The 90,286-nt window shown below is 71.3% G+C and carries 85 protein-coding genes and 2 pseudogenes; 51 read left to right on the forward strand and 36 right to left on the reverse strand.

The window, feature by feature from the left end:
* Positions 1-8 precede the first annotated feature (8 nt).
* The gene (gene hutH / locus ATM97_RS20960; protein ID WP_374104887.1) at positions 9-1,577 is read right to left on the reverse strand and encodes a histidine ammonia-lyase; all 1,569 of its coding nucleotides are present in this window, start codon (positions 1,575-1,577) and stop codon (positions 9-11) included.
* Positions 1,578-1,624: 47 nt separating this feature from the next.
* Entirely contained in the window at positions 1,625-3,037 is a 1,413-nt protein-coding gene (locus ATM97_RS20965) for an amino acid permease (RefSeq protein ID WP_218719737.1), read from the reverse strand.
* 247 nt (positions 3,038-3,284) lie between these two features.
* Between ATM97_RS20965 and ATM97_RS20970 the strand changes: the two genes are divergently transcribed.
* The 7 genes from ATM97_RS20970 (at position 3,285) to ATM97_RS21000 (ending at position 10,981) form a co-directional block, all read left to right on the forward strand.
* On the forward strand, positions 3,285-4,721 hold the full coding sequence (locus tag ATM97_RS20970; protein WP_218719738.1) for a cytosine permease: 1,437 nt from the start codon (positions 3,285-3,287) through the stop codon (positions 4,719-4,721).
* Positions 4,722-4,734: 13 nt separating this feature from the next.
* Positions 4,735-5,910 (forward strand): imidazolonepropionase, encoded by a 1,176-nt coding sequence (gene hutI / locus ATM97_RS20975; protein ID WP_218719739.1) that lies wholly within the window; start codon positions 4,735-4,737, stop codon positions 5,908-5,910.
* 10 nt (positions 5,911-5,920) lie between these two features.
* Positions 5,921-6,841 carry a formimidoylglutamase gene (gene hutG, locus ATM97_RS20980; RefSeq protein ID WP_218719740.1) on the forward strand — a complete coding sequence of 307 codons (921 nt, stop codon included), beginning with the start codon at positions 5,921-5,923 and terminating at the stop codon, positions 6,839-6,841.
* Positions 6,842-7,039: 198 nt separating this feature from the next.
* Complete coding sequence (locus ATM97_RS20985; RefSeq protein WP_308248563.1) at positions 7,040-8,050, forward strand: iron ABC transporter permease; 1,011 nt, start codon at positions 7,040-7,042, stop codon at positions 8,048-8,050.
* Positions 8,047-9,093 carry an iron chelate uptake ABC transporter family permease subunit gene (locus ATM97_RS20990; RefSeq protein WP_218719742.1) on the forward strand — a complete coding sequence of 349 codons (1,047 nt, stop codon included), beginning with the start codon at positions 8,047-8,049 and terminating at the stop codon, positions 9,091-9,093. Before ATM97_RS20985 ends, ATM97_RS20990 begins: the two co-directional genes overlap by 4 nt.
* Positions 9,090-9,902, forward strand: coding sequence for an ABC transporter ATP-binding protein (locus tag ATM97_RS20995; RefSeq protein ID WP_218719743.1), 813 nt, complete (start codon positions 9,090-9,092; stop codon positions 9,900-9,902). Before ATM97_RS20990 ends, ATM97_RS20995 begins: the two co-directional genes overlap by 4 nt.
* A gap of 62 nt (positions 9,903-9,964) precedes the next feature.
* Positions 9,965-10,981 (forward strand): ABC transporter substrate-binding protein, encoded by a 1,017-nt coding sequence (locus ATM97_RS21000; protein ID WP_218719744.1) that lies wholly within the window; start codon positions 9,965-9,967, stop codon positions 10,979-10,981.
* 10 nt (positions 10,982-10,991) lie between these two features.
* Here ATM97_RS21000 and ATM97_RS34535 read toward each other — a convergent pair.
* From ATM97_RS34535 to ATM97_RS21025, 6 genes and pseudogenes are all read right to left on the reverse strand, one after another.
* Positions 10,992-11,281, reverse strand: a pseudogene (locus ATM97_RS34535) (hypothetical protein); the annotation flags it as partial.
* Positions 11,282-11,348: 67 nt separating this feature from the next.
* Complete coding sequence (locus ATM97_RS21005) at positions 11,349-12,548, reverse strand: cation:proton antiporter (RefSeq protein WP_308248564.1); 1,200 nt, start codon at positions 12,546-12,548, stop codon at positions 11,349-11,351.
* Positions 12,549-12,552: 4 nt separating this feature from the next.
* The gene (locus tag ATM97_RS21010; protein WP_218719746.1) at positions 12,553-13,035 is read right to left on the reverse strand and encodes a cation:proton antiporter regulatory subunit; all 483 of its coding nucleotides are present in this window, start codon (positions 13,033-13,035) and stop codon (positions 12,553-12,555) included.
* Positions 13,036-13,095: 60 nt separating this feature from the next.
* Positions 13,096-13,575 carry a TrkA C-terminal domain-containing protein gene (locus ATM97_RS21015; protein WP_218719747.1) on the reverse strand — a complete coding sequence of 160 codons (480 nt, stop codon included), beginning with the start codon at positions 13,573-13,575 and terminating at the stop codon, positions 13,096-13,098.
* Between the two features lie 56 nt (positions 13,576-13,631).
* Positions 13,632-14,000 carry a DUF1345 domain-containing protein gene (locus ATM97_RS21020; RefSeq protein WP_218719748.1) on the reverse strand — a complete coding sequence of 123 codons (369 nt, stop codon included), beginning with the start codon at positions 13,998-14,000 and terminating at the stop codon, positions 13,632-13,634.
* A gap of 142 nt (positions 14,001-14,142) precedes the next feature.
* On the reverse strand, positions 14,143-14,670 hold the full coding sequence (locus tag ATM97_RS21025) for a pyridoxamine 5'-phosphate oxidase family protein (RefSeq protein WP_218719749.1): 528 nt from the start codon (positions 14,668-14,670) through the stop codon (positions 14,143-14,145).
* Positions 14,671-14,855: 185 nt separating this feature from the next.
* Between ATM97_RS21025 and ATM97_RS21030 the strand changes: the two genes are divergently transcribed.
* Positions 14,856-15,191, forward strand: a complete 336-nt coding sequence (locus tag ATM97_RS21030; protein WP_218719750.1) for an STAS domain-containing protein — start codon at positions 14,856-14,858, stop codon at positions 15,189-15,191.
* Between the two features lie 66 nt (positions 15,192-15,257).
* On the opposite strand, the gene ATM97_RS21035 is transcribed toward ATM97_RS21030, so the two are convergent.
* A complete protein-coding gene (locus ATM97_RS21035) occupies positions 15,258-16,295 on the reverse strand; it encodes an LLM class F420-dependent oxidoreductase (RefSeq protein ID WP_218719751.1) in 1,038 nt (345 codons plus the stop codon).
* 150 nt (positions 16,296-16,445) lie between these two features.
* Between ATM97_RS21035 and ATM97_RS21040 the strand changes: the two genes are divergently transcribed.
* Complete coding sequence (locus ATM97_RS21040) at positions 16,446-17,105, forward strand: cyclodeaminase/cyclohydrolase family protein (RefSeq protein WP_218719752.1); 660 nt, start codon at positions 16,446-16,448, stop codon at positions 17,103-17,105.
* A gap of 25 nt (positions 17,106-17,130) precedes the next feature.
* On the opposite strand, the pseudogene ATM97_RS21045 reads toward ATM97_RS21040, so the two are convergent.
* Positions 17,131-17,493, reverse strand: a pseudogene (locus ATM97_RS21045) (zinc-binding dehydrogenase); the annotation flags it as partial.
* 38 nt (positions 17,494-17,531) lie between these two features.
* Here ATM97_RS21045 and ATM97_RS21050 point away from each other — a divergent pair.
* The 3 genes from ATM97_RS21050 (at position 17,532) to ATM97_RS21060 (ending at position 19,979) form a co-directional block, all read left to right on the forward strand.
* Entirely contained in the window at positions 17,532-17,885 is a 354-nt protein-coding gene (locus ATM97_RS21050) for a helix-turn-helix domain-containing protein (RefSeq protein ID WP_308248565.1), read from the forward strand.
* A 160-nt stretch (positions 17,886-18,045) separates the two neighbouring features.
* On the forward strand, positions 18,046-18,798 hold the full coding sequence (locus ATM97_RS21055) for a L,D-transpeptidase family protein (RefSeq protein ID WP_218719753.1): 753 nt from the start codon (positions 18,046-18,048) through the stop codon (positions 18,796-18,798).
* A gap of 107 nt (positions 18,799-18,905) precedes the next feature.
* Positions 18,906-19,979, forward strand: a complete 1,074-nt coding sequence (locus ATM97_RS21060) for a hypothetical protein (RefSeq protein ID WP_218719754.1) — start codon at positions 18,906-18,908, stop codon at positions 19,977-19,979.
* A 25-nt stretch (positions 19,980-20,004) separates the two neighbouring features.
* Here the strand turns inward: ATM97_RS21060 and ATM97_RS21065 are convergent, their stop codons facing one another.
* On the reverse strand, positions 20,005-20,856 hold the full coding sequence (locus tag ATM97_RS21065) for a bifunctional 5,10-methylenetetrahydrofolate dehydrogenase/5,10-methenyltetrahydrofolate cyclohydrolase (RefSeq protein ID WP_218719755.1): 852 nt from the start codon (positions 20,854-20,856) through the stop codon (positions 20,005-20,007).
* A 169-nt stretch (positions 20,857-21,025) separates the two neighbouring features.
* Between ATM97_RS21065 and ATM97_RS21070 the strand changes: the two genes are divergently transcribed.
* Together ATM97_RS21070 and ATM97_RS21075 are read left to right on the forward strand one after the other, a co-directional pair.
* Positions 21,026-21,898: a YdcF family protein gene (locus tag ATM97_RS21070; RefSeq protein ID WP_218719756.1), complete on the forward strand. Its 873-nt coding sequence runs from the start codon at positions 21,026-21,028 to the stop codon at positions 21,896-21,898.
* Between the two features lie 45 nt (positions 21,899-21,943).
* Entirely contained in the window at positions 21,944-22,747 is an 804-nt protein-coding gene (locus ATM97_RS21075) for a putative protein N(5)-glutamine methyltransferase (protein WP_218719757.1), read from the forward strand.
* A 106-nt stretch (positions 22,748-22,853) separates the two neighbouring features.
* Here the strand turns inward: ATM97_RS21075 and ATM97_RS21080 are convergent, their stop codons facing one another.
* Together ATM97_RS21080 and ATM97_RS21085 are read right to left on the reverse strand one after the other, a co-directional pair.
* Positions 22,854-23,681 (reverse strand): SDR family oxidoreductase, encoded by an 828-nt coding sequence (locus tag ATM97_RS21080; RefSeq protein ID WP_218719758.1) that lies wholly within the window; start codon positions 23,679-23,681, stop codon positions 22,854-22,856.
* Positions 23,682-23,715: 34 nt separating this feature from the next.
* Positions 23,716-25,290, reverse strand: a complete 1,575-nt coding sequence (locus tag ATM97_RS21085) for a succinic semialdehyde dehydrogenase (protein WP_218719759.1) — start codon at positions 25,288-25,290, stop codon at positions 23,716-23,718.
* A 144-nt stretch (positions 25,291-25,434) separates the two neighbouring features.
* Here ATM97_RS21085 and ATM97_RS21090 point away from each other — a divergent pair, with 144 nt between their 5' ends.
* Entirely contained in the window at positions 25,435-26,115 is a 681-nt protein-coding gene (locus tag ATM97_RS21090) for a TetR/AcrR family transcriptional regulator (protein WP_218719760.1), read from the forward strand.
* On the opposite strand, the gene ATM97_RS21095 is transcribed toward ATM97_RS21090, so the two are convergent.
* Complete coding sequence (locus ATM97_RS21095; RefSeq protein WP_218719761.1) at positions 26,048-27,025, reverse strand: DMT family transporter; 978 nt, start codon at positions 27,023-27,025, stop codon at positions 26,048-26,050. The two genes, ATM97_RS21090 and ATM97_RS21095, sit on opposite strands and share 68 nt — an antisense overlap.
* A gap of 272 nt (positions 27,026-27,297) precedes the next feature.
* Here ATM97_RS21095 and ATM97_RS21100 point away from each other — a divergent pair, with 272 nt between their 5' ends.
* From ATM97_RS21100 to ATM97_RS34540, 3 genes are all read left to right on the forward strand, one after another.
* A complete protein-coding gene (locus ATM97_RS21100) occupies positions 27,298-27,999 on the forward strand; it encodes a response regulator transcription factor (protein WP_218719762.1) in 702 nt (233 codons plus the stop codon).
* A complete protein-coding gene (locus tag ATM97_RS21105) occupies positions 27,996-29,039 on the forward strand; it encodes an ATP-binding protein (protein WP_218719763.1) in 1,044 nt (347 codons plus the stop codon). Before ATM97_RS21100 ends, ATM97_RS21105 begins: the two co-directional genes overlap by 4 nt.
* Before the next feature lie 71 nt (positions 29,040-29,110).
* Positions 29,111-31,399, forward strand: coding sequence for a DUF4153 domain-containing protein (locus ATM97_RS34540; RefSeq protein ID WP_255588144.1), 2,289 nt, complete (start codon positions 29,111-29,113; stop codon positions 31,397-31,399).
* 7 nt (positions 31,400-31,406) lie between these two features.
* Here the strand turns inward: ATM97_RS34540 and recD are convergent, their stop codons facing one another.
* The 3 genes from recD to recC form a co-directional block, all read right to left on the reverse strand.
* Positions 31,407-33,365 (reverse strand): exodeoxyribonuclease V subunit alpha, encoded by a 1,959-nt coding sequence (gene recD, locus ATM97_RS21115; RefSeq protein WP_218719764.1) that lies wholly within the window; start codon positions 33,363-33,365, stop codon positions 31,407-31,409.
* A gap of 67 nt (positions 33,366-33,432) precedes the next feature.
* Entirely contained in the window at positions 33,433-36,786 is a 3,354-nt protein-coding gene (locus tag ATM97_RS21120) for a UvrD-helicase domain-containing protein (protein WP_218719819.1), read from the reverse strand.
* 8 nt (positions 36,787-36,794) lie between these two features.
* A complete protein-coding gene (gene recC / locus ATM97_RS21125; protein ID WP_218719765.1) occupies positions 36,795-40,148 on the reverse strand; it encodes an exodeoxyribonuclease V subunit gamma in 3,354 nt (1,117 codons plus the stop codon).
* A gap of 128 nt (positions 40,149-40,276) precedes the next feature.
* On the opposite strand from recC, the gene ATM97_RS21130 reads away from it, so the two are divergent.
* From ATM97_RS21130 to ATM97_RS21145, 4 genes are all read left to right on the forward strand, one after another.
* A complete protein-coding gene (locus tag ATM97_RS21130) occupies positions 40,277-40,543 on the forward strand; it encodes a hypothetical protein (RefSeq protein WP_308248566.1) in 267 nt (88 codons plus the stop codon).
* A gap of 83 nt (positions 40,544-40,626) precedes the next feature.
* Entirely contained in the window at positions 40,627-41,523 is an 897-nt protein-coding gene (locus tag ATM97_RS21135) for a tat pathway signal sequence (RefSeq protein ID WP_218719766.1), read from the forward strand.
* Positions 41,524-41,727: 204 nt separating this feature from the next.
* Complete coding sequence (locus ATM97_RS21140; RefSeq protein ID WP_218719767.1) at positions 41,728-43,149, forward strand: NAD(P)/FAD-dependent oxidoreductase; 1,422 nt, start codon at positions 41,728-41,730, stop codon at positions 43,147-43,149.
* 151 nt (positions 43,150-43,300) lie between these two features.
* Complete coding sequence (locus tag ATM97_RS21145) at positions 43,301-44,110, forward strand: hypothetical protein (protein ID WP_255588146.1); 810 nt, start codon at positions 43,301-43,303, stop codon at positions 44,108-44,110.
* A 55-nt stretch (positions 44,111-44,165) separates the two neighbouring features.
* Here ATM97_RS21145 and ATM97_RS21150 read toward each other — a convergent pair whose 3' ends face one another.
* The 4 genes from ATM97_RS21150 to ATM97_RS21165 all read right to left on the reverse strand — a co-directional run bounded on the left by ATM97_RS21150 (position 44,166) and on the right by ATM97_RS21165 (position 47,793).
* A complete protein-coding gene (locus ATM97_RS21150; protein WP_218719768.1) occupies positions 44,166-44,855 on the reverse strand; it encodes an urease accessory protein UreD in 690 nt (229 codons plus the stop codon).
* Positions 44,845-45,552, reverse strand: coding sequence for an urease accessory protein UreG (gene ureG, locus ATM97_RS21155; RefSeq protein WP_218719769.1), 708 nt, complete (start codon positions 45,550-45,552; stop codon positions 44,845-44,847). Before ureG ends, ATM97_RS21150 begins: the two co-directional genes overlap by 11 nt.
* A 37-nt stretch (positions 45,553-45,589) precedes the next feature.
* Entirely contained in the window at positions 45,590-46,240 is a 651-nt protein-coding gene (locus ATM97_RS21160; RefSeq protein WP_218719770.1) for an urease accessory protein UreF, read from the reverse strand.
* 83 nt (positions 46,241-46,323) lie between these two features.
* Positions 46,324-47,793: an MFS transporter gene (locus ATM97_RS21165; protein ID WP_218719771.1), complete on the reverse strand. Its 1,470-nt coding sequence runs from the start codon at positions 47,791-47,793 to the stop codon at positions 46,324-46,326.
* A 91-nt stretch (positions 47,794-47,884) separates the two neighbouring features.
* Here ATM97_RS21165 and ATM97_RS21170 point away from each other — a divergent pair, with 91 nt between their 5' ends.
* The 3 genes from ATM97_RS21170 to ATM97_RS21180 all read left to right on the forward strand — a co-directional run bounded on the left by ATM97_RS21170 (position 47,885) and on the right by ATM97_RS21180 (position 50,339).
* Entirely contained in the window at positions 47,885-48,574 is a 690-nt protein-coding gene (locus tag ATM97_RS21170; protein ID WP_218719772.1) for a TetR/AcrR family transcriptional regulator, read from the forward strand.
* A gap of 33 nt (positions 48,575-48,607) precedes the next feature.
* Entirely contained in the window at positions 48,608-49,588 is a 981-nt protein-coding gene (locus ATM97_RS21175; protein WP_218719773.1) for a zinc-binding dehydrogenase, read from the forward strand.
* A 73-nt stretch (positions 49,589-49,661) separates the two neighbouring features.
* The gene (locus tag ATM97_RS21180) at positions 49,662-50,339 is read left to right on the forward strand and encodes a methyltransferase domain-containing protein (RefSeq protein WP_218719774.1); all 678 of its coding nucleotides are present in this window, start codon (positions 49,662-49,664) and stop codon (positions 50,337-50,339) included.
* A gap of 24 nt (positions 50,340-50,363) precedes the next feature.
* On the opposite strand, the gene ATM97_RS21185 is transcribed toward ATM97_RS21180, so the two are convergent.
* Both ATM97_RS21185 and ATM97_RS21190 read right to left on the reverse strand, forming a co-directional pair.
* Positions 50,364-50,708 carry a hypothetical protein gene (locus ATM97_RS21185; protein ID WP_255588147.1) on the reverse strand — a complete coding sequence of 115 codons (345 nt, stop codon included), beginning with the start codon at positions 50,706-50,708 and terminating at the stop codon, positions 50,364-50,366.
* Between the two features lie 66 nt (positions 50,709-50,774).
* Positions 50,775-51,995, reverse strand: a complete 1,221-nt coding sequence (locus tag ATM97_RS21190) for a DUF418 domain-containing protein (protein WP_218719775.1) — start codon at positions 51,993-51,995, stop codon at positions 50,775-50,777.
* 144 nt (positions 51,996-52,139) lie between these two features.
* Here ATM97_RS21190 and ATM97_RS21195 point away from each other — a divergent pair, with 144 nt between their 5' ends.
* The 9 genes from ATM97_RS21195 to ATM97_RS21235 all read left to right on the forward strand — a co-directional run bounded on the left by ATM97_RS21195 (position 52,140) and on the right by ATM97_RS21235 (position 60,025).
* On the forward strand, positions 52,140-52,544 hold the full coding sequence (locus ATM97_RS21195) for a DUF4440 domain-containing protein (protein ID WP_218719776.1): 405 nt from the start codon (positions 52,140-52,142) through the stop codon (positions 52,542-52,544).
* 79 nt (positions 52,545-52,623) lie between these two features.
* On the forward strand, positions 52,624-53,610 hold the full coding sequence (locus ATM97_RS21200; RefSeq protein ID WP_218719777.1) for a zinc-binding dehydrogenase: 987 nt from the start codon (positions 52,624-52,626) through the stop codon (positions 53,608-53,610).
* 84 nt (positions 53,611-53,694) lie between these two features.
* Positions 53,695-54,621: an acyl-CoA desaturase gene (locus tag ATM97_RS21205; protein WP_218719778.1), complete on the forward strand. Its 927-nt coding sequence runs from the start codon at positions 53,695-53,697 to the stop codon at positions 54,619-54,621.
* A 9-nt stretch (positions 54,622-54,630) separates the two neighbouring features.
* Positions 54,631-54,894, forward strand: coding sequence for an acyl carrier protein (locus ATM97_RS21210; RefSeq protein WP_218719779.1), 264 nt, complete (start codon positions 54,631-54,633; stop codon positions 54,892-54,894).
* Positions 54,891-55,784 (forward strand): cyclopropane-fatty-acyl-phospholipid synthase family protein, encoded by an 894-nt coding sequence (locus ATM97_RS21215; RefSeq protein ID WP_218719780.1) that lies wholly within the window; start codon positions 54,891-54,893, stop codon positions 55,782-55,784. Before ATM97_RS21210 ends, ATM97_RS21215 begins: the two co-directional genes overlap by 4 nt.
* Positions 55,781-57,022 (forward strand): cytochrome P450, encoded by a 1,242-nt coding sequence (locus tag ATM97_RS21220; RefSeq protein WP_218719781.1) that lies wholly within the window; start codon positions 55,781-55,783, stop codon positions 57,020-57,022. The genes ATM97_RS21215 and ATM97_RS21220 overlap by 4 nt, the downstream gene beginning before the upstream one ends.
* Positions 57,019-58,731: a fatty acyl-AMP ligase gene (locus tag ATM97_RS21225; RefSeq protein ID WP_218719782.1), complete on the forward strand. Its 1,713-nt coding sequence runs from the start codon at positions 57,019-57,021 to the stop codon at positions 58,729-58,731. The genes ATM97_RS21220 and ATM97_RS21225 overlap by 4 nt, the downstream gene beginning before the upstream one ends.
* Positions 58,728-59,171 carry a PaaI family thioesterase gene (locus ATM97_RS21230; protein WP_218719783.1) on the forward strand — a complete coding sequence of 148 codons (444 nt, stop codon included), beginning with the start codon at positions 58,728-58,730 and terminating at the stop codon, positions 59,169-59,171. Before ATM97_RS21225 ends, ATM97_RS21230 begins: the two co-directional genes overlap by 4 nt.
* Positions 59,168-60,025 (forward strand): alpha/beta hydrolase, encoded by an 858-nt coding sequence (locus ATM97_RS21235; protein ID WP_308248567.1) that lies wholly within the window; start codon positions 59,168-59,170, stop codon positions 60,023-60,025. The genes ATM97_RS21230 and ATM97_RS21235 overlap by 4 nt, the downstream gene beginning before the upstream one ends.
* Before the next feature lie 116 nt (positions 60,026-60,141).
* Here the strand turns inward: ATM97_RS21235 and ATM97_RS21240 are convergent, their stop codons facing one another.
* Complete coding sequence (locus ATM97_RS21240) at positions 60,142-61,116, reverse strand: EamA family transporter (RefSeq protein ID WP_218719784.1); 975 nt, start codon at positions 61,114-61,116, stop codon at positions 60,142-60,144.
* A 78-nt stretch (positions 61,117-61,194) separates the two neighbouring features.
* On the opposite strand from ATM97_RS21240, the gene ATM97_RS21245 reads away from it, so the two are divergent.
* Positions 61,195-62,076, forward strand: a complete 882-nt coding sequence (locus tag ATM97_RS21245) for a LysR family transcriptional regulator (RefSeq protein ID WP_218719785.1) — start codon at positions 61,195-61,197, stop codon at positions 62,074-62,076.
* Positions 62,077-62,124: 48 nt separating this feature from the next.
* Here ATM97_RS21245 and ATM97_RS21250 read toward each other — a convergent pair whose 3' ends face one another.
* The 4 genes from ATM97_RS21250 to ATM97_RS21265 are packed head-to-tail and all read right to left on the reverse strand — an operon-like array spanning position 62,125 to position 67,164.
* Positions 62,125-63,381 (reverse strand): cytochrome P450, encoded by a 1,257-nt coding sequence (locus ATM97_RS21250; protein ID WP_218719786.1) that lies wholly within the window; start codon positions 63,379-63,381, stop codon positions 62,125-62,127.
* Between the two features lie 29 nt (positions 63,382-63,410).
* On the reverse strand, positions 63,411-64,709 hold the full coding sequence (locus tag ATM97_RS21255; protein WP_218719787.1) for an FAD-dependent monooxygenase: 1,299 nt from the start codon (positions 64,707-64,709) through the stop codon (positions 63,411-63,413).
* Positions 64,706-65,929, reverse strand: coding sequence for a cytochrome P450 (locus ATM97_RS21260; RefSeq protein WP_218719788.1), 1,224 nt, complete (start codon positions 65,927-65,929; stop codon positions 64,706-64,708). Before ATM97_RS21260 ends, ATM97_RS21255 begins: the two co-directional genes overlap by 4 nt.
* Positions 65,926-67,164, reverse strand: coding sequence for a cytochrome P450 (locus tag ATM97_RS21265; RefSeq protein ID WP_218719789.1), 1,239 nt, complete (start codon positions 67,162-67,164; stop codon positions 65,926-65,928). Before ATM97_RS21265 ends, ATM97_RS21260 begins: the two co-directional genes overlap by 4 nt.
* Positions 67,165-67,377: 213 nt before the next feature.
* Between ATM97_RS21265 and ATM97_RS21270 the strand changes: the two genes are divergently transcribed.
* From ATM97_RS21270 to ATM97_RS21295, 6 genes are read left to right on the forward strand one after another with little or no spacing between them, the layout of a single operon-like run.
* Complete coding sequence (locus tag ATM97_RS21270) at positions 67,378-69,030, forward strand: AMP-binding protein (protein WP_218719790.1); 1,653 nt, start codon at positions 67,378-67,380, stop codon at positions 69,028-69,030.
* A gap of 40 nt (positions 69,031-69,070) precedes the next feature.
* Positions 69,071-69,859, forward strand: coding sequence for a ferritin-like domain-containing protein (locus tag ATM97_RS21275; RefSeq protein ID WP_218719791.1), 789 nt, complete (start codon positions 69,071-69,073; stop codon positions 69,857-69,859).
* Positions 69,859-70,404, forward strand: coding sequence for a PaaI family thioesterase (locus ATM97_RS21280; RefSeq protein WP_218719792.1), 546 nt, complete (start codon positions 69,859-69,861; stop codon positions 70,402-70,404). The genes ATM97_RS21275 and ATM97_RS21280 overlap by 1 nt, the downstream gene beginning before the upstream one ends.
* On the forward strand, positions 70,401-70,664 hold the full coding sequence (locus ATM97_RS21285; RefSeq protein ID WP_218719793.1) for an acyl carrier protein: 264 nt from the start codon (positions 70,401-70,403) through the stop codon (positions 70,662-70,664). The genes ATM97_RS21280 and ATM97_RS21285 overlap by 4 nt, the downstream gene beginning before the upstream one ends.
* Positions 70,661-71,494 carry a cyclopropane-fatty-acyl-phospholipid synthase family protein gene (locus ATM97_RS21290; protein ID WP_218719794.1) on the forward strand — a complete coding sequence of 278 codons (834 nt, stop codon included), beginning with the start codon at positions 70,661-70,663 and terminating at the stop codon, positions 71,492-71,494. The genes ATM97_RS21285 and ATM97_RS21290 overlap by 4 nt, the downstream gene beginning before the upstream one ends.
* A 3-nt stretch (positions 71,495-71,497) precedes the next feature.
* On the forward strand, positions 71,498-72,340 hold the full coding sequence (locus ATM97_RS21295) for an acyl-ACP desaturase (RefSeq protein ID WP_218719795.1): 843 nt from the start codon (positions 71,498-71,500) through the stop codon (positions 72,338-72,340).
* Between the two features lie 88 nt (positions 72,341-72,428).
* Here the strand turns inward: ATM97_RS21295 and ATM97_RS21300 are convergent, their stop codons facing one another.
* Positions 72,429-72,890, reverse strand: a complete 462-nt coding sequence (locus ATM97_RS21300) for a PaaI family thioesterase (protein ID WP_218719796.1) — start codon at positions 72,888-72,890, stop codon at positions 72,429-72,431.
* A gap of 153 nt (positions 72,891-73,043) precedes the next feature.
* On the opposite strand from ATM97_RS21300, the gene ATM97_RS21305 reads away from it, so the two are divergent.
* Positions 73,044-74,270, forward strand: a complete 1,227-nt coding sequence (locus tag ATM97_RS21305) for a cytochrome P450 (RefSeq protein ID WP_218719797.1) — start codon at positions 73,044-73,046, stop codon at positions 74,268-74,270.
* Positions 74,271-74,397: 127 nt separating this feature from the next.
* On the opposite strand, the gene ATM97_RS21310 is transcribed toward ATM97_RS21305, so the two are convergent.
* A complete protein-coding gene (locus tag ATM97_RS21310) occupies positions 74,398-75,315 on the reverse strand; it encodes a DUF2797 domain-containing protein (RefSeq protein WP_218719798.1) in 918 nt (305 codons plus the stop codon).
* A 296-nt stretch (positions 75,316-75,611) separates the two neighbouring features.
* Complete coding sequence (locus tag ATM97_RS21315) at positions 75,612-76,553, reverse strand: PDR/VanB family oxidoreductase (RefSeq protein WP_218719824.1); 942 nt, start codon at positions 76,551-76,553, stop codon at positions 75,612-75,614.
* A 140-nt stretch (positions 76,554-76,693) separates the two neighbouring features.
* On the opposite strand from ATM97_RS21315, the gene ATM97_RS21320 reads away from it, so the two are divergent.
* The 8 genes from ATM97_RS21320 to ATM97_RS21355 are packed head-to-tail and all read left to right on the forward strand — an operon-like array spanning position 76,694 to position 84,408.
* Positions 76,694-77,854 carry an acyl-CoA dehydrogenase family protein gene (locus tag ATM97_RS21320; RefSeq protein ID WP_218719799.1) on the forward strand — a complete coding sequence of 387 codons (1,161 nt, stop codon included), beginning with the start codon at positions 76,694-76,696 and terminating at the stop codon, positions 77,852-77,854.
* A gap of 11 nt (positions 77,855-77,865) precedes the next feature.
* Positions 77,866-78,390: a YiiD C-terminal domain-containing protein gene (locus ATM97_RS21325; protein WP_218719800.1), complete on the forward strand. Its 525-nt coding sequence runs from the start codon at positions 77,866-77,868 to the stop codon at positions 78,388-78,390.
* A complete protein-coding gene (locus ATM97_RS21330; protein WP_218719801.1) occupies positions 78,390-79,256 on the forward strand; it encodes an alpha/beta fold hydrolase in 867 nt (288 codons plus the stop codon). The genes ATM97_RS21325 and ATM97_RS21330 overlap by 1 nt, the downstream gene beginning before the upstream one ends.
* A gap of 9 nt (positions 79,257-79,265) precedes the next feature.
* Positions 79,266-80,396, forward strand: coding sequence for an ABC transporter ATP-binding protein (locus ATM97_RS21335; protein WP_218719802.1), 1,131 nt, complete (start codon positions 79,266-79,268; stop codon positions 80,394-80,396).
* 33 nt (positions 80,397-80,429) lie between these two features.
* On the forward strand, positions 80,430-81,797 hold the full coding sequence (locus ATM97_RS21340) for an ABC transporter substrate-binding protein (RefSeq protein ID WP_218719803.1): 1,368 nt from the start codon (positions 80,430-80,432) through the stop codon (positions 81,795-81,797).
* The gene (locus ATM97_RS21345; RefSeq protein WP_218719804.1) at positions 81,794-82,651 is read left to right on the forward strand and encodes a metallophosphoesterase; all 858 of its coding nucleotides are present in this window, start codon (positions 81,794-81,796) and stop codon (positions 82,649-82,651) included. The genes ATM97_RS21340 and ATM97_RS21345 overlap by 4 nt, the downstream gene beginning before the upstream one ends.
* A gap of 1 nt (position 82,652) precedes the next feature.
* Positions 82,653-83,606 carry a carbohydrate ABC transporter permease gene (locus tag ATM97_RS21350; RefSeq protein WP_218719805.1) on the forward strand — a complete coding sequence of 318 codons (954 nt, stop codon included), beginning with the start codon at positions 82,653-82,655 and terminating at the stop codon, positions 83,604-83,606.
* Positions 83,596-84,408 carry a carbohydrate ABC transporter permease gene (locus ATM97_RS21355; RefSeq protein WP_218719806.1) on the forward strand — a complete coding sequence of 271 codons (813 nt, stop codon included), beginning with the start codon at positions 83,596-83,598 and terminating at the stop codon, positions 84,406-84,408. The genes ATM97_RS21350 and ATM97_RS21355 overlap by 11 nt, the downstream gene beginning before the upstream one ends.
* On the opposite strand, the gene ATM97_RS21360 is transcribed toward ATM97_RS21355, so the two are convergent.
* The 3 genes from ATM97_RS21360 to ATM97_RS21370 are packed head-to-tail and all read right to left on the reverse strand — an operon-like array spanning position 84,401 to position 87,300.
* Entirely contained in the window at positions 84,401-85,258 is an 858-nt protein-coding gene (locus tag ATM97_RS21360; RefSeq protein ID WP_218719807.1) for a sterol desaturase family protein, read from the reverse strand. The genes ATM97_RS21355 and ATM97_RS21360 overlap by 8 nt on opposite strands.
* A 4-nt stretch (positions 85,259-85,262) precedes the next feature.
* Positions 85,263-86,051, reverse strand: coding sequence for a helix-turn-helix transcriptional regulator (locus ATM97_RS21365; protein ID WP_218719808.1), 789 nt, complete (start codon positions 86,049-86,051; stop codon positions 85,263-85,265).
* Between the two features lie 31 nt (positions 86,052-86,082).
* A complete protein-coding gene (locus ATM97_RS21370; RefSeq protein ID WP_305082661.1) occupies positions 86,083-87,300 on the reverse strand; it encodes a pyridoxal phosphate-dependent aminotransferase in 1,218 nt (405 codons plus the stop codon).
* 87 nt (positions 87,301-87,387) lie between these two features.
* Between ATM97_RS21370 and ATM97_RS21375 the strand changes: the two genes are divergently transcribed.
* Positions 87,388-87,939, forward strand: a complete 552-nt coding sequence (locus ATM97_RS21375) for a helix-turn-helix domain-containing protein (protein ID WP_218719809.1) — start codon at positions 87,388-87,390, stop codon at positions 87,937-87,939.
* Between the two features lie 166 nt (positions 87,940-88,105).
* Here the strand turns inward: ATM97_RS21375 and ATM97_RS21380 are convergent, their stop codons facing one another.
* A complete protein-coding gene (locus ATM97_RS21380) occupies positions 88,106-89,476 on the reverse strand; it encodes an acetyl/propionyl/methylcrotonyl-CoA carboxylase subunit alpha (RefSeq protein ID WP_218719810.1) in 1,371 nt (456 codons plus the stop codon).
* Positions 89,473-89,988: an acetyl-CoA carboxylase biotin carboxyl carrier protein subunit gene (locus ATM97_RS21385; protein ID WP_218719811.1), complete on the reverse strand. Its 516-nt coding sequence runs from the start codon at positions 89,986-89,988 to the stop codon at positions 89,473-89,475. The genes ATM97_RS21380 and ATM97_RS21385 overlap by 4 nt, the downstream gene beginning before the upstream one ends.
* Between the last annotated feature and the right edge of the window lie 298 nt (positions 89,989-90,286).

Below are 90,286 nucleotides of genomic sequence, written 5' to 3' on the forward strand. Positions count from 1 at the left end.
GGGAACGGTCAGCCCAGGGGGCCGGTGACGGATTCGGCGGCGGTGAGGAGGGCGCCGGAGCGGGCGAGGTGGTAGGCGGCGTCGATTTCCGGGGCGAGGTAGCGGTCGGGGCCGGGGCCGGGGACCTGGGTGCGCAGGGCGTCGCGGACGGCGGCGGTGGCCGGGGCCGGGGCGAGCGGGGCGCGCAGGTCCAGGGCGCGGGCGGCGGTGAGGGCCTCGATGGCCAGGACGCGGGTGAGGCCGTCGATGGCGCGGCGGAGTTTGCGGGCGGCCGACCAGCCCATGGAGACGTGATCCTCCTGCATGGCCGAGGACGGGATCGAGTCGACCGAGGCGGGGGCCGCGAGACGCTTGAGTTTGGAGACGATGGCCGCCTGGGTGTACTGGGCGATCATGTGACCACTGTCGACGCCGGGGTCGTCGGCCAGGAACGGGGGCAGGCCGTGGTTGCGGGCCTTGTCCAGGAAGCGGTCGGTGCGGCGTTCGCTGATACTGGCGACGTCGGCGACGACGATCGCCAGGAAGTCCAGGACATAGGCGACGGGCGCGCCGTGGAAGTTGCCGTTGGATTCGACGCGGCCGTCGAGGGTGACGACGGGATTGTCGACGGCACTGGCCAATTCGTATCCGGCGACACGTTCGGCGTGGGCCAGGGTGTCGCGGGCGCCACCGGCCACCTGCGGCGCGCAGCGCAGCGAGTAGGCGTCCTGCACGACGGTGCAGTCGGGGGTCGCGTGACTGGCGACGATCGCCGAATCGGCCAGCAGGCGGGTCATATTGGCGGCCGCCACGGCCTGGCCGGGCTGCGGGCGCAGCGCCTGCAGGTCGGCGGCGAAGACCTTGTCGGTGCCGAGCAGACCCTCCACGCTCATGGCCGCGGCGACATCGGCCAGCCGCAGCAACTGCCGCAGATCGTGGCAGGCCAGCACCAGCATGCCGAGCATGCCGTCGGTGCCGTTGATCAGTGCCAGCCCTTCCTTCTCCTCCAGCTCCACCGGCGCGATGCCCGCGTCCGCCAGCGCCTCGGCGGCGGACCGCAGCTCGCCGTCGGCGTCGCGGACCGTGCCCTCACCGAGGACGGCCAGCGCCACGTGGGCCAGCGGCGCGAGGTCACCGGAACAGCCGAGACTGCCGTACTCGTAGACCACCGGGGTGATCCCCGCCGACAGCAGCGCGGCGTAGGTCTCGGCGACGACCGGACGCACGCCGGTGCGGCCGGTGGCCAGGGTCGACAGGCGCAGCAGCATCAGCGCGCGCACCACCTCCCGCTCCACCTCGGCGCCGGAGCCGGCCGCGTGCGAGCGGACCAGGCTGCGCTGCAACTGCTGACGCAGCTCGAGCGGGATGTGGCGCACGGCGAGCGCGCCGAAGCCGGTGGACACGCCGTAGACCGGCTTGGGGTCGGCCGCCAAGGCCTCGATCCGCCTGCGGCTCTCGCCGATCGCCGCGAGGGCCTGCTCGGACAGCTGCACCGCGACACCGTCCCTGGCCACCCGGACCACGTCCTGGGGCGCCACCGGCCCCGTGCCGACGACGACCGGTTCCACCGCGACCGGTGCGGTCCGGTCCGAGTCGATGCTCACTATGTTTTCTCCATTCCGAACGAGGTGCGGGACAAGATCTCTCAGGCGATATCGGCGACGGGATCCGGCGCGGCGACCGGTGCGGGCGCCTCCGTGGCCGGGCCAGGGCGGACCCAGAGCCGGTAGGCCACCCACAGCAGCACCAGCCAGACCGCGCCGACGACCAGCGCCACCCGGCTGTCGGCGTCGAAGGCGATCACCGCGATCACGAACATCAGGAAGCCGATGGTGATCAGCTGCCCGTAGGGCCACAGCGGCACCGGGAACTTCAGCGCGGCGACCTCGGCGGCCGACATCCGCTGCCGCGAGCGGTACTGCGAGAACAGGATCATCAGCCAGACGAAGATGGTCGCGAAGGTGGCGATCGAGGCGATCACCAGGAATACCCTGTCCGGGATCAGGTAGTTGAGCAGCACGCCGACCAGCAGGGTGACGGTCATGATGACCACCGTCATCCACGGCACCCCGTTGCGCGAGACCTGCCGCATGACCGCGGGCGCTTGGCCGCGCTGGGCCATGCCGTACATCATCCGGCCCGCGCCGAAGATGTCGCTGTTGATGGCCGACAGGGCCGCGGTGATCACCACGACGTTGAGCACGGCCGCCGCGGGGCCCAGGCCCAGACTCTGGAAGATCTGCACGAACGGGCTGCCCTCGTCGCCGATGGTCTGCCACGGCTCGATCGCCATGATCACCGCGAGGGTGAGCACGTAGAACAGGATGATCCGCACGGGCACGGTGTTGATCGCGCGCGGGATAGTGCGCTGCGGGTCCTCGGCCTCCCCGGCGGTGATGCCGATGATCTCGGTGCCACCGAAGGCGAACATGACGATGGCGAAGCAGGCCACGAAACCACCGAAGCCGGTCGGGAAGAAGCCGCCGTCGGCCCACAGGTTCTGCACGCCGCCGCTGGAGTCGTGCAGGCCGAAACCGAAGATCAGGATGGCGATGCCGCCGGCGATCATGGCCACGATGGCGACGATCTTGACCAGGCTGAACCAGAACTCGACCTCGCCGAACACCTTGACGCTGAGCAGGTTGATCGCGCCGATGAAGAAGATGATCGACAGCACCCAGATCCAGCGGGGCACGTCGGGGAACCAGAAGCCCATGTAGACGCCGAACGCGGTGACGTCGGCCAGACACACGATGAGCATCTCGAAGGTGTAGGTCCAGCCGGTGACGAACCCGGCCAGCGGGCCGAGGTGCTTGCTGGCGTACTCGCCGAACGAGCCGGAGACCGGATTGCTCACCGCCATCTCGCCGAGGGCGCGCAGCACGAGGTAGATCGCGGCGCCGCCGATCAGATAGGCGAGCAACACCGACGGGCCCGCCCGGTGGATGGCCTCCGCCGAACCGTAGAACAGGCCGGTGCCGATGGCCGAGCCGAGCGCGATGAAACGGATGTGACGCGCGGTGAGTCCTCGCGTCAGCACAGCAACGGGCTTGTTCACACCATTCTCCCGGGATTCGGAAAGGCGCACGGATCGGGTGATACCCGTCGGATTCGCCTGTGGGGCCGGTCACAACGACCGCTACATGTATAAACCTGTATATACAGCCGTGTCAACGCGCGGCCGATCGCCGGGCAGCCTAACGCTTGACGTACCTGTCTATACAGGCATATACATATCGGACGTGATCCAGCGCACACGCGCCGGCCACACGCTCGACGGCGTCACCGCAGAAAGACAGGCCGCTATGACCAGCTCCGGCAGTTCCGAGGACCTCCTCACCCCCGAACGCCGCACCATCGACGTCGTCCCCGACAGCGAACGGCACGGCACCCCGCGCAGCCAGTTCACGCTCTGGTTCGGGGCGAACATGCAGATCACGGCGGTCGTCGACGGCGCGCTCGCGGTCGTGTTCGGCGCCGACGCGCTGTGGGCGATCGTCGGATTGCTGCTCGGCAACGTCGTCGGCGGCGTCGTGATGGCACTGCACTCCGCGCAGGGTCCGCGCATGGGGTTGCCGCAGATGATCTCGAGCCGCGCCCAGTTCGGGGTCAAGGGCGCGGTCGTGCCACTGGTGCTGGTGATCCTGATGTACCTGGGCTTCGCGGCCACCGGCACGGTGCTGGCCGGGCAGGCGGTCAACAACATGCTGCACGTGGCCAACCCGGTGATCGGCATCGTGATCTTCGGCGCGCTGACGGCGTTCGTAGCGGTCACCGGATACCGGCTGATCCACGTCGTCGGGCGGATCGCGACCGTGATCGGGATCGTCGGCTTCACCTACCTGACGGTGCGGTTGTTCGCCGAGTACCCGGTCGGCGACTTCGTCGGGGTGATCGGCTTCGACGTCGTCACCTTCCTGCTCGCCATCTCCCTCGGCGCGGGCTGGCAGCTGACCTTCGGCCCGTACGTCGCCGACTACTCCCGCTATCTGCCACGCAGCACCAGTGAGCGCACCACCTTCTGGTCGACGTTCCTCGGCAGCGTGCTCGGCTCGCAGTGGGCGATGACCTTCGGCGCGCTGGTGGCCGCGGTCGCGGGCAAGGCCTTCCTGGCCGACCAGGTCGGGTTCCTGGGTGAGCTGGCCGGGCCCGCGCTGCTCGCCTTCTGCGTCTATCTGGTGATCGTGGTGGGCAAGCTGACGGTCAACGTGCTCAACGCCTACGGCGGGTTCATGTCCATCCTGACCACCGTCACCGCCTTCGACGGACGCTCGCAGATCTCCACCCGTGCCCGCACGCTCTACATCGTCGGGTTCGTCGGTGTGTCGATGCTGATCGCGATCGCCGCCAGCGCGGACTTCCTGAACAATTTCAAGAACTTCGTGCTCGTGCTGCTGATGGTGTTCACGCCGTGGAGCGCGATCAACCTGATCGACTACTACCTGATCTCGAAGGAACGGGTCGACCTGCCCGCGCTCTACGACCCGCACGGCCGCTACGGCGCCTGGAACGTGCCCGCGCTGGCCTGCTACGGCCTCGGCGTGCTGGCCCAGATCCCGTTCCTGGCCCAGAAGCTCTACACCGGTCCGATCACCGAGCTGCTCGGCGGCGCCGACATCTCCTGGATCGTCGGCATCGTGTTCACCGCGGCGATCTACTACCCGGTCGCCCGGCGCACCGCCAACCCGCCCGCGCGGATGATCTACCCCGCGCACACCGACATGGTCGACACCCGCACCTAGGAGGACTCCCCCAGTGCCCACCACCGCACTGACCGGCATCGGCACCCTGGTCACCAACGACCCCGCCCTGGGCGACGGCCCGCTCGGCCTGCGCCGCGACGCCGCCGTCGTCTTCGACGACGCGACGGTGGTGTGGGTCGGCGACAGCGCCGACGCGCCCGCCGCCGACACCGGCGTCGACCTCGGCGGGCGCGCCGTGCTGCCCGGTTTCGTCGAGACCCATTCGCACCTGGTGTTCGCGGGAGACCGGGCCGAAGAGTTCGCGGCCAGGATGGCTGGGCGCCCCTACGGCGCCGGCGGCATCCGCACCACCATCGAGGCCACCCGCGCCGCGACCGACGAGCAGCTCGCCGCGAACGTGGCACGACTGATGGACGAGTCGCTGCGCGCGGGCAGCACGACGGTCGAATGCAAGAGCGGCTACGGCCAGACCGTCACCGACGAACTGCGCAGCGTGCGGATCGCGGGCCGGTTCACCGACGAGGTGACCCTGCTCGCCGCGCACGTGCCGCCGCCGGAGTACGCCGGGCGCGCCGACGACTACGTGGCGATGGTGTGCGCCGAGATGATCCCGGCGTGCGCGCCGCACGCCCGGTGGATCGACGTGTTCTGCGAGCAGGGCGCGTTCGACCGCGATCAGGCGCACGCCGTACTCTCGGCGGGCATCGCGCACGGTCTGGTACCGCGCGTGCACGGCAACCAGCTGCACCAGGGTCCCGGCGTGCGACTCGCGGTGGAACTCGGCGCCGCGTCGGTGGATCACGTGACACATGTGAACGCCGCCGATATCGACGCGCTGGCGAGCAGCCAGACCGTGGCCACCCTGCTGCCGGGTGCCGACTTCTGCACGCGCAACAGCTATCCCGACGCTCGCGCTCTGCTCGACGCCGGTGTCACCGTGGCGCTGGGCGCGGACTGCAATCCCGGCACGAGCTACACGACGAGCCTGCCGTTCTGCATCGCGCTGGCGGTGCGCGAACTGCGCATGACTCCCGACGAAGCCGTCTGGGCGGCGACCGCGGGCGGCGCACGCGCACTGCGCCGCACCGACATCGGCGCGCTGACGCCCGGCGCGCGCGCCGACGCGATCGCGCTCGACGCCCCCTCCCACCTGCACCTGGCCTACCGCCCGGGTGTTCCGCTGATCGACCGGGTGTGGCGCGGCGGCGCGCTCGCCGCCACGAAATGAGGTCCACCCGATGACATCCGACTCCGCGTGGACCGGCCGGATCGACGGCACCACTCCCGACCACCTGCGCTGGCACCAGGCCGTCGCCCCGTACGCGCCGGGTACCGATCCCGGCGCGTGCGTGTTCGTCGGCTTCGCCAGTGACGAAGGGGTGCGGCGCAACAAGGGCAGAACCGGTGCCGCGCAAGGCCCGGAGGCGTTGCGCCGGGCGCTGTCGCCGATGGCGCTCGGCACGGCACTGCGCGCCTTCGACGCGGGCACGGTCGCCGTCACCGACGGCCGGCTCGAGGACGGCCAGCGCCGGCTGGGCGCGACGGTGTCGGAGCTGCTGGACGCGGGCGCGTTCCCGGTCGTACTCGGCGGCGGGCACGAAGTCGCCTACGGGACCTACCTCGGGGTGGCGGGCGCGGCGCGGCGCGCACCGGGCACGATCGTCGGAATCCTCAATCTGGACGCGCATTTCGACCTGCGCCCCGATCCGGTGCCCAGCTCCGGGACCCCGTTCCGGCAGATCCTCGAGCGCGATCCCGACGTGCGGTACGCGGTGCTGGGGATCAGTCAGCCCAGTAACACCACCGTCCTGTTCGACACCGCCGACCGGTTCGGCGTGCGATATCTGCTCGACGACGACTGCGCGCCGGAGCGGGTCGCCGCGTTCGTCGCGGAGTTCCTGGCCGGGATCGATCTGCTCTACCTGACCATCGACCTCGATGTCCTGCCCGCCGCGGTCGCGCCGGGGGTCAGCGCGCCCGCCGCCTACGGCGTCCCGCTCTCGACGATCCAGGCCGTCTGCGACCAGGTCACCGCCTCCGGCAGGCTCGCCGTCGTCGATGTCGCCGAACTCAATCCGGACCTCGATATCGACCAGCGCACCGCCCGCACCGCGGCCCGGCTGCTGCACCGCCTCGTCACCCGGCACGTGCGTGGCTGAGCTCGACGATCTTGCGCATTAAGGCTTGCCTACCCTAAAGTCTCTCGCGATCCGGTTCGCAACCTTCGCATCTCGGCGGTGGTGACGACCGCGCCGTCGCCTCGCACCCGCCCGTCGACCGATCCGCACGCACCACAGCGTCTTCCGCCTGCCCGACGGCCAGGTGCGCTCGGTCGTGCGCGATGAGGAATGCCCACCGTGTCCACTCCCGTCCTGCGAAGTCCGGCGCTGCGCCGTACCGCGGTCTTCGCGCTCGGCGCCGCCGCGCTGACGCTGTGCGTCGTACTGAGTCTCGCGCTCGGCTCCCGGTCGGTGCCCGTCGGCACCGTCGTCGACGCCATCCTGGGCCACGGCACCGATCGGGATGCCGCGGTGATCACCGGAATGCGGTGGCCGCGCACGGTCGTCGGGCTCGTGGTCGGGGCCGCGCTGGGCCTGGCCGGCGCCGTCGTGCAGGGGGTGAGCCGCAATCCGCTGGCCGCGCCGACGACCCTCGGAATCAACGCCGGGGCCGCGCTGGCCGTGGTCACCGCCATCTACGCGCTCGGCCTGAGCCAGCCCGGACAGTACGTCTGGTTCGCCTTCGCCGGCGCCGCCGTCGCGGCGGCGACCACCCTGACCCTCGGGCGCCGGTCCGGCGATCTGGACCCGATCCGGCTCGTGCTGGGCGGCACCGTCGTGCAGCTGGTGCTGGCCTCGTGGACCTCGGCGGTCCTGCTGTTCAGCGAGCGCACCCTCGACGAGGCCCGCTTCTGGCTGGTCGGTTCCATCGCGGGACGTGAACTGTCGGTGCTGATTCCGCTGCTGCCGCTGTTCGCGGTCGGCGCGGTCGTCGGGCTGGCGATCACCTCCGGGCTCAACGCGCTGGCCCTCGGCGACGAAGCGGCCGAGGCGCTGGGCGTGCCGGTCACCCGGATCAGGGTCGCGGGCATGGTCGCGGTCGTCCTGCTGGCCGGCGCCGCGGTGGCCGTGGCCGGGCCGATCGCGTTCATCGGGCTGGCCGCGCCGCATCTGGTGCGGCTGGTCGCGGGCACCGATCACCGGGTGCTGGTGCCCGGCTGCCTGCTCGCCGGGCCGCTGTTGCTGCTGAGCGCCGACATCGTCGGCCGGATGATCATGCGCCCGACAGAGGTCGAGGTCGGCATCGTCACGGCGTTCCTCGGGGCGCCGCTGCTGGCCGTACTCGCGACGCGGAAGGTGCGCCGATGACCACCCTGGTAACCACTTCGACGACCGCGCGGGTCCGGCTGCTCGCCGTGGTCCTGACCGTCGCGCTGCTGGCGCTCGTGACCGTCGCGCTGCTGGCGCTCGTGACCGTCGCGCTCGCCACCGGCGAGGTGTCGATGGACGCGCTCACCGCGCTGCGGGCCGCGATCGGGCTCGGCGATCGCGGAGACGTCTACGTCGTGCAGGAGTTCCGCGCGCCCCGGATCGCGGCGGGTGTCGTCGCGGGCGCCGGGCTGGCCGTGGCGGGCGGGGTGCTGCAACGGCTGTTCCGCAATCCGCTCGCCTCCCCCGACGTGATCGGCGTGACCGGCGGCGCCTCGCTCGGCGCGGTGGTCGTGCTGGCCGCGGGCGCGAGCCAGTACTCGATTCCGCTCGCCGCGCTGGCGGGCGGCATGGTCGCCGCGGTCGCGCTCGGCGCGATCGGGTGGCGGTCGCAGTTGTCCACCGCCCGGCTGGTGCTGGTCGGCCTGGCGATCCAGGCCGGACTCGCCGCGGCGGTGAATCTGGTGATCGTGCGCTTCCCCCGGGAGCTGGCGGGATCGGCGATGCACTGGACCGCCGGTTCGCTCTACGGCCGCACCTGGCCGGAGGTCACCGGCGCCGCCCTCGGCTCCGTCGTCGTACTCGTCGCCCTGTGCGTGCAGTACCGCACCCTGGCCGTGCTCGACCTCGGCGACGACTCGGCGGGCGGTCTCGGCGTCGGCGTCTCGGGGGCGCGGCTGCGGCTGCTGTGTACCGCGGTGGCGCTGGCGGCGCTGGCCGTGGCCATCTCCGGGCCGATCGTGTTCGTCGCGCTCGCCGTGCCGCAGCTGGTGCGACTGCTGTGCGGGCCACCGACTGCGGCGACCCTCGCCGTCACCGGTCTGGCCGGCGCGACCCTGCTCACCGCCGCCGACTTCATCGCGCAGAACCTGCTGCCGGTGCGGGGACTGCCGGTCGGCGTCGTCACCACGACCGTCGGCGCACCGTGGCTGCTGTGGCTGCTCGTGCGCGACAGCAACCCGGCGAATCGGAGGACCGCATGACCGAGCAACCGCGCAACGAACTCGCCACCCGCGACCTGGCCTTGCGCTACGGCGAGCGCACCATCATCGACGGCCTCGACCTGGTACTGCCCGGGCACGCCGTCACCGCGATCGTCGGCCCCAACGCCTGCGGCAAGTCGACGCTGCTGCGCGGCCTGACCCGGCTGCTGCGGCCCGCGGGCGGCACCGTCACCCTCGACGGCGCCGACATCCACCGGATGTCCGCCCGCACCCTGGCCTTGCGTCTGGGCCTGCTCCCCCAGCAGCCGATCACCCCCGAGGCCATCACCGTCGAAGCGTTGGTGCGCCTGGGCCGCTACCCGCATCAGAAGATGCTGCGACCCTGGTCGGCGAGCGACCAGGCCGCGGTCGAGGAGGCGATGGCGCGCACGGGCACCACCGCGCTGCGGGAGCTGTCCGTCGACCAGCTCTCCGGCGGACAGCGGCAACGCGCCTGGATCGCCCTGGCACTGGCCCAGGACACCGATCTGCTGCTGCTCGACGAGCCGACCACCTTCCTGGATCTGCGCCACCAACTCGACGTGCTCGACCTGGTCGCCGATCTCAACGCCGACGCGGGCCGCACGGTGATCATGGTGCTGCACGATCTCGGCCAGGCCGCCCGCTACGCCGATCACCTGGTGGTCCTGCGCGACGGCGCGCTGGCCGCGGCCGGTCCGCCGGCGCAGGTGCTCGACGCCGACCTGGTGCGCACCGTCTTCGACGTGGAGTGCCGGGTGATCCCCGATCCGGAAACCGGGACACCGCTGGTGGTGCCGCTGGGCCGGGCGGCCCGGGCCCGCGTCTGACCTCCCCTCCCCGGCGGCCCGCTCCGGGTCGCCGGCGTCCCCCACCAGAAATGAGGACCGTCATGTCCCTTCGACGTCTCCGCGCCCGCGGACTCCGCCGGGCAGGCACCGTCGCCGCGGGCGCGCTCATCGCGTTCGGCACGCTCGTCGGCTGCGGCACCGACACCGCCACGACCGGCGGCACGAACACCGCCGCCGACGCGACCAGCTTCCCGCGCACCCTCGACACCGTCATGGGCCAGGTGACCATCCCGCGCGTCCCGCAGCGCGTGGTCGTCCTCGACACCGCCGAACTCGACTCGACCACCCTGCTCGGCGTGACGCCGGTCGGCGCGGTCATCCCGCACACCAAGACCGCGGGCGGCTTCCCCGATTACCTGAAGGCGGGCCTGGACGGCGTCACCGATGTCGGCCCGCTGCTCGAGCCGAATCTCGAGCGGATCGCCTCGCTGAAGCCCGACCTGATCCTGTCCTCGAAGATCCGGCACGAGAAGATCTACGACAAGCTCAGCGGGATCGCGCCGACCGTGTTCACCGAGACCACCGGCGGCCCGTGGAAGGCCAACCTGGCCGTGCACGCCAAGGCCCTCGGCCTCGACCAGCAGGCCGCGGACGCGCTGCGCAAGTACGAGACCCGCGCGCAGGCGCTGGGCGCGGCGATCAAGGCGAAGAACAACGGCGTCACCCCGTCGGCCTCGGTGGTCCGCTTCCTGGCCGGCCCGACCCGGCTGTATCTGACGCAGTCGTTCAGCGGTGTCGTACTGGCCGATGTCGGTCTCACGCGACCGGCCAACCAGGTCTCGAGCGACACCAAGAAGACCATGCTCGAGGTGAGCCCGGAACAGATCGACGGCGCCGACGCCGACCTCATCTTCGTCGCCACCATCGACGACCCGGGCAAGACGCCCAAGAACGCCGTCACCAGCAGCCCGGTGTGGCGCGATCTGGCCGCGGTGCAGAACGGCAAGGTCTACGAGGTGCCGGACGAGACCTGGATGTCGGGCATCGGCGTGCAGGCGGCGCAGCGGATGCTGGCCGACATCGCCCAGGCCACCGGCGTGCCGCTGCCCGCCGAGTGAGCGCGCGGGATCAGAAGTAGCGCAGCCGGCCAGAGATCCAGGCCATCGTCGTGCTGAGCACGGTGACCAGGATGCCGGATCGGGTGAACTGTCAGAAGGAGATCTGCTGGCCGGCGCGGGCGGCGATGCCGAGGGCGACGACATTCGCGCCGGCCGCGACGGCGGCGCCATGGTGGCGGTGTCGGGGATGTTGTCGACGAACGCCGCTCGCAGCGCCGGCCCGAAGACCAGCGCGGTAGCGGCCAGGACGTAGTTGTCGCCGACCAGGTCGGTCGCGGTGGCGCCGATCGCCGCGATCAAGAGCTGATCGATCCGCGAGTACGGCGACGACCCCGCGCCGCGGACACACGAGCGTCGTCGACAGCGGTCACTCCGCGACGGAGTCCACGCGCAGAGTCTGCTTGCGCGAGACGGTGGCCCGCATGACCGGTTCGACGATGCGCGCCGCGATCGGCCCGATGATCGCCATCAGCAGCACATACGTGGTCGCCAGCGCGGCGAACTCGTCGGGCACCGCGCCCGCGGCCACCGCCAGACCCGCGATGACGATCGAGAACTCACCGCGCGCGACCAGCGCGGCACCGGCCCGCGCCCGGCCCAGCTGCGAGGCACCGGCGCGTTGGGCCGCCCACCAGCCGGTGGCGATCTTGGTCGCGGTGGTGACCACGGCCAGCAACACCGCCCAGCCCAACACCGGCGGGATCGTCCGCGGATCGGTACTCAGACCGAACAGCACGAAGAACATCGCCGCGAACAGATCGCGCAGCGGCTCGAGGATCTTGGTGGCGTCGTGCGCGGTCGAATCGGAGATCGCGATACCGAGCAGGAACGCGCCGACCGCCGCCGACACCTGCACCGCCGAGGCCACACCGGCGACCAGCAGCGCCGAGCCCAGCAGCTTGAGCAGGAAGATCTCCCGGTCCTCGCTGGCCACGATCGCCGAGACGTACTTGCCGTAGCGCAGCGCCACGACCAGCACCACCGTCACCGCGACCAGCGCGATCCCCACGGTGGTCAGGCCCGCCATGAAGCCGACACCGGCCAGCACCGCGGTCAGCACCGGCAAGTAGATGGCCATCGCCAGATCCTCGAACACCAGGATCGACAGGATCGTCGGCGTCTCGCGGTTACCCAGCCTGCCCAGATCGTTGAGTACCTTGGCGACGATGCCCGACGACGAGATGTAGGTGACGCCCGCCATCGCGATCGCCCCGGTCGGACCCAATCCGAGCATCAGCGCGACGATCACCCCCGGCGTCGCGTTGAGCACCAGGTCTAGCAGGCCCGCCGTCCACGACTTGCGCATGCCCGTGACGAGTTCACCCGCGGTGTACTCCAGCCCGAGCAGCAACAACAGCAGCACGACACCGATCTCGCTGGCGAGGTGGATGAAGTCCTCCACCTCGTGCAACTGGATCAGGCCGCCGGTGCCGAAGACCAGCCCCCCGAGCAGATAGAGCGGGATCGGCGAGAGGCCGACCTTGCCGGCGATCCGCCCGAGCACCCCCAACCCGAAGAACACCGCCCCCAACTGGATCAATGCCAGCGCGGTTCCCGTGAGCTGCACGCGCTCAGCCGTCGGAGAGGATCGCAGCGGCGGCGTCGAGCCCGGCATTGGTGCCGACCACGACCACCATGTCACCACCGACGAACCCGAACTCGGGACCCGGCGAGGCGTGCACCTGGCCCGCCCGCAGGACCGCCACGATCGAGGCGAGGGTCCTGGTCCGCATCTCGGTCTCGCCCAGGCGCCGCCCGGCGTAGGGCGAGTTCGGCGGCACCGGCAGCGAGCGCGTGCTCACGCCGTCGAGATCGCGGTGCTCTTCGCGCAGTTGCGCCACCAGCTGGGGCGCACCGAGCAGACTCGCCAGGGTGCGAGCCTCGGTGTCGGACAACGGAACCTGCACGGTCGAGTCCGGGTCGCCGATCTTGGTGAAGATCAGGTCGATACCGCCGTCCCGGTGGTCGACGACACCGATCCGGCGGTCCACCTTCGTCAGCGAAAACTCTTTCCGGACACCGATTCCCGGCAGGGACGTGACATCTACATTCATTGGATCACCTAACCTCAGCTAGGCGATACCTTACCTTCTCTTTACCCTTCGCACGGAGCCTCAGCCCTGGTCGAGCAACCTTCCAGCGGCGTCGAGACCCTCGTCGGTGCCGACGACGACCACCAGATCACCGGCGATGAAGGTGAAATCCGTTCCGGGCGACGGGGTCACGTCACCGGCGCGCACCACCGCCACGACCGAGGCCTTGGTGCGGGTGCGCATCGCGGTGTCGCGCAACGGACGACCGTCGAACGGGCTGCCCCGATCGATCGCGAACTGCCTGGTCGACAGCTCACCGACGAGCGGGGTGTCGCGGGTCTTCTGCACCACCTGCGGCGCCCCGAGCAGACCGGCCAGCACCCCGATCTCGGTGCCCGACAGGGGAATCGAGGTGGTGGTGTCGGGATCACCCGCCCGCGAGACCACCAGGTCGACCGAACCGTCGCGATGCTCGATCACGCCGATCCGCCGACGCGCCTCGGCCAGCGGAAAGTCCTTGCACACGCCGATCCCCGGTAGCGGCGTCACATCGATGTTCACGCCCTCACAGTACGACGAGTTCCGAATAACACCAGACCTACCCCGCTACCCGACGTTCACCCTTTCAGCCAGTCGATGGCGATGGCCACCACGGCCGCGTTGAAGAAGAAGCTCAGCACGCTGTGCGCGGTGACCCGCTTGCGCATCGACCGGCTCACCACCGTCACGTCCGAGACCGCGAACGAGGTGCCGATCGTGAACGAGAAGTACAGGAATTCGGCCAGCTCCGGCACCGCGCATTCGGGGAAATCCAGCCCGCCGCCGGGGAAGTACGCGCGGGCGTAGATCTGGGCGAACGCGGTGTGCAGGATCAGCCACGACGTCAGCACGGTGGCCGCCGACACCGCCAGGGCCGCGCTGTCGTCGTGGCCGGCGATCAGGATCATGCCCGCGGCCAGGCCGGACCCGCTGGCCACCAGCGCCATCGTCGTGGCATACCAGCGCGGACCGACCCATCCGGTGGTGAGATCTCCCGCGTGCCCGTCGGGCAGCTGTTTGCTCAGCAGCAGCCAGCTCTACCATCGGGGCCGTCGTTTCCCGGGAGAACACGGTGGGCCGGTGTCGTGGCTACCGTTGGTCGAACCGCCAGCGGGTGGCGCCGTGCGGATCGGTCAGGGCCACGCCCACCGCGGCGTGGGTGGTGAAGCGGTACAGGTACCAGGGGGCCGGGCCCGCGCTCTGGGCGCTGAACGGCGCGGTGACCGCGGCACCGTCGCGTTCGGCGGGCCAGCCGGTGTCGCGATAGCACGCGGTGACCCGATCGATCTCGGCGTGGTCGACTGTGCGTGTCGCGGTGCCTTCGACGACGAGATCGACATCGTCGGGGAACCGGAACGACAGGGTGCAGGCGGGATTGGTGGCCAGGTAGCGCGACTTGTGGGTGCCGGGACCGCTGGTGAAGTAGAAGTACTCGCCGACCAGTGTCGCCCCGATGCCCGCCGAGTGCGGCCTGCCGTCGGGACCGACGGTGCCGAGGAACTGGGCGGTCTCCAGCGCGGCGAGTCCGTTCTCTATGGCGGCGCGCACCCGGCTCCACGGCAGCTGGTCGGTGCCGTAGATGTTCAGATCGGTGGCGTCGACGGGATCGGGCAGCATCGGCACTCCTTCGTCGTGGCCCCGCCGGGGCCCGTGGAGGACACGCACAACTGGTTCCCGAGTATAGGCGCGGGCCCGGCCCAGGACGCCGGCCCGGATCCGGACGGCTTGCGTATTCGGGCGAAGTTGTGTGTTGTTGAGTCGTGACCAACTCATCCGGAGACGCGTATCCACTCACGGACACGATGACCACCACGACGGCGGTGCACGACGGCGTCACGGTGCTGACGGTGACCGGCGAGGTCGATCTGGCGACGGCGCCCACGCTGGACGCCACGATCGAGGCGATCCTGGCCGAGAAACCCGCGGCGCTGGTGATCGACCTGACCGCGGTCGGGTTCCTGGCGTCGGCGGGAATGGCGACCTTGGTCGCCGCCCATCAGCGGGCCGGGGGTAACACCGCGATCGCGGTGGTCGCCGACGGGCCGGCCACCAGCCGTCAGCTGAAGATGACGAGCCTGGATCAGGTTTTCGCCATGCACACCACGCTGGCCGCGGCCCTGGCGTCGTTCACGTCCTGACCATCGAGAAACGCGCCGCCGCCCGGGGAATCTCTCCGGGCGGCGGCGCGTTCGTCGTCGGTGGGGTCAGCAGAGGCCGCGCAGCTGCTCGATCAGCTTGACCCGGCCCGCGGCGTCCTCGGCCAGGGGCGTGACATTGAGCGTGGTGACGCCCGCCGCGGCCATGGCCGCGATGCGCTCCTTGACGAAGCTCTCCGGGCCGATCAGCGACACATCGCGGACCAGCTCGTCGGGCACGGCCTGCGCGGCGGCCTGCTTGTCACCGGCCAGGTACAGCTCCTGGATGCGATCGGCGGCGGCGCCGTAGCCGTACTTGGTGGCCAGTGTGTGATAGAAGTTCTTGCCCTTGGCGCCCATGCCGCCGATGTAGAGCGCCAGATGCGGCTTGACGAACTCCAGCAGCGGGGTGACGTTGTCCCCGATCGCCAGCGGGGGGCCGGCGAAGATCTCGAGGTCGCCCAGCGCCGGGTCGCGCTTGGCCTTGCCCGCGGCGAGCGCGTCGCCCCAGACGTCCTGGGCCTTCTCCGGCAGGAAGAAGATCGGCTGCCAGCCCTCGGCGATCTCGGCGGCCAGTTCGACGTTCTTCGGGCCGAGCGCGGCCAGCAGCACCGGAATGCGTTCACGCACGGGGCGATTGATCAGCTTGAGCTCTTTGCCCAGGCCGGTGCCGCGGTCGGCGGGCAGCGGGATCTGGTAGTACTTGCCCTGGTAGTTGAGCTTCTCGCGGCGCCAGACCTGGCGGCAGATCTCCACGAGTTCGCGGGTGCGGCCGATGGGGGCGTCGTAGGGCACACCGTGGAAACCCTCGATGACCTGCGGGCCGGACGCGCCGATGCCGAGGATGAAGCGGCCGTCGGAGACGAAGTCCAGCCCGGCGGCCGTCATCGCGGTGAGGCTGGGGGTCCGGGTGTAGAGCTGCAGGATGCCCGAAGCCAGCTGCACGCGCTCGGTGCGGGCCGCCAGGAAACCCAGGGCGCTGACCGCGTCGAACGAGTACGCCTCCGGCACGAAGACGATGTCGAGTCCGGCGCGCTCCAGGTCGGCGACCTCGGCCGCGACCTCCTTGAACCCGCCCGAGTAGTTGATGCTCAATCCGATCCGCATGCCACCCAACATAGCCCCGCCGTTCCCGGCCACCCCGACCGGTCGGTCTGTCGTCGCGGGTGCTGGTCGGGCGGGGTACGCGGGTGGGCACCCGGTAGCGTTGACGACGATTCCCACGCAGTTCTCGCCGCATCGAAAGGCCACCCCGTCGTGTCGCAGCCCACCGCCTCGCCGCAGCAGATCGCCCCCTCCTTCGGTGCGGTGACCCTGGAGCACTATCTGTCGGAGCTGGGCGCGAAGGTCCCCGCACCGGGTGGCGGCGCCGTGGCCGCGCTGCACGCCGCCCAGGCCGCGGCGCTGGTCGCGATGGTCGCGCGCTACACGACCCGGGCCAAGGACGCGGTCCACCAGCCGATCGTCGAGCGGATCATCGAGGCCGCCGACGCCGCCCGCGCGAGGTCGCTGGCGCTGGCCGATGCCGACGCCGCCGCGTTCACCGCGGTCGGCGCGGCCTACAAGCTGCCCAAGGACACCGAGGCCGAGGTCGCCGCCCGCACCGAGGCGATCAACGCCGCCCTGGTCGAGGCCGCCCGGGTGCCCGCCGCCGTGGTGGACGAGGCCGACGAGATCCTGTCGCTGGCCGCCGAACTGCTGCCGATCGGCAACCCCAACGTGGTCACCGACATCGGCGCGGCCGCCGACGCCGCCCGCGCCGCGGCGATGAGCTCGCAGCTCAACATCGAGATCAATGTCGGTTCGCTGCCCGCCGCCCTCGGCGACGGCTTCGCCGCGGCACTGCTGCGCGTCGACACGATCGCCGCGCGCGCCGACGCCCTGCACGCCGACGTCCTGCACGCCGTGCGCGGCTGACTCGGGCCGCGGTGAGCACGATCTTGCCGCGCACCCCACCGGACTCGCCGCGCCGATGCGCGGCGGCGAGTTCGTGATCGGCGGGCTCGTCGCGACGTGCACCGCGAACTCGGCCCCGGTCGACAGCGGCGGCGAGCGCGTCGAGCGCGGCCGTCGTGGCGCTCACGATGAACCGGTCGACGCGCGCATCCGGGGGTGTCCGCGGGCCTTCGGCCGCGAGCACCCGGCCACCGGCGCTCAGCACCCACAGCGACCGGTCGGTGTTCTCTCCCCCGACCAGGTCGACCTCGCGCACCACGGCGGTGAAATCCGTGGTGCGGTAATCGATCGGCTCTTCGATCCCGAGATCCCGCAGGTAGTCGTGATCGGCGGCCCGCGCGGTACCCACGACCTACGCGGAACTGCCCGGCACGGCAGCTGCCGGCCGTGCTCGCCGACAACTGGGTGCTGCTGGTGCTGGGTACCCTGCGCGCGGCCGACGGCCCGGTGCGGTTCGACGAGCCGCGCGGGCGACTCGACGGCATCGCCCAGAAGATGCTCACCAAAACCTCGCGTGACCTGGAACGCGACCGTCTCGTGCGGCGCTCGGTGTATCCGACGGTGCCGCCCCGGGTGGAGCACTCGATCACCGAGCTCGGGACGGACCTGAGCCGGATCACCCATGCCGTGGTCGCCTGTGTGGTGAACCACCAGCACGAGATCACCGCCGCCAGAGCGGAATTCGACGCCGCTCAGGCGATCGCGCCCGCGCCGGTGGCGCGTCCCGGCGGGTTCCGCTGAACCGGTATCGATGTGGAATCGATGCCTGATAGCCCTCACCTGCGCGAACACAAGCCGACACACCGTCGGACCCGTCGGCCGTTATCACTTCGATAGGTCTAGTTGATCATGGCGGCCTAGACTTGGAATCCGCCTACGAGTGACCGAAGGGGTGGCGTTTATGAAGAGCGCACTTCGTTTCCTGTTCGTCGCGACCATGGCGGCACTCCTCGCCGCATTCTGGTCGGGAGCCGCGTCCGCGGCCCTGATCGGAGGATCTCCGACCCCGGCGGTCACCGCGATATCCCCGGCGAACGGGCAGGTCGTCGGCGTCGCCGCGCCGGTCACGTTCACCTTCGCCGCCCCGGTCACCGATCGGGCGAACGCCGAGCGCGCCGCGGCGATCCGCTCGACCGACGCGCTGCCCGGCACCTTCGCCTGGGTCGACGACACCCGGTTGCAGTGGACCCCCACGGGCCATCTGCCGACGAGTTCGCCGATCACGGTGCAGTTCGGCAACCAGCGCACCGAGTTCCAGACCAACGGCGGCGTCTACGCCGAGGCGAACCTCTCGGCGCACACGTTCACGGTGAGCATGGGTGGCCAGGTCGTCCGGAACATGCCCGCGTCCATGGGCAAGCCCGGCTTCGAGACCCCGACCGGCAACTTCACGGTGCTGGAGAAGTTCCGCTCGGTGGTGTTCGATTCGCGCACGATCGGCATCCCGCTCGACGACCCCGAGGGCTACATCATCGACGGCGAATGGGCCGAACGCCTCACCTGGGGTGGCGTGTTCGTGCATTCGGCACCGTGGTCGGTGGACTCGCAGGGCTACGCCAATGTGAGCCACGGCTGCATCAACCTCGCCCCCGACGACGCGGCCTGGTACTACGAAAACGTCGGCATCGGTGACCCGGTCTACATTCACTGGTGAGTAATTCCCTCGTGGCATTCGGCGTTCCCACCGTCAGAGCAGTATCGTGCCCGTAACGAAATCGTTGCGAGACAACCTGACGGCGACAGCCTGATGAAGGTGGGGCGATGGATCGACCGGATGCACACAGACCGATCGGGGCTCGACAGCACGACCCCGGGTCGGCCGGTGGTCCGTTCACCGCTGCCGCCCGGTGGCGACCCGGTCGCGATCTGGGTGCGCCGCGCCCCCGCCGGCTGACCGAGCCGTCCGATCCGCCGCCCCGTGCCGGCGCCCGGCATCGCGTCGAGGGCGGGCCGACCACACCGGCCGGCATCCCGGTGATCTCGCTGTCGGCCGCGCACGTGGCGCCCGATCGGTCCTCCGGCCGGATCGTGCCGACCGACAGCTACGCCACCGACCGGCTGCCGATCGTCGGCGGACCGTTCGATCCCGGTGCCCGCCATGCCCTTCCGGAGGTGCCGCTGCCGGAACCCGACAACGGCCCCGCGACCGACCGGCTGCCGATCATCACCCCCGACACCCCGGCTCCCGACCGCGTCGAGCCCGAATGGGTCGCCGCCACACCGGTTTCGCTGCCGCCGCGGCCGACGCCCGACTACGGCGGCGACGACGAGGTCTTCGCGCGGATGATCGACCGCTCCCGGCGCAAGCGCGTGCCGCGCTGGGTCGGCCCGCTCGCGGCCTCGGTCGCCGGTGCCGTGCTGATCGGCGGCGGCTATCTCCAGTTGCGTGGTCCCGTACCGGAATCCGCGGCGGCCAGCAGCACGATCGAGCCCGCGCCGGCCGGTGCGGTCCCGGTCGCCGGGAACTGCCCCGCCGAGCTGGTCGGCAGCAAGATCCAGGGCAACGGGCCGGGCGGCACCGACAGCGGTGTCGCGGCGATCCTGGCGTTCCAGCACGCGTACTACGTCGCGCGGTCGGGTGACCAGGCACGCACCCTGGTGTCCGGCGACGCGGCACTGCCGTCGGGCGCCGATATCCAGGCGGGCATCGACACCATCCCGGTGGGCACGACGCACTGCCTGAGCATCACGCCCGCGGCGTTCGCCGGCCAGTACTTCGTGGTGATCACCGAGTACCGGCCGGACTCGGTGCCGATCATCTACAACCCGCAGCTGGTCGGCACCGCCAAGGTCGGCGGCAAGTACCTGATCACCTCGATCGGGCCGGTCCGCTAGACCCGACCGAGGACGCGAAAGCCGCTCAGGCGCGGGCCTTCTCGGCCGCCACGACCACGTGGCGCATCAGCAGCGCGGTGGTCACCGGGCCCACGCCGCCGGGCACGGGGCTCAGCGCCGCCGCCTTGCCGTCGACCGAGGCCGCGTCGACGTCGCCGACGATGCCGCCGTCAGGGGATTCGTTGGTCCCCACGTCGATCACCACGGCACCGTCACCGACGTGCTTGCCGGTGACCAGCCCGATCCGGCCCGCGGCCGCGACCACGATGTCGGCGGGGGTCGTGACCGCGGCCAGGTCGGCGGTGCGCGAATGCGCGACGGTGACGGTGGCGTTCTCGGCCAGCAGCAGCTGCGCCAGCGGCTTGCCGACGATGTTGGACCGGCCGACGACCGTCACCACCCGCCCCTGCAGCGCGATGCCGTGATGCTTCAGCAGCTCGACCACCGCCTCGGAGGTGGCGGGGACGAACCCGTCCAGGCCGGAGGCGAGCAGACCCAGCGACAGCGGGCTGACACCGTCGACGTCCTTGCTCGCCGCGATCGACGCGCTCACGTCGTCGAGGCTGACGCCTGCGGGCAGCGGGGTCTGCAGCATGATCGCGGCGGTGGCCGGGTCGGCGCTGCGCGCGGTCAGCTCGGCGCGGATCGTCTCCGCGCTCGCGTCGGCGCCGAGATCGATGCGCTCGCAGGCGATCCCGAGACGTTCGGCGGCCTTGCGCAGAGAGTTCACGTACCAGGCGCTGGCCGGGTCGTCGTTGGCCACGATCAGCGCCAGCGTCGGCGCGGTGCCCGCGGCGGTGAGCGCGGCGGCGCGCTCCTTCGTGTCGGCGTTGATGGCGGCGGCGAGTTCCTTGCCGGTCAGCGAAGCGGTATCCACGGTGGGTCAGCTTATCCGCCGCTACCCGTCCGCCCGACCACCGGGCGGCGACGCGCGGAACGTCGTCGGGTTCCACGGTGCGACCCGGACCCGGCCGTAGGGTGTCGGCAGCTCTGCCACAGCTCTGCCCAGCACGTACCGAACCGTTCGCGGAAGGGTGTCGACTGTCGTGAAGATCTCGAGGCATTGGAAACAGCTGGCCGCCGCCGTCATCGCGGCCGCCGCGGTCACGAGCGCCACCGTCACCCCGGCCGCCGCCGAAGCCGACGTGACCGCGCTCTACAACTCCGCGCAGCGGCATTTCACCGACGGTGACGACAACGCCGGTCGCGCCGACCTGCGCGCCCTCATCGCCGCCGATCCCAACGATGTCGACGCGCTCGCGCTGCAGGCCATCTGGTCGCATTACGCCGGTGACCCGGCCGCGGTCGGCGAGGCGATGGCCCGGCTCGGCGCGGTCGACGCGGGCATGGCGGCGGGCACCTCCAACGTGCTGCGCGCGGTGACCGCCGCGGCGGCGACGCTGCCCAATCCGCTGCCCGCGCTGGTCGGTCCGCAGACCGGCATCGTCGTCCTCGGCTACGGCCTGCTGCCCGACGGCGCGCTGCGGCCCGAACTGGAGAACCGGCTCACCGCCGCCTGGCTGCAGGCGGTCGCCGCGCCGTTCTCGCCGGTGGTCGTCACCGGGGGCAACCCGCAGAACGGGATCTCCGAGGCCGAGGCGATGCGTCGCTGGCTGGTGGGCCGCGGCCTGCCCGACGAGCGGATCCACGTCGAGGACCGGGCCGGATCGACGGTGCAGAACGCACTGTTCAGCACCCGCCTGCTGCGCGATCTCGGCGCCACCAGCGCCGTGGTGGTGACCTCGCCCAACCACATCCGCCGCGCGGTCGCCGATTTCCTGGTGGCCGGGACGAACGTCGTCGGCGCGATGACCTCGCTCGAACAGCTGGTCTCGCAGCTGCCGCCGCCGGCGCGGGCCGCGCAGCGCGGGATCTACCTGGACGCGACCCGCACGTTCGAGCTCGACAGCGCGCGCTGATCCGGCGCGGGAAAAATCGGTTGTCCGGCACGGGACAATCGCTGCATGACTGTTTCCCCCCTCGACGACGTCGTCGTCGTACTGCGCGCCGCGGGCTGCGTCTTCGCCGAGGACGAAGCCGCGCTGCTGGTCGAGGCCGCCGCTGGCGACCCCGGCCGCCTCGACGACCTCGTGGCCCGGCGGGTGGCGGGGACTCCGCTCGAATATCTGCTCGGCTGGGTCGCCTTCCGTGGCCTGCGGGTCGGCGTGCGGCCGGGGGTCTTCGTGCCCCGTCAGCGCACCGCGTTCCTGGTCGAGCGGGCGGTGGCCGGGATCGCGCCGGGAACGGCGCGGGCCTGCGTGGTCGATCTGTGCTGCGGCTGCGGGGCACTCGGGCTGAGCGCGGCCACCGAACTCACCGCGCGCGGCTGCGATGTCGAGCTCGTCGCCGCCGATATCGATCCGGTGGCGGTGGCCTGCGCCAGGGAGAATCTCGCGCCGCTGAGCGCGCCGGTGTTCGGCGGGGATCTGTTCGACGCGTTACCGGGTGATCTGCGGGGCCGCGTCGACGTCCTGCTGGCGAACACGCCGTATGTGCCGACCGAGCGGGTGGCCGACATGCCGCCGGAGGCCCGCGAGCACGAACCGCTGGTCGCCCTGGACGGCGGCGCGGACGGGCTCGACGTGTTCCGGCGGGTCGCCGAGGGCGCGGCGAACTGGCTCGCGCCCGGCGGCACGGTGCTGGTGGAAACCTCGACCGGACAAGTCGACACCGCCTGCGCGGTGCTGTCCGGGCACGGTCTCACGCCGCGCGTCGAACACTCCGAGGAGTACTACGCGACCGTCGTTGTCGGTACCCGCGCGGCCTGACGACGACGGCGCAGGGCAGTCGATACCGTGACGCGCACCGCGCGCCGAACCGGCGATGCCCCCGCCCGACACGGGGTCGGCGGGGGCATCGTGGTGGTCCGAGCGGCTACTTGCGGCCGGTGAACTGATCCATCGAGTGGTACACGCCGACGGCGTTGAGGTAGAAGTCGCGCACCTTGATCGGCAGCAGACCGGTGAGCGCGCGGTTCATCCGCGAGGTCCACGGCAGCACCACCAGGGCGCCACCGTTCTTCATCTCCCGCCACGAGGTCTCGACGACGTCGTTCTGCTCGAGCATCGGCGTGAACAGGATGCCCTTGGCGCCGTCGAACATGCCGGTGTTGATGTAGGTCGGACAGACCGTGGTGACCTTCACGTGGTCGTGGCCCGCCTGCTCGAGTTCCAGGCGCACCGAATCCGACCAGCCCAGCGCCGCCCACTTCGACGCGGCGTAGACGGCCATGCGCGGGTTGGCCACCAGACCGGCCGAGGACGCGATGTTGAGGATGCGCGCCTGACCGGCACCGGCGACCATGCCCGGCAGGAACTCCAACGTGACGTACATCGGGGCCAGCGAGTTGATCGCCATGGTCTTGTCGATGTCGGCGCGGTTCTCGGTTTCCCAGAAGTAGGTGTTGCCCCGCACGATCCCGGCGTTGTTGACCAGGATGTCGATCCCGCCGATCTCCTTGCGCACCGCCTCGGCGGCCTCGCGGATCGAATCCTGCGAGGACACGTCGACGACGTGATGGTGCACCTTGCCGCCCAGGGCGGTCAGCTGCGCCGCGGTCTCGCGCAGCGCGAGCTCGTTGATGTCCCACAGCACCACCGCGTCGGCGCCCTCGCGGACCGCCGTCTCGGCGAACAGCCTGCCCAGGCCCATGGCGGCGCCGGTGACCAGCACCCGCTTGCCCGCGACCGAATCGAGTTTCATGAAATGCCTACCCCTGCTTCGTTTTCCGTACGCGCTATTTCTGGCGCAGTGTCTTCATGACACCGAAGACCAGCGTCATGGTCTTGGCCCACATCTGCTCGGACATGCCCGGCAGCGGCGCGATCGGCAGCACCCGCTGGACCGCGATGGTCTGGGTGTCGACGTACTTCAACAGCCCCTCGGGACCGTGGCGACGGCCCTGACCCGAGATGCCGAGACCACCCGACGGCGCGTCGACGCTGCCCCAGGCCGCGATGAAGCCCTCGTTGACGTTGACCGAGCCGGCGTTGATCCGGGCGGCGACGGCCTTGCCGCGCTCGGCGTCCTTGCTCCACACGCTGGCGTTGAGGCCGTAGGCGGTGTCGTTGGCGGCCTCGATGGCGGCCTCGTCGGAGTCGACCTTGTACACCGACACGACCGGACCGAAGGTCTCCTCGCGGTAGACCGTCATGCCGGGCGCCACGTCGGCGAGCACGGTGGGCTCGTAGAAGTACGGGCCCAAATCGGGACGGGCGCGGCCACCGGCGAGCACCTTGGCGCCCTTGGCGACGGCGTCGTCGACGTGCGCGGTGACGGTGTCGAGCTGACGCTGGAAGGTCAGCGAGCCCATGTCCTTGCTGTAGTCGAGGTCGCCGCCGAGCGTCATGTTCTTGACGTTGCCGACGAACTCGGCGACGAACTGGTCGTAGACCGTGGCGTCGACGTAGATGCGCTCCATCGACTCGCACAGCTGGCCCGCCGAGGAGAAGCACGCGCGCACGGCCAGCTTCGCCGCCTTCGAGACGTCCGCGTCGGCCAGCACGAGCAGCGGGTTCTTGCCGCCCAGCTCGAGCGAGTAGCCGATCAGGCGCTCACCGGCCTGCTGGGCGATGGTGCGGCCGGTGGCGCTGGAGCCGGTGTAGTCGACGTAGTCGGCGCGGGCGATCACGTCGCCGCCGATCTCGCGGCCACGGCCGAGCACGGCCTGCCACAGCCCGCGCGGCAGCCCGGCGCGTTCGGCGGCGTCGATGGCCCACAGCGCCGAGAGCGCGGTCTGGTTGTCCGGCCGGGCGATCACGGCGTTGCCCGCGACCAGGGCGGGCAGGGCGTCGGAGGCCGAGAGCGCGAGCGGGTAGTTCCACGGCGAGATCACCGCGACGACACCCTTGGGCCGGTTGCGCACCTCGACGGAGGTGAGCACCGGCAGCACGCCGCGCGGCTTGCGGTCGGCGAGCAGTTTGGGCGCGACGGCGGCGTAGTAGCGCGAGTTCAGCGCGACGTCGCCGACCTCGTCGAAGGCGTGCGGGCGGGACTTGCCGGTCTCGGTCTGCACGATGTCGAGAATGGTGTCCTGCTCGGCCAGCACGATGTCGTGGAAGCGGCGCAGGATCTCCACGCGCTGCTTGACCGGCACCTTGGCCCAGTCGCGCTGGGCGTGGCGGGCCACGGCGAACGCGCGGTCGATATCGGCGATCGAAGACTGCGGCAGGTCGCCGATCTTGTGTCCGGTCGCGGGGGCGAAGATCGGCACCGACGGCGCGCCACCCGCGACTCCTCGGTCGAACAGGGGCTTGACCAGCGCGGTCGGCAGCGCGGTGGGTTCGGCGGTCAGCTCGGGGGCTGTCGTCATTGTCGGCCCTTCTCCTCAACAGATGGGTCGCGCGGAGCGATCGCGCAGGTTCGGCTATTTGCTGAACACTAGTGTTAGATTAATGGTTCGGGCCGGTGCCGTGTCAAGCTTTCCGTGGACGTCTCGCGGTTGTGAGGAGGTGCGATGTCCGGTGATTCCGCCACGGTGCGCCGTGGGCGTCCACCGCAGACCCAGGAGCAGGCCGAAGAGGTCCGTGCCCGGATCGTCGAGGCGACGGCCGCCGTGTTCGCCCGCAACGGGTCGCGCGGGCTCAGCGTCGCCCAGATCATCGAACAGGCCGGCCTGGCCAGGCCCACCTTCTACCGCTACTTCGGCAATGTGTCCGAGCCGCTGCACGTGGTCCTCACCGCGTCCAACGACGGCCTGGTCGGGGCGATCCGCGACGCGCTGTCGGGCACCGACGAGCCGGTCCAGCTGGGTATCCGGCTGATCGACGCCTTCATCGACTGGGCGCGCGGGCACGGACCGATGCTGCGCCCGCTGTTCGCCGAACTGCACGATCCCGGCTCGCTGGTGTCGGCCTACCGTGAACGCGCCCTCGACGACATCCGCGCCCTGGTCCGCAAGACCTTCGTCGAGCTGGGCCGTCCCGTGCCCACGCCCTTGGACATGGACACGGCCCTGCATGTGTGCGAATACGTCGTCTACCGCCTGACCATGGGCACCGAACCCGGCTCCGACCCCGATCCCGTGCTGGACTCCGAAGCGCGCGTCACGATGATCCGCGTCCTGCTGGTCACCCTCGGCACCCGCGACGACCTCTCCTACGCCATGGAACTCCCCGGCCTGTTCCCCGAACCCTGAGTTCCGCCGACGTCGGCGCCTCCTGGGCGGTGGCGGTGACAACCAGAGCGACGGCGAGCAGGGCCGCGCCGGTCCAGGCGACGGGGGTCGATCGCTCGCCGAGGAGAACCACCGCGAGCAGAGTCGCGGTGAGGGGTTCGAGCAGCGTGAGGATCGCGGCCGTCGACGCGCCCGCGGCGGGCAGTCCGTGGAAGAAGAGCCCGTAGGCGACGGCGGTGGGGACCAGGCCGAGGACGGTGACGGCCAGCAGGTTCGCGGGTGCCGGGCTGATCGCGAGGCCGGTCGTCGCGGCGGGGCAGGCGAGAAGGGCTGCGCCGCCGAGGAATCCGTAGCCCGTCGCGGTCACCGCGTCGAGGCCGGGAACGGGGCGGGCGGTGACGAGGGTGACCGCGGCGAAGGCGGTGGCCGCGACCAGGGCCAGCGCGGCCCCCGCGTACAGCCCGGCCGCCTCCGGTGCCGGCACGCCGACCAGGATCGCCAGGCCGGCGATCGCCAGCGCGAGGGTCGCGCCGCGGCGCCGGTCGAGTCGCCGACGACCGGTGCGGTGGTCGACCAGCGCGACGACGACGGGTGCCGCGCCGATGGTGACGAGCGTGGCCAGGACGACCGAGGACGCCGCGATGGCGGCGAAGTAGCAGGCCTGGAACACCGCGGCCGCCGCGCCGACCGCGCCGACCCGCCGCCAGGCCGCCCGCCCGCGCGGTACACCGCGCCGCGCGAGCAGCGAGATCGCGACCAGGATCGCGCCACCGACACCGAGCCGATAGGCGGCGACCGCGATCGGGGCGAGGCCGGTGCGGTGCTGGACGAGGGTGCCGAGCAGACCGCCGGTGCCCCACAGGACACCGGCGGCGACGAGCGGGAACAGTCCACGGCGGGCGGGCGCGGACACGGACAGAGAAACAGACATCAGGGAATTCGCTCCTGCGACAGCGGGTGGGGGGTCGCGGAAACGAGGTGCGGACAGCGGCTGTGGAGGCACACACCATCGACGCCCGAGCGGTGCACGACGTCGCGCCTACCCGGTGGGTGGCACGCGTTCTCGGGGCACCTCGCTCAGGAGGCGGGCGGCGGCGTGGAGCGCGAGCACTGATGCACGTGGTCATGGTACCCAGCGCGCCGCACACAGAATCTCCACATTTGACGACGGAACCCTCCACACCGGCTCGCTAGGGTCTGACCATGGACATCAGTGGGGGCGCGACGGCAGCGCCCGCGCGGCGCATCCTCGTCGTGGACGACGAGGTGACGATCGCGGAGTCGGTCGCCGCGCGGCTGCGCGCGGAGGGATTCACCGTGACGGTGGCCCACGACGGTCCGGGTGCGGTGGCCGCGGCCGCCGCCGGGGAACCGGACCTGGTGGTGCTCGATGTGATGCTGCCCGGTTTCGACGGGCTCGAGGTGTGTCGGCGCATCCAGGCCGACCGGCACGTCCCGGTGCTCATGCTGACCGCCCGCACCGACGAAACCGACCAGCTCGTCGGGCTCGGCGTCGGCGCCGACGACTACCTGACCAAACCGTTCTCGATGCGGGTGCTGGCCGCGCGTGTGCACGCGCTGCTGCGGCGGGTCGACCGGGCCGCCGAGCGCGGCGAGAGCGCGATCGTCGTCGGCGATCTGCGGATCGACCTCGACGAGCGGCGGGTCTGGCGCGGCGCCACCGAGGCCAAGCTGACGCCGTTGGAGTTCGACCTGCTGGCTCGTCTCGCGCAGCGTCCCCGCGCCGTCCTGGCCAGGGAGCGGCTGCTCGAGGACATCTGGGATTGGTCCGACGCCTCGGGCACCCGCGCGGTCGACAGCCACATCAAGGCGTTGCGCCGCAAGCTCGGCGCCGATCTGATCCGCACCGTGCACGGTGTCGGCTACGCCCTGGACGCGCGATGAGCGAGCTGTCCGCCGACGCCGCGCGCACATTCCTCGACCGGGTGGCCGACCGGATGCCCCGGCCGCTCGATCCGCTGCGCTCCATCAAGCTGAAGCTGGCCGTGCTCATGGTGTGTTCGGGCGCGGTCGCGTTCGCCTACTTCTGGCTGCGGATCGGCTGGCTGCCGACGTTCACCACGCTCACCGCGATGATCATCGCGCTGGTCACCTCGCAGTTCCTCGCGCACGGCATCACCCGCCCGCTGCGCGAGATGACCGCGGCCGCGCGGCGGATGGCCCACGGCGACTACAGCTTCCGGGTCCGGGCCAGTTCCCGTGACGAAGTGGGGCAGCTGGCGACCGCGTTCAATCAGATGGCGGCCGACCTGGCCGCGGCCGACCGCCAGCGCCGCGACCTCATCGCCAATGTCTCGCACGAGCTGCGCACGCCGGTGACCGCGCTGCACGCGGTGCTGGAGAACATCGTCGACGGGGTGAGCGAACCCGATCCGGCGACACTGCGCACCGCGCTGGCCCAGACCGAACGGCTCGGCCTGCTCGTCTCCGAACTGCTCGATCTGTCCAGCATCGAGGCCGGCGCGTTCACCCTCGATCGCGAGCGGCTGCCGCTGGCACCGCTGTTGGCGGAGGTGATCGCCGAGGCCGAGGTGATGACGGCCGCGCTCGGCCGCGGCGTCCGGTTCACCACCTCGATCGAGCCGGCCGGGGCGACCGTGCTCGCCGACCGGGCCCGCCTGCACCAGGTGCTGTTCAACCTGCTCGACAACGCGGCCAGGCATGGACCGGCCGGCGGTGAGGTCCGCGTGTCGGCGCGGGTCGTCCCCGGCGCGACGGTCCTCGAGATCCAGGACGAGGGTCCCGGTATCCCGGAGGCGGACCGCGCCACCGTCTTCGACCGATTCACCCGGGGCGGGCGCACCGACGGCGGCGGCACCGGCCTCGGCCTGGCCATCGCGCGCTGGGTGATCGACCTGCACGGCGGCACCATCGCCGTCGCCGACCCCGGCTCCCGCATCCGCGTGGTCCTGCCCGCGGACTGACCCGACCACATCCCGACTCACCATCCCGGACCCACGTCCCGGGACGATCCCGCACACCCATCGGAGGGGACATGACCGCAGAATCCACCACCCCGCGAACACCCGGCCAACCCGCGGCCACCGCCACGGCGACCACCACCGACCCCGCTCCCCCACCGAGGCCCGCGTCCGCGCCCCCGATGCCTGCCATGCCCTCGTTACCGCCGCCGCCACCGGTCTACCGGCGCCGGTACCACGTCGCCCGCCCGGCCGGTGTCCTGCCCGCCGCGGCCGTGGCCGGCATCGTCGGCGCGACAGTGATTCCCCTCGATCGCCCCGGCATCGGCTGGCTCCTGGCCGGCGGTGTCGTCGCGGGTGCGCTCGGCGTCGTCGACCACCGCGCCCGCAGATCGGCCGATTCCGGCACATCGGCGCCGGGTCCCGCGCAACCCGACACGCTCACCTCCGCCGGGACGACGCCGTCGATCGGCGACCCGGCCGAAGGCAGCCCGTCGACTGTCGTGCCTACGCCCACGGTCGGGTCCGCCGAGACCGAAGTGGCTGCGGCGCACAAGGCTTCGACCACCTATTCCGACGCCACCCCGGCACACGCACCGGTTTCGTCGGGCGCTCCGGTACCGGCGGACGAGGACACCTCGATCGCGGCTCCAGCGCCTTCCGATCCCGTTACGGCGCAGGACAAGACGACACCACAGGCTGCACCGGCCGGTTCCGCGTCCGCTACGGAGATCCTCGAATCCGAGCCGACCGACAGCGCTGGTGCCCCCCAGTCCGCTCCAACGCCGGACAGCCCGACCGTTGTCACCAGGGAGCCGAGCCGCTCGGCACCGACGAGCCGGTCCGCTGCGGAAGCAACAGAATCGGATTCGAGTGCCGATGCGCACCGCGAATCCGCACCTGCGGTGGCCGCCGCCCCAACCACATCCGCTCCGTCGAGCGTCGAGAACACCCCGCCCGCCACAGAAGTTCCGTCCACTTCGACTCGCACCGCACCCCCGACCGCGGTGACTCCCCCGCCGCCGACCGGCGCTACCGAGACCGCCGGTGTCGACCCGGTGCCCGCGGCGACGGTCGGACCGGCGACCGGCGAGTCGGCATCGCGTGTGCCGACACCGCCGGACGCGAGCACCTCGCCGACTGCCGAGGCCGTGGCCGCGCGGCATCGGCTGTGGTGGACCGCCGCCGCGCTCGCGCTGCTCGGGGTCGGTACGTTCCGGGCCGCGGGGTGGTTGTTCGTGCTGTGTGTGCTGGCGGCGTGTGTCGCGGGCTCGCTGGGGGTGTTGGGGCGGCGATCGAATCGCGGGATCGTGCACGACATGGTCGCGGTGCCGTTGGCCTCGTTCGGGGCGGTGCCGTGGGCCTTCTCGGGGGTGCGCGGGGCGCGGCCCACGGAGCTGTCGAGCGTGCGGCGCTATGGTGCGTCGGTCGCGGTGACGGCCGCGTTGCTCGTGGTGTTCGTGCCGCTGCTGGGCGGTGCGGACGCCACCTTCGCCGAGTTGCTCAGTGGGTTGGTGCCGTCGATCGATGCGGCGACGGCCTGGCAGTGGATTCTGCTGTTCGCGGTGATCGGGATGGGCGCGCTCGGCGGGCTGTACCTGCTCGCCGGGCCGCTCGCCGCCGCCGACGCCCAGCCGCGGCCCGCCCGGTTGTGGACGCGCAGTGAATGGGTGCTGCCGGTCGGCGCGCTGACCGTGCTGTTCGGCGTGTTCCTCGGTGCCCAGTTCGTCGCCCTGTTCGGCGGTGACGACTATGTCCAGCGCACCGCCGGTCTCACCTACGCCGAGTACGCGCGCAGCGGCTTCTGGCAGCTGTCGGTGGTGAGCATCCTGACCCTGGCGGTGATCCTGGCGGTGCTGCACTGGGCGTCGCAGGAGACGGCCGCCGACCGGCGCTGGCTCCGGGTCCTGCTCGGCGCGGTGAGCGTGCTGGCGCTGGTGATCGTGGGCTCGGCGCTGGCGCGGATGTGGACCTATCAACAGGCCTACGGCTTCACGGTGCTGCGCCTGCTGGTGGAGGTGTGTGAGCTGTGGGTCGGTCTGGTCTATGTGCTCGTGCTGGTCGCGATCGCCCGGCTGCGCTGGAGCTGGGTGCCGCGCGCCGCGGTCGGCACCGCGCTCGCCACCCTCCTCGCGCTCGCCGTGCTCGACCCGGAACGCTTTGTCGCCGAACGCAATATCGCCCGCTGGGAACACGGCAAGCGGCTCGACACCGAGTATCTGAGCACCCTGTCCCCGGATATCCTGCCCGCGCTCGACGGGTTGCCCGCCGGGCTGCGCGCCGACATCGAAGACCCGATCCGCGCCGACCTCGACGACGACCACTGGTGGTCGTGGAACCTGTCGCGCGGATCGGCGCGCTGAGGCCGGGTCAGGACTGGGTGCTCCGGGACAGTCCGCTGGCCCGGAGCACCCGTCGTCCGATCGCGGCGCGAATGGCTTCCTCGGTGCCGATGATGCGCACATGGGTGCGGGCGCGGGTGATCGCGGTGTAGAGCAGTTCTCTGGTGAGCAGCGTGGATTCGGGTTCGGGCAGGACGACCGAGACGGTGTCGTACTGGCTGCCCTGGCTGCGGTGGATCGTCATCGCGAACACCGTGACGACGGCCGGGAACTGGGTCGGATGCACGAGGTAGGGCTCGCTGCCGCGCTGCAGGGCCGCGCGCAGCGACCCGTCGGGCCTGCGGACGATGACGCCGGTGTCACCGTTGTAGATCCGCGCCTCGTGATCGTTGGCGGTGACCAGCAGCGGCTGGCCGGGATACCAGACCGCTTGCGGCCCTTCGGGTCCCGCGCCACCGGCCGCGGCCCACTCCGCGGCCATCCGATCCCACCGCTCCACCCCGAACGGACCCTGCCGATGCGCGCAGAGCAACCGATGCGATTCCAGCGCGGTCAGCGCGCCGACCGCGTCGCCCGCGTTCGCGGCGGCGGTGACCGCGAGGGCCGCCCCGGTCACGTCCGCCCGGACCGCCGCGGTCTCGTCGGGCGCGCACAGCGACACGTCGTCACCACCGGCCCGCAGGATCGCCAGCGCGGCATCGGCATCGCCTGCCCGCACCGCGACCGCCAGGTCGGCGATCCGGCCGCCGAAGCGCCGCCCTCGGGTCAACCGGACGATGCCACCGCGCAGGCGGCGCTGTTCCAGTGCGCTCAGCGACTCCGGATCCCGTGGCGCCCCTTCCTGATGCGCCACGCCGGTCGGGAACTCCACCCGACCGTCCGCCGCATCATCCGCGGCCCCAGGACTCGGATCGGAGCGCAGCAGCTCCCGCAGTGCCGGATTCGGCGCGCCGCTGATCGGGCCCGCGACCAGGTCGGCCAGCACCGCACCGGCATCGACGGAGGCCAGCTGATCCGGGTCGCCCACCAGGACCAGCCGGGTGTCCGGTCGCAGTGCCGAGAACAGGTGGCTCATCATCGTCAGTGACACCATGGAGGTCTCGTCGACGACGACCACGTCGTAGGGCAGCCGGTTGTGCGCGTGGTGGCGGAATCGTGTGGTGCGCCCCCGCTGCCAGCCGAGGAGGCGGTGCAGGGTGGCGGCGGTCAGTTCGGGGAGCCCGAGTTCGGCGGCCTGTTCGCGCACCGCTTCCTGCAGGCGCGCGGCGGCCTTGCCGGTCGGCGCGGCCAGGGCGATCCGCAGGGCGGGAAGTTTGGGGGTGGCGCGGCGGTGGGCGGTGAGCAGCGCGAGGATGCGGGCGATGGTGTGGGTCTTGCCGGTACCGGGACCACCCGCGACCACCGTGGTCCAGTGGGTGGCGGCGAGCGCGGCGGCCAATCGCTGCCGGTCCGGCCCCGCGCCGAGGGGGTCGGCGAACAGCCGATCCAGTTCGGCGCGCACGAGCGCGGTGTCGATCTCCGGGTGGTCGGCACTGCGCACGGTGAGGACCCGTCGCAGGGTCTGCTCCTGCTGGTAGTACCGGTCGAGGTAGAGCAGCGCGCCACCCTCGGCGTCGGCTTCGACCAACCGCAGCGGCCGCAGCGGACCGGCCTGCCCGCCGCGGATGAGCGGACTGCGGCGCAGCGCGGCCAGCACCTGGTCGGTGTCGGGCCACGGCAGGGTGGCCGGATCGATTCCCGCCGCGGTGTCGCGGCTTTCGTCGGCATCGATGCCGATCTCCCGCATCCTGGCCAGTTCCAGGCACACCGAGCCCGACCGCACCGCACGCACGGCGAGAGCGGCCGCGAACAGCACGTCCTCGGACTCCTCGCGTCCCATCCGGCCCAGCCGCACCGCGACATGCACATCCGCGGCGGAGAGCACCCCGGCCTCGTTGAACACCCGCAACAGCCCGGTTCCGCGCTGCGCCACCTGAATCGACGTCACCGACCGACCTCCCCGGAGCGACGGCGGTCGGCCACGACCGACCTACGCGGGTCGTGTCCACGCGCGGTCATCGTGGTCCTCCCGCGAGCAGATCCGACAGCGCGACAACGAGTTCGGCGGGCGGATGCCAGTCGAACACGCCGTGGCCGGGCGGGGTCAGCGCACCGATCATGCCGCGCACGAACAGGTACCGCGCGCCACCGAGGTGCCGGGCGGGATCGTAGCCTGGCAGCCGCCAGCGCAGATAGCGGTGCAGCGCCACCGCGTACAGCAAGGCCTGCAGCGGATAGTGCGAGCGGATCATCTCGGTCACCATGTGCTCGCGACGGTAGTGCTCGACGGTGAGATCACCCGTGCCGAGCCGGTTCGTCTTGTAGTCGACGATCAGGTAGCGGTGCGTCCCGGCGTCGCCGGGCACCCGCAGCACGGCGTCGATACTGCCAGTGAGGTAGCCGCGCAGGACGGTGTCGGGCAACGCGGCCAGGTGGTCGGCGTAACCGGCGAGCACGTCGTCGGCGGGCAGATGCGTCCGCAACAACTCGGCGACGGCGTGCATCCCGGCCGACCGCGCGCCCGGGGTGTCGCCGCCACCGAGGGGCAGTTCGAATTCCAGCTCGCACAGCCGGTCCCGGGTGGCGACCGCCGCGAGCGAGCCGAAATCGGCGGGGGTGCGCAGGACCTCGAGCAGGGCGGTGGCCAGCAGGTCGACATCGAGTTCGGCCATGGTGTGCTCGACGGCCTCCGCACAGCGGGCGGCGACCTCGACGGCCAGATCCGGGGCCGAGGTGTCGACGGTTTCCAGGATGCCGTGCACGAGGGTGCCGAACTCGGCGCCGTAGGGCAGCGCGTTCATCAGCGACGGCGCACCGGTGTCGACGGCGGGAGCGTCGAGCGGGGCGTCGGCCGGCTCGTCGTCGGGTCCGGGCCCGTCCTCGGGTTCTTCCTCGCTGACCCCGGCCAGATCGTGCGCGCCCGCGGTGAGCGCGGAATACGACGTCCGCCGCCACTGCTGATCGAGTACCCGCGAGAACGCCGCGACAGCCAGCTCACCGGTCGGCAGTTCGGTCCTGACCCGGCGCGGCTCGACATCGTCGGGCCGGTCCACCGCGGTCACCGAGATCACCTCGGACGCGGGCGCCGCCCACTCCACGAGTCGTTGCACGGCAGCGGCGTCCGCGGGGATGTCGGCGCGGCGCGGAACCTGCGCCGAGCCGGGCCTGCGGCCCAGGATCATCCGGTGCAGCGGTGCCGCCGCGGTGGTGACGGCGGGTGCCCACCAGGCGACGACCTGGCACATGGCACGGGTCAGCGCGACGTAGAGCAGCCGCAGCTCCTCGCCCGATTCCTCGGCCTCGCTGCGCAATTGGCGCTCACCGTAACCGGGTGCTTCCTTGCCGCCGATATCGAGCACCCTGGTGCCGTTGTCGTCGTGGAACAGCAGCGTGGCCGGATACGGGTTCTTGGCGCTGTCCCATGCGAAAGGCAGGTACACGAGCGGGAATTCGAGTCCCTTGCTGGCGTGCACGGTGGCGATCTGCACGGCGGCGGCGTCGCGGTCCAGGCGCCTGCTGCGGCCGCTGACGCTGCCCGCCTCCGGATCGCGGACCCGATCGGCCAGCCAGCGGGTCAGCGCGGTCAGGCCGAGCCCGTCGGCCAGGGCCACCTCGTCGAGCAGCTGGGCGAGGTGGCGCAGGTCGGTGAGTTCGCGCTCGCCGTTCTCCACCGCCAGCAGGCGCGGCGCGAGATCGGTCTCGGTGGCGAGCTTGTCGAAGACCGCGGCGAACCCGGCACGGGCGAACAGGCGCGCCGCCTCCCGCAGCTGCGTCGAGACCCGCCCGACGAGATCGGCTCCCCCGGCATCGATCTCGGCCACCGTGACGCCCAGGATCGGCGTGCACGCGGCCAGCCGGACCCGGTCACCCCGATGCGGCTGCTCGAGCGCACGCAGCACCCACAGCCAGTCGGTGGCGGCCACGGTGGCGAACACACTGGTGCCGCCGGCCAGCACGGAGGCGACCCCGACCCGGTCCAGCGCCGCCCGCACCACATCGATCTGGGTGCGGGTCCGCACCAGTACCGCGATGTCGCCGGGCCCGATCGGCCTGCGCACCCGGCCGTCGCCGACCTCGGTGAGCGAATGATCGGCGCCGCGTTCGGGTTTGGCCTCGATGGTGGCGCCGGACTCGAGCAGGGTGACGATGTCGGCGGCCAGGTCGTCGGCCACCTCGGCGCGCTGCCTGCCGACCGAGGGGAACCCCGACCGGTTGCGCGGGCCCGCGCCGGTCCGCGGCAGCACCCGCAGCCGCAGCGGGGTGATCACGTCCGGATCGCCGTGCAGCCGGGTCGCAGGCCGGGTCGGCGTCACCGGATAGACGCTGATCTCCGGATGACCCAGTTCCGCACCGCCACACAGGTGGTCGAGCGCCCGCAGCAGTCCGGCGTCGCTGCGCCAGTTGCGGGTGAGTTCGCTGCGCCGCTCGGCCAGCGCGACCGCGTCCAGGTAGCTGAGCACCTCCGCGCCACGGAAGGCGTAGATGGCCTGCTTCGGGTCGCCGACCAGCACCAGCGTGGCGTGTTCGTGGAAGGCCAGGCGCAGGATGTCCCATTGCAGCGGGTCGGTGTCCTGGAACTCGTCGACCAGCGCGACCCGGTACCGCTGCCGGATCCGTGCGCACGCGCGTGGGCCGTGGTCCGGGTCGGCCAGCACCTCGTGCAGCAGCACCAGCAGATCGTCGAAATCGCGCAGTCCCGCCCGACGCTTGCGGCGTTCGGTCTCCGCGCGCACCGCCGTCGCGAAGGCCACCCGCTCCCCCGCCGCACCGTCGGTGCGCGGCGCCAGGTCGGCATGGCGGTCGTGCACGGCGGCCAGCGCGAGGGTGTGCGCCTCGCGCACCGTGAACGGCGCGCGGTCGCGGGCGTAGCGGGCGAGGTAGAGGTCGTCGGCGACGGTGGCGACCAGCTCGTCGACCGATTCCACCAGTCGCGCGCCCGGATCGTGTTCACCGGCCAGGCCCAGTTCGTCGAGCATCCGCTGACAGAACGAGTGCGTCGTGGCGATGGTACCCGCGTCGAAATCGGCCAGGGCGGTGAGCAATCGGTGCCTGCGCAGGCGCACGGTCGCCGGATCGGTGTCGGCCAGCGCGCGCACCAGCTCGTCCGGATGGACCCGCGCGGCGCCCGGATCGGCGAGCGCGGCGGCGACCGTCACGAAGCGGTCCCTGGTGCGCTCGCGCAGTTCCTGGGTGGCGGCGCGGCTGAAGGTCACCAGCAGCAGCTCGGTGATGGCGATGCCCGCCTCGGCGACGTAGCGCACCGCCAGACCGACGATGGCGTGGGTCTTGCCGGTCCCCGCGCTCGCCTCGAGCACCGTGGTGCCCGCCGGTAGTGGTCCGGCCGCGTCGAAGGCGGCCGGCGCCGACATCGTCCCCGTCACGGCTGCCCCTGACTCTCCGCCGCCAGCAGCGGCGCCCACCAGCGCCGCGCGATCGCCCCGAACCGGGTGCTCTCCGGTTCGCCCGCCGGGGCGGGAGCGGCGGCGAAACGGTCGAAGCGCGGGGCCCGGCCCCACACATAACGCAGATAGCGGTCGGTGTGGTCACCGAACTTGTCGGGACCGTTGGGGCCGCCGTCGAAGGCGTGTTCGGCGGCGAGCAAGGCGTCGGCGACGCTGTCGCCCCGGAAGCGGCGTTCGGCGTAGGCGGCGGTGGCGACCGGTGCGACTGGTAGCGGCTCGCACAGCCCTTCGTCGCGCAGCCGGACCAGCTCGCGGAGCACCGCCAGCGCGGCGGGCGCCTCGGGCGCCACGATCACCGACCGGGCGACCGGCCTGCTGCGGAACTGACCGCGCCCGGTGCTGATCGCCCGCCACGACCGATCCTCGGTCGCGGCGAGCGCCAGCAGCGAAACCCAGGCGGCCAGGCGATGTTTCGGGGCCAGCCGGGAGTAGGTGGTGCGCACCAGCGTCTCGCCGCGGACCTCGGGCACGGTGCCGGCCAGGGTGCGGCCGCCGCCGAGGTCGACGGCGATATCGACCGCGCGCGGACTCGCTTCGTAGTCGGGCTGGGCGGTGCGCACGAGCGTGTCGACGGTGCCCTCCACCTCGTCGAGGACCGCGCCGCCGAAAGCGAAGGGCGGCAACGTGCCGCGCCGCCATTCCGCGGCACGCAGCCCGGCGGGATCGGCGCCGGTGAGCCGCGCCGACAGCATCCGTTCGCCCAGATCCCATTTCGCCAGGCCGTCGAGTTCGATGGGCAGCTGGTCGGCGATGTCCTCGGCTTCCTCGGGCACCCGCAGTCCGAGGCGCTGCCACAGGAACGCGCGCACCGGATGCTCGGCGAAGGCGATCAGCTCCGCCAGTGCCACATCCCCCTGCGGGACCGGCGGCAGCGGATCGGTCAGCAACGGCGGGCGCGGCCGCGCGGGCCGGGCGGCCGCACGGGCGCCCGCCAGCGCGACGGTGTCGAAGCTGCGCGGCCGCTCGGGAGCGAAATTGCGCCGATCGAAGGCCTGGAGGGGATGGCGGACGTGCACCGCGGCCATCGCGTCCGGACCGACGTGGGCGGCGAGGACGTCGAGCAGCTCGGCCACCGGGACCGCCGGCGGGCGCGCGGCGCCGGTCACCGGGTCGGCGCCGGTGTGCAGGATCAGCAGCCGTTCGCCCGCCGCCATGATCGCGTCGAGCAGCAGCTGGCGGTCCTCGCTGCGGGCATCGCGTTCGCCGACGAGCGGGTCGCGGGCCAGCAGGTCGTCGCCGTCGACGGAGCCCGTCCGCGGGAAGACGTCGTCGTCGAGGCCGAGCAGAATCACCACCCGGTGCGGCACCGACCGCATCGGGACCAGCGTGCACACCGTGAGTTCGCCGGTGCGGAAATTCGCCCGTCCGGGTCCGCCCGCGAGGCGACCGGTCAGCAGCACCGCGACATCGGCCAGGCGCAGCGGCGTCCGGCCCGCGTGCTCGGTGGCGGCGACGATCTCGCGACGCGCCTCGGTCCGGATCCAGGAGTGCGCGTCGGGCACATCGGTGAGCAGGTCGACCGCGCGCAGCAGCACCGCCGTCCACTCGGCGGCCGGTCGCGGGCCGCGCAGATCGCGCAGGCAGACGGCGAGCCGGTCGACGAACTCGGCGAAGCGCCCCGCCAGGTCGACATCGTTGGAGTCGACGTCGTCGAGCGGCAGGGCCAGGTCCAGCCAGTCGTCGCCGGATTCGTCGGCGGTGACGCCGAGCAGGATCCGGTCGACCGCGGCGTTGAGAGTGTTCTGCGCGAAGTCGGCCAGGCCGAACGCCTCGCGCTGACGCTGCCCGATCCCCCAGCGGGCGCCGGACTCGGCGGCCCATTCGCGCAGCCGCTCGATGTCGTCGTCGTCGAAACCGCAGCGCCTGCGCACGGTCTCGCTCGCCGCCAGGTCCAGCACCTGCGTCACCGTGACGCGACCGTCGGCGAGCTCGAGCAGCTCGATGACCACCGCGAGCATCGGGTTGGTGACCGCCCGCCCACGGTCGGCGAGCCGCACGCGCAGCTGGTGGGCCGGGTGCTCGCCCTCGACGGGCAGATCGACGGCGCCGGTGCCGCGGTGACCGAAGGCCGCGCGGACCAGCGGCGCGTAGGCCTCCACGTCGGGGCACATGATCAGCACGTCGCGCGGTTGCAGGTCGGGGTCGGCGGCGAAGGTCGTCAGCAGCAGGTCGCGCAGCACCTCGACCTGGCGGGCGGGGCCGTGGCAGGCGTGCAGCTCGACGCTGCCGTCGGCCGCCGCGCCCGGCCCGGGGACCTGGTCGTCGCGGATCGCCGCCTGGACGATGCCGAGCAGCGTGGCGTCCGCTCGGGTGCCGGGGAGGTGGATCGTGCTGTGCAGCAACGGGTTCAGCCGCCGCTGGAGTTCCCGCACGTCCCTGGCCAGGCCGGCCAGGAGCGGGTGCCGGACGAGGTCGGCGGTGTGGTCGGCCGAGCGCGTCACCACCGGCGCGTCCACCTCCCCGTGGAGCCGTGTGACAGGGTCGGCCGCCGACAACGCCGTCCACATCGCGGGGCTCGGATGGGCCAGCCAGAGGTGGACGTCGCGGTGCTCAGCCAGCGCGACGAGCACCGCGAGCTGATCGGCGGGCAGCCGGGTGAGGCCGAACAGGGACAAGCGCGCGGGCAGGTCGACCGAGTCCGGTGCGGCCCGCAGCCGCGCGCACGCCGCGGCGAGCCGTTCGGCCGGGCTCGGCGAGCCGACGGCCGCGCGCAGTGCCCGCCACAACAGCGGCTGCCAGGCGAGGTCCTCGGGGACCGGACCGCCCGCGCCGTCGGTGTCGGCGCCGCGGGCCCAGTCGAGGATCAGCTGCGGTCGCTGCGCGGCGTAGGAGTCGAACAGCACCGCCAGGTGCGCGGCGGTGGCGTAGCGCCTGCCCACCCGATGCCCCGCGCCGGGCAGCCCGAGGTGGCGCGCCAGCACGGCCGCCCACGGCTGCTCGACGACCTCGTCGAGCACGCCCAGCAGGGTCCACACCAAGCGCTGGCCCGCCCACGGATCGTCGGCGGGCGCGACCCCGCTCGCGGCGGCCAGCACCTCGGCCACCAGCGCCGTCGGCGCGGGAAACGCGATATTGGCGGCCACGCCGTCACCGGCGCCCGCCACGCCGAGCACGCCCGAGAGCCGCTGCGCCAGCCAGCGCTCCACCCCCTTCGCCGGGACCGCGACCACCTCGGTGGTGAACGGATCGACCGGCGCGTCGGCGAGCACCCGCCCCAGTCCGTCGGCCAGCGCGTCGGCGCGTTCGGCGCGATGGAGGTGCAACGGCATCCGTTGTTTATACGCCCAGCGACCGACCCGCAATCGTGCGGCCCCGCCGGGACCACCGCGCAGGGCGAGTGAAATAGACCACACCGCAACGCGTCCCGGCCGTGCCTGCGCCACCCTGGTTACCCACCGTGGGATCGTTGCCCTTCGGGTGGGACAGTTCGGCCGCAGGCGAAAGGCTGGTCCGGTTCATGATCGCGCAGGTGATTCCCCTGGTTCCCGGTGGCGGTTTCATCGTCCGCCGTGTGGGCGACCGCTGGGAGCTGATCAACTCCCGGCGCTACGGGCCGGATCAGGTGCTGCACTCCTGGCCGCTGAATCAGCACGGCGAAGCGTTCGAGCACTGCCACCGGCTCAACGGCTGTACCATCGCTACCCCGCACGCCGCGCATCACTGAGCGGAAAACCGGTGCGGCGCAACGACGCTGTAACACACTCGGGTGCGCACCTCAAGTAGTGCACAACGGCGTCAGGTGTGCGAGTGTGGTCCCTCGTGCGTGACCGTTCCCCCGCCACCCGCGTCGTTCCCCGGGTCGCAGCAACCGCCTGTCTCCTCGCCGCCGCGGCCGTCCTCACTCCGGGCGTCCCCGTGCTGGTCCCTTCGGCCCACGCCGTGCCGCCTGCGCTCACCCAGGTGTCGCAGCCCGGCTTCGACAGCGATATGAGTTCGCGGATCGCGCGGGTGAACGCCTATCTAGCCGGGCGCCCCGGCGTCACCGGGTACGTGCTGCGCGATCGCCGCACCGGTGGCATCTACGCCAACGAGCACGCCGAGAACCAGGTGTGGACCGCCTCGACGATCAAGCTGGCCATCGCCGCCGACCTGCTCAACCGGGCCAGGGTCGGCGCCATCGGACTGTCTCCTGAGGACCGCGCCAACATGGAGTCGATGCTGGCCACCTCCAACGATCACGCCGCCGACGTGCTGTGGAACAAGTACATCGGCATCGATCGGATGGCCTACAACAACGCGTTTCGCGCGTACGGCATGGTCAGCCTGATCCCGCAGCCGACCGCCTCCGCGATGTTCCCCGACTGGTCGTTCCAGAAGTGCACCGCCGCCGACCTGGACCGGCTGATGAACACCATCCTCGACACGATGCACCCCGACGACCTCGCCTACCTGCTGGACCGGATGCGCTCGGTCGACTCCAACCAGCACTGGGGTGTCTGGGGCGCCGGCTCGCGGATGCGGCCCGGCCTGAAGAACGGCTGGTCGGCCGAGGCCGACGGCTGGGTGGTCAACTCGGTCGGCGTCGCCGGTGACGGCGAGCGCTACACCCTGGCCATCATGAACGCCCTCGGCAGCGACGGCGGATACACCGAGGGTTCCGAGACCGACACCAAGGTCGCCGAGCTCCTGCTTGCCGGTCGCTGACCTTTCCCGTCCCGTATTCTCGATCTTGTCGACCGGTCCGCGTGCCACGGTGTCGCTCACCGCGGTCCGCGGTTCCCGGTGAGAGAACGCACCACAGCAGGATCGGAACCGGGATCTCGTGGCGACGCTGCCTCCGGAGCCGACTACGGTTAACCCTGTCACCACCGTTGCGGGGCCCACCCCAGTCTGTCGAGGAGCAGGACGATGAGCACTCAGTCTGTCGGGAACCAGCGACACCGTGTGGTGGTGATCGGTTCCGGGTTCGGCGGCTTGTTCGGCACCAGGCACCTGCGCAAGGCAGATGTCGACATCACCCTGATCTCCAAGACCTCCACGCACCTGTTCCAGCCGCTGCTGTACCAGGTGGCCACCGGCATCCTCTCGACCGGCGAGATCGCGCCCGCCACCCGGCTGGTGCTGCGCAAGCAGAAGAACGCGCAGGTGTTGCTCGGCGATGTCCACGACATCGACCTGGTCAACAACACGGTCACCTCGCGACTACTCAACCGCGACACCGTCACCCCGTTCGACAGCCTCATCGTCGCCACCGGCGCGCAGCAGTCGTACTTCGGCAACGACCACTTCGCCACCTTCGCGCCCGGCATGAAGACGATCGACGACGCCCTCGAACTGCGCGCCCGCATCCTCGGCGCCTTCGAGCAGGCCGAACTCGCGACCACGCAGGAGGAGCGCGACCGGCTGCTCACCTTCATCGTCGTCGGCGCCGGTCCGACCGGCGTGGAGCTGGCCGGTCAGATCGCCGAGCTGGCCGACCGCACACTCGACGGCACCTTCCGCACCATCGACCCTCGTGACGCGCGCGTCATCCTGCTCGAGGGGGCGGGCGCGGTGCTCGGCCCGATGGGCCCCAAGCTGGGCGCCAAGGCCGCCAAGCGGCTCGAGAAGATGGGCGTGGAGATCCAGCTCAACGCCATGGTGACCGATGTCGACGCGCACGGCGTCGTCGTCAAGGACGCCGACGGCGGCACCCGCCGGATCGAATCCGCCTGCAAGGTGTGGTCGGCCGGTGTGCAGGCCAGCCCGCTGGGCAAGATGATCGCCGAGCGCTCCGAGGGCACCGAGGTCGACCGGGCCGGGCGCGTCATCGTGGAACCGGACCTCACGGTCAAGGGTCACCCGAACATCTTCGTGGTCGGCGACCTCATGTCGGTGCCCGGCGTGCCGGGTCAGGCGCAGGGCGCGATCCAGGGTTCCACCTACGCGGCCAAGGCCATCAAGGCCGGTCTCAAGGGCCAGACCCCCGAGCAGCGCGCGCCGTTCAAGTACTTCAACAAGGGCTCGATGGCGACGATCTCGCGGTTCGACGCCGTCTGCCAGATCGGCAAGATCGAGTTCAGCGGCTTCCTGGCCTGGCTGGCCTGGCTGGCGCTGCACCTGTACTACCTGGTCGGATATCGCAGCCGGATCGTCACCGTGATCGGCTGGTTCGTCTCCTTCCTCGGCCGCAATCGCGGTCAGATGGCCGCCACCGAGCAGTGGGTCTTCGCCCGGCTGGCGATCGAGGAGGTCCAGTCCGATCAGGCCGACGCCGACGAGCTGGCGGCGGCGCTGGGTGCCCCGCCCGGTAACAACAGCAAGGCGCGTCAACAGCGCGAAGTCGGCTAGGCGCCGTGTACCGCGAGGCCGGGTGGTTCCCCGAACCACCCGGCCTTCGCCGTATTCCGGGTTGCCGTCGTTTCGGACCCATCCGGGTCCGGTCCCGGTCCGAATGCCGGACGTCATATGTGTGACCAATCCCCCGGATGAAAGGTGATCTATGGCGACGGGGAAACACAGGGCGCCGAGCCCGCAGCGACAGAAGGTGGGTTCGGTCGTCGCGGCAGGAGCGGTACCCCTGGTCATGGCCCTGATCGGCACGGGCACCGCGAACGCCGATCCCGCGCAGGCGGCGGTGACCCAGACCGAGCATCCGGCCGGGCCGGAGTTCGACGCGGTGGCACCCAACGCCACCCCCTATGTGGGCCAGCAGATGCCGGAGAACACGCGCAGTTCGCTGGCGTGGTCGCGATCCGGCCCGGAGACGGATTACCTGTCCCCGGTGGGCACGCTGCACACGCCGACCGCGGTCGCGCCGGTGCCGCCGATCCTGCCGCCACCGGGACAGTTCCGCTTCGGTGACCAGCTGGTCCCGGTGCCGGACTTCGTCCCGGTCGACACGTCGATCCAGATCAACGACGCCGCGGCCAACACCGAGGCCAATCTCGCGACGTTCCTCGACTCGGTCGGGCTCGAGCGCAGCCGCTCGGACCGGATCGCCTCGGAGACCCTGGGCTCGGCCGCCCGCGGCGCGGCGGTCGGGTCGATGGTGGCCACCCCGTTCGCCATGGTGGCGAGCACGGGCGGCGCGGTGGCCGGTCTGGTCGCCGGTATCCCGTTCGTCCCGATCGGCCTGGTCGCGGGCCCGATCCTCGGCGGGATGGCCGCCTACATGGCGGTGTCGGTGCCGTTCACGGTGGTCGGCGCCGGTGTCGGCGCGGCGGTGGGCGCGGCGAGCGGGTTCCTCGCGCCGCCGCGCGCGGCCGCGCCGGAGTCGATCGCCGACGACGCGGCGCTGGTCAGCGCCTGATCGTCGCTTCGTACCGCAGTGGGAGCCGGGGTTCGCCCCGGCTCCCACTGTCGTTCTAGCCGACCGTGACCGCGTGCGCCGCCTCGTCCGGCGAGCCGGCGCGCAGGCGGGAGCCGGTCCGGGTCGCCAGTGATCCGCCCGCGGCCAGCGGCAACCGCACCGCGTCCAGACCACCGGACCAGGCGGGTCGATCGTCCGGATAGCGCAGTTCGCTGTCGAGGGCACGGGCGGCGCTGAGCCGGTCGTCGGTGACCGTGTCCGCACCGAGGGCGAGGCGGTGGCGCAGCAGCGGCAGATCGTCGAGATCGGCGATCAGGTCACCACGCCACCGGCCGGCGTCCTCACCGCTGCGCCCGAGCTGCACTCGCTCGCGAAGCCGCAGCCGCGCGTCGGCGGCCAACCGCACGGTCGTCACCGTGTGGTGCTGTGCGCCACCGGCGACGATCGTCGGTTCCGGAGCGAAATCCAGTTCCGCGCCCGCGCCGACCTCGAAGTGCCAGTGCCCCACCGACATCGGTGTCCGCGCACTCGGCAGCGCGATCGTCGCCGCCACCGACCGGACGATCAAGCGCGCGCCCGGCAACACGACGATGCGGATATCGAGCTCGTCCCCACCGAGCGGGGTCGCCGCGGTCCCGATCAGGTGCACGGTGTCGGCGCCGGTGGACCGCCCGGCCAGGCCGCCGACCGCGTCGATGCGCGGCAGCCTGCCCGGGGCGGCGACGATGCTCAGCTCAGTGCGCAACGCCGGTCGCCGCGTCCTGTTCGGCGGCCACCCGCAGCTGCTCGCGCACCCACGCCAGCACCGGGGTGGCGGCGGGATCGTCGGTCAGCGATACCAGCGCGGTGGGACGCCCCTCGCGTACCTTGGCCGCGTCGCGTTCCATGACCCCCAGATCGGCGCCGACCAGGGGCGCCAGGTCGGTCTTGTTGACCACCAGCAGATCCGAGAAGGTGACACCGGGGCCGCCCTTGCGCGGCACCTTGTCGCCACCGGCCACGTCGACGACGAAGATCTGCACGTCGATCAGGCCCGAGGAGAATGTCGCGGTGAGGTTGTCACCGCCGGACTCGACCAGGATCAGGTCCAGCGGCGGGTTGGCCGCGACCAGGTCGTCGATGGCGTCGAGGTTGGCGGTGATGTCGTCACGGATGGCGGTGTGCGGGCAGCCGCCGGTCTGCACGGCGGTGATCCGCTCGTCGGGCAGGACCGCGTGGCGGCGCAGGAAGTCGGCGTCCTCGGTGGTGTAGATGTCGTTGGTCAGCACGGCGAGGGACAGCTCGTCACGCAGCTGCCTGCACAGCGCCGCGACCAGCGCGGTCTTGCCGGAGCCGACCGGGCCGCCGATGCCGATCCGCAGCGCCTCGCCCGGCGTGCGGTGCCGCTTGGGACGGTCGTGGCTGTGATCGTGCGGTTCGCCGTCGATCAGATGGGGCGGCATGGGAACTCCTTCTCGAGGGGACGGGGATGTCGGGCGGCTACGAAGCGAACAGCGGCATGTCGCGATCCAGGTGACGTTCGGCCAGCGCGTCCTGCAGTGGGTCCGACAGCGCGGCCAGGCCGGTGACCGCCTCGGCGGCGATCCGGTCGCACAGCGGGGCCAGCCGCATCGTGCCCGCGGCGATGGCGGCGGGATCGAGGGCGAGCAGCCGTTGCGCGGCGGTGGCCGCGCCGGTGAGCGTGGTGTAGACGACGACGCCCGCGAGCTGGTCGGGGCTGGCGCCGCAGGCGGCGCCGACCATCCCGAACACCGTCGACAGATGCGGCCGTGCCCCGGCGCGGGCCCACTGCTGTTCCGGCCACAGCTGTTTGGCCAGCCGCAGCAGGCCACGGCCCTGCGCGCGCGAGGCCGCCCGCGCGGCGGGCGAGGGCGTCCTGGCATCGGCTTCGAGCTCGGCGCGTTCCGGGGTGAGCGTCGCCCCGCACACGGCGGCCGCGAGCGAGGCGGCGACCAGACCCGAGGTGGCGATCCGCCGGCGCAGATACAGCTCGACACCGGCGGTGTCACGCACCAGCCCCGCCGCCACCGCTTCCTCGACACCGCCGGAGTGCACATGCCCGCCGATGGGCAGGCGCGAATCGGCCAGGGCGAGCAATGTCGCCAGGCCCGCCGCACCCTCGTTTCGCATCCGCCGATCCTATGCAACGGATCTGGACATCCGCCCGGTGAGGGCGCACAGTGGCGCCGGTCACCCCGCCGCTCGGTCGTGGGTCAGCGGGCGCTGCGCGCCGATCGCCAGGCCAGCGCCGCCATCGCGATCAGCAGCAGCGCGCCGCCCGCGGTCGCGACATGCATGCCGCTGACGAAGGACTCGCGCGCCGCGTCGATCAGGCCGGTGTCGCCGTTTGCCTCGGCGACGGTCTCCCCGAGGGTCTCGCCGAAGTCACCGCCCGACCGGAAGACCAGCGCCGCCACCGAGCCGAGCAGCGCCAGCCCGAGCGCGTTGCCGAGTTCGAAGCTGGTCTCGGAGATGCCGACCGCCGACCCGGCCCGCTCGGCGGGCACGGCCGAGACCGCCACATCCGAGACCAGCGTGAACGAGATGCCGTAGCCGATACCGGCGATCACCGATCCGAGGATGTACCACGGCAGCCCACCGTCGACACCGACGCCGAGCAGCATCAGATTGCCCAGGGCCGACATCACCAGCGCGAGGGTGAAGGTGGCCCGCACGCCGAGCGCGCGCCCGACCCGCGCTCCGCTCATCGAGAACACGAACACCGCGATCGCCATCGGGATACCGAGCAGCGCCGCCTGCAGCGGGTCACGCCCGGTCACCGACTGCAGGTAGATGCTGGTCAGGTAGCTCATCGCGGCCAGCGACATCATGCCGACCAGGCTCGCGCCGATCGCGACCCGGAACAGCGGTCGGGTGAACAGGCTCAGGTCCAGCAGCGGCTCGCTCAGCTGACGCTGCCGGTGCACGAACGCCGCCAGCACCAGCACGCCGATCGCCGCGATCCCCAGCGAGGCGAGGTCGAAGCCCTCGGCCGCGAGGTGCTTGATCCCGTAGACCACCGGCAGGATGCCGCCGATCGAGAGCACGACGCTGGGCAGATCGAGCGGGCCGAGCGCGGTCGAGCGGTGCTCGGGCAGCAGGATCGGCCCGAACACCAGCAGGATCGCCAGCACCGGGATGTTGATCAGGAACACCGAGCCCCACCAGAAGTGGTGCAGCAGCAGGCCGCCGATGATCGGGCCCACGGCCGAGCCGCCGGCGAAGAACGCGGTCCAGACGCCGATCGCGGTCGCCCGTTGCCGGGCGTCGGGGAACAGGCTGGAGATCAGCGCGAGGCTCGACGGCAGCAGGGTCGCGCCGCCGATGCCCATCAGTACGCGCGCGGCGATCAGGACCGGGGCGCTGGGCGCGAACGCGGCGAGCACCGAGGCGAGGCCGAAGATGGTGGCGCCGACGAGCAGGATGTTGCGCCTGCCGATCCGGTCGCCGAGGTTGCCCATCGTGATGAGCAGGCCGGCCAGCATGAACCCGTAGATGTCGAGGATCCAGAGTTGCTGGGAGGCACTGGGATCCAGGTCCGCGGTGAGGGTCGGCATGGCGAGGAACAGCACCGAGATGTCCATCGACACCAGCAGCACCGGCAGCAGCAGCACGCCCAACCCGAGCCATGCGCGGCGTCCACCGGCGACTGCGGTGGGCACCGCCGGGCCCAGCTTCGTCATTCCGACATCCTTCCAGGGGTTTGCGTACACCGTACGCGGGGAACGGGTACAGTGTACGCAGCAAAAGGCAAAACGGAAAGCGAGTCATGGGATGACTGACGCGAAGCTCACACGCACCGCGATCGTCGACGCCGCGATCACCCTCGCCGACGCCGACGGACTCGACGCGGTGTCGATGCGCCGCATCGCCGACCGGCTCGACGTCGGCACCATGTCGCTGTATCGCCACGTGGCCAACAAGGACGAACTGATCGCGGCCATGACCGACGAGATCGCGGCCCGCCATCCCTACCCGGATCCGACCGGCCAGGGCTGGACCTGGCGTGACCGGGTCCGCATCGCCGCCGAGATCGATTGGCAGCTCTACCAGCAGCATCCCTGGGTGCTGCTGACCTTCGCCGTCCCCCGCTACAGCTTCGGCCCACAGGGCCTGACCAGCCTCGCCTGGCTGGTCGAGGGCCTGCGCGCGCTCGACGTCTCGGCCCGCGAGGCCACCACCATGGCCTTCACGGTCTGGAATTACATCTCCGGCGCCAGCCTGCCGGTGGTCGGCGGTGCCCTGCTGACCGAGAAACGCACCGCCACCGACGACGCGAACGGCCTGCGCGATCTCCTCGACGGCACGCCGTCGTCGCCCGTGCCGCCCGCGCTGGCGGAGCTCAACGGCGCCGGGGTGAGCGAGCTGACCTCCGAGGACCTGCTGTTCCTCGGCTTGGACGCCCTCTGCGACGGTTTCGCGGCCCGCGCCGAACGCCGTGCCGCCGTGGACGGGCGGGCTTGACCTCGAGAGCCGTTCAGGTTGAACAGTGGTGGCATGCACGCAATCCGACTGCACGAATTCGGTCCGGCCACCAACCTCCGCTACGAGTCCGTCCCCGAGCCCGAGCCGGCGCCCGGCCAAGTGCGCATCGCGGTGGCGGCCTGCGGCGTCCACCTGGTCGACACCGCCCTGCGGCGGGGCGAGCCCGGCCCCTTCCCGGTCCCGTCACTGCCGACGGTGCCGGGCCGTGAGGTCGCCGGCACCGTCGACCGGGTCGGTGCGGGTGTCGACGCGCGACTGCTGGGCACCCGAGTGGTCGCGCATCTGGGCGCCGCCCCCGGCGGGTACGCGGAGTTCGCGACGGCCGACGCCGACCGGCTGCTGACCATCCCCGATGGCGTGTCCCCGAGCACGGCGGTCGCGATGCTCGGGACCGGGCGCACGACCCTGGGCATCCTGCTGTTCACCGAGCTCGACGCCGACAGTGTCGCGGTGGTGCCCGCCGCGGCCGGCGGGATCGGCACCCTGCTCGTGCAGTACGCCGTCGCGGCCGGCGCGACCGTGGTCGGACTGGCGGGCGGCCCGGACAAGGTGCGCCGGGTCGCGGCGAACGGCGCCGCTATCGCGATCGACTACACCGCCGAGGACTGGCAGGGCACGGTTCGCGCTCAGCTGGGCGGGCGCACCGCGACCGACGTGTTCGACGGTGTCGGCGGCGCGGTCGGCGCCGCCGCGGTCGAACTGCTCGGCCCCGGCGGCAGGCACCTGATCTTCGGCTGGTCCAGCGGCGCGCCGACCGCCGTCGATCCGGACGCACTGGCCACGCGGGGCATCACCTCCCGATCGGTGCTCGGTCCGGCGATGCTGGAGCGCGCCGGCGGCGACCTGCTGCCGCTGTCGCGGCGGGCACTGACCGCCGCCGCCGACGGCCTGTTCCGGCCCGCGCGCACCGAGTTCCCGCTCGCGGAGGCGGCGCGGGCGCACGAATCCCTCGAAAATCGGTCGACCACAGGAAAAGTCGTGCTGATTCCCTGATTCGCCGAATCCTTTCCCGCGGCTCGCCGAATGTCGTGCGGCGGTCTCGCGCGCGGTGGTGGAGACTGGAACCATGACCGACGCGCAGCCGTCCGCCGACCGTCGACTCGCCGCCCAGGCGCTGGCGGCCGACGATCCGACCGGCTGGTTCGAACCGCTCTACGCCGAGGCCGCGGCGGGGACCTCGGTCGTTCCGTGGGACCGCGACGAACCCAATCCGCTGCTGGTCGACTGGTTCACCACCACCCCGACGCCCCTGGGCCGCCGCGCTCTGGTCATCGGCTGCGGGTACGGCGTCGACGCCGAGTTCGTTGCCGCGCAAGGCATCCGGACCACCGCCTTCGACATCTCGCCCACCGCCATCCGCGGCGCCCGCACCCGCTTCCCGCAGTCCCCGGTCACCTACAAGGTCGCCGACCTGCTGCACCCACCCGCCGCCTGGCTCGCCGCCTTCGACCTGGTCGTGGAGTCCATCACCATCCAGTCCCTGCCCCCGTCCGTCCGCGCGGCCGCGATCGCCGCCATCCGCGGTTTCCTGGCCCCCGACGCCACCCTCCTGGTCATCGCCGACATCGCCACCACCCCGGCCCCGGGCCCACCCTGGCCCCTCACCCCCGCCGACATGAACGCGATCGCCACCCCCGACCTCATCCCGATCCGCATCGAACGTCTCCCCCGCCCCGACACCCCGGGCCGCCACCGCTGGCGTGCCGAATTCCATCGCCCCGCGGCCACGGACACCTCTGCCTGACCGACACCGCTACGCCGCCCCGAGTCAGCGCGACGCCGGCGCATCGCCAGAGCCTGCCGCCGTGGTTCGGACTCCTCGCCAGCCGGCCCAGCTCAGCACAAGTCCGGCCAGCAGTCCGAGCATGGCGGGTACGGCGACCAGACCGATGCGCAATCGCACCGTCGGGTCATCGAGGCTCCCCCTCGGCTCCACGTCGACACTTCCCGCTGTCCCGGACCACGGCTCATAGCTGCCGCCGTAGACCACGAAGACGTCGATGTCGCTCACCCACCATTCGAACAGGCCCATCGCGGCCAGCCCGCATCCGAGACCGAGCGTGGTGAACGCGAGAATCGTGCGAGCGCGGGAGCTCGGCATAGCGGTCGTCATGGCCCCAGTGAAGCAGCATCGACCGCAGCCCGGTCGCAGTCTCGGCGGTCGCGACGGCCCCGCCGGCTATCGGGCTTGTACCGCAACCGATTCGGTCGGCCGGCGCCACGCCGGGACGGTCAGGTAGGTCGCGGCACGCAGCACCCATTCGATCGGCCCGTACGGGTGACCGCGCAGCCACCACGAGCTCAGGGCCAGCTGGGCGGCGAAGGTGAGCAGGCCGATGCCCACGACGCCCAGGGGCGGGATGTCGTCGGCCAGGGCGAAGCCGTAGCCGGTGTAGACCACCATGAGCACGATCGATTGGCCGATGTAGTTCGACGCCGCCATCCGGCCCGCCGGTGCGAGCCGGGCGGCGAAGCGGCTCGTGCGGGCCGACCGGGCGAGCCGCACCACCACGGCGACGTAGGCGAAGGTCATCACGGGGCCGACGAGGTATTGCAGCCCGTGGATCAGCGCGGGCGCGTTCCACCAGCCCATGACGTCGGCGAAGGTGAGTGCCGAGATGGGCAGGCCGAGGCCGAAACCGACCACCATCGCGCGGGCTGACCAGCGGCGCACGGTGTCGGGGTCCTCGAACAGGTTCCGCTTGCCCGCCGCCATGCCGAGCAGGAACATGGCGAAACTCGGAATGCCCTGGGCGAACCAGATCAGCAGCAGGAAGATCGGAGCGAGCGCGGTCTGCGCCGCGAAGGTGTCGGCGAAGCCGCCGGTGTAGTCGGCGGCCAGCTTCGGCAGGTCGAAGAACTCGCCGAGGCCGAGGATGCTCGTCTCGCCGGGCAGGAAACTCCACACCGACCACACCGTGTAGAGCACCACCCCGGTGACGACGGCGGTGCGCGGCCGCAGCTTGCGCAGCAGGATCAGGTGCAGGCACAAGAACGCGTACAGGGTGAGGATGTCGCCGATCCACAGCAGATACACGTGGACGAGCCCGATCGCCATCAGCGCGGCGCAGCGCAGCAGCAACCGCCGCGCTGGCGCGACTCCGGCGCGTTCGGCCGCCGCGATCTGCAGGGTGAACGAATACCCGAACAGGAACGCGAACAACAGGTAGAACCGGCCGGTGAACAGGGCGTCGACGGTGGCGCGCACCAGGTGGTCGGCCGTGCCGTCGAACCGGGGCACCGGTGCGTCGCGGGTTCCGGTCGCCGACCACAGTGTCGTCGCCACGATCAGGTTGGTGATCAGGATGCCGAACAGGGCGAACCCGCGCAGGATGTCGACCTCGGCGATCCGTCGACCGGAAGATACTGTGGGCGACCGCGTTCCGAGTGCCTCAGCCATGGAGTGAGCGTAGGCGCGGTGGCGGGTCCACTTCGTCCACCGTGCGGGCTATTTTCAGCCGCTACCGCCGCCGTACCCCATCCACCCTGCGGCGTATTGACTTCCCCCGCCGGGCCTGCCACGGCGCCCACCTAGACTGCGGGAGTGTCGCATTCCCTTCCGGTCCGCCCCGAGCTGTCGGCGGCCGTCGAATCCCTGCACGCCGACCTCGCCCGATGGCTGGGCACCGCCGCGCCGGTCGAGGTGTTCGACCGCTTCGCCGCCGCCCAGCACCCGGACTTCACCATGGTGACCACTACCGGCGCGGTCCTGGCCCGCGACGAGCTGCTCACCGGGCTGCGCGGTGCCCGCAACGCACAGCCCGGCCTGGCGATCGAGATCACCGAGCTCGAATGCCTCCTCGACGACGACACCGTGGTGATCCGCTTCCTCGAACGCCACCTGTCCGGCGACGCCGCGACCGCCCGCCGCGTCACCGCGGTCCTTGTCCCCGACGACCGCGCCGGGCAGCCGCGCTGGCGCACCGTCCACGAGACGCCCCTGGCCTGACCGGGCCGCCGCGCCCGCGGTGCCACAATGGAACGCGAACATGCTCGTGCAGGGACTCGCAACCACCATGGAGGCGGACATGCAGGCAGTTGTCATCGACCGGTTCGGCGATCCGAAGGACGTGCTCACCGCGCAGGAGGTGCCGCCGCCGGAGCCGGGACCGGGCGAGGTGCGGATCGCGATGACGCTGTCACCGATTCACAATCACGACCTGGCCATCATTCGCGGTGTCTACGGGTACAAACCGCCGCTGCCGGCCATCCCCGGCACCGAGGCGGTCGGCGTGGTCGACGCGGTGGGGCCCGGCGCGGGCGGGGTCGCGGTGGGACAGCGGGTCGCCGTGGCGGGCGCTCGCGCGGCCTGGGCCGACTTCGTCGTCGTCCGGGGTGAGCAGGTCGTGCCGATGCCGCCGCAGGTCCCCGACGGCACCGCCTGCCAGCTGCTGGCCATGCCGCTGAGCGCGCTGATGCTGCTCGACGATCTGCACGTGCACCCCGGGCAGTGGATCACGGTGAACGCCGCCAACGGCGCGGTCGGCCGGCTGCTCAACCTGTTCGCCCAGCAGCGCGGCGTGCGGGTGCTGAGCCTGGTCCGCGGGCCGGACTCGGTGCGGGCCCTCGAACAGTTCGGCTACGGACCGGTGATCGACACCGAGACCGAGAACTGGGCGACCCGTGCGGCCGAGGTCACCAACGGCGAGCCGATCGTGCGGGCGGTCGACCAGGTCAGCGGCCCCGCCGCGGGCACGCTGATGTCGCTGCTGGCGCCGCGTGGTGAACTGATCTCCTTCGGCGCGCTGTCGGGTCAGCCGCTGGTCATCGACACCGGCGCCGTCATCTTCAAACAGGCCGTGGTGAAAGGCTTCTGGGGCCAGCAGCGCTCCAGCGAGATCGAGCACGCCGACTACGTGCGCCTGATCACCGAACTGGTCGGCCTGGCCGCCGCGGGCACCTTACGGCTGGAGGTGCAGGCCGAGTTCCCGCTCGACCGCGCGGGCGAGGCGGCGGTCGTGTCCGAGACCCCCGGCCGCAACGGCAAGGTGGTGCTGCGCGCGGGCGCCCGCTGACCCCATCATCCACAAGTTCGATCCCACGATCGAAGCCCACGGCGACCCGACGCCGTGGGCTTCGCCCGTTGTTACGGTCCGACCATGACGCGAGAAGACACCTCGCCGCGGAAGAAGACGATCAGCAACCCCTACATCCATCGACTGCAGCGCAGGCACTTCCTGCTCTTCGATGTCGCGCCGATCGTGGGAACCGTTGCCGCGCTGGCCTTCCTGTTCGTGCGCCCGCTCGGCGCCGTGGAGCTGGGGCTGCTGTTCGGGATGTGGCTGCTGACCGGTCTCGGCATCACCGTCGGCTACCACCGCCTGTTCACCCATCGCACCTTCCGCACCACGCCCGCGGTCGCGGCCGTGCTGGCGGTGTTCGGGTCGATGGCCGGGCAGGGCCCGGTGGTGTCGTGGGTGGCGCTGCACCGGCGCCATCACGAATACAGCGATCGCGAGGGAGATCCGCACTCCCCCAACCTCTCCGGTGACGGTCTGCGCGGCGCGCTGCGCGGGCTGGCGCATTCGCACTTCCTGTGGATGCGCCGCCACGAGTACCCGAACATCGTCCACTACGCCCCCGACCTGATCAAGGACCGGTCGCTGGTACGGGTGGCGCGGCTGTACTACTGGTGGGTGGGCTTGGGTCTGCTGCTGCCCGCCGTGCTGGGCGGACTGCTCACCCTGAGCTGGACCGGCGCCGTGAGCGGTCTGCTGTGGGGTGGGTTCGTGCGGATCTTCCTGCTCGAGCACATCGTCTGGGCGATCAACTCGTTCCTGCACATGATGGGGACCCGCCCGTATCAGTCCAGGGAGAACAGCCGCAACGGCGGCGTGTTCGCGCTGATCACGCTCGGCGAGTCGTGGCACAACAATCATCACGCCTTCCCCGAGTCACCGTCGTTCGGATTGCACTGGTACCGGCTCGATCCCGGCTACTGGCTGATCTGGACGCTCGAAACCTTCGGTCTGGCCTGGGATCTGAAGATCCCCTCGGCCGACCGGCTGGCCGCCAAACGCGCATGAGGAGCTGTCGTGGACACCAGTAGAGAAGCCATCGTCACGTGGTGCCAGGAGTATCTCGGGCAGCTGCTCGAGGTCCCGGCGAGCACCATCGACCCGCTCGCCGACTTCGACCGTCTCGGTGTCGATTCCGCGCTGGCGGTCGCCCTGCTCATCGAGGTGGAGGAGCAGTTCGGCGTCGACCTGTCGCCCGAGGACCTCTACGAGAACCCGACGCTGGACGCGGTCGCCGGGCATCTGCACGAGCGGCTGACCGCGAACTCGGGCCGCCGGTGACCGAGCCGGCCGATGCCCGCGCCGACGCCGCGGCCGCGGCGATCCGGCACCACTACGACATCGGCAACGCCTTCTACCGCCTGTGGCTGGACACATCGCTGAGCTACTCGTGCGCGATGCCCGCCACTCCCGCCGACACCCTCGAGTCCGCGCAGGACCGCAAGCTCCGCCACCACCTGAGCGCGATCGACGCCGACCGGGCGGAGTCGGTGCTCGACATCGGCTGCGGCTGGGGCTCGGTGCTCGCGCGTGGCAGCCGCGAGCACGGTGTGGCGCGGATGGTCGGGCTGACCCTCAGCGACGAACAGGCCGAGCATGTCCGGGCGCTGGCGCTGCCGGGCGTCGAGGTGCGGACCGAGAGCTGGGTGCACTACGCGCCGGAGGCTCGCTTCGACGGGATCATCTCGATCGGCGCGTTCGAGCACTTCGCGCGGCCCGACGACACCCCGGCCGCCAAGATCGCGGTGTACCGGGAATTCTTCACCCGCTGCCGGGACTGGCTCACCGCCGACGGCACGCTGTCGCTGCAGACGATCGCCTACGGCAACATGCGCCGCGAGCAGGCCAGCGCCTTCATGCAGCAGGAGATCTTCCCCGATGCCGACCTGCCGACCCTCGCCGAGATCACCGCGGCCGCCGACGGGCTCTTCGAGATCGTCGGGCTCACCGACGACCGGCTCGACTACGCCTGGACCTGCGCGCAGTGGGCGCGCCGGCTGCGCGAACACCGGGCCGAGGCCGTCGCGCTGGTCGGCGCGGAGACCGTCGCCCGGTACGAGCGCTATCTGAAGCTGTCGGCGCTGGGCTTCCGGATGGGCAAACTCGGCCTGTTGCGCATCGTCGCCCGTCCCTATCCGGAGACCTTCTTCTCGCGCCGGGGGCGAGGATGACGCTGTCCGCGCCGCGCCCGTCGATCCGGTTCAACCCGTTCAGCGCCGAGTTCCGGCGTGATCCCTACCCGGCGTACCGAGCGCTGCGGGAGTCGCGGCCGGTGCACAAGACGCTCGGCATGTGGGTGCTGACCCGGCACGCCGACGCGCGAACCGTGCTGCACGACAAAACCTTCAGCGCGGGGCTGATCCCACGGCTGGTGACCGAGCAGGCCCGCAGGCTCGGTCAGCCCGAGGTCGCGCGGATCGAACGCCTCGGGCGCACCTCGCTGGTGTTCACCGACAACCCCGAGCACGCCCGCCTGCGCGGCCTGGTGAACAAGGTGTTCACGGCGCGCACGATCGCGACCCTGGAACCCCTGGTGGCCTCCATCGCCGACCGGCTGCTGCGGCCCGCGATCGCCGCGGGCCGGGCCGAGGTGATCACCGACCTGGCCGGACCGCTCCCGGTCGCGGTGCTGTGCGAGTGGATGGCGCTGCCGCCCGCCCTGCACGCCTGGGTCGGTGGCTGGACGCACGACATCCGCTTCCTGCTCGAGCCCGGCCTGATGAAGGCCGAGGACCTGACCCGCGTGCGCACCGTGGTGGAGTTGTTCGCCGACGCACTGGCCGAGGTGCTCGCCGAACGCCGCGCCGCCCCCGGTGACGACTTGATCAGCCGCCTGCTCGCCGCGCGCACCGCGGGCGGGGACCGCCTGACCGACGAGGAGCTGATCTTCGTCTGCATCATGTGTTTCGTCGCGGGCACCGAGACCACCAAGTCGCTCATCGGCACCGCCACCCTGGCTCTGCTGCGGCACCCGGATCAGGCCGCCATGGTGCGGCGGTCCCCCGACTCGCTGCGCGCCGCGGTCGCGGAAGCCCTGCGCTACGACGCGCCGCTCCAGCTGACCAAGCGGCTGGCCACCCGGGACGTGACGATCGGCGGGGAGACGATCCGCGCGGGCGAGCATGTCCTGGTGTGTCTGGGCGCGGCGAACCGCGATCCCGAGATCTTCGCTCGCCCCGACGAATTCGACATCACCCGGACGCCGGGGAATCACCTGGCCTTCGGGCACGGCATGCACGGCTGCCTCGGGGGCGCCCTCGCCGAGCTCCAGACCCGGATCGCCCTGGACGCCCTCCTGCGCAGGCATCCGCGCCTGGCCACACCGGCGGGCGACTTCGCCTGGCAGGAGCACAGTTTCCTGCTGCGCGGCCTCGACAGCCTGCCCGTGTCGTTCGGAGCGAGCCGATGAGCACTCTTCTGCTGCCCGAGGTCCTGCGCGAGCGTGCGCACGCCACCCCCGACCGCGTCGCCTACCGCTTCCTCGACGACACCGGCGCCGAGGCCGGCCACCTCACCTACGCCGAACTGCACGCCAGGGCCATGGCGGTGGCGGCGCAGGTGCGCGCGGTCTGCGCGCCGGGCGAACGAGCGCTACTGGTCTTCCCGCCCGGACTCGACTTCCTCGCCGCCTATTTCGGCTGCCTGTTCGCGCGGGTGATCGCGGTCCCGGTCAATCCGCCGCGCCGCACGCACGTCCAGCACGCGACGCGCTCGATCGTTCGGGATTGCGCGCCCGCCGTGGTTCTCACCGTCACCGGGGCGCTCGAGCCGCTGCGCACCGCGCTGCAACCACTACTGCCACAGGCCGCCTGGCTGACCGTCGACACCCTGACGCGCACCGAGTTCCCCGCCGAGCCGATCGACCCCGGCGCGGTGGCGTTCCTGCAGTACACCTCCGGGTCCACCTCGGCGCCCAAGGGCGTCATGGTCTCGCACAGCAATCTGGCCGCCAACCAGGAGATGATCCGGCACGCCTTCGGTCACGACAGCGGGTCGACGGTGGTCGGCTGGGCGCCGCTGTTCCACGATCAGGGCCTGATCGGCAATGTGCTGCAACCACTCTGGGTGGGCGCGACCAGCGTGCTGCTGTCACCGGCCACCTTCGTGCGCAGGCCGCTGCTGTGGCTGACGGCGATCAGCGAGTACCGCGCGCACTCCAGCGGCGGCCCGAACTTCGCCTTCGACGCGTGCGTCGCCAGGGCCGCCGCCGAGCCCGTGCCCGAGCTGGATCTCACCAGCTGGCAGGTCGCGTTCAACGGCGCCGAGCCGATCCGCCCGGCCACGCTCGCGCGGTTCGCCGAAACCTTCGCCCCGCACGGCTTCCGGGCCACTTCGCTCTACCCCTGCTACGGGCTGGCCGAAGCGACCCTGCTGGTCACCGGCAGCGACAAGGGCCGCGGCCCGCGCACACTGACCGTCGACACCGCCGCGCTCGGTGCCGGGCACTATCGACCCGCCCGACCGGGCACGGCGCGCACGCTGGTCAGTTCCGGGCGGGTCCTGCCCGGTGAACGCGTCCGCATCGTCGACACCGCCACGCTGCGGTCGTGCCCCGCGGGCCGGACCGGTGAGATCTGGGTGACCGGCGACCATGTGGCACAGGGCTATTGGCGGCGCCCCGAGGCGACCGAGGAACTGCTGCGGGCCCGCGCCGCCGACGATCCGCGCACCGCCTGGCTGCGCACCGGCGATGTCGGGATGCTGGTGGACGGCGACCTGTATGTCGTCGGCCGGATCAAGGACATGGTGATCATCCGCGGCCGCAATCACTATCCGCACGACATCGAGGACACCGTGCAGTCCGCGCATCCCGCGCTGCGCCACGGCGGCTCGGCGGCCTTCGCCTACCCCGGTGACGCGGGTGAGCGGCTGGTGGTCGTGCAGGAGCTGCGCCGTGACCGGCTCGACGCCGATCCCGCCGAGGTGATCGGAGCGATCCGGGCGGCGGTGATCCGGGAACACGAACTCGCCGTCGGCGACCTGGTGCTGACGCCGCCGGACCAGCTGGCCAAGACGAGCAGTGGCAAGATCATGCGATCGGCCGCCCGCGCGCGGTACGCGGCAGCGGGTTTCGAGGCATGGCCATCCACCCCCGACCAGAGGAGCCCGACCCGATGACGACGCAGGCCCCCAACCCCGATTTCGCCCAGGTCGTTCCCGCCGCGGTGCTGTCCATGCCCGCTGCCGCCCATCTGGGTTTCCATTTCGGACGGATCGCGCCCGGCGAGGTCGAGATCGTGCAGCCGCACCGCCGCGAACTCACCCAGCACGACGGCTATTTCCAGGGTGGTGTGCTCGGCTCGCTCGCCGACTTCGCGGCGGGATCGGCGGCGGGCACCCTGCTGCCGATCGGCTGGATCAATATGACCGTCGACTACACGGTGAAGATCCTCGCTCCCGCCAAGGGCGCGACGGTGATCGCGCGCGGCCGGGTGATCAAGCCCGGTGCGCTGCTCACCATCGCCGCCGCCGAGGTCTTCTCCGTCGAGGACGACGGTGAAACCCTGTGCGCGACAGCGCTGGTCACGATGCGCAATGTGCGCATCGCGACACCGTGACCCGAGAGGCCGTGATCCCCATGCCCTTCGTCGTCGTCGACGGTGTGTCCATCGCCTACACCGACACCGGTACCCCGGCGGGCAAGCCCGACGCGCCCACGGTCGTCTTCGGCCACGGCTTGTTGTTCGGCGGCTGGATGTTCCGCGCCCCGCTGTCATCCCTGCAACTCGACTACCGCTGCGTCACCCTCGACTGGCGCGGCCAGGGCCACACTCCGCCCACGCCCGGCGGCTACGACATGGACACCCTCACCGCCGACGCCGTCGGCGTCCTCGCGGCCCTGCGCACCGGCCCGGTCCACTGGGTCGGTCTGTCCATGGGCGGCTTCGTCGGCCTCCGCCTCGCCGCCCGGCACCCTCGACTCCTGCGTTCCCTCGCCCTCCTCGATACCAGCGCCGACGCCGAAGACCCCACGAAAGTCGCCGAGTACCAGCGCCTCGCGTGGGCATTGCGCTGGTTCGGGCACCGCCCCGTCCTCGGCCGCGTCGCTCCCCACCTCTTCGGCCCCACCTTCCGCGCCTCCCCGGCCGCTTCCGCGGTCCTGGGTGACTGGTCCCGCCGTCTGGCCGCCACCGACCGCGTCGCCCTCCGCAAAGCCGTCCACGGTGTCACCGCCCGCCCCGCCATCGCCCCCGAGCTCCCGTCGATCACCGCCCCCACCCTCGTCCTCGTCGGCGCCGACGACACCGCGACCCCGCCCTCCTGCGCGGACCGCATCGCCACCCTGATCCCCCACGCCCGCCGCCACCACCTGCCGAACTGCGGCCACTCCAGCACCCTCGAACAACCGCAGCTGGTCACCGAGCACCTCCGCCGCTTCCTCACCGCAGTGGACACCGAATCCGTGCACTGATGTCGATCACGGGCTGCCACTGCGCCACCGCCGTCGACCCGGCCGAGGCCCGATCCGCCGGCACCTGCGCGGGCGCGGCGACGCCGGTCAGCGCAGCCCCGATGGCGAAGAGCGCTTCATCTCGTCCGCCGCCCTGCCCCGGCACACACCGGCGCTGAACTATCTTCGGGCACAGGCATTTCGGCGGCCGATACGACTGGCTTGTCGGGCAGCTGACCGGCCACGATGGCGGCCAGCGCGAGACCGAAGCCGACGAGCTGGACCGGGCCGAGCCATTGGCCGAGCAGGACCGCGCCGAGCACGGCCGCGACCAACGGCGACAGCAACAGCAGCACCGCGACCGAGGTGACCGGCAGCGTGCCCAGCCCGCGGAACCACACGATGTAGGCGAGCAGTCCGCCGCACAGACCCATCCACAGGTAGCCGAGTGCCGCGGGCCCGTCGATCGGGGGTGGCGCGCCCTCGACCAGGGCGGTTACCGGCAACAGGACCAGCCCGCCGGCCGTCAGCTGCCACCCCGCGAAGGCCACGGGGCCGACCCCGGGCGGGCGTCCCCAGCGTTTGGTGAGAGTCAGTCCCAGCGCCATCGATGCCGCGCTCACCAGTCCGGCCGCGACCCCGGTGACATCGAGCGCCGCACTCGGCCCGAGCACCACCAGCCCCACCCCGGTGACGCCGATCGTCCCCCAGACCAGCCGCCGCGGTGACGGCCGCTCCCCGAGCACCGGCATCGCCAGCACCGCGACCACCAGTGGTTGCGCCGCCGCGAGGGTCGCCGCGACCCCGCCGGGCAGGTGTTCGGCCGCGAGGAACAGCAGCGGGAACGGCACCCCGATGGTGAGTATCCCCAGCACCGCGATCTTCGCCCACCACAGTCCGCGCGGCAGGATCCGGGTGAGCGCGAGCGCGATCAGCCCGGCGGGCAGGGCGCGCAGCAACCCGGCGAACACCGGGTGATCGGGCGGCAGGAGTTCGGTGGTCACCACGTAGGTCGTGCCCCAGGCGGCGGGCGCGAGCGCGGTGATCGCGGTCCGTGTCACCCGCCCCGCGCCGAGGTCACCGGAAGTCGGCCGAGCCACTGAACCTTTCATGGACCCATCGAACCGCGCGACGATCTATGAATCCAACACATGTTTGTCACCGCAACGATCGTGAATCACGATGGATACATGGAGCTCCAGCAGATGCGCTACGTCCTCGCCGTCGCCGAGACCGACAGCTTCACCCGGGCCGCCGAGCGGTGCCTGGTCGTGCAGTCGGCCCTGAGCCATCAGATCGCCCGGCTGGAGCGTGAACTGGGCGCGAAACTGTTCGACCGGACGAGCCGCCGGGTCCGGCTCACCCAGGCGGGCGCTGCCTTCCTCCCGGCGGCCCGTCAGTGTCTCGACGCCGCCGAGCGGGCGGTGGCCGAGGTGGCCGCGGCGGTCGGCGAGGTGCGAGGCAGGCTCGCCGTCGGCCTGATCCCGACCGTCGCCGCGGTCGATCTGCCCGCCGCGCTGCGCGAATTCCGGACCGCGTACCCGCACGTGCGGATCAGTTTGCGGGTCGGCGCGAGCGAGGAGCTGGCCGAGCAGGTCGAACAGGGCGTCCTCGATGTCGCCTTCCTCGGCTTGCCGACGACCACGCGGCCGAGCGGGGTCGCCGCCCACGAACTCGCGCGCGACAAGCTCGTCGCGGTGGTCGCACCGGGCCACCCGCTCGCCGAGGAACCGAGCGTCGACCTGCGCAGGCTCTCGACCGAGGTCTTCGTCGACCTGCCCGCGGGCACGGCGGGCCGGATCCAATCGGATCTGGCGTTCGCGGCGGCGGGCCTGACCCGCGATGTCGCCTTCGAGGTGACGACCGCCGACTACATCGCCCGCCTCGTCAGCCAGGATTTGTGTGTGGCGATGATGCCCGCCGCCCACGCCCCACAGCTCACCGGCGTGCGCATCGTGACGGTCACCGACGCGCCGAGCCGCGTCGAGTACGTCGTGTGGAACCGCGCCGACCGCAGCCCGGCGGCATCGGCCTTCCTCGCGGCACTGGATGTTCCGACGACCCAGCGCTGACAGCTCCCGGCCCCGCCGGCTGCACCGACGGGGCCGGGAACGACGTGTTCAGGCCGGGGTGACCGCGACCGCCAGCGATTCCAGCCCACGGATGACGACATTGGGCTTGAACGGCGGGTTCTCCGAACGCAATTCGACCGTGCGCACCTTGCGCAGCAGCACGTCGAGCAGGATCTCCATCTCCAGCAGCGCCAGCGGGGCGCCGAGGCAGTAGTGGATGCCGAGGCTGAACCCGAGGTGCTTCTTGGCCGGGTTCATCGGATCGGCGTAGCGGGTCATGTCGACCCGGTCGGGGTCGGGGTAGGCGGCCGGATCGTGATTGGCCGAATTGATCAGCACCACCACACCTTCGCCCTGCTCGAACTCGTGCCCGGCGACGGTGATCGGCCGGGTCGCGGCGCGCGTGGTGATCTGCACCGACGGATCCAGGCGCAGCAGTTCGTCGGGGGCGACGGCCAGCAGTTCGGGACGATCGCGCAGCAGCTGGATCTGGTCGGGGTTGCGCAGCAAGCGCAGCATGCCGGTGCCGATCAGATTGGCGGTGGTCTCGTGACCGGCGACGAAGGTGGTGATGCAGGTCGCGAGGAGCTCCTGCTCGGTGAGCACATCGCCGCGGTCCTCGACCTGCGACAGCACGCTGAGCAGGTCGTCGCGCGGGGTGACGCGCCGCTCGTTGAGCAGCTCACGGAAGTAGCCCATGAACCCGCGCGAGGCGGCGCTGCGGGCGCTCAGGCATTCCTCGGGCAGCGTGTAGTCGTGGTCGAAGCCGCGGGCCAGGTCCTGGGACCACCGGTGGACCTGGTCGTAGGCCTGCTCGGGCACGCCGATCAGCTCGCAGGCGATGATCAGCGGCAGCGGATAGGCGATCTTCTCGACGAGGTCGAATTCGCCCGCGGCCAGGGCGTCGTCGACGAGCTGCTCGCACAGCTGCTCGATCCGGGGGCGCAGCCGGGTCACCATGCGCGGGGTGAAACCCTTGGTGACCAGGTTGCGCAGGCGGGTGTGGTCCGGCGGCTCCATCCACAGGAACGAGGTGGGCAGTTCCTCGGCGGCGTTCTCCGGCGACACCGTGGGGTGCATCATCGCCGCTTCCTCGGCGTGGCTCCACGCGGTGGTGGACAGCACGGCCGCGCAGTCCTCGTAGCGGGTCAGCACATGGTGACCGAGCGGGGTCTGATGGATGGGCCCCGCCTCGCGCAGGACGCGGGCGGGGGCATACGGATCGGCGCGGCCGTCCGGCCCGAACAGCTGGACCAGTGCGGTCTGGACCGCCTGGGCGTCGATCGGGGAAGTCGTGGAGGTCATGGGTGGGTCTCCTGGTTCTCCGGTGGTGGTCAGGGAAGGAGGATGCGGCGCAGCGTGCCCGGCGCGGTGAGCGCGGCGGGCGGGTCGACCAGGTGGGCGACCCGCAGGAAGGTCCTGGCCACGCGCGGATCATGGTGCGCGACCCGCTGCACCCGGCTGACGAAGACAGTGGTGAGCCGGGTCCGGACCGTGCGCCTGCCCGCGACGCCCGGATGCCGCAGATCCGAGCCGGCGGCCAGCTGCCAAGCCACCTCGACCGCGCCGGCGGCGGCCGCGTAATACCGGGCGGGCAGGTCGGTTTCGCCCGTACCGAGGCACTCGCGCAGCGCCGCGGCTTGCAGCGCGGCGACCGTCATGCCCTGGGCGTAGAGGGGATTGAAGGCGCACAGCGCGTCGCCGAGCACGAGCAGCCCGTCCGGCGGGGCGCTCTGGCGGTCGAAGCGGCGGCGCACGGCGGTCCGGAACCGGTAGGGCACCGCGTCGCCGAGCGGCTCGGAGCCGATCACCAGGGTGTGGATGTCGGGGGCCGACAGCGAGGCGGCGTACTCGCGAAATCCCGCGTCGTCGACGGGCGGATGATCGCCGAGCATTCCGGCCAGGGTGACGTGCCACCGATCGCCCTCCACCCGGACCGCGCCGCCGCCGCGCCCGTTCGCGCCGGTCGAGACGATGACCGAGGCCTGTCCGCCGAGCTGACCGGGCCGATGCCGGAAGAACCGCGACGCGTAGCCGAGGTCGACGTCGAGCCGCTCCTCCTCGGGTACCTCGGCTCCGATCGCGGTGAGCCACTGCGTGATCCGTGATCCTCGACCGCCCGCGTCGACGACCAGGTCCGCGGACAGGGTCTGCGCGCCCGCCGGGCCGATGACAGTCACCGCGCGCACCCGCCGGGCGTCGCCGACCAGGCCCTGCACGGTGGTGCGGGTCAGCAGTTCGATGCCGCGCAGCCGCAAGGTCCGCCTGCGCAGCACCGTCTCGAGCAGCGAGCGGGTGGCGATCACCGAGGTGAGTCCGGTCGAGCCCGCCGCGAGCCGGGAGCCGCCGACATACCACCGGGTGCCGACCAGCACCTCGGCGACGGTCGCGCCGTCCGAGACCGCCTGCTCGGTGAAGCCCGGGTAGAGCTCCTCCATGACGCGGCGGCCCCGGTCGAGCAGACCGTGCAGGTGCCAGGCCTGCGGAACACCCCGGCGCACAGTCTCTTTCGCGTCGAGCTCGTCGCGTTCGACCAGGGTGACCCGCTCGTAGGTATCGGCGAGCACGCGCGCGGCCAGCAGCCCGGCGACCCCGGCGCCGATGACGATCGCCTGCCCGCGGCGCGCGGTCACAGCGTCACCGGCAGGTGCAGGATGCCCCGGTGGATCAGGCTGGGACGGTAGACGATCGGCGCGTCGGCCAGGGCCAGCTCGGGTGCTCGCGCCAGCAGCGCGAGGATCGCGGCCTCGGCCTCGATCCGGGCCAGCGGCGCGCCCACGCAGTAGTGGATGCCCAGGCTGAACCCGAGATGCTTGCGCGGCGGCCGGTGTCCGGTGAACCGGGTGATGTCGAAGGTGTCGGCGTCGCGGTAGACCCGCTCGTCGCGGTTGGCCGAGCCGGTCAGCACCACGACACCGTCACCGCGCCGGAAGGTGTGCCCGCCCACGTCGGTGTCGTCGAGGGCGACCCGGATCGTGAACTGGGTCGGCGCGTCGTAGCGCAGCATCTCGTCGATCGCGGGCCCGATCAGCTCGGGATGCGCGCGCAGCAGCGCCAGCTGGTCGGGGTGGCGCAGCAGCGCGAGCAGGCCGTTGCCGATCAGGTTGATCGAGGTCTCCATGCCGGCCACGAGCAGCAGCAGCGACATCCCGATCACCTCGGGTTCGGTGGGAAGCTCACCCGAGCCGCTCGCCGCGACGAGGTCGCTGAGCAGGTCGGGGCCCGGCTGCCGCTTCTTCTCGGCGATCAACCGCGCGAAGTACCCCATGCAGGCGATCGCGGCGTCGGTGCGGGCGCTGATGTCGCCGGGACCGAGCAGCGAGTCGGGGTCGCTGCCCCGCGCGATCGCCAACTGCCAGGCGCGGAAGTCGGCTCCGTCGGCGGCGTCCGCGCCGAGCAGGCGCACCGCGACCATGGCGACGGCCAGCGGCACCGCCAGATCGTCGAGCACGTCGAACTCACCGCGATCGAGCGCGGCGTCGATCAGTCCGTCGACCACGGTGCCCGCCAGCGGCGCCAGTTCGCCGATCGTGGCGGGGGTGAACGCTTTCGCCACCAGCTTGCGGTAGCGGCCGTGCTCGGGCGGATCCATCCGGACGAAGGACCCCGGGATGGCGGCGGTGGTGTCGCGGAACGGGCTGATCCCCGCCGAGTAGCCGTGCCCCCAGTCGGTGCCGGTGAGGACCGCGGCGCATTCCTCGTAGCGGGTCACCAGCGTCACCGGGACCTCGCCGAGGGCGAACGGGAACAGCGGCGTCGCCTCGCGCACCCGGTGGTAGGCGGCGTACGGGTCGGCACGGTGCTCGGGCGCGAACGCGTCGAAGGTGAGGTCGGCGGGGACAGCGGTACTCATCGGCCCTCCAGGCTGATTCGCAGTTCGGACATGCCGCGCACGACCACGTTCGGGCGGTACGGCGGTTCGGCGAGCAGTGACATCCGCTCGACCCGGGTGGCCACGGCCCGCAGCACCGCCTGCATCTCCAGGCGGGCCAGCGGTGCGCCGAGGCAGTAGTGCAGGCCGAGACCGAACGACAGATGCCGCTCGGGTCGCCGGCCGGGCCCGTAGCGGCCGATGTCGAACCGGTCGGCGTCCGGGAAGGCCCTGGGATCCCGGGCCGCCGAACCGATCAGCACGATCACCGCGTCACCGGGCACGAAGGTCCGGCCGGCGAGCTCGATCTCGTGCCGCGCGGTCCGGGTGGTCAGGTGCACGGGCGGGTCGTAGCGCAGGACCTCGTCGACCGCGGGAACGCACAGCGCCGGATCCTCGCGCAACCGCTGGAACTGATCGGGGTGGCGGATCAGCGCCAGCAGCCCGTTGCCGATCAGGTTGACAGTGGTCTCGTGGCCCGCCACCACCAGGATCAGCAGGGTCCCGATCAGTTCGGTGCGGGTCAGCCGCACCCCGGCGTCCTCGGCCTGCACGAGCGCGGTGATCAGGTCGTCGCGGGGGTCGCGGCGGCGCCGGGCGATCAGGTCGCCGAAGAAGTCGGTGAACGCGTGCACGGCGCTGGTGCGCGCGGCCAGCTCGACCGGGCTGAGCAGGGTGTCGGGGTCGAGGCCACGGGCGATGTGCGCGGAGATCTCGCGGACGTGGGCATGGGCTTCGGCGGGGACACCGAGCAGTTCGCAGATCAGCGTCAGCGGCACCGGGTAGGCCAGCGCCTCGAGCGCGTCGGTCTCGCCTTCGGCCAGCATCGCCGTCAGCAGGCCGTCGACCAGGCGCTCGGCCCGTTCGTGCAGTCCCGCCACGGTGCGCGCGGTGAACGCCCTGCCGACCAGGCCGCGCAGCCGGGTGTGGTCCGGCGGTTCCATCCACAGGAAGGAGCCGGGCAGTTCCACCTCGCTGTCGCCGTGCAGCAGCTGCGGCTCCTCGGCATGACTCCAGCGCGGGTCGCTCAGGATGGTCTGAGCCTCGGCGTGCCGGGGCACGAAGTGGATCCCGTGCGGGCCGGGGACGAACGGGCCCGCCTCCCGCAGCGTCGTGTAACTGCGGTACGGGTCGTGGCGGCAGTGCGGTGCGACGCTCTCCAGCACCGCGATCTGCACCGGGGTCGGGTCGTCGACCGCGACATGATCGGAAGTCACCGGCAGCTCCTACGGCGATAGCGGTGCGGGGATTTCGCCGCCCATCGTCGCCGCCGGGCCACCACGAATTCGTGCAGTATTGTCTGCTCCGATCGGGCGATAGCCGAATATCTTTATCGGGCAGTGCAATTGAACGATCGGCGGTCATTATCGGCGCGCGTATTTCGGAATTCGTTCAGCGCGATTTCATATGGCACTGTTGTCGTTTCCGGCATGAATTCCTCGCGTTCGGGTGAAACGCTCACCACGCTGCTGGCCGGCGTCGCCGCCGCGCATCCGCAGGTGCCCGCGACGTTCTGGTCGGTGTCGGAGCGGGTCGGCTACGCCGAGCTGCGACTGCGCGCGCAGACCACGGCCACGGCGCTGGTCCGGCGCGGGATCGGGCGCGGCGAGCCGGTCGGCGTGCTCAGTCCCAACGCCCCCGAGTTCCTGGTCTCGCTGTTCGGCATCGCCGCGGCGGGCGGGGCGGCCACGCCGCTGCCACTGCCCGCGGGTGCCCGCGCCACGGCCGCCTACCCGGCCAAGCTGGCCGCGATCACCGCCGCCGCCGGCATGCGCACCGTGCTGGTCTCACCGCGCTTCGCCTCGATGATCCCGCTGATCGGCGACATCGGCGTCGAGTTCGTCGACACCACGGACCTGGTCACCGATGTCGTCGCCGACCCGGACACGCTGCCCGAGCACGGACCCGACGACCTGGCGATCGTGCAGTTCACCTCCGGCAGCACCGCGCTGCCCAAGGGCGTGCGGCTCACCCACGCCAATGTGGTGAGCGGGCTGGCCGCGATCCGCACCGGCATCGACCTGAGCCTCGACGACCAGGGTGGCTTCTGGCTGCCGCTGTTCCACGACATGGGCCTGTTCGGCACCTTGTCGGCGGTGCTGCGCGGGATCCCCGCCCACGTCTGGTCCCCGCTGGCCTTCGTCAAGGACCCGGCGCGCTGGCTGAGCGAGTTCGCCTCGACCGCGACCACGATCACCGCCATGCCCAACTTCGGCTACGAGGCACTGCTCGGCGCGATCGGTCCCGAGCAGGTCACCGACTACGACCTGAGCCACTGGCGCATCGCGTTCAACGGCGCCGAGCCGATCTCGGAATCGGTGGTCACCGCGTTCTGCGAACGGTTCGCGCCCGCCGGCTTCGCGCCGTCGACGATGTTCGGCGTGTACGGCATGGCCGAGGCCACCCTGGCCGTCGCCTTCCCGCCGCTGCTGCGCGAGCCGCGCTTCGAGTGGGTCGACCGCGCCCGGCTCTCGGATGCCGCTGTCGCCGAGCCGGTCTCGCGCGGCGAGGACGGCGCGCGGGCGGTCGCCTCCGTCGGTTCGGCGGTCGAGGGGATCGCGCTCCGGATCGTCGACCTCGACACCGGCGCCGACCTGCCCGACGGCCGGGTCGGCGAGATCCTGATCGAGGGCGCGCCCGTCACCGGTGGCTATCTCGCCGTCGACCCCGACGCGGTCGCCGATCGTTTCGTCGACGGCTGGTTGCGCACCGGCGATCTCGGCTACCGCCGCGACGGCGAACTGTTCGTCACCGGACGCTGCAAGGACATGATCACCGTGCGCGGGGTGAACTACTACGCCCAGGACGTCGAGGCCGCGGTCCGCGATCTCGACGGCATCCATCAGGGCCGCTGCACCGCGGCCGTCGAGCCCGACGGCGACGACGTGATCGCGCTGATCGCCGAGACCGAACGCACCGGCGCCGAGGCCGAGGCGCTGGCCGCGGCCATCGTCGCCGCCGTCGCCGCCGAGCTCGGACTCTCCGCCGTGCGGGTGCATCTCGTCGCGCCGCGCAGCATCCCCCGCACCAGTAGCGGCAAGCTCCAGCGGCTGGCCGCCCGCGACCTGATCGGCCGGCGATGACGCCGCGCCGCTCGCCCCTGCGATCGAATGGGAGTGCCTAGTGCACAGCTTCGACATCTTCCGCCACTACGAACGCCTGCACTGGAAACTGAGCGACCTCGACCTGGCCGCCGTCGACCCGACGCTGGTCCGCCCGGAGTACATCACCCTCGCCAAGAGCGCGGCGATGGGCGAGTCCAATGTCATCGCGGCCGTGCACGGTTTCCTCGACGAGTTCGTCGACGACTACGACTTCTCCACCTTCGCGGTGGTGTGGGGCTACCAGGAGGTGCAGCACCACTACGCCTTCCGCTCCTGGCTGGGCGCCATCGGCGAGGACGTCGACGACCGCGCGGTGGACGCGATGCGCGAGCCGTACGCGCCGGGCAGCACGCCCTCGGCGACGCTGGCCACCAACATCATCTCCGAGCTCACCGTCAACCACGTGTACCGCGCGGTGTCGAGCTGGGTGGCCGAGCCGGTGCTGAAGACGTTGCTGCTCAACGCCAGTCGCGACGAAGCCGGGCACGCCCGGGAGTTCATCCACTACACCACCGAACGGCTGAAGCGGCGGCCCGACGAGCTGCCGTCGGTGCTCGAGACGCTCTACGTCTACAGCTCCGAGGCCAAGATCAAGCACCCGGTGAGCACCTTCAAGGCCGGCATCGCCGAGCTCGGTGACCACGAGACCATCGACACCGGTTTCGAGCTGTTCCTCGAGCAGGTCGCCGCCGAGGGCGAGCTGGAGGTCCTGCACGACAAGGTGCGCCGCACCTTCGCCGGCATCACCGGCCTCGACCTGTCCAGCAACGCGAAGGTGCGCCGCGCCCTCGCCGACGCCATCGCGTGATGACCGCAGGCGAACGGCCCGACGCCGTCGAGGTGCCGTGGTCGGTGATCCCCGACTATCACTGCTTCGGCTGTTCCCCGCACAACGCCACCGGGCTGCGTCTGAGCTTCACCCCGCGCGCCGACGGCGCGCTGGAAGCCGCCTTCCGGCTCGGACGCGCGTTCGAGTCCTATCCCGGCGTGGTGCACGGCGGCCTGATCGGCGTCGTGTGCGACGAGGTGATGGGCAACCTGATCGTGCTGGCCCGCCGGGTTCCCGCCTTCACCGTCTCCCAACGCACCCGCTTCCTCACTCCCCTGCTGATCGACCGCGAATACCGCTGTGTGGCAACGCTGCCGCCCGCGCGGGCCGACGGCCCGATCCCCGCGCACGCCGAGATCCTCGACGCGAACGGCGCGGTGTGCGCGACCTCGACGGCCAGCTATCAGCCGTTCGATCTGCATGCCGTCCGCGACCAGCTCACCCTCGACGACGACGAAGTCGCCCTGCTCGACCACGCCCTGTCCACGGCGAACACCCTCTCCCCGAACGGAGCCCGGCCATGACCACCACCTCTGCCGACACCATCCTGCGCACGGTCACCGAGATCGCGATCACCGAGACCGGCCTGACCGCCGCCGAGCTGACCCCCGACGCCGACCTGCGCGCCATGGCGGGCGTGGACTCGGTGCGGGTGCTGCGGATGATCGCCCGCATCGAGCGCACCTTCGACATCGAACTCGACGACGCCGACGTCTTCGGGATGTCCACCCTGGCCGAGGTGACCGCGGTGGTCGAACGGTCCGTGGCCGAGGCGGCCGCATGACCGTCGTCGCCGATACCAATCAGCACTACGATCTCGACCCGGACATCTTCGGGCAGTTCCTCGACCCGCTGCGCAAGTACAGCTCCGCGCTCTACACATCCGACAGCGACACCCTGGAGCTGGCGCAGCGCAACAAGCTGCGCTTCGTCGCCGAGCGGCTCGGTCTGCGCGGCGGCGAGCAGCTGCTCGATGTGGGATGCGGCTGGGGTTCGCTGATCCTGTACATGGCGAGCGAGCTGGGCTGCCGCACGCTCGGGGTCAGCCCGGCGCCGCGTCAGCACGACTACATCGCCGAGCAGGCGGCCGCGCGCGGCGTGGCCGACCTGGTGCGCACCCGGGTCGGGCACTTCGAGCAGCTCGACCTGCCCGCCCGTTCCTTCGACGCCGTCACACTGCTGGGGTCGATCGTGCACATGCCCGATCCCGACGAGGTGTTCCGCCGCGCGCGGGGCGTGCTGCGCCGCGGCGGCACGCTCTACGTCTCGGAGAGCTGCTTCCGTAATGCGGCCACCCGCAGCGCGTTCGACGATCGCGACGGCACCGGCTTCGTCCGCGAGGACATCTTCGGCTTCGGTGAACTGCGGCCGCTGTCGGAGCTGATCGCCGCCGCCGAGAACGCCGGCTTCTCGGTGATCTCGGTCGATGACCTGACCGAGCACTACCGGCGCACCATCGAGGACTGGATCGGCAATGTCGACGCCGCCGCCGAGCGCATCGACGCGCACGGCCCCGGTCTGGCCGCCAAGCTGCGCCACTATCTCGAGATCGCCAACGCGGGCTGGGGTTACACCACCAAGCACTACGCGCTGGTCTGCCGGAATGCCAGGTAGGACATGATCACCACACCGGGGCTGTTGCCCGTGCGGGACCTGGTCGCCGCGGTCGACGGCTTTCTGGCCGCGTCCCCGGCGACCCGTGCCTGGGATGTGGAGACCGCCGTCGACTGGGCCGCCGCCGACGCGGGCAGGCTCACCGAGGGTCAGCGCTCCGCGGTCCAGTTCGTCACCCTGATCGAAGACCACCTGCCCGGCTACTTCGACGTCTACCACCGGCATTTCCCCGTCGACGACAGCGTGGATCTGCCGACCTTCGAGCACAATCGGGAGCTCTACCACTTCACGGTGCGCTGGGCCCTCGAGGAGGACACCCATGCCAGGGCGCTGACCCGCTACCAGGAGGCGGCCGGCATCGCCGACCGCGACACCCTGCGGTCGGAACTGGCGATCGAGGGCCACAAGCCGTTCGACCTGCCCTACGAGCACCCCGTTCAGTTCTTCGCCTACGCCTTGGTGCAGGAGAAGGCGACGCAGATGTACTACCAGCAGTTGCGCGACGTGGTCGCCGACCCGGTCCTGGCCGCGGTGCTCACCCGGTTGTCGCGCGACGAGGCACGGCATTTCAGCTTCATGGCCGAGGTGGTGACCCGGTATCTGCGCCACGACGGTGACGCGGTGGTCGAGCCGATCCGCGATGTCGTCGCCAACTTCCGGATGCCGCTGTCGGACACGCTGCGCGGCTATTGGCGGTGGGCGCTGCGGATCGCCGATGTCGCCGACTACGACCACACCGCCGCCTACGAACATCTGGTGAAGGTGATCGACCGCGCGGTCGATGCCCGCACCGAGCCGGTCGACGAGTTGATCGCCTTCGTCGAGGGTTGCCGCACCCTGGCCTGAACCGGCCCTGGCCCGGACCGAAGAGAACCGGCCTTGCGCGCGATGATCCGCGCAAGGCCGGTTCTCTTCGCCGATCGGCCCTGAGCCGTCAGTTGCCCTGCGCCAGCACGAGAATCGTGGTGGTGCCGTGCGCGATCAGCTTGCCCGCCGCGTCGGTGATGCGACCTTCGGCGGTCGCGGTCCGCCTGCCGACGTGCACGGCGGTGGCCTCGCAGGTGAGCCTGCTGCCGTCCAGGGTCACCGCGCGGATGAAGTTCACCTTCAGTTCGAGCGTGGTGTAGGCGACGCCGTCGCCGAGTTCGGTGAACACCGCGCTGCCCATGGCGGTGTCCATGAGCGTGGCCAGCACGCCGCCGTGCACCGTGAACATCGCGTTGATGGTCGCCGGATTCGGGTCGAGGTAGTAGCGGGTACGGCCCTTGGACGCGCTTTCCAGCCGAATTCCCAGCGAATCGCCGACGCCCAGCTTCTCCTGCAGCCCGCGCTCGAAGACCGCGGTCAATTCGGCGACCCGCCGGTCGGCGGTCGCGTCGATTTCGGTGGTGGTCATGGTTTTCCTCCCTGCGGACGATTCCTCCGCCATTCGATCAGCGCTCGGTGAATTCCGTCTTGCCACAGGACATTCCATTTCCAGCTCCGATCGGCTGATCGGGATCACCCGAGGCCGGTGAGTCGTCGACCCGGCGCGGGTACCGTCGGGCAGATGGCCGACACCACCGCTGCTGCCCGCGTCGAGTCCATCGAGGCCGACTTCTTCGACGATCCGCACGCGCACTACCGGCGCTGGCGCGCAGGTGGCCCGGTCCATCGGGTCCGCTTCCCCGACGACGTCGTGCGCTGGGTGGTCATCGGCTACGCCGAAGCCCGGATGGCACTGGCCGATCCACGGCTGCGCAAGGACATCGTCCGGATCGACGAGATCGTGCACGACAAGCGCGGGTCGACCCCGAGCGATCCGAACGTCGTCGCGCTGCTGAGCCACATGCTCAGCACCGATCCGCCCGCGCACACGCGGCTGCGCAAACTGGTCAACAAGGCCTTCACCGCCAAGCGGGTCGCGGCGTTGCGCCCGCGGATCGAGCAGATCACCGAGTCGCTGCTGGACGCGATGGCCGAGCGCGAACAGGTCGACCTGATGGACGAATTCGCCAATCCGCTACCGGTGACGGTGATCTGCGAACTGCTCGGCGTCCCCTACGCCGATCGCGACGACTTCCAGACCTGGACCAGGGCGCTGGTCACGGTCGTCGGCGAAGGCGAGGACGACGAACGCCCCGCAGCCTCGGCCGCGATGGTCGCCTATCTGGCGAACCTGGTGCGCGCCAAGCAGTCCGAGCCCGCCGACGACCTGCTCTCCCAGCTGGTCCTGGCCGACGACGACGGCGATCGCCTCACCGATCGCGAGCTGGTGTCGATGGCGTTCCTGCTGCTGGTCGCCGGGCACGAGACCACCGTCAATCTCATCGGCAACGGCGTCAACGCGCTGCTGCGCCGCCCCGCGCAGTGGCGGGCCCTGGGCGCCGACCCCGCCGGCATCCCCGCCGCGATCGAGGAGTTCCTGCGCTTCGACGGCCCGGTCGACATGGCCACCGTCCGCTACACCGCCGAACCGGTCACCCTGGGCGATACCGAGATTCCCGCGGGCGAACTCGTCTACGTCGCGCTGGCCGCCGCCAACCGCGACCCGGCCCGTTTCACCGACCCCGACGCGCTCACCACCGACGGCCACCCCTCCGGCCATCTGGCCTTCGGCCACGGCATCCACTTCTGCGTCGGTGCTCCCCTGGCCCGCCTCGAAGCCGAGATCGCCTTCACCGCCCTGCTCCGCCGCTTCCCCGACCTGCGCCTGGCCGAGGCCGCCGGCACCGACCACTGGCAGACCAGCACCCTCATCCGCGGCCTGCTCGAACTGCCGGTGCACGTGCGCTGAGACCCCGGTTACCAGCCCGGCGTACCGTCGGGAGTCGATCGGATCGTCGAGCTGCTCGCCTGCCCGGCGCCGCCGCCTCGGCGTCCGCCGACCCCGCCCAGGGTTGCGCCACCTGATCCGGACCAGGTCAGAACAGGCTGGTCTGGGCAGGCGCGGTCACCGCGGTGATCGTGGCGTCGAGTTCGATGCGGCGGCCGATGAGCCGGGAGTCGTTGACGAGCACGAGTTCACCGGACCCGGTGTCGTCGGCGCAAGCGATGGTGTGGCCGTGGGCGGTGACGGCGTCGAGGACGTATTCGCCGGCGTCCTCGGTGAATTCGATGGCCTCCGGGTAGCGCCCACGCTCGAGGATGGTGGCGTAGAAGTCCCGCCCGCCGGACCACGCGGTGTCGGTGCGGGCGATGTCGTCGGGCAGGGTGCTCGCCGCGTGGTCGGCCGCGTCGGCGACGGCGGCCTCCAGTGCCGACCACGGCCGCAGCGGCTTGGTCAGGATGCGGGTCTTGGTGACACCGGCGACCGCCTGCCGCAGCCCCGCCCGTTCCGAGACGACCCGCTCGAGCTCACGCACATGCAGCCCGTCCGGCGAATCGGTGATGAAGCGGGCCACCAGCGCACCCTGCTCGAAGAGCCGCCGCTGCCGCCGTACCGCCGACGCGGTCCCGACCTTGGTCATTCCGTCGCCGAAGTAGGCGATGTAGAGGTGATGGGGCTGCGCGACATACCCGCGCACCTGCTCGGGCAAGGCCGTGAGCGGACCACGATGGCTGTGCACCACCGACCACCCCTCGGTGACCCGGCATTGCGCGCACTGCTTTCCGCTGTCGACCCGGGCCCGGCTCGGGCACGCTTGACGCCCCCTGCGCCCGGCGCCGAACCCGTGGTACCCGAGACAGAACCGCCCGGCCCCGGCGAGCCGGAACGCCAACCGCGTCCCGATTCCCGGCAGCAGCTCGGTACTGCCGTCCTCGCGGATCACCTCGTAGAACCACCGGCCCTGCTCATCCCAGTGGGTCCCGCAATACAGGGCGGTGGAGGTCGCGGTCATCGGTCGAATCTACTGAACGCGCCCGGTGTTCGGTCGACGGGAGGACAGATCGCCCAGCAGGCGGGGATCGGCGAGGTTCGGTGCGATCGCACAGCCTCGGCGCGCGCTGTCGGCCCCGCACCACGTCGAATTCGATCCGGCAGACCGGGTCGACCCACCGGACGCGGTGACCGGCGACTGTTGCGCCGTAGCTGTCAGTGGTCGGCCCGTGCCTTGCCTGTGCCCGTGCGGACAGCGACCGGACTCGCTCGTTCGGGATCGATCCCCACGCACGAGGCCCACCCGGGCTCCCGAGCTCACAGGTCGAGGACAAGGACCTCCGAGCGGGCGCGGGAGACGCACAGCATCATCGTCTTGCCGCTGTCGCGCTCCTCGGCGGTGAGCAGGGAATCACGGTGGTCCACCTCGCCGTCGAGCACGGGGGTCTCGCAGCTGCCGCAGGTGCCTTCGCGGCAGGAGGTGATGACCGCGACGCCCGCCGATTCCAGGACGTCGACGATGGAGCGGTCGGCGGCGACCCGCAGCGTCCGCCCGGTCTGGGCCAGCTGGATCTCGAAGGCCTGGTCGGCGCCGGCCGGCTCGAGCTGTCGCGGGACGAAGCGTTCCGTGCGTACTGTGACGCGCTGCCGCTGTCCCTCCGCCTCGACCGCGGCCAGCAGCGGTTCCGGGCCACAGCAGTACACGGTCGCGCCGGGCCGCTCGGCCACGATCTCGGCCACCGGCAGCAGGCCGGACTCGTCCTGGGGCACCAGCCGCACCGCCGGATAGCGCGCGGTGAGCGCCTCGGCGAAGGCCATGTGGGTGCGTGAGCGCGCGCCGTAGTGCAGCGTCCAGCGCGCGCCTGCCCGCTGCGCGGCGGCGATCATCGGCAGGATCGGGGTGATCCCGATACCGCCAGCGACGAACGTGTACTCCGGGGCCTCGGACAGCTCGAAGTTGTTGCGCGGCAGAGAGACCGACAAAGTGGTGCCGGGCAGCGCGGTCCGGAACAGGTGCGCGGACCCGCCGCGGCCGTTCGGCTCGTGCAGAATCGCGATCCGCCACCGGTCGCGCTGCGCGGGGTCGCCGCACAGCGAGTACTGGCGCAGGCCGGCCGCGCCCGCCGCCACGTCGATATGCGCGCCCGGCGTCCAGGCGGGCAGTTCCCCACCGTCGGCCGCGGCGAGCACCAGGGCAAATACCGCGTCGGCTTCGTCGGTGCGCTCGATCACCCGCACGCTCACGTCGGTCATGGCCATCCCCTCGCCCGCATGGTTGTCGAGTTTCACCGTGCTCGACGTCCGGCGTGTCCGCCCCGTGGGCGCGGCGAGACGATTGGCGCGATCGACATTCACTATCGTCCCGCCGCCCGGTGCGCACCCCGCCCGACACTGACGGCATGACTCCAGTGGCGGAACTGGTCGCCAAGACCAGGCAGTTCGTGCAAGACCACGTCATCCCGGTGGAACGCGAGGTCGTGGTCGGTGGCCGGGTCACCGACGACGCCCTGCGCCTCGACCTGCAGAAGAAGGCCAAGGAGGCCGGTGTCTTCGGCCCGCTCTCGGATCCCGCCTACGGCGGCCTCGGCCTCGACACCAGGGCGCAGGCCGAGGTGCTAGAAGCCGCGGGCGCCAGTCTGCTCGGCCCGCTCGCGGTCAACGCCTGGGCGCCCGACGACGGCAACATCCACCTGTTGGCCGAGGTCGCGAATCCCGAACAACGTGAACGGTATCTGGCCCCGCTGGCCTCCGGCGAGGTCCGCTCGGCGATCGCCATGACCGAACCGGCGCCCGGCGCGGGATCGGACCCGCGGATGCTGGCCACCGTCGCCGAGGAGACCGACACCGGCTGGGTTATCAACGGCCGCAAGCACTTCACCACCGGCGCGCAGGGCGCGGCGTTCACCATCTGCGTCGCCTCCACCACCGACGGCCCGACCATGTTCCTGGTAGACCAGGACAACCCCGGCCTGAAGGTCGGCCGCCGGATGCCGACACTGGACCACACCAGCGCGCCCGGCGGGCACTGCGAGGTCGAGTTCGCCGACTGCGAGGTCCCCGAGTCCGCGATCCTGGGCGCGGTGGGCCGCGGCCTGGATCTGGCGGCGGTCCGGCTCGCGCCCTCACGCCTGGTGTTCTGCATGAACTGGCTCGGCCTGGCCGTGCGCGCCCAGCAGCTCACCGCCGAGCACATCAACGGCCGTCACGCGTTCGGGGTACCGATCGCCGAACACGGTCTGGCCCAGGGCCTGATCGCCGACAACGAGATCGATATCGCGGCGTCGCGCAGCCTGATCCGATCCACCGCCGCCACCATCGACGAGCACGGCGCCGCCTCCTCCCAGGCGCGCCACGAGGCCTCGATCACCAAGACCTTCGTCTCCGAGGCGGTCTGGCGGGTGCTCGACCGCGCGGTGCAGCTGCACGGCGGCCTCGGCGTCTGTGAGGACCACCTGGTGGCCCGATTCCTGGTGGAAGCCAGGGCTTTCCGCATCTACGAGGGTCCGTCGGAGGTGCTGCGCGGGTCGATCGCGCGGCGCGTCCTGCGCGGATCGCGCTGAGAGGACATCCCATGACCACCCGCAGCATCGCCGGATTCGGCGCCGCCTACCCCGCCCTCGACGCCGAGGCCGTCGACTACGCCTACCTGCGCGACGCCTCGCAGGCCCTGGTGCCCTTCGGCGCGCACGTCGGCACCCGGATCACCGAGATCTCCCCCGCCCGTTCGGTCGTCGAGATCCCGGCCGAACCGGTGATGTGCAACCACATGGGCACCGTGCACGCGGGCGCGCTGTTCACCGCCGCCGACATCGCCGGCGCCGCGGCGTTCGTGGGCGCGGCGGCGCACCGGCTGTTCACGGTCGACCGGCTGGTCCTGCGCGGCGGCACCGCCGCCTACCGCAAGCCGGCCCGCGGCCGCATCCGCGCCGTCGCCACCGTGGACCCCGACGGCCTGGCCGCCGTCCTGGCCGCGACCGCGACCGCCCGATTCGAGCTGTCCGGCCGCGCCGAGCTGCTCGACGACAACGACGTGCTCACTGCCGAATTCACCTTCGACTACGTGTGCGATGTGCGCATCGCCGGAACGGACGAGTGATGACCACGACCACGCCCGACGCCACCACGGTCGACACCGCCGACGGCGTGCGCTTCACCGTGCGCTGGCTGGCCGCCGACGACCCCACCGCCCCGGTGGTGCTGATCCTGCCCGCCATGGCGATGAAGGCACGCAACTACCAGTCGCTGGCCAAGTCCCTGCACGCCACCGGTCTCTCGGTGGCGACCTGCGATCTGCGCGCCCACGGCGAGGCCGAGCCCGCGCTCGGCGAGCACACCGACTTCGGCTACCGCGAAATGCTCGAGATCGACCTGCCCGCCGTCGTTTCCGCGATCGAGGAGCGGTTCCCGCAGGCGCCGCTGCACCTGTTCGGGCACAGCCTGGGCGGCCAGCTCGCGCTGCTGTTCGCCGCCGCCGAACCCGAGCGCGTCGCCGGGGTCACCGTGATCGGTACCGGCACCGTGTTCTGGTGGGCCTTCGGCCCGCGCCGCTGGTTCGAGGCACTGAGCCAGATCCAGTGGATCGGCCTGGTGTCGCGGATCAAGGGGCACTGGCCCGGCGGCGTGCTGATCCCGGCGCCGATGCCGGGCGGGGTGATGGTCGACTGGTCGATCCACTCGCTGACCAGCTACTACCGCCCCAGCGGCAGCAAGCGCCGCTACAACACGCTGCTGGCGAACATGACCCTGCCGGTGCTGGCGATCTCGCTGTCCCAGGACGTGCTCGGCCCCAAGTCCAATGTCGACTTCCTGGTCTCGCGGATGCCCTCGGCCGCGGTGACCCAGTGGCACCTCGACGAGAACTCCGCGGTCGAGCACCTGGATCACTTCACCTGGCTCAAGGACTCGCCCGCGATCGCGGCGGGCGTGTCGCAGTGGATCACCGCCGGCACCGCGCCGGCCTGAAGGAGAGACGTGGCACGACTGCAGATCGAAGCGGTGTCGAAGAAGTTCGACACCGACTACGCCGTGCGCGAGGTCAGCCTCGACATCGCCGACGGCGAATTCATGGTGCTGCTCGGCCCCAGTGGCTGCGGCAAGTCCACCCTGCTGCGGATGATCGCGGGGCTGGAGGAGCCGAGCGAGGGCCGGATCCTGGTGGGCGGCAACGACGTCACCGACGCGGCGCCGCAGCGTCGTGACCTGGCGATGGTGTTCCAGAGCTACGCGCTCTACCCGCACCTGTCGGTGGCCAAGAACATCGGGTTCCCGCTGCGGGCCCGGCGCAAGCCGCGCGCCGAGATCGCCCAGCGGGTCGCCGAGGTCTCGGCCACCTTGGAGCTGTCCGCGCTGCTCGACCGCAAGCCGGTCGCGCTCTCGGGTGGCCAGCGCCAGCGCGTCGCCCTGGCCCGCGCCATGGTCCGCGATCCCGGCGCGTTCCTGATGGACGAGCCGCTGTCGAACCTGGACGCCAAGTTGCGCAGCGCGACCCGCGCCGAACTGATCGCCCTGCACCAGCGACTGGGCGCGACGTTCCTCTACGTCACCCACGACCAGGTCGAGGCGATGACGATGGCCTCGCGCATCGCTCTGCTCAACGAGGGCCGCGTCGAACAGTGCGGCACCCCCGCCGAGCTCTACGACCAGCCGCGCTCGACCTTCGTCGCCGGTTTCCTCGGCTCGCCGCCGATGAACCTGTTCCCCGCGGTCGTCCAGTCGCGCGGCGGTGCCCTGCGCGTGACGGCCGACGGTGTCGACGCCGCGCTCGACATCACCGACGAGCTCGACACCGCCACCGCGGTGATCGCGGGTATCCGGCCGGAGCGCCTGCGCATCGACCCCGCTGCCGGCGCCGTCCGCGGCCGGGTGCGGATGGTCGAGAACCTCGGCAGCGAGGAACTGGTGCACCTCGACGCGGGCACCACCAGCCTGTGCGTGCGCGCGCCGCGCCCGGCCGGGGTGCGCGTCGGCGAGGACATCGCCGTGCGGGTCGACCCCGCCGACATCCACCTGTTCGATCCCGACACCGGCCTCCGCCTGACCTGGCAGGCGCCGCAACCGGAGTCGATCCCCAGCCAGGACGCGGCTGCCGTGCCCGTCCCCTGACTACCGCACGAACCATTGATGAGGAGAACCACCATGAAACGCACCCTGCCCATCTTGGGCGTGGTGTTCACCACCGCCGTCGCCCTGAGCGGCTGCGGTCTGGGCGGCACCGTGTCCTCGGACACCACGACGACCGCGCAGATTCCGGAGCTGAAGCCCGACCAGCAGGTCTCGATCGTGTTCGAGTCCTACAACTACGGGCTCGCCGGCGCCTGGACCGACACGTTCAACGCGCTGATCGCCGACTTCGGCAAGAAGTACCCCAACATCAAGGTCACCGCGCAGAAGCCGCAGGGCAACAGCCCGAACCCGGCCACCGACACCATCTCCAGCATCCAGAACCAGATGGTCGCGGGCACCCCGCCCGACGTCGCCCAGCTCGGCTTCTCCGACCTGGACTTCACCGTGCACCAGCTGCAGGCCAAGCCGCTCGACACCCTCGTCGGCAAGCAGGAGGTGGCCGAGAACTTCGACGGCCGACACGCCTACGCCCCGCGCGCCCGCGTCCTCGACGACTGGGACGGCCACACCTACGGCGTGCCCTTCGTGTTCTCCACCCCCGTGCTGTACCTGAACGCCTCGCTGTTCACCGAGGCCGGTCTGGATCCGGCCACGCCGCCTGCCACCTGGGCCGAGGTCGCGACCGCGTCCAAGCAGATCGCCGACCGCACCGGCAAGGGCGGTGTCTACATCGACTGCCTGACCAAGACCGCCAAGGACTGGTGCTTCCAGTCGCTGGTGCGCTCCAACGGCGGCCGGGTCATCGCCGAGGACCGCCGCACCCTCACCTACGCCTCCGCGCCCGTCGTCGAGGTGACCAAGATGGCGCAGGACCTGGTGAACACGGGCAGCATGCCCAAGCTGAACCAGAAGCAGGGCTACGAGGCGTTCGCGCGCGGCGAGATCGGCATGATCCTCGAGACCAGCGCCATCCAGGGCACCTTCGTCACCGGCGCCAAGGACAAGTGGGACCTGCGGTCGGCGCCGATGCCGTCGTTCGCGGGCAAGCCGACCGTGCCCACGAATTCCGGTGCGGGCCTGCACATCCTGTCCAACGATCCGGCCAAGCAGCGTGCCTCCTGGGAGCTGATCAAGTTCCTCACCAGCGAGGAGTCCTACATCAAGATCGCGCAGAACATCGGCTACCTGCCGCTGCGCACCGGACTGCTCGATCAGGCCGACGGACTCAAGGACTGGGCCGCCAAGAATCCGCTGCTGAAGCCGAACGTCGCCCAGCTGGCGAACATGGAGCCGTGGGTGTCCATGCCGGGCAACAACTATCTGCAGATGCGCGACGGCATGATGGACGCCGTCGAAGCCATCGTGTTCCAGGGCAAGGATCCGCAGTCCACGTTGACCGCTGCGCAGGCAGAGGGCACCAAACTCCTGCCGGTCGCATGAGCGATCTGACCATCGTCCAGCTCACCGATACCCACCTGCGCCCGGCCGGTGAGCTCGTCCACGGTGTCGTCGACACCGACGCGAACCTCACCCGGGTGCTCACCCACCTGCGCGAGGCCGGGCAGCACGTCGACGCCCTGGTGCTCTCGGGTGACCTGTCCGACAACGGGTCACCCGAGGCGTACCGGCGGCTGCGGGCGGCCGTCGAACCGGTCGCGGCCGAACTCGGCGCCGAGATCGTCTACGTCATGGGCAATCACGACGAACGTGGCGCCTTCGGTGAGGAGCTGCTCGACCTGGCTCCCGGCTCGGTGGACACCACGCTGCCCCACGACCGCATCGTCGAGGTCGCCGGTCTGCGCATCATCGCGTTGGACAGCACCACGCCGCTGCGGCACGAGGGCAGGCTCGAACTCGAGCAGCTGGCCTGGCTGAGCGTGCAGCTGCGCACCCCCGCGCCCCGGGGCACCGTGCTGGTGCTGCACCATCCGCCCCTGCCGTCGCCCATCGCCACCGTCGACTTCCTCAAGCTCGAGGACGCCGACCGGCTGGCGGAGGTCCTCGCGGGGTCCGATGTGCGGATGATCCTGTGCGGGCACAACCATCTGACGGCCGCCGCGGCGGTCGCGGGGATCCCGGTGTGGATCGGGCCCGCGCTGTCGTACCGGATCGATCCGATGCCCCCGGCGGGCAGGCACCGCGGGTTCGCCGGATTCGGGTACAGCCGGATCGATGTCGTCGGTTCGACGGTGCTGGCCACCGCGATCGAGGCGACCCCGGCCACCCCGGTCTACGACCGGCCCGAGGCCGAGGTGCTCGAACAGCTGGCGGCGATCGCCGCGCGGACGCGGTGACATGTTCGTCATCGACGACAGGCAGGACCCGGCGCGGGCGGCGATCATCGCCCCCGCGGCGGGTCCGCGCCGGTTCACCCGGCGCGCGGCGCTGCGCCTGATCACGCCCTATCTGTATCTGGCACCGGCGGTGGTGCTGCTGGTGGTGTTCACCTACCAACCGCTGGTGCAGGCGGTGCAGCTGTCCACCGTGTCGTGGAATCTGCTGCCGACCGCGCCGATGAAGGCGGTCGGTACCGCCAATTACTCCCGGCTGCTGGATCTTCCGGCGTTCTGGGGCTCGCTGGGCCGCACCGCGACGCTGATCCTGGGCCTGCTGCCGTTCACGGTGCTGCTGCCGGTGCTGATCGCGCTGGCCAGCAGGCGGGTGCAGGGCCGGGCCCGCACGTTCTATCAGGCGCTGGTGTTCGCCCCGTTCCTGGTCGCGCCGGTCGCGGCGGCGGCGGTGTGGCGCTGGCTGCTGCATCCCGGCTCCGGATTCGTCGACCAGGTGGTCGATTCCGGCCGCAATTGGGTCTACGACGCCTCGACGGCGCAGGCGGTGATCGTGCTGATCACCGGCTGGCAGCTGCTCGGTTTCGCGGTACTGGTGGTGTGGGCCGGACTGGCCGGGATCAGTGGCGACTACAGCGAGGCCGCGCAGGTCGACGGCGCGACGCCGGGGCAGATCCGGCGCTGGATCACCCTGCCACTGCTGTCGCCGACGCTGCTGTTCCTGGTGCTCACCACCGTGCTGCTCAGTCCCACACTGTCGTTCCCGCTCATCGATTCGATGACCCAGGGCGGACCGGCGCAGGCCACGACCAACATCTACTACCTGCTCTGGGACTACGCGTTCCACAGCTTCGACGCGGGTCTGAGCGCGGCGGCGGGCGTGCTGTTGTTCGTCGGGTTCGGCGCGCTGGCGGCCGTGCTGGTCTGGATCTCGGAAAAGGTTGCCGTTCATGATGATTGACCGTCTCCGCCTGGCGGGCAGCCATGTGCTGCTCGCCGGGACGGCGCTGGTGTGCGTGTTCCCCATCTATTGGCTGTTCGCCACCGCGCTGCGCAGGCCCCAGGACGTCACCTCGCTGTCGCCGCTGCCGTGGCCGTTGTCGATCGACAACTACCTCGACGCGGCGCAGAAGGTCGACGTCACCGGCTTGATCGTCAACACCTTCGTCGTGGCGATCCTGTCCGCGGCCGGTCAGCTGCTGATCGCGCTGCTGGCGTCCTACGCCTTCGCGATGTACACCTTCCCGCTGCAGCGGCTGATGTATCTGGCGTTCGTCGGCGTCTGGCTGGTGCCGTTCCAGGTCACCATGCTGCCCAACTACATCCTGCTCAACCGGATGGGGCTGATCAACACGTTGATCGGCTGCGTGCTGCCGACATTGTGCTCGGCGCTGGCGGTGCTGCTGTTGCGCCAGCACATGAACGCCTTCCCGAAGGAGCTCGTCGCCGCGGCCAAGATCGACGGCCGTTCCTCCTGGGCCATCCTGTGGACGGTGGTGGTGCCGAATCTGCGCCCCGCGCTGGCCGCGCTGGGCATCCTGCTGTTCATCAACGCCTGGAACGAATACTTCTGGCCCGCGGTCGTTCTGCGGCAATCCAACGATGTCCTCCAGCTCGGTCTGCGCAGTTTCATGGGCACCGAGGGCGACCAGTGGGGTCCGATGATGGCGCTGGCGAGTCTGGCCTGTCTGCCGGTGCTGCTGCTCTATCTGGTGTTGCAGCGCCACATCGTCAACGCCTTCGTCCGGTCGGGGCTCAAGTGAGGCGGCGGAAGGGCGCGATCAGCTGATCCAGGTAGCCGACCGGATAGTCGGGATGTGCCGCCATGCCGAGCTGGTCGGAGGTGAACCGGCGGCGCGGATCGTAGCTGTAGGTGCGCAGCAGGTGATCCCAGAGCAGGGTGAACAGGCCGAAGTTGACGTCGCCGACGCCGGCCCATTTGAGGTGATGGAAGCGGTGACCCTCGTTGAGGGCGAGCACGTACTTCAGCGGACCGACGCGATAGTCGGCGTTGGAATGTTGCAGCAGCAGCTGCACGGCCACGGCGAGGGCCAGCGCGGCGGCGACGTCGACCGGCAGCCCGATCACGATCAGCGGGGCCACGCCGGCGGCCATCTCGGCGGTCTGGTGCAGCGGATGCTTCATCAGGCCGTTGAGGCCGTAGAACCGGGTGACGCTGTGGTGCACGGCGTGGAAGCGCCACAGCACCCCGATCTTGTGACTGGCCCAGTGCACCAGCGTGATTCCGGCGTCCGCGATCAGGATGGCGAGGACCACCTGGACCACGAACGGCCAATCGCCCGGCCACAGCCCCGGGGCGGGCACGATCGCGGCAAGCAGCGGGATCACCGCCACGCTGACCAGGATCAGCGTCTCGTTCACGACAGCGTGCAGCCGGTCGCGGACGCTGTCGGCCTGGGGTCCGTTCCAGGCGGGTTCGTACGGGATGACCCGTTCGACCGCGAACGAGGTGGCGATCGCCACGGCGAGCACGAGCAGCAGCCAGGGTTTCGGGGCATGGGCGGCGGCGAGGGCGATGCCGATTCCGTTGAGCCCCACCAGCATCAATGGGACGTAGCCGTAGCGGGCGAGACGGCGCACAGCGAGGTTCATGCCCTCAGCCTGGCCGCCGGTCCCCCGTGGACGCTTGAACGATTCGGCTGACCCGACCGTCCCAGACCACGGCGCTGGTCAGCGCCGACGGCGGCAGTCCGAAGATCTCCCGGCACGTGCGGGTGAGATGCGCGCTGTCGGCGAATCCCGTCGCGTGCGCGATCGAAGTCAGATCCTGTCCACCCCGCGCGAGCTCGACGGCGTTCATCAGCCGCAACCACAGGATGTAGCGGCGCAGCGGCAGCCCGACCTGGGCGGTGAACAGGTGGGTGAGCCGGCTGGCCGACAGGCCGACGACGGCGGCGACCTCCCCGGTGCGCACCGGCCCGCGCGCCACCATCGCCGGCAGCGCGGCCACCGCGGCCACGACCGCCGGATGCCGCGGGGAGACGGCACCGCCGCTCGCCGCCGCGAGCGTGCCCAGCAGTCCGTCGACGAAGTCCGCCGTCGAGGTGATCGGCCGGGCGCGATCGCGCAGGGCGGGACCACCGCACCACCCGGCGGTCGCCGCCCGGAGTTCGGCACCGCGACCGGCCGGGGAATCGGGGTCGAGGAACACCACGATCCCGGTCGCGCCGCCGGTGTCGACGCGGTGTTCGGTGTCGGGCGGGATGACGATCTCGGCCCCGGTGTGCGGTCGGCCGTCACCGTCGAGCACGGTTACCGGCGCGTCGGCCACGATGATCTGCGCGGCATGGTGGGCATGCGCGCGGGTGCCGCCGATCGTCCCGGTGAAGGCGAGCACGCCGGGCCGGATCAACGCCCCGGCACCGCGCCAGGCGACCTCGCTCACGCCACGGACCCGGCGCCGGAGCCGGCCGGTGTCACTGCCGGTAGGTCGCCAGGAAGCGGCCGATGCGCTCGATGATGGCCTCGAGCTCGTCGGCGTGCGGCAGGGTGACGATCCGGAAGTGGTCGGGGCGTGGCCAATTGAAGCCGGTGCCCTGGACGATGTGCAGCTTCTCCTGCAGCAGCAGGTCGAGCACGAACTTCTCGTCGTCGTGGATGCGGTACATGTCCAGGTCGATGCGCGGGAAGGCGTACAGCGCGCCCTTCGGTTTCACGCAGGACACACCGGGGATGGCGTTGAGGGCTTCCCAGGCGCGGTCGCGCTGCTCACGCAGCCGCCCGCCGGGCAGGGTGAGGTCGTAGATGCTCTGATGCCCACCCAGAGCAGCCTGGATCGCCTGCTGCGCGGGTACATTCGCGCACAGCCGCAGACCGGCCAGCATCGTCAGGCCCTCGAGGTAGCTCGCGGCGTGCTGGGTGGGGCCCGACACCACCAGCCAGCCCGAGCGCAGTCCGGCGGCCCGGTAGTTCTTCGACAGACCGGAGAAGGTCAGGCACAGCAGATCGGGCGCGAGCGAGGCGACGGCGGTGTGCTCGAGATCGTCGTAGTAGATCTTGTCGTAGATCTCGTCGGCGAAGACGACCAGATTGTGCCTGCGGGCGATCTCGAGGATCTCGCGCAGCACCTCCGGCGGGTACACCGCGCCGGTGGGGTTGTTCGGGTTGATCAGCACGATGGCGCGGGTGCGGTCGGTGATCTTGGCCGTGATGTCGGCCAGGTCGGGGTACCAGTCGGCACCCTCGTCACACAGGTAGTGCACCGGCGTGCCGCCGTTGAGGGCGGTCGCGGCGGTCCACAGCGGGAAGTCCGGGGCGGGGACGAGGACCTCGTCGCCGTTCTCGAGCAGCGCGGTCATCGCCATCATGATCAGCTCGGAGACGCCGTTGCCGAGGAAGACCTCCTCGACGCTCACGTCGTCGACGCCGAGGGTCTGGTAGTACTGCACCACCGCGCGCCGGGCCGAGAGCAGGCCCTTCGACGAGCTGTACCCGGTGGAGGTGGGCAGCGTTCGGACCATGTCCTGCAACAGATCCGGGGGCGCGTCGAAGCCGAAGATCAACGGGTTGCCGGTGTTGAGCTTGACGACGTGATGGCCCTCGGCCTCGAGCCGGGCCGCCTCCTCCGCGACCGGGCCGCGGATCTCGTACGACACTCCCGACAGCTTGCTGGACTGCTTGACCTGCATGAACATCCCTCCGAAGTGTGGTTGCCGCACACACTACTTGGTATTTCCAAGATTTCACTTGGTTTTTCCAAGTCTATGGTTAGAGTAGGACACGTGCCACGCCGAAGCTACGACCACTACTGCGCGGTCAGTCGCGCGCTCGACCTCGTCGGGGACCGGTGGACCCTGCTCGTGGTCCGCGAACTGTGCGCGGGCCCGCGCCGCTACAGCGACCTGTTCGCCGACCTGCCCGGGATCAGCACCGACATGCTCGCCACCCGGCTCAAGGATCTCGAGCGCGAGGGCATGATCACCCACCACCGCAACGGCATGCGCTCCAGCTACGAGCTGACCGACGCTGGCCTGGCCCTGCGCCCGGTGCTCGACGCGCTGTCGGTGTGGGGCACACCCCGCCTCGGTGACCGCAAGCCGACCGACGCGGTGCGCGCGCACTGGCTGGCACTGCCGCTGGGCCACGCGGTCGCCGAGATCGTCCCGGCGGGCACCGTGACGGTCCACATCGGCGACACCGTGCTGCACTACGTGATCACCGCCGACGGCGTCACCCACCACGACGGACCAGCCCCGGCACCGGACCGGGAACTGCGGCTCGAGCTGGCCGAGGCCACCGAGATCGCCACCGGCGCCCGGTCACTGACCGTCTGACCGGATCAGCGGGAAATCCGTGACCGCACCACCGAACCGCCGGTGACGCCTCGGCCGGATCTCGGTGCTGATGACGGTGGCCGGATCGCGTGATCGTCGTACCGGCAGCTCGGTTCGCCGACGCTCGCCCGGACCGGCCCGGGCAGGGAGCCGTTCCGGGCGGGTGTCAGCGGGCGGCGACGGCCGGGGCCGTGCAGGTGCCGATGAGGGCGGTGTCGTGGGTGGCGGCGCGGAAGCGGGGGTGGTCGAGGATGTCGTGCAGGAACTCGGTGGTGGTGGCGACGCCCGCGCCGGTGATGGTGGTCTCGGCCAGCGCGCGGCGCATGCGGGCGATGGCGGCCGGGCGGTCGGGCGCCCAGACGACGACCTTGGCGAGCAGCGAATCGTAGTGCGGGGGAATCGCGTAGCCCGTCCCCACATGGGTGTCGACGCGCACGAACGGACCACCGGGCAGCGCGCACTCGACGAGAGTGCCTGCGGCTGGGGCGAATTCGCGCTGGGGATCCTCGGCGTTGATCCGGCACTCGATCGACACCCCGCGCGGGCGGAGATCGGCGGGCAGGGACAGCGGTTCGCCCGCCGCGATCCGCAGCTGTGCGGCGACCAGGTCGACGCCGGTGACCATCTCGGTGACCGGGTGCTCGACCTGCAACCGGCAGTTGACCTCCATGAAGTAGAACTGCCCGTCGGGACCGAGCAGGAACTCCACGGTGCCCGCGCCGACGTACCCGGCCGCCGCGCAGCCGCGCACGGCCGCCGCGCCGATCCGGTCAGCGAGTTCGGCGGACAGGCCGGGAGCGGGCGATTCCTCGACGAGTTTCTGGTGTCTGCGCTGTAGCGAGCAGTCGCGCAGGCCCAGGTGCACCACCGTGCCGTGGGTGTCGGCGAGGATCTGGACCTCGACGTGCCTGGCCGATTCCAGGTAGCGCTCCAGGTAGAGCCTGCCGTCGCCGAAGACCGCGGCGGCCGAGGCCCGGGTGTGCTGCCAGGCGGCCCCGAAGTCGTCGCCGTCGCGGACCACCCGCATCCCGCGGCCACCGCCGCCGGCGACGGCCTTGATGATCACCGGGTAGCCGATCTGCTCGGCCAGCGCTCGGGCGGCCTCGGCGTCGTCGATCGGGTCGCGGCTGCCGGGCAGCAGCGGCAGCCCCGCGTCGGCCATCAGCGCCCTGGCCGTGGACTTGTCGCCCAGCCGCGCCATGACGGCGGCGGGCGCACCGACGAAGACGAACCCCTCCGCCTCGCACACCTCGGCGAAATCCGGGTCCTCGGAGAGGAATCCGTAGCCGGGGTGGATGGCGTCGGCGCCGGTGGTGCGGGCGGCCTCGATGATCGCCGGGATCGACAGGTAGCTGCGCTTGGCCGGGGCGGGCCCGATCTGCACGCGTTCGTCGGCCAGCCGGACCGCCGCCGAGTCCCGGTCGGCGGCCGAGTGCACCGCGACGGTCGCGATGCCGAGTTCCCGGCAGGTGCGGATCACCCGCACCGCGATCTCGCCGCGGTTGGCGATCAGCACCTTACGGAGGGGGCGGGTCACCGCAGCGCCTCGAACACGATCAGCGGCTGGCCGTGCTCCACGGCGTCACCGTTGTCGACGAGCAGTTCGGCGACGACGCCCTCCGTGGTCGCGGTGACCGGGATCATCAGCTTCATCGCCTCGATGATGCCGACCTGCTGACCCGCCCGGACGGGGTCACCGACCGAGACGAACGGCGCGGCACCGGGTTCCGGCGACCGATAGAACACCCCGACGGTCTCGGCGGTCAGGGCGAAGGTGTTCGCACCGGTCGCGGCGGACTCGACCGGCGCGGGCGGGGTGACGAGCGCGAGATGCCCCGTGGTCTCGGGGACGACGGCGGGAGCCGAGACGGGCCGGTCGTCCCAGGTGACCCGCAACGAGACCGGGCCGTTGGCGACGGTCACCGAGCTCGGGTCGGCGGCGGTGGCGCGCACCTGCAGCGCGTGGCGGGTCAGGACGGCGAGGCTGTGGTCGGCGTCGGTGGCGCTCACCGCCCGCTGGACGGATTCGCTGAGGGCGGGCTCGGTCATCGGTTCTCCTGAATCTCGGTGCGGGCGAGTCGAATCGGTGGTCCGGTCCGGCAAGCGCAGGACCTGACCGAGGGCCGTCAAGGGAAGGCGGAGGCGGAACGGGCGGAACGGGCGGATCGTGGCCGTCATCGGGTCGCCGCGGCCTCGGGACGCGCCAGGCCGTAGGCCCGGAATCGGCGGTGGCGCTGGGCCAGCAGCTCGGCGGTCGGCCAGGCGCGCAGTTCGTGCACGGCCTGGCGCACGGCGCGCCGCAGCAGCGCGGCCGCGCCGACGGGATCGCGATCGGCCCCGCCCGCCG

It is taken from the genome of Nocardia sp. MH4 (genome assembly GCF_019266065.1).
In the GTDB taxonomy this organism is placed as follows: Bacteria; Actinomycetota; Actinomycetes; order Mycobacteriales; family Mycobacteriaceae; genus Nocardia; species Nocardia canadensis.

Excerpts from the sequence above, each read along its gene's own strand:
- ATM97_RS20970 (WP_218719738.1), top strand. The coding sequence starts at position 3,285 with ATGACCAGCTCCGGCAGTTCCGAGGACCTCCTCACCCCCGAACGCCGC.
- hutG (WP_218719740.1), top strand. The coding sequence starts at position 5,921 with ATGACATCCGACTCCGCGTGGACCGGCCGGATCGACGGCACCACTCCC.
- ATM97_RS20990 (WP_218719742.1), top strand. The coding sequence starts at position 8,047 with ATGACCACCCTGGTAACCACTTCGACGACCGCGCGGGTCCGGCTGCTC.
- ATM97_RS20995 (WP_218719743.1), top strand. The coding sequence starts at position 9,090 with ATGACCGAGCAACCGCGCAACGAACTCGCCACCCGCGACCTGGCCTTG.
- ATM97_RS21000 (WP_218719744.1), top strand. The coding sequence starts at position 9,965 with ATGTCCCTTCGACGTCTCCGCGCCCGCGGACTCCGCCGGGCAGGCACC.
- ATM97_RS21010 (WP_218719746.1), bottom strand. The coding sequence starts at position 13,035 with ATGAATGTAGATGTCACGTCCCTGCCGGGAATCGGTGTCCGGAAAGAG.
- ATM97_RS21020 (WP_218719748.1), bottom strand. The coding sequence starts at position 14,000 with ATGGCGCTGGTGGCCAGCGGGTCCGGCCTGGCCGCGGGCATGATCCTG.
- ATM97_RS21025 (WP_218719749.1), bottom strand. The coding sequence starts at position 14,670 with ATGCTGCCCGATCCCGTCGACGCCACCGATCTGAACATCTACGGCACC.
- ATM97_RS21030 (WP_218719750.1), top strand. The coding sequence starts at position 14,856 with ATGACCACCACGACGGCGGTGCACGACGGCGTCACGGTGCTGACGGTG.
- ATM97_RS21035 (WP_218719751.1), bottom strand. The coding sequence starts at position 16,295 with ATGCGGATCGGATTGAGCATCAACTACTCGGGCGGGTTCAAGGAGGTC.
- ATM97_RS21055 (WP_218719753.1), top strand. The coding sequence starts at position 18,046 with ATGAAGAGCGCACTTCGTTTCCTGTTCGTCGCGACCATGGCGGCACTC.
- ATM97_RS21060 (WP_218719754.1), top strand. The coding sequence starts at position 18,906 with ATGGATCGACCGGATGCACACAGACCGATCGGGGCTCGACAGCACGAC.
- ATM97_RS21075 (WP_218719757.1), top strand. The coding sequence starts at position 21,944 with ATGACTGTTTCCCCCCTCGACGACGTCGTCGTCGTACTGCGCGCCGCG.
- ATM97_RS21080 (WP_218719758.1), bottom strand. The coding sequence starts at position 23,681 with ATGAAACTCGATTCGGTCGCGGGCAAGCGGGTGCTGGTCACCGGCGCC.
- ATM97_RS21085 (WP_218719759.1), bottom strand. The coding sequence starts at position 25,290 with ATGACGACAGCCCCCGAGCTGACCGCCGAACCCACCGCGCTGCCGACC.
- ATM97_RS21090 (WP_218719760.1), top strand. The coding sequence starts at position 25,435 with ATGTCCGGTGATTCCGCCACGGTGCGCCGTGGGCGTCCACCGCAGACC.
- ATM97_RS21095 (WP_218719761.1), bottom strand. The coding sequence starts at position 27,025 with ATGTCTGTTTCTCTGTCCGTGTCCGCGCCCGCCCGCCGTGGACTGTTC.
- ATM97_RS21100 (WP_218719762.1), top strand. The coding sequence starts at position 27,298 with ATGGACATCAGTGGGGGCGCGACGGCAGCGCCCGCGCGGCGCATCCTC.
- ATM97_RS21105 (WP_218719763.1), top strand. The coding sequence starts at position 27,996 with ATGAGCGAGCTGTCCGCCGACGCCGCGCGCACATTCCTCGACCGGGTG.
- ATM97_RS34540 (WP_255588144.1), top strand. The coding sequence starts at position 29,111 with ATGACCGCAGAATCCACCACCCCGCGAACACCCGGCCAACCCGCGGCC.
- ATM97_RS21120 (WP_218719819.1), bottom strand. The coding sequence starts at position 36,786 with ATGTCGGCGCCGGCCGCCTTCGACGCGGCCGGACCACTACCGGCGGGC.
- recC (WP_218719765.1), bottom strand. The coding sequence starts at position 40,148 with ATGCCGTTGCACCTCCATCGCGCCGAACGCGCCGACGCGCTGGCCGAC.
- ATM97_RS21140 (WP_218719767.1), top strand. The coding sequence starts at position 41,728 with ATGAGCACTCAGTCTGTCGGGAACCAGCGACACCGTGTGGTGGTGATC.
- ATM97_RS21145 (WP_255588146.1), top strand. The coding sequence starts at position 43,301 with ATGGCGACGGGGAAACACAGGGCGCCGAGCCCGCAGCGACAGAAGGTG.
- ureG (WP_218719769.1), bottom strand. The coding sequence starts at position 45,552 with ATGCCGCCCCATCTGATCGACGGCGAACCGCACGATCACAGCCACGAC.
- ATM97_RS21160 (WP_218719770.1), bottom strand. The coding sequence starts at position 46,240 with ATGCGAAACGAGGGTGCGGCGGGCCTGGCGACATTGCTCGCCCTGGCC.
- ATM97_RS21165 (WP_218719771.1), bottom strand. The coding sequence starts at position 47,793 with ATGACGAAGCTGGGCCCGGCGGTGCCCACCGCAGTCGCCGGTGGACGC.
- ATM97_RS21170 (WP_218719772.1), top strand. The coding sequence starts at position 47,885 with ATGACTGACGCGAAGCTCACACGCACCGCGATCGTCGACGCCGCGATC.
- ATM97_RS21175 (WP_218719773.1), top strand. The coding sequence starts at position 48,608 with ATGCACGCAATCCGACTGCACGAATTCGGTCCGGCCACCAACCTCCGC.
- ATM97_RS21180 (WP_218719774.1), top strand. The coding sequence starts at position 49,662 with ATGACCGACGCGCAGCCGTCCGCCGACCGTCGACTCGCCGCCCAGGCG.
- ATM97_RS21185 (WP_255588147.1), bottom strand. The coding sequence starts at position 50,708 with ATGACGACCGCTATGCCGAGCTCCCGCGCTCGCACGATTCTCGCGTTC.
- ATM97_RS21190 (WP_218719775.1), bottom strand. The coding sequence starts at position 51,995 with ATGGCTGAGGCACTCGGAACGCGGTCGCCCACAGTATCTTCCGGTCGA.
- ATM97_RS21200 (WP_218719777.1), top strand. The coding sequence starts at position 52,624 with ATGCAGGCAGTTGTCATCGACCGGTTCGGCGATCCGAAGGACGTGCTC.
- ATM97_RS21205 (WP_218719778.1), top strand. The coding sequence starts at position 53,695 with ATGACGCGAGAAGACACCTCGCCGCGGAAGAAGACGATCAGCAACCCC.
- ATM97_RS21220 (WP_218719781.1), top strand. The coding sequence starts at position 55,781 with ATGACGCTGTCCGCGCCGCGCCCGTCGATCCGGTTCAACCCGTTCAGC.
- ATM97_RS21225 (WP_218719782.1), top strand. The coding sequence starts at position 57,019 with ATGAGCACTCTTCTGCTGCCCGAGGTCCTGCGCGAGCGTGCGCACGCC.
- ATM97_RS21230 (WP_218719783.1), top strand. The coding sequence starts at position 58,728 with ATGACGACGCAGGCCCCCAACCCCGATTTCGCCCAGGTCGTTCCCGCC.
- ATM97_RS21240 (WP_218719784.1), bottom strand. The coding sequence starts at position 61,116 with ATGAAAGGTTCAGTGGCTCGGCCGACTTCCGGTGACCTCGGCGCGGGG.
- ATM97_RS21245 (WP_218719785.1), top strand. The coding sequence starts at position 61,195 with ATGGAGCTCCAGCAGATGCGCTACGTCCTCGCCGTCGCCGAGACCGAC.
- ATM97_RS21250 (WP_218719786.1), bottom strand. The coding sequence starts at position 63,381 with ATGACCTCCACGACTTCCCCGATCGACGCCCAGGCGGTCCAGACCGCA.
- ATM97_RS21260 (WP_218719788.1), bottom strand. The coding sequence starts at position 65,929 with ATGAGTACCGCTGTCCCCGCCGACCTCACCTTCGACGCGTTCGCGCCC.
- ATM97_RS21270 (WP_218719790.1), top strand. The coding sequence starts at position 67,378 with ATGAATTCCTCGCGTTCGGGTGAAACGCTCACCACGCTGCTGGCCGGC.
- ATM97_RS21280 (WP_218719792.1), top strand. The coding sequence starts at position 69,859 with ATGACCGCAGGCGAACGGCCCGACGCCGTCGAGGTGCCGTGGTCGGTG.
- ATM97_RS21285 (WP_218719793.1), top strand. The coding sequence starts at position 70,401 with ATGACCACCACCTCTGCCGACACCATCCTGCGCACGGTCACCGAGATC.
- ATM97_RS21290 (WP_218719794.1), top strand. The coding sequence starts at position 70,661 with ATGACCGTCGTCGCCGATACCAATCAGCACTACGATCTCGACCCGGAC.
- ATM97_RS21295 (WP_218719795.1), top strand. The coding sequence starts at position 71,498 with ATGATCACCACACCGGGGCTGTTGCCCGTGCGGGACCTGGTCGCCGCG.
- ATM97_RS21300 (WP_218719796.1), bottom strand. The coding sequence starts at position 72,890 with ATGACCACCACCGAAATCGACGCGACCGCCGACCGGCGGGTCGCCGAA.
- ATM97_RS21305 (WP_218719797.1), top strand. The coding sequence starts at position 73,044 with ATGGCCGACACCACCGCTGCTGCCCGCGTCGAGTCCATCGAGGCCGAC.
- ATM97_RS21310 (WP_218719798.1), bottom strand. The coding sequence starts at position 75,315 with ATGACCGCGACCTCCACCGCCCTGTATTGCGGGACCCACTGGGATGAG.
- ATM97_RS21315 (WP_218719824.1), bottom strand. The coding sequence starts at position 76,553 with ATGGCCATGACCGACGTGAGCGTGCGGGTGATCGAGCGCACCGACGAA.
- ATM97_RS21320 (WP_218719799.1), top strand. The coding sequence starts at position 76,694 with ATGACTCCAGTGGCGGAACTGGTCGCCAAGACCAGGCAGTTCGTGCAA.
- ATM97_RS21325 (WP_218719800.1), top strand. The coding sequence starts at position 77,866 with ATGACCACCCGCAGCATCGCCGGATTCGGCGCCGCCTACCCCGCCCTC.
- ATM97_RS21330 (WP_218719801.1), top strand. The coding sequence starts at position 78,390 with ATGACCACGACCACGCCCGACGCCACCACGGTCGACACCGCCGACGGC.
- ATM97_RS21340 (WP_218719803.1), top strand. The coding sequence starts at position 80,430 with ATGAAACGCACCCTGCCCATCTTGGGCGTGGTGTTCACCACCGCCGTC.
- ATM97_RS21345 (WP_218719804.1), top strand. The coding sequence starts at position 81,794 with ATGAGCGATCTGACCATCGTCCAGCTCACCGATACCCACCTGCGCCCG.
- ATM97_RS21350 (WP_218719805.1), top strand. The coding sequence starts at position 82,653 with ATGTTCGTCATCGACGACAGGCAGGACCCGGCGCGGGCGGCGATCATC.
- ATM97_RS21355 (WP_218719806.1), top strand. The coding sequence starts at position 83,596 with ATGATGATTGACCGTCTCCGCCTGGCGGGCAGCCATGTGCTGCTCGCC.
- ATM97_RS21360 (WP_218719807.1), bottom strand. The coding sequence starts at position 85,258 with ATGAACCTCGCTGTGCGCCGTCTCGCCCGCTACGGCTACGTCCCATTG.
- ATM97_RS21370 (WP_305082661.1), bottom strand. The coding sequence starts at position 87,300 with ATGTTCATGCAGGTCAAGCAGTCCAGCAAGCTGTCGGGAGTGTCGTAC.
- ATM97_RS21385 (WP_218719811.1), bottom strand. The coding sequence starts at position 89,988 with ATGACCGAGCCCGCCCTCAGCGAATCCGTCCAGCGGGCGGTGAGCGCC.